This window comes from Cohnella sp. CFH 77786, assembly GCF_019400745.1.
In the GTDB taxonomy this organism is placed as follows: Bacteria; Bacillota; Bacilli; order Paenibacillales; family Paenibacillaceae; genus Cohnella.
The window spans coordinates 1-103,521 of sequence record NZ_WJIB01000020.1; the positions used below are offsets into that span (position 1 = coordinate 1).

The following is a 103,521-nucleotide window of genomic DNA, read 5'->3' on the forward strand; positions in this document are numbered from 1 at the left end:
CAAGGGAACTTCATGGTGGGCAGAAAGACGGAGAAGAAGCGACTAAAGCGAAGCATTGGGAACGTGCAGGAAACGATGAGAAGAATGCAGCATGAAGCGGTTGAGACACAGGCGATAAAGATAAACCAGATGCTGCAGGGCCCTTATGCTTACTACGGAATGGCTGGCAACATGAGGTGCCTGAGCAAAGTCTATGCTGCTACCGTCACCTACTGGCGGAAGGTGCTGAGCAGGCGAAGTCAGAAAAGCTATGTAACCTGGGAAGAATACCGCCACATTCGCACATTATTTCCCCTTAAGCGACCGAAACTCTTCATCCCCTACAATCGATTGAAGACCTACGCTATGCTGTGAATCCATTTCTGAAGAGCCCGGTGCGGGAAATCCGCACGCCGGGTTCTGTGGGGGTTCGGGCCACCAGCTACCCGGAGTCGGGGGCTAGCCACCCCCTCTTACCCGATTATACGCCTCTCGGAAGTGATCTTAGGGTAAATCCCCCCGAATAGGGCGGGCGAACACCAAAAATAGCCATGGACAGGGGGGCGTCGCGAGGAGGGACGTGAATGAATGCCGGCGCAAATGTACGGCCAAGGGAACTAGATTTTGGTATTGTTAGTCGAATCAGTTGCCAAACACAACGAAATCCAACGCCTTCAAATTAACTGCCAAGTAATCCAGGTATTTTGTTTTTACCCAATGATACAATGTATTGATCTAATTCCAAAATCTTTGATGATTCTTTTGCTTTGTAATAAGTATTATTAATTTTCAAAAAACCTGTACTTATATATTCCAGATCTCGCTCGATTTCCAATGTGAAATTTTGACCTACAGAGTCAGGTTTATTTATTATTTCGTAATTTAAGTTCTTGAGCACAGTTACAATATGCTCGATTATTTCCTTTTGAGTTAATGTCAATTTATTCCCATCTCCGTACGTAACCAAAATTTTTTGAGGTGTAACGAGCAAGTCGGCGGCAGGGGTATTCGTCATAGGCTTTTTACCACATCCGATTAGTAGCAGGATACAAACCAACATCGGGAACAACTTTTTAATAATTATCAATTTAATCCCTCCCTTTGATAATTAGACGAAACGAAAACGGTATTTGTTCCGGGATTGCCTAAATCACTGGCTCTTATAAGGTACGGAGCCGATTCACTTTCTTTTCGCTCCGATCGCACGACTTAGCAAAGCAAGTTCGAGCAAGATATTTTAGGCAACTTTATGCTTGATTCCACTATTCTCTGCAATATTATGGTTGATTGTTTGACTGAAATCGTAGGCTCTACAATTTGTTTTAGGTAGTATACGGCAATATTATGGTTGATTCTTTGGTAATATTATGATTTAAATCACACTGTCTCTTTCCTTATCATTATGCTGCAAAGCATAAGCTCTAGCCATCGCCTCGTGTGCAAACCCAAGGTCGAATCCGCCGAGATGGTGTTCATGACACAGGCGCAAGGAAGATTTCGCATGATGCAGCGCGGGTTCATCCCTGCCCACCAGGGCGTATGCCCGGGAGATTTGCCATTCTCCCCGCGCCCAATTCAGCGGCGTTCCTACGACACCCCAATGATATCTGGATGCATGTGCCATGTGGATCATCAGTTCATTATCCCCGGCATCGCGATTCGTTCGGTCCATTACATCCCATGCAGCGTTGAATAAATCCGCAGCCAACTGACGGTGAACAGCGCGGTCCACAACCGATCGATGCTGGTCCACGTCCATACCCTCCTCGGCATATAAATGAGTGGATAAATCTCCAAAGTCCGGCAGGGATCCATCCCGCAGAGCATCCAGAGCGGAATCGATGGACTGAATCACCTTCTGCAATCGGTGCGTATACTCACATTCGCCATTCGAGCGACTTCACGGATTCTAAATCTCATCTCGCATCCCGCCCCCTCTTTTCCAAATTATAGAGGATCACGTTACGTGAGAGTCAACAGGATATCGCGATAAAGGTGGAGCCGTAACGCTGCATGTCTCAAATCTGGGGAATTGTGAGAATTCGAAAATTGGGATATGATTGCTTTGGATTAGCATATTGGTTTACTGATTAATGATTATATTAATTTAATGGAGTTGATGTCTCCTGTACCCTCATCATCAAGCCGCCATTGAAGCCATTACCAACAAGCTGAAAGGAAGACCCGACGTACAAGGTGTAATCATTGGAGGTTCCGTGGCGCATGGGTTCGCGGGCGAAAACTCCGATATCGACGTCATGATCGTCCTTTCCGAAGAGGATTACAAGAAATCCTGGTCCGTCCGTGATCTGGGTTATTTCGAAACGGAATCTTGTTCCTATGAAGGCGGATACGTAGACGGGAAAATGGTTTCCGCTTCTTACATCAAACAAGTGGCCGAATCCGGCAGCGAACCTGCCAAGTTCGCTTTCCAGGATGCGTTCGTCACCTATTCCAATATCGAGGGACTGGAGCAGTTGGTCCAAGCCGCTCCCCGGTATCCGGTAGAGAAGAAGGCGGAGAACATGCAGAAGTTCTATGCCCAATTCGAAACCTGGAAATGGTATTACTATGAAGGGCTCAAACGGAACAATCGGTTATTGATCGACTACTGTTTGACCCATTACGTCTTTTTCGCGGGAAGGTTGATTTTGGTCTACAACGAAACGCTGTTCCCGTCTTACAAGTGGTTCTTGAAGGTGCTGGAGGGGGCCGGGAAGAAGCCGGAGAATATGATGGCGGACATTAATCGCATACTGGAAGAACGTACGCCGGAAGCCGTCGAGATCCTGTACAAGAGTATCGTGGAGTTCCATCATTGGTATCAGGCGGAGCATCACTGGACGGTGCAATTCATGATGGACAGCCAGTTGAACTGGCTGGACGGACCTGTTCCGATCCTCGATCTATAAAGAGTTAGGAAGGCCAGAAATCCTGATCTGAGGAATCTGGCCTTTGCTGTTCCTATTTTCAAACGAATTCGACACCAAACCCCGGTTCCATGGCATCATGGCATAACGGCTATTTTATTCCATAATATAGTTTGGGTTCTTATTCTCGAATAGCAGGGAGCGATCGGAATGAGCAAACGCGTATTGATCCTGACGGGCGACGGGGCAGAAGTATTGGAGGTTTACTATCCGTATTTTCGCGTGAAGGAAGAGGGCTATGAAGCGGTCATCGCGGCTCCGAAGAAGCAGACGCTGAACACCGTATGCCACGATTTCGTCGAGAATTGGGAAACGTACACGGAGAAGCCGGCACATCGGCTGCCTTGCGATATTGCGTTCGCCGACGTGGAGCCTTCCGATTATGACGCTCTTATCATTCCGGGGGGCCGGGCGCCCGAATATATCCGCTCGGATGCCGATCTGCCGCGGATCGTCAAACATTTTCTGGACACGGATAAACCGATCGGAGCGATTTGCCACGGCGCGCAAGTTTTCCTGGCGCTCAAGGATCGCACTTATTTCGAAGGCCGCACGCTCAGCGCCTATAACGCCTGCCGATTGGAGGTCGAAGCGCTTGGGGCGCAGTATGCGGACGGCACGCTGCACGTGGACGGCAATATCGTGTCCGGACACGCGTGGCCGGACCTGCCCGGTTTCATGCGGGAGTTTCTGAACTTACTCGGGCAGCCGGTCAGACGGAGATACGAGAACGCCGTTTCTTAAAACAACAAAGAGAGTGAGCAGGCCCGCCGTACCGGGGTCTGCTCTTTTGTCGATTCGGCGAAGAGTACGAAGCGCTCCGATGAATGCAACGCTATAGATAGAACTGCTTGGCAAGGAACACGAGGATGGCGATGAGGATCGGAATCGTCCATTTCGCCCCGGGGACCTTCGCATTTATCAATCTATCTGCCGTAGATCCCGTGTTCGTTTCGGCGATTTGCTTCATCCTCTTCAACAGCGCCCAGCACAAGAAGATGGCAGGTATCGACATGACGCCCGTTAAGGCCAACGTCATCCATGGCACATGATCGCCATGACCGGAGATGTTTTGGACAAGATCGCCTTTCTGCACATAAGACCCGATTACATACGTAATATTGGTAGCCATGTGGACGGCGATACCGGGCCAGATCGACCCTGCATAGAGAACGATAAGAGCGGAAACGAAAGCGGCGGCGAAAAGTTCCAACAGCCGATATGGATTATCGTGGAACAACGCGAACAAGAAGGAGCTCATCACCGCTGCGAGAAGCGGCCCTCGGCTTTGGTAGCCCGTCAGCAGAACGCCCCGGAAAAGCAGTTCTTCGCAGATCGGCGGAAGAATGCCGATACATACGACAAGTATTGCCAGCTCCAGGGGATGATTGGCGATCGGATAGACGGATACTTCATATGCGTAGCCTGTGAAGGCTAACACGGATTCGGTTGCCTGATGCAGGAACAATAGCGGTACTTGGCTCGCGATATAGACCAAGACGGCCAACATCAAAACGGAAACCGGCACTTTTCTTAATCGAAAAGTCGATCGCAGCGATAGTCCTCGAATTCGGCTCCACGCCGCACCCGGCAACAGATTGAGAACAACCTGTCCAATCAGCACATAGAGGGCAAAGAAACCAAGATCGCCGGCTGCCAGCCAGCCGCTCCTTTTAAATATTTCCGTGACGGCAATGCCTGCCGCATAGGAGAATAGAAAAATCCATCCCGCTTGCGCAGCACCCAACGATCCGCGTTTCATTACGACAGCCTCGCATTCTCGAATGATCGACCCGCTGCATCCCCTTTATTCTATCTTCAAGTCTTTCACGGCTTCAATGTTTATCGAAGCTCACCCGCCTTAAAAGTACATAAAGAACCAAGTGTGCAAACAATACTTGACATCTGTTCCCGTACTTAAAGAAACGGAACGAAAGCACCGCGCTCGGATCGGCATCTTGGGAATGTGGAGCGGCACTTATCTTTCTATGCGCCTTGTTGGTCCTGTTCGGCGTTTTCGGGCAAATTTCCGCTTTGGGAGGGATATTGGCCGTTCCGGTAGCCGCTTACGAAAAGACGCTTGCGGTACGGAGCGTGAAAGGATTCAACACTTCTTCCCTCGTGTTCCGGTCCGTCCGAGAGAATACGAACGGAATGGCGGTTTAGCGGTGCGCAGAGCAAAGCCGGCAGTCGCTCGCGGGAGCGATCTGCCGGCATCGGCTTTCCTGACAAGGTCAGATTATGCGGCGTCATGTCGTGAATTTCGCGATGGAGCTGTGGAGTTCCTTCGACAGGTTGGACAATAAACCGATCGTGCCGGTGACCTCTTGAACGGCGGCGCTTTGCTGCTGAGCGGCCGCGGCCACTTCCTGGAAGCCCGCTGCCTGCTCTTGGGTGACGCCGGAAATCTGTTCCATCGAATCCGAGAGCGTGGAGAACGACTGTTTAAAGCCGGACAGCGTTTCCGCCAACTGGTCGGTCCTGCGCGAATACTCGGAAATGCCTTCCTGGATGATTTTGAAATTCTCGAAAGTGCCGCTGATGCTTTCATGTCCCTGTTCGACCGCCTGATATCCTTCGGCTACGCGATCGATGACGTGCGCGCTGTTTTCTTGCGTACCCGTAATCAGTTCGACGATCGATTTCGCCGCATGGTCGGACTGCTCCGCCAGTTTTCTCACTTCCGAGGCCACGACGGCGAAGCCTTTTCCTTGCTCGCCCACCCTGGCCGCTTCGATGGCGGCGTTCAGAGCAAGCAAGTTCGTTTGCTGCGAAATATCGGAGATCATATGAATAATTTCTCCGATTTCCCGTGAACGCTCTCCGAGCCTTTCCGCCGCTTCCCGTGAATGCAGAATGACTTCCCTCAGAACTTCCATTTGATGAAGGGCCTGTTCCACCAGCTCTTGCCCTTGGGCGGATTGGAGCTTGACCTGATGGGTCATTTCCTTCATCCCCTCCATCTCGGCAGTTACTTCCTTCAACTCGGAATCCATTTGCCCGATGGTCGCGGTTCCGCCGGTGATGTTTTCGACGATTTGGGTGACGCCGTCCGACATCTTGTTCATGGATTGGGCGATTTCCCCGGAGCTCTCGCTCGTCTCCCTGGCCGACTGATGCAGGGTTCGGCTTGTTCCGGCGATCTGTTCGGAAGTGCTGGAGATTTGCCGGATCAAATCCCGGAGATTATCCCCCATGACGCGGAAGGACGCGGCGAGCTTGCCGATTTCGTCTTGGCGGTCCAATTCGAAACGGTCGCGCAAATCGCCTGAAGACACTTTCTCCGTGGCGATCATCAATTTGCGAAGCGGCTTCGTCACGAAACGGCTGATCCAAATCGCGATCAAAGTCCCGACCGCGAGAACGATCGCCGTAATCGTAAACGTGGTCCACGAAATCGCCGCGCTCGTCTCCGGGACGACGGAAGCGTTCAAATCGATGCCAAGCAGCGTGTTGATACCGCCTTGCGGGTTCTTAATCGGCATGAAGATGGATTTATGGATGCCGTATTCGTCTTTATAAATCCCGCTGACGACGGTTTTGTCCCCGGCAAGCGCGGCTTTCATTTCGGACGTGAACGGATAAGGCGTTCCGTAATCGTCCGGCACGTCGGACAGTACGACAATATGCTCGTTTCCGCCCTCGTTGGACAGCACGTACACATTTTCCAGACCATTCTCTTTTTTCAGCTGCTCCAGCGCTTGCTTGATTTGCCCGTATTGGGGGGCTTGCTTCGATCCGATGGGCGAATCGAAGCCGGGGATAGCGGCAATCGTCCGGTAGGCGACTTGAATATTGGTATTCAGGCGATAGTCGAATTGCTTCAGCAGCTTGTCCGTCAGCTGTCCGTTTACGATCTGGCTTGATACCGTGAAGGCTCCACAGGTGATGAGGAGTAGGAGCAGGATGCTGAAGACGATTTTGACCGAAAGATAGTGGGTAAACCAATGGACGATTCGTTTAGCGAAGGATTGAACCCTATGCTCCGACACCTACAGTACCTCCTGTATCTGATTGAATCTCGTCGCTCTCATAGACTTGAGCGATGATTTCTTTGAGATAGCGGACGATGCCGCTCACATGCTCGACTTGCGTGTAGGGAGAAATCACGAAAAACTTCGCTGCGTAAAGCGCGATATGGCCGCCGTCTGCCGTCGGAACGATCAAATGCTTCTTCGTGTCGCCGAAGAACATTCGGTCGCGGCGTTCTCCCAGCGTTTCGAACAGCTTCTCGTTTAATGCGTTCGTCTGGCGGATCTCCGTAAGCGTGCAGCTTCCGGACAACTCTTCCCGGAACGATCGGCCCCCTCCCGGATAAATCCGGAACAGCGTGACGAGACCCGGATTGTCCGGGTTGACGATCACCGCTTCGGGGATTTGCGAGGCAAGTTCTCTTCGGAATGCCAGATTGACGTCGACGAACTGGGCCAGGAGACGCTGGTAGCCTTCGACCCCGAATGCCAGGAGCGCGCTGTACATGCTGATGGAACTGGCCATTCGGGAGCATTCGAGCGTATACCCGGTATGATACTGACCGTAGCCGCGATGGCCGACGTACGGCGTTTCGTCCGGGTCCAGATCCAGCAGCCGCAAATCCGCGGCGTCTTTCACCAGCAGCAGGCTTGTCAGATAAGGGGTTTGTCCGAGCTTCTGGAAGTCGAAGCACAAGGAGTCCGCCATACCCAGATGCGTCATCCTGCCTTGGATGGTTTGCAGAGCCTTAAGCGTCTCCGGTTGAAGAGCAAGGGGATTGGCGGCGAAGTCGTAATCGTTGAAGAAGGCGAAAAAACCGCCAAGAGCGGAATCTGCATGAATATGCGGCCTCTTCAAGCCATGGGCTTGCGATACGGCTTTCGCGGCTTCGTAAATTTCCCTTACATTGTCTATGCCCAGCGCATCCGTCGTCCCCGTTGTCGCGACGATATAAACGGGTACACCTCCTTTACGGATGACGCTTTCCATTTTATCACATAAATCCGCTACATCCATCGAGCTGTCGGCTTTCGTGCGGACCTTAACCAGATTGCGGCTGCCGAGCCCCGTCGCTTCCATCGACTTGAACAAGCTGTAATGCGCGGCTTCGGAGCAAAACGCGTACAGCCGGTCCGGCACTCCATTCGCCATCGCATCAGGGACAAACTTGCTGATCGCGATCCGCAGTCCGGTAAATATCGCACCCTGACCGCCCCAAGAGGTGTAACCCCCGCTTTGCAGCGGATCGTATCCGACCAGCTTGGACATCATGCCGATGACTTTGACTTCCGCTTCCGCTCCTGCAGGACCGTAGACATCCCATAAATTGTTGCCATTCACGATGAAGGCGGTGATCATGCCTAGAATGCCCGGAATGCTGGCCATGGGCAAGATGTTCGTCAAAAAATACTTCGTATGGTACGGATGCGCGTGCAGCAGCTCCAGCAGCCGGTCTCCCACTTGTTCCATGGGAACGCCTTGCCCTGGAATTTCGCTTTCCAGAAGCAGATCGTTGTAAAACGAGCCGGAACGCCGTTTCGTGCCCTTCAAATAGACGGAATCCGGATCCTTTAACGCGTCGGCACCCGTCAGAATTTGCCCGATCAGCCTCATCATCAGCTCCCGTTTATCCGGGTTCCCGTCATCGCTCGGAAACCATTGTCTGACATCGGGCGTATTTCTCATGATTCTCTCCCTCTCTCTGATCGATATGTATTTTAATCGGCTTTGTCCCTCGTGATGGAGATGAAAATGAAGGAGAGACGGCCGGATCAAAAGTAAGGGCAACAAAAAGCGACGCACCTATGCCCCGCTAAAGGCGTAAGGACGTCGCTTCGAAGGAAGGCAACTGGCTGACGTTTCCGCGAATCGCGGAAGTAGTCCCTTTAGCTTTGCGTCACTACTTTTCAGTAGTTTTGCCGATGGAACGTATGAAATTGTAGACGGTCCCAAGTCGCAAACCGCTAGGGCTTAAGTAAGGAGTCGTTTCCAATTCATTCCTAGACATATCTTACTGGTTTACGTCGGATGAATCAACCGACTTATGTTAAATTTTGCCGAAAAAATAAACCGCCCGATTCGCGGCGAATCGGACGGTTTGCAGATGGTTGCGTTTATAGGAGTCGTTAATCGACAACGAAAGGCACTTGTATGCTGGCGGTTTCGCCGTCTTTCGGCGTGAGCCACGCTTCCAGGATGTACATGCCCTTCTCGAGTCCCAGCTCGTTTACATTGATTTCGTAGGAGAGCGCATCGCCCGGTTTCAAAGCTTCCTCTCCCAAGACCTGGGCGAACGTGGCAAGGGATGAGTACAAGTAAACCGTCTCCCCTTTGCTGTTCGTGACGGCAAAATCGTAACGCTGGGAAGAAGTGAAGTCTAATTTGATCTCGCTTTCGGTCTGATTTTTAACCGAGTACGTATACTTGCCATCCGCTGTTTCCGTCAAGCTTGGCTCCAAACGCCCTTCCTGAATGGCTTGGGGGGCTTTGTCGGTCAAGGAGATGGTCCGAGTGGAGCTATCCCATGTTATACTTTTGTCGAGTGCGTTCGCGATGAGGCTGATCGGAACATATGTCGTGTCTTGGTATTGAAATGCATTCGGCACGGTTGCCTTGCCGTTCCGATACGAGCCGGCTTGTTCTCCGGACACGATAGCTTCGCCGTTCAGCGTGATCGTCAGCGGCTTGGTATGGATGTCGATCGTTTGCGTGAAATCGCCGGCATACCCGATCCCCGCGGTCAAGACGCTCCCCAGAATCGCTCCGCCGGCCAACAGGATGGGCAACTTTTTTTTCATCACCGTTTCCTCCCTTGATTTTGATTTCCCGACTTTCGTGTATTCAGACGTATTGGATGGACCAAAATGTTGCAGACCCATCAGAAGTTTCAAATAAACGAAGGGTGTGAGGATGTGGAAAATAATCGAAATTGGGCGGGGAACTACCGGTACGGCGCCTCGGAACTCCATGCTCCCGAAACGGTTGAGCAGGTGCAAGACTTGGTTTCCCGCAGCACTCGAATAAAGGTGCTTGGCACGCGGCATTCGTTTAATGGAATCGCCGATACCTCCGGAAGCCTTCTCTCGCTTCAGAAGCTTAACCGCGTGATCGAATTGGATCGTTCGAGCCATACAGTGACGGTGGAAGCCGGCATCCGATACGGAGAGTTGTGCCAATACCTCCACAGCAACGGCTATGCCCTGCACAATTTGGCGTCGCTGCCGCACATTTCCGTTGCGGGTGCATGCGCGACGGCCACGCATGGCTCCGGCGATTCGAACGGGAATTTGGCTGCAGCCGTTCATTCCATGGAGGTCGTGAAGGCGGATGGGGAGTTGATCGTCTTCTCCCGCGATCGCCAGGACGGGGAATTCGCGGGAGCCGCCGTCGGACTCGGGGGGCTGGGCGTCGTCACCCGAATCACGCTCGATGTGATCCCGGCCTTCGAGATGAGTCAATACGTCTACGAAAATTTGCCGCTGGCGCAGATGGGGAAGCACTTGGACGGCATTTTCTCCGGTGCGTACAGTGTCAGCTTGTTTACGAATTGGACGAATTCAACTTTCCATCAAGTGTGGTTAAAGCGGAAAATCACGGATCCAGGCTCCACTCGGATGGAACCCGAGTATTTCTCGGCCATGCAAGCAAACGGCCATCGGCATCCGGTGCCGGGTTACCCCTCGGAGAATTGCACGGAACAGATGGGGGTTCCCGGCCCCTGGTACGAGCGGCTTCCGCACTTTCGCCTGAATTTTACGCCAAGCGCCGGGGATGAGCTGCAAAGCGAATATTTCGTACCGCGCGAACATGCCTATCCGGCCTTGTGCGCGATAGACCGGCTTCGGGAATCGATATCGCCGCACCTGTATGTATCCGAGGTACGTACAATCGCAGCAGACGACTTGTGGATGAGTCCCTGTTATCGACGGGAGTCGGTTGCGATCCATTTTACGTGGAAAAGTCATGGGGAGGCGGTTGGACGAGTGCTGCCGCTGATTGAAAAGCAGCTTGAGCCCTTCCATGCTCGTCCGCATTGGGGCAAGCTGTTTGCCATGACGCCCGATCGGCTGCAATCCCTATATGAGAAGCTGCCCGACTTTCGTCGACTGCTTCTGCGCTGCGACCCCGAAGGGAAGTTCCGCAACGCTTTCTTGAACGAATATATCATGAGCTAGCGAACCAAGCCGGCGAGCCTCCAGGGCTGCCGGCTTGGTTGTTATCGCATTTCGCTGATAAGCGGCTGAATGGACAGCATGCCTTCAAGCTTCAACTTGATATCCGGCCATTCGGGAGCAATAAAGCTGTAATAAGCCGTATCCCGAATATAGCCATCGCCTAATATTCGATGATGTCGGAGGATGCCTTCCGGAATGGCGCCGATTCGCTCGATGGCCTTCCGTGAACGAGTATTGCGGGCATCGGCTTTAAGCTGTACGCGAACCGTACCCAACGTCTCGAAACAATGCCGCAGCAGCAAATATTTGCACTCGGTATTGACGCGGGTTCTCCATACTTCGCGGGAAAGGGCGGTCCAACCGATCTCCAACTGTTTATGGGGGATTGAAATATCCGCAAATCGGGTCGTTCCCGCGAGACGATCCGTCTCCCTGTCATAAATAACGAATGGCATCGCGTTTCCTCTAGCCCGTTCTTCTAACGCCGTATGGACATAAGCTTTCATATCGTCGACCTTTCGCATGCCCGGAGGGGAGTAGGTCCAAACTTCCGGGTCGTTCAGCGCTTCGTAAAGCGGAGCGATATGGGCAACTTCCATGGGAATAAGCGTTACCCTTGCTCCTTGCAGAATAACGGGTTCAACTTGCATCGATTCCTGTCTCCTTTTCGTATCCGCACATGATTCGTAATTTAGAATACTGATCGAAGTGGAATTCGGAAAGATCCAATTATCCGGTTTTTTAATATGCCAATCATGAGGGACTCGTCCGGTTTTTTCGACACACCAGAGATATCAGTTACGGTTTTCACTTGATAGGAGTGGGCTGCTTTCTCCCTTTCAATTTTCCAAACTTTAGAGGGATCCCGGTCAGGACGCCGTCAGGCGTTTTTCTTGTTGATGCCTCAAGATGCCGTGCCGTTTATCCTCAGCTATTGCAAGTGTATGGCGTGGTGTGATACACTCCAATCAAAAGTGTGCGACGCAGCACCATACACGAAGCGAGGTGAAGCGATGCCGTCCACCTACGTCTGGAATCCCGGCCAATTCCGGATCGATCCTGCCAGGCCGCTATACGAGCAATTCGTTGAGCAAATCCGCGCCATGATCGCGAAGGGGACGCTGGCGCCGGGAACGCGGCTGCCTTCGGTGAGGGAAACGGCCGCATCGCTCCGCGTCAATCCGACGACGGTCATGAAAGCCTACCAGGAGCTGGAAAGGCTCGATCTGCTCGTTTCTTTCCGGGGGCAAGGCACGTTCGTGACCGAGGACGAGGAGGCGATCCGCCGCTCGCGGAAAGAGCTCGCCATAACGGCGGTTCGGCAAATGGAAGAGCTGGCCGCCTCGATCGGCTTAACCTTGAAGCAACTCATCGAACTGTCCGAGGAGAAGGAGTGAGGTTGTCCATGCCAATCGCGAACGCTTCCGCCCCCGCCATCCAATGCGATGGGCTCGGCGTAAAGATCAAAAAGAAAACGGTGCTCGATAACGTCGGATTCACGGTCGAATCCGGGAGCTTGGCCGGTCTGCTCGGCCCGAACGGAGCCGGGAAGTCCACGCTTATGCGCATTTTGTGCGGATTGCTGCAGCCCGATCTGGGCACGGCCCGCGTGTTCGGTCAGCCGCCGGGCGTCGAGACGCTCGGACGCATGGCTTTCCTTCCCGATCGGGGGAAGCTTCCCTCCTGGCTGACGGCCAGGGAATGGCTCCGCTTCGCGGAAAAGTTGTATCCGGATTGGGACATGCCGAGAGTGCCCGAACTGACGGCCGCACTCGGCGTCGAGCCATCCGCGCGGATCGGCGCCATGTCGCGCGGCGAGGAAGCGCGCCTGCAATTGCTCACCTGTCTGGCCCGGAAGGCGCCGCTCCTGATTCTCGACGAGCCGTTCGCCGGCGTCGATCTTCTGTCGCGGGAACGAATCGCGTCGGCCGTCATCGGCGAGCAGGCAGACGGCAACCGGACGTTCCTCATCGCGACTCACGACATCCGCGAGATGGAATCGCTGTTCGATCGGGTCGTTCTCATCGGCGGCGGCACGGTACGCGGCGTTTACGACGCCGAAGAGCTCCGTGCCGAAGGCCGCTCCATCGAATCCTGCTACAGGGACGTGTTCGCATGAAGCCGCGGTACGATCTGTTCGCTCTGGAAATGAGCATGTACCTGGAACTGTTCAAGAAGTTTTGGCGGTTCTTGGCGCTTGCCGTTTGCGTGCTGCTCGCCGCCGCGCTTTACTTCCTGGACGGAGCCGCGCCGGAATCCATCTTCGCCCTGTCCGCCTTGCTCGCGTGGACGGTGTCGTTTTTCTTTGCGCTGTTACATTCGCTATACCTCGGGGCCAATCCGTTTCTGGAATGGTGGCTGACGCTTCCCGCTCCGCGGGATCGCCTCATTCGCGCGAAAATGGCGGCCATGACCGCGGTTTCGGCGGCGGTGTCCTTCGTACTGTGGCTTATGGCCGCAATAACGGCGCTTCGTTCGTCCATGTTGGGGGAGACGGTGACGGCAAGCCGTGTTTTGCAAGCAGCAGCGGCTTACTTGGCCATTCATGCGGTTGTGGTGCCGCTGGCCGTCGGTTTCGGTTTTCTCGTTCTATGGCTCTATGGCGGTTGGCGGAGGATTTTTATCGTTCCTTACTTAATGCTGCTCTGCTCGCCCTTCGCACTATTTGGGGTGATTGCGGATTCGCACGAGCGGGTTCAAAAGTGGCTGAGCCCGGATACGGCAATCGTATATGCGTTCATCGGAGCCTTGGCCGCAGCCGTCGTCTGGCGGTTCTCCGTTACTGCAGCTGCAGATAAGGGGGTACGCGATCTCGCTTCGTTCCGGACGAGCGAAGCGGCAGGAAAGCGCTCTTGGTCGTCCCGCAATACGAAGGAAGACCGCTTTGCGCCCCGGCGGGAGCAAGGACGTTTTCGGACGCTGTACGCGTTCGAGCGTTCCGGTTACCGCGACTTCGGCTCGCTCTTCCCGGTCGCGATTGTCCGCTGGACCGCTGTGGTATTGATGGCCGTTGCGGGGTTCTTCACTTTCGGGGATCGCGAATCGATGTTTCAATTGACCAACGTTCTATTCATGCTGGCGTTTACGACGATGGCCAGCATTTGCTCGATAGGCAACCAAATCGAATCCCAGCGGCGGCGCATGGCGTGGTGGCTCGGTTTTCCGTTCGACAGGCGCGTGCTGCTCGCCGCGCGGATTGCCGCGGCTGCCGCGACCGTCTACCGGTGGGCCGCCGCCGCCTGGCTGAGCGCTGCGGCCGGCGGAGCGATCCGCTTCGCTCTCGACGGTTACAGCGGCAATGCGAGCGAGGAAGCTCTGCAGATTGCCTATCCCATTTTGTTCTATGTGATCCTGTCGATTTTGTTCGGTTTCGCGATCCAAATCCAATCGTACGCCATCCGCAGCCGCCTGGTCTCCGTCTTGTACGTTCCGATGGCTGCCGGCACGTACTTGATTCCGACGGCCATCAACCATTGGCTGTTTACGGAAGAGGCGATCATGGGCGGGGTCGGCGCGCGTCCGTGGCTTCTGCTTCTCGGCATTGTGGCGATCGGATCGCCGCTCGCTTACGCCGCCTTTGCCGCCGGAGCCAAATGGCTCCATCTGAGCCTCACCCACGCGAAAGAGAGTTCTAGTCCGCTGTCTTCCGGCGCTTCCCGTCCGTTTTGAAAATATAGGGTTGCGCACGAACTTATCAAGCTTTTCGACATCGTACGACCGTCCAAAGTTGGTACAACCTGGCGAACCGCAGCATATATTGGAATCAAGCAATGATCCACCTCTTAAGGAGGTGATGCAAAGTGGTTAGCACGTTAACGCTTTGGATGGAAGTCGCCTTGTGGGTCGTATTGGGTTCGATGGCGGCCGATTTCCTGCTCGGCTTGTACAAAGCGCTGACCGGCGGCAAGCTCTCGCACGAACTCGTTCTGGGCTACCTGAAGGATATCGTCTACTACGTTCTTCCTCTGCTATTGCTTGCAGGGATTTCTGTCATGGACGCAACGGGCTGGATCGTGCTGGTCGGATATTACCTGGGCGCGTTGGCCGTAATCGTGAAGTATTTATCGGATATCAAGGCCAAATTGTAATCGAATGCAGGGTCAAGGACTCTTCCCGCTTAGAAGGACGCAGGTCGCGTGTTCGCGATTCGCGTCCTTTTTTTGCGCTTCAGCCGCCGGGTTCCCTTGACTTCGATCCGATCAAATATCCGATAATCGTCGATTCGACGGGGAGCACGATGAGCGTCCACATTTCCTTTAATCCGAAGTCGGGCGAACGGTATCTCTCGGGCGTCAGCGTGTAGACCAGCGCCACGACAAGGACTCCTAGCGCGATTGTGCCTACGATATATAAGCGAACGTTCTCTCCCGAGCCGAAGAACTTCCCGAGGAAGCCGAGCTCCGCTTTACGCCTCTCGCTCTCCGCGTTCGCCGCAATGATTTTGCTGGCGACTCTCGGATCTTGAACTTCGATTTTATTCATGCCGAGACCCCCTCGCCCGCGAAAAAGGTAAACGTCAGCACCCATGAGGTAGCGTCGGAATTAATGGTTACCTCGTAACGCAGGGACAGCTTGCGATTGTTCAATACGCCCAGATGGATCATGTCATGGTTGCCGGTAGGCTTGCCTCTCGGAAAATTGACGCATGCGATTCGCACCTCGTTGTAGCGAACAAGACGGATATCCGTCGTGACGTCATCCCTCTCCCGCTCATATTCGATACAGAATACGAACGTCAAAGGATCGTTTTCTTCCGATAACACGATTTCGATCGGACTCATCCCATAAGCGAATACTCTGCCGTGGTATACGGCTTCGAACCCTCCGGACGTTATTTTCATGGATATCCCTCCGAAACTATCTGTCATCGTGCGGCTGTAATGGTATAGTTTACGAACATGAAGGATGTTGCATGACAACCGTCTTATTCGGCCCAGCGATTCGTACGGGTTATTCTTGTTGCAGGGGCATCCGGAATAATATCCTCCTTACATTGCAGTGGTAGGATGAAAACGGAGGTGAGGCCCAAGTGAAGTTCATGCGCTTGAAGGGAAATCTGGAGCAGAGCAACCTGGACAACCGGCTCGGATACGATCCGGAGATTCTTGAGTTCTATCTGAGCGATCGCGACCTGCAAGATCCGGACCTGATTCGGGACCGGATCCGCCAGCTCCATCATCGGGGAGTCAAACCTTATTTGCACCACCCGCCCGTTCACCAAGGCGAGTATTTGGACATCTTAAGCGGAAACCCTCTTGTCCGACGCTTTTACAACGAATCTTGCGAGCTGCTCGCGCGCATTTGCGAGGAAGAACGGGCCAAATGCGTCGTGCATGCCCACTATGTGCATACGGATAGCTGCCGGAACGTAACCCGGGAGCGAACCGTTCTTCTTCGCGAAGAGATTCGCAAGGTGATGGCTTACTCGAAGGAAGTGTTCGTATGGGAAGATTCGACGGAGGGGATCTTCTCCTATGGCCGCAATCCGTACCTCATAGACGATTTGATCGTGCCCCTGGAGCTTCCGTTAACGGTCGACGTGAGTCATACGTTCATTTCGTTCGGCGGGGATAATGAACGGCTCCGGGACGTACTCGAACGAACCTCGCCTTACGCGCAATACTACCATCTGGTCGACAGCGCCGGGATCGAACACGATTCGCTGCCGCTCGGCCGGGGGAGAATCGATTGGCGAATGGTAAAGCCGCTCGTGCTGGGGAAGGATTTCATTTTCGAGATCACGCTCAGCGGGGACCATTTCGATTGCGCCCCGATGGTAGATAGCGCACGTTATTTTGCGGGCGTCGAGGCGGAAGACAAGGTCGTCGCGGAATGAGAGCAGCGCAGAGAAGGGACGGGAACGCCTGTAAGCGGGCGCTTCCCGTCCCTTTCCGTTGGAGGTCATGATTTCGGAAACAATACAGATATGATAATTGAAATGAGCGATGAAAAATGGAAACCCTCATCTACAAAGCCTTCGCGCATTTCAGGATGGGCTCTCGTTAACGGCTCGCATCTGCGTCTTTCGCCGGACGCGTATGCCCAGGACGACAATCAAGCAAAAGCTGACAGCCATCACGCTAAACGCGGTCCACTGTCCGGCAGTCCACCGGAACAAGTAACGCGGAGAATCTCCCCGCAACCATTCGAGCGTAAATCGCCCGAACGAGTACAAAATGTTGTAGGCAAGGAATAACATACCGGTTGGCAGCTTTTTGTTTTTGAGGATGAGCAAGATCGCGAATGCGATCAGATCCCACTGTCCTTCCCATATTTCCGCCGGCCATAGAGGCTGCGAACCGTACACGTCATACGCCATCGTTCCCTCCGGGTACACGATGCCGAAACCCGAACCGGTCGGTGAGCCGTAAGCGTCTCCGTTCAGAAAACAGGCAATTCTGCCGATTGCCTGGCCCAGTACGATAGCCGGAGCCATGTTGTCGGCGAACTCCCAGAACGACAGGCCATGCTTCCTCGTGTAGAGGATGACGGCGGTGAAACCGCCGATCAAAGCGCCTTGAATCGCGATTCCTCCTTGCCAAATCAACAGAACTTCCGAAGGATGCTTCGAGTAGTAATCCCATTGAAAGAAGCAAACATGCCAGAGACGCGCGCCAAGGATGGATCCAAGGAGCACATAGGGTATCATGTTCGTCAGGTGGGGCAAGCAGGGAGTTCCTGCCGCCAAATAACGGGCAACGCCCAGCGCAAGCAAGACAGCTAAAGCCACCACGAGTCCGTAGGAATGGACATGGAAATCCCCGATCGTAAATAAAACGACTTTCATACGCTCGCTCCCTTAATGTACTACTCGTTGTAGTATAATTAATGAAAAAAAAGAGGCTAGGAATCCCCGCCCAATGCCAGCAGAAGAAGCAGCGAACAGGACAGCAAGAGGGGCCGCAGCCAATCGATCCGGACGTTAACCGGCTTATCGGGTTCGAGCACCTGTTGGATCCGGTAGTGCATCGTCGTGTCCGTAAAATGAACCGCAGCTGCCACATGGCGCAGGTTACTGCACTTCGACAGTTTCAACAACACGCTGCCCAGATGCAATTCCGTTCCCATCCTCCGGATGGCAAATCGATCGGCAAGGAGTTCATTCCATGTACGATAGTAGGTTAATACCGATCGGACAATCGGACAATAAACGAAGGCGTCCGACAGCAGGGTCAAGAGAAACAATTTCGCGTTATCCCGATTGCGGCAATGATACCATTCGTGCAGAAGAATTGCCTTGACCTCATCCTTGCTGAACATGCGCAGAACGGCGGTAGAGATGACGATTTTCGGGCGAAGCATCCCTAACGTCAATGCAACGAAGGCGTCGTCCCGCACGACGATCATTTCCGTTCCCCAACTTCGGTATGCAGAATGGAGACGTTTCGTTAGTTTGGCGTGCTTGCCGAGGCGATACCTCTTTAACCATTTTCGAGATAAATAGAATTGCGCGAGCAATCGCCAAACGGCTCTGCAAAGCGTGCAGCCGATCATCACGTCGAAAACGGCATAAGTCACGGTAACGACCCGATCGCTGCCGTTCCCCGATTGATGAACGGCGAGCGCTGCCATTTTCCAAATGGCGAGCACCGCGAATGCGACCGTTAACGCGTAAATCAACCTCAGCTTGACCGGGGGATTCATCGCGTTTTCCCCCTTTTTAATTCGTTTATTTTACGCTCCAATTTCTCGATCGTCTCCGGATCGACATCGTCGAGGGCATCGATCAAGTGGCTTACGACCATACTTCCGAAATCTTGGAGGAGTCCTTGCGACACCGCTCTCGTCTGTTCCGAAAGAAATTGTTCTCTAGACAGTATGGGGATGAAACGCGCTGCTTGAGTCCTGCCGGTTCCGGTCTGCACCTTCGTGAGATGGCCTTTGTCGAGCAGGCGATTCATGACTGTCATTACCGCATTGACGGAAATCGGGCTTTCCCGGCTGAGAATCGATTGCGCTTCCTTAACGGTTACTCCGCCGGTTGACCAGAGAAGGTCCATGATTCTCGCTTCCAGAGGTCCGAAAAAACGTTTCAGCCCTTCGCTTCCGACATTGAGTTTTTTGATCTGCATCTTTGACACGCTCCTATATACTACATAGTGTAGTATGATTATTTATGGACTGTCAACCTAATGAGACGGAAGGGGGATTCCGCCGATTCCAAATACAATGGAAGATGGACTGGATCGAGCTGGTTCTTCAAACATGATTTGCAGGGCCATTGTGTAAAAGGAAATTCGAAGCCGCCACCGAAGTTATATTTCATAGGAAAACCAACGATCAACGAGGATCGGACAACGGAGCGAAACCATGAAAACGTTCAAGAAGGTCTACGTCGAGATTACCAGCGTGTGCAACCTGGCTTGCAGCTTCTGTCCGCCGACGGAGCGCAAGTCGAATTTCATCAAGCTGGACACGTTCAATCATATCCTGGAACAAATCAAGCCGCATACGAAGCATATTTATTTGCATGTCAAAGGCGAACCGCTTCTCCATCCGAAGATTGACGAGCTGCTGGACGCGGCTCATGCCCAAGGGCTGACCGTGAATATCACGACGAACGGCACGCTGATCCATAAGGCGTGGCACAAGATCCTCGGCAAACCCGCCCTGCGCCAAATGAACTTCTCGCTCCACAGCTTTGACGGCCATGAAGGCTCGGAGGATCGGGAGGGCTATTTGCGGCAAATCCTGGATTTCGTCCGCGAGGCCTCCAAGCATAAGGTCATCTTCTCGTTCCGGCTATGGAACCTGGATCAGGACAACCTCACGAATCAGCAGAGAAACCGGAATCGGGCCACGCTGGAAATATTGGAGAGAGAATTCGGGCTGGATTACCGGATCGAGGAGAAGGTGACGCCGGGCAGCGGGTTGAAGGTTGCCGAGAACATCTACCTGAACCAAGACTATGAATTCCAATGGCCGAGCCTGCATGCGCCCGAAGACGATGGAGTCGGCTTCTGCCATGGGCTCCGCAGCCAGGCGGCGATATTAGTTGACGGAACGGTAGTGCCTTGTTGTCTTGACGGAGAGGGCGTCATCAACCTCGGGAACGTAAACGCGACGCCGTTTTCGGAAATCGTGGAGAGCGAGAGGGCGAATAACCTGTACGATGGTTTTTCCAGACGCCAGGCGGTCGAGGAGCTATGCCGAAAATGCGGATACCGGAAGAGGTTCGACTTGGAGCGCCAACAACAACGATATCTACATTCTGAGTAATCAGGAAGAAGAGAACATCGGCTGGATGAGGTATAGGTATTTTTGGGATACCCCCTCTTCATGAATATGATTTGGTTGGATGAAGAGTATCGGAATCAGGGTTTCGGAAAACTTGCTGAAATGGCACCTGCCCTAGCTGCGGGTGTTTTCTTTTCATAATAATCGACAGGAAAACCGGATCATTCGTCGAATTTTGTAGAATCATTCGTTTCGTTTGGAGGACAGCTATGAACGAATCCCAAGCTTCCACAATCGCGGTGCATAGCTTAATATCTTTGCCGGCAAACCGTTCGCAGCGGCGTTTTGCCTTCCTGATCGGCGTCATCGTCTGCCTTGTTTCGTTGATTTCGGCTCCGTTTGCCCGAGTCGCGCTGCCGGCCATGCAAGCATACCAACCGGCGATCTTCTCCACGATCGTATGCTTCGAACTGATTACAGCTTACGTATTATACAGCCAATTCCGGATCAACCGGTCGCCGTCGGTGCTTGCGCTTGCCTCGGGTTATCTCTTCTCGGGCGGCATGAGCTTGATGTATGTACTTACCTTCCCCGGCATCTTCTCCCCGACGGGGCTGTTTCATGCGGGGCTCCAGACGGCGCCCTGGATTTATTTGTTCTGGCATATGGGGCTCCCCGTGACGATTTCTTTGTATATGTTCCTGGATGATAAATACAAAGACGTGCAGCTGAGTCCCCGGAAAGCCTGGCAAGCGTCGGTACTCTCCTCGTCGGCGGTCGTTCTGGTGATGGCCGGTCTTACGTACTTCACGACCCGTGGCCATGATGGGCTCCCGATCGTCCTGGTCAACGGCCGGCTCACTCCCTTGTTCTTGTACGGATTCGGAACGCCGATCGTGCTGGCCAGTTTGATCGTAGGGGTGCTGTATTACCGGAGGACAAGGGGCAGAACGGTGACCGCAGCGTGGCTGTGCGTCGCTCTCCTTGCGTCGATGCTCGACGTGGTCATCATCCTATGCGGCGGCGGCAGATACAGCGTTGGCTGGTATGTGGCCAAATGGAACTCTTTCGTATGCGCGAACGCGGTGCTCGCGGGCATGATCTACGAGTTCACCAAATTATATTTGAGCATGACGGTTCTGTACCGCAAAGTGACCGAAAGCGAGAACAAATATAAAGAGCTGTTCGGCGCAAGCCAGCTGGCGGAACGGAAAATCGCCAAGCAAAACGAAATTATCGAACGCATGCTGGAATCCACCCACGAAGCGATCGTCATGTGCGATGCCGATGGACGGGTCGTGTTCGCGAACCGGCGATTCGAGCTGTTGTTCGAGAGGCCTCTGCTCAGCGGCCAGAAGCTGGCCGATTACTGCGCGCGCATGAAATCCGCCCACGGGACTTTGGCGGAAATCATCGAAGGCTACTTCGCCGGGCGGATCCGGCCCTTCCGCGAGCGGATTTCGGTCGTTACGAGCAAAGAGAAGACCCGATTTTACGAATGCTACGTCAGTCCGATATCCGACGAAGCGGACGGTACGCTTCACGGCCATCTCTTCGGCTTCCATGACCGGACGGATGAAGTGCGGATGGTTTACTACGACGAGCTGACCGGCCTCCCGAATCGAAGATATCTGGGAGAGCGGCTCATGGAAGCCATGGAACGGGCGAAAGACGGGATCGCGACGTTCTCCGTTTTCTTCATGGACCTGGACGGATTCAAAAAGGTGAACGATACGCTGGGGCATGAAATGGGAGACCGGCTGCTGCAGGAAGTCGCCGACATTCTGCAATCGTGCGTGAGTGATCGCGGCGTATGCGCCAGGTGGGCGGGCGATGAATTTATCGTATTGCTGGAAGTCATTGACCATCAAGAACAGTTGGAAGAAATCGCTCGGACGATCATCCAGGCGATTCAAGAGCTGCGGGAAATTGACGGCATGGAGGTCCGCGTTACGGCAAGCATCGGAGTCGCCATCTACCCGAATGACGGATCGGAAGGCAAAACCTTGATCCAGCATGCGGACCAAGCGATGTATGAAGCGAAAATGAGAGGCAAGAACAATTGTTGTTTTTACTCCTCCGTTTCGGGACAATAGAGGAAACTCCATTTTTCGGAAAATGGGAGGGTTTAACCTTGATCGTACTGGAAACGGAGCGGCTCATTCTTCGCCGTCAAACGACGGAGGACGCGGCATTTATCTTGAAGCTGATCAACGACCCCGATTGGATCCGGTTCATCGGCGACCGGGGCGTCAGGACGGTGGATGAGGCGCGGGACTATATCGTCAAATATCCGTTGGACATGTATGCCCGCTTCGGGTTCGGGTTTTATTTGACGGAGCTCAAGGACAGAGGCGTTCCGATCGGCATCTGCGGCTTGGCGAAGCGGGATTACTTGGAGGACGCGGACATCGGCTACGCCCTCCTTCCGGAGTTTCGGGGTCAAGGGTATGCTTACGAAGCTGCATCCGGCGTGATGGAATATGCCCAGTCCCGGTTGGGGCTCAAACGGCTTGTCGCGATCACATCCGAGGATAATCACGATTCGGGCAAGCTGTTGGAGAAGCTGGGGCTGCGGTTTGAAGGTGTGGTCGCGTATGGAGACACCGAGGAAAAAGTCCGGTTGTTCGGGATCAACTTCGCGTAACAGGGAATTGTTGGCCATTCTGGTGCCGATCATGGCCATGTTCCTCAGAGCTGGTATTACCGTCCGGATTCAAGGAAGAGATGATGAGCGAACGGTCCTTGAGAGGGCCGTTTTTTGTGATTACACGCTAGAAGTATAAAATCCGCCATCCTTTTTACGATGAGAGCTTTTTGGATGGCAGTGTCTTAGTACAGGGACAGGGATACAGATTTTGTAAGATTGTCACGGCTATAATCGCTTGACGTTATTTCGGTGCTCAGGCATGGGATCGCAAGCATGATCGTCATACTGGCGGGTCTCCGGATGGAGTCCCCCGATCGGTTGGTCGTCGCGCAGTTGAAGCGATTAGAAGGAAAACCTCCCTCTATTTTGGCGTTTTGGTCAGAAACGCACTATTAGTGGGAAAACCTCCCTCTATTTTTGGCGATACACGCTCAATTGGGGGTTTCCCCCGATTTTAGTGGGGGGTTTTCCCTCTAATTATCCATAATCCGCGAAATAATCGGAATTAGTGGGAGATTTTCCATCTAAACTTGACCGGCGGGGCGAATCCGGACACGCTGCTTCAAGTTGAAAGTTTCTTTAAACGCTTAGACTACCCAGAAGATTTGAGAGATCGCCACAGGAATTGGAAAGTTCATGACGAAGTATTCGTTAATCATACCCGCTCTATAAGGGAGGTCGTCCATGGAGTTTCCCGTGTATCTGCCGATCGGACCTTGGAAGCTTCATCCCCACCCGGTATTCGAAGCGCTCGCCTATTTCATAGGGTTTCGTCTCTACCTGTGGACCCGCAGGAAGGAACGGTTGCCGACGTTCCAAGCCTTATGGATTATCGTCGCGGCAGCTCTGGGGGCGGCGATCGGCTCGAAGCTGCTCTATTGGCTCGAGGATCCCGTGCTTACGATGAACCATGCGTTCGACGTCGTCTACCTGATGGAGGGCAAAACGATCGTCGGGGGTCTGCTTGGCGGACTTGTCGCGGTGGAGCTGATGAAGAGGAAACTCGGGATCACGCAGTCGACCGGAGACGACATGGTGTTTCCGCTCCTCGTGGCGATCGCCATCGGCCGAGTCGGTTGTTTCCTGACGGGATTGTCGGACCATACCTACGGAACCGCGACTTCCTTGCCTTGGGGCGTCGATTTCGGGGACGGGGTAAAACGGCATCCGACGCAGCTTTACGAGATCGCGTTTCTCGTTTTATTAGGCGGCTTGCTTAGGTACACTCAATCTAGGACCGGCCGAAAACAACCGTTGCCGGACGGTGCCGGGTTTCAGCTGTTTATGGCCGGCTATCTGCTGTTCCGGTTGACCGTCGATTTCATCAAGCCAACGCCGCATCCCTATCTGGGGCTGAATAACGTTCAACTCGCATGTCTCGCCGGTTTAATCTACTATGGCTTCCTCATCATTCCCTGGATCCGATCGAGAAGGCGCGACAAGGAGATGGCCTATGCCGGACAAAGTTAGACCTTACCTGTTCCTGGAGCTGACCAACAGCATCTGCGCCCATTGTCACCGGAAAGTCGAAGCCAAAATCGTGGCCGAGGAAAACCGGGTGTATATGTTAAAGCACTGCATGCAGCATGGAAGGCAGAAAGTGTTGATTTCGACCGATCTCGAATATTACCGTCGCAGCCGGACGTTCATCAAACCCGGGGAAATGCCCCTGAAATGGAATACCCCCATCCGGTACGGCTGTCCGTACGATTGCGGCTTATGTCCCGATCATGAACAGCACAGCTGTCTATCGCTCATCGAAATCACCGACCGTTGCAATCTGGAATGTCCCATCTGTTACGCGGAATCCTCGCCGCATCGGCTGTCGTATCGACCTTTGGAACAGATCGAGTCGATGCTGGATGCCGTGGTCGCGAATGAAGGGGAACCTGACGTCGTCCAGATCAGCGGGGGAGAACCGACCCTTCATCCCCGGTTTTTCGAGATCTTGGATGCTGCGAAGGCCAGGCCCATCAAGCATCTCATGGTCAATACGAACGGAATCCGCATCTCCCAAGACCGGGCGTTCGTGGAGCGTCTGGCTTCTTACATGCCCGGCTTCGAAATTTATTTGCAATTCGACAGCTTCGACCGCGATACCCTGATGGAACTGCGAGGTGCCGATCTGCGGGAGGTGCGCAGGAGGGCGCTCGAACATTTGAACGAGTTTAATCTCTCCACGACCCTGGTCGTGACCCTGAAAAAGGGACGGAACGACAAAGAAATCGGGGACATCCTGAATTACGCCGTACGGCAACGCGCGGTGCGCGGCGTAACGTTCCAACCCATTCAAGAAGCCGGTCGAACCGAGGACTTCGATTCGGGCGAGAACCGGCTCACCCTAAGCGAAGTGAGGCAAGGCATTCTCGATCAGACGGACCTGTTCGCGCCGGACGATTTATTGCCCGTTCCCTGCCATCCGGATTGTCTGGCTATGGGTTATGCCTTGAAGCTGGGCGATGAAGTCATTCCGCTAACCGGCCTCATCCCGCCCGAGACGCTGCTCGAGGGTACCCGCAGCACGATCGTTTTCGAACAGGATCCCGAAATCAAAAACCGGTTGTTCTCCTTGTTCTCGACTGCGCACTCTCCCGATTCGTCGGCACTCTCGTTGAAGCAGCTTCTCTGCTGCTTGCCTCTGCTTCAGGTTCCCGAGCCCATCAGCTACGACAACGTATTTCGGGTCATTATCATGAAATTCATGGACGCCCACGATCTGGACATACGTTCCGTCAAGAAGTCTTGCGTCCACATCGTCCATCCGGATGGGAGAATCATTCCGTTCGATACGTATAATCTGTTCTATAGGGACGGCAAGGAAGAAGAACTGGAGCGGCTGAGAGAGGAGAGGATGCCCCCGTGGGAGAGGATCAACGGATGAATCCGGATGAACGACAGCCGAGCCCCCGATCGCATCGGACAACGGATGTGGTCCTCGGCTTTTTTCTTTGCTTGGGGCTGCACTTGCTGCATCTATTGTACATTCCGGCCGTAATCGTCATCGGACTAACGCAGTGGCTTTACGTGATTCCCATGCTGATCGTCTTCCGGCGACGGAAAGGCGTCATGCAAGGACTTCTGATCGCGGCAGCTTTGACTTTCCTGTTGAATGCGGCGTGTTTCGGGATCGTCTTGTCAAACTTATAGGTGCGGCTTCCTCTCGAAGCGGGCACATGAAGATCACCGCCGAACCCGGACCGTGTCCGGGTTCGGCGCGTTCACAGCTTGGCATCCAGCCAGGGAAGGATGAGCGGCAGAACCTCCGAGGCCTGCATCGCCCGCGTGTGATCGAGTCCGCCCAGAACCCGGACGTCCCAACCGTACCCCTCGATCTCCTCTCTCCGGGTTAGGAGCGGACCGGCGATGTCCACCGCGACGTTCCCCCAACGCTCCCCGTAGTCGATTCTGTCGGCGGTTCCCGCAAAACAAAGGCGAGAGCAGGTTATTCGTGCCTGCGCCAAGCTATCGTTAAAGTCCTGCAAATCCTGATACAGGGTGACGAATTGTTGGGTCTGGGCTTGGCTCATGGTGACTTCGAAAGTGGACCAGTCGAATTCTTCCGAGGAAGAGTTTTGCGGGGGATTCGGGTTCGCCGCTGCGGAGATCGACATCTCGAGAGTCGCCGCCGTTACGCGCAGCATCTCCTTGTATGGACCGCCGATTGGAGGGAAGCCGCCCATGATGAGCGCAGATAGCCTGTCGGTCCGAAGAGCCAATTGCATGCCGATCAGCGCGAGCCATGAGTATCCGTAATAGGCGAATCGTTCGGCACCTGCCGCGTCCGCAATGGCCAGGAGGTCTCGAACGATGTTGGCGGGCTTCAGAGTGTCGGGTTTCGGTACTTGAAGGACATGGCCTTCGTAGTCGAAAGCGATGACGCGGTACCGGTCTCTCAGACCGTCCATAAGCGTACGCCCCAGGGCGGGGTCCGCTCCCCATTTTCTCATTTCCTCGGCTTGCTGCCCCTGGAGGGGCTCCGGATTGACCGGAAGCAGAATCGCCGGTCCATCTCCCTCGGCCCTGACTCCAATCCGGCTTCCATCGTGCAATGTCGCCTCCATCATGATGGCTCTCCTCCTCCATCGGTTATCTCGTCGATAAACTTGTATTTTCCAGCGTGCAAGGATTGCAATAACTTTCGGGTAGCGGAGACCACGTACTCCATGTATCCGATCCACATACCGACCAGCTCGGGATGCTTCGAAGGATCGGACGGGATGGGTTCCGTCGGCAGGGTTTTCAAAAAGGCGACCGATTGATTCAGGGGGATGAGGCGCTCTTCCAGAATTGATATGACATGCTGCCGGGGAAGCATCTCCATGAATGCGATCCCTGCCGCCAACTGCTGGAGATCGTTGCTCTTCAGGGCATTCTCCAGAAGAGTCTGGAATTCGGTCTTGCCTTGTTCGGTTAGCATATACTCCGTACGGGACGGACCGAGCTTGGCGGGGTTGCCTGAATCTGCCGGCATGATCATTCCTTGCGCTTCGAGCTTCTCCAGCGCATGGTAGATGGAACCCGGTTTGACGCTGGTCCAAGTATCGGCACGCCAAGAGGTCAAATCTTGGTGGACACCGTAACCGTGCGTAACCCCCCTTCGAAGAATGGTTCCCAACACAAGCAATCTTACCGTGGACAATTCCGATGGCCTCCTCAGTTGGGATGGTGAGATGAGTATAATAGAGAACGGTTCATCTAGTCAAATTTGAATAGATAGGTGTATGAAAACGGTGAAAATCCGATAAACGTAAATCGAATCCGACCGCGAAAGTGGTTCTGAATCACATCATCCGCGAATCCGAATATTTCGTCGGCATTGCGCAGACGCTTTTCGGCTTAGCGACGATCTGGCTGAACCGTATCATACGTTCGGTTCCTTTTCACAAATCATTAGGCTAATACATCTAAAGACCTATATAAAATAATCCAATACATTGGTACATTTTTCCTTATAAAATCGATTTAAATCGAACCGTTGGAATAAAGGCAAACCCGTTGAAAAGCGGGGACGCAAACCTACAGGGGCTAAGGTGGACATGCAGGGTCCGCGATGCCAGCCAGTTGCCGAAACGGCGGATGAACCTCCGTCGGCCAGACGGAGGTTTTCGCGTTCAATAAATACACCCAGGCAGTGGCACCCGGAAGGGTTAGAGGAGGAGGAACGCGCCAACTTGGGTTGAGGAAGGGGCCAGAAAAACATCCCTAAAGGATGCCGGTCAAGCCCTCTACTTGCATAAACATCAAAGGAGTGAAAATAATGACGCAACTTGTAGTGAAGGCGCCGGGGCCGGTGTTTACGGACCCGGAGGGGTAAACTGCGGACTTCGATCCTGGGTCCCCCCGTTAAGCTGAGTTCATTTCATCTTCCTTTACGAGAGAGGCAGTCTGTACGAAACCAGTCCGAGCCGTCGCTGCGGAAGTTCGTTGGCATCCGTTCCCGGTTCGCCACACACGACAACGTCATAACATTTTGCGGAGGATAAAGAACATGCCAATTTCACTTCGTAAACGAAGTCATTTCCTCAAACGCATCATTTCCGCATTGCTCAGCGGACTGCTCGCATTTTCTGTACTCGTGTCTTTGCTGACATCCCCTGACGCGGCATCCGCGGCGCCGACAACGAAGACTGCGGTGGTTCAGAACAGTGCTGGCAATACTGCGGCCGTGCAAGGACAAGCAGTTACCAGCCAGATACCTGACTTGTATTATAATACTTCCCAGTTAACCCTTGGGAACGACACCATTGAGGTAAGACCGTACATCCAATTCGATCTTTCGTCAATACCGGCCGATGCGACCGTCGCCAACGCCACTTTGGAAATGACCTCGATCGTTTCCATGTTTAACAAAAATAACGTTAGCGCAACGGTAGCTGTTTATGGGGTTATGGGCGCCTGGAACGAAAACACGATTACGTGGAACAGCGCGCCGGCGTTTGCCCCCGATCCTGTCTCAACGCAACAGGTCAATGGTTATGCTACTGCCTCGAAAACGCAGTTTGATTTGACCGGCCTGGCGCAGCAATGGATCGATGGAAGCTTGCCGAACTATGGGATGGTGCTGCGATCCGAGCATTTCTCGTCGGGGTTTTGGAGCCGAAGATATTATCCAGACGAGAACCTGACCTTAGGACCTAAGCTGACCGTCACTTACACCGTGAATGACTTGACGGTTACGCCGCCGCAGTTGAGCCTGGTCAAGGGCGGAAGCGGAGCGCAGCTAACAGCCGGCTCTGATCATCCGAACGGCATCAAGCCCGGTGTGACGTGGACGTCCAGCGATTCATCCGTAGCGGCAGTGGACGCGAACGGGTTCGTCACGCCGGGAAATACGCCGGGAACTGCGACGGTAACCGCGACTACGGTAGACGGGCGTACGGCGGCAAGCACCGTAACTGTCCCGGCGAGCAGCAATGCGGACCTGAGCAGCCTGACGCTGTCGCAGGGGACGCTCAGCCCGGCGTTCAGCAGCGGAGTGACAGGGTATTCGGCCACAGTAGCCAATAGCGTGACGAGCGTGGATGTGGCGCCGACGACGGAGGACTTGAAAGCCGCTGGTACGGTTAACGGCAAGGTCGTCGCGAGCGGCACACCGTCAACCGTTCCTCTGAACGTGGGGAACAATATCGTGAAGGTCATCGTCACGGCTGAGGACGGGACGACGCAGAAGCTGTATACGATAACGATCTACCGCGCACCGAGCAACAGCGCCGAATTGAACGGTTTGTCCCTGTCCCGGGGGACGCTCAGTCCCGCGTTCAGCAGCGGAACGCAGCTCTACGGCGCAACTGTGGCTAACAGCGTAACGAGTGTGACGGTAACCCCGACGGTGGCGGAACCGAACGCGACCGTCACGGTGAACGGGCAGTCCGTGGCAAGCGGCAGCGCGTCTGGGGCCATCCCGCTGATCGTGGGGGATAACCCGATCAACGTAACGGTCACGGCGCAGGACGGCGCGACGAAGAAGACGTATACGATAAAGGTAACTCGTACGGCAAGCAGCAACGCGGACTTAACCGATTTGTCGGTGTCCGAGGGAAGCCTGGCCCCGGCATTCGGCAGCGGCGTGCAGCAGTACAGGGTCAATGTGGCGAACAACGTGACGGGCATCACGGTCACCCCGGCGTTTGCGGATGCCAACGCGACGATAATGGTGAACGGAACGCAGGCGGCAAGCGGAACCGCTTCGCCAAACATCCCGCTGAACGTCGGGGACAATTCAATTAACGTAACCGTAACGGCTCAGGATGGGTCGACGGCAAAGACGTACACCATCACGGTGAACCGTGCCCCGAGCGCGAACGCGAATCTGAACAATCTGTCGCTGTCCCAAGGCGTGCTCAGTCCGGCATTCTCCAGCGGCATGACGGCCTACTCGGTGTCGGTGACGAACAGCGTATATCGCATGACGGTTACGCCTGCGGCAGCGGAGTTCAACGCGGTTGTGAAGGTGAACGGGATCCCTGTAACCAGCGGCACGGCATCGCAGGATATTCCGCTAAACGTAGGAGACAACGCCATCAACGTGACGGTGACCGCACAGGACGGCACAACGACGAAGACGTATAGCGTCAAGGTCACGCGCGCACCGAGCGCCTCAGCGGACTTGACCAACCTGGAACTGTCGGACGGCGTGCTCAGTCCGGCATTCGATATAGGGACGACCGGTTATACGGCTACAGTGGCGAACAGCGTAAACAACCTGACGGTCACTCCGCGGGCAACCGACGCGAACGCGACGATCACGGTCAACGGCATTCTGACGGCAAGCGGAACGCGTTCCTCGGCGATCCCGCTGAACGTGGGAGATAACACGATCAACGTAATCATAACGGCACAGGACGGCACGACGACGAAAATATACACGGTAAAGGTGACCCGCGCGCCGAGCAACAGCGCCGAGCTGAGCCATTTGGCGTTGTCCGAGGGAAGCTTGAGTCCGGCCTTTGCAAGCGATGTATGGAGTTACACGTCGACCGCGGCGAGCTATGTGAAGAGCGTAAGGGTCAAGCCGTGGACGGCCGATCCGAACGCGACGGTCACGGTCAATGGCCAACCGGTGGCAAGCGGAGCGCCGTCGGGTCTCATGGTGTTGAATCCGGGAGACAACCTGATTGACGTGACGGTGACGGCGCAGGACGGCACGACGACCAAGACATATACGGTGAACGTAAGGCTCGAAGCGAGTACGGATGCGAATCTGATCAACCTGGCCTTGTCGAGCGGAAGCTTGAGCCCGCTCTTTGCGAGCGGGGTTCAAAGCTATAGCGCATCGGTGGCCAACGATGTCTCAAGCGTAACGGTGACTCCGACCGCATCGGATCTGAATGCGACGCTGAGCGTGAACGGAAATGCCGTAGCGAGCGGAGGGTCCTCGCCATCGATTCCGCTGAGCATAGGCAGCAATACGATCAAGGTGGTCGTGACCGCGCCGGATGGCACGACGACGAAGACGTACACCGTGACGGCGACGCGCGAGCGCGTGTCTTCATCCGCCGATAGGTCTTCGACGGACTCGCCTTCCACCGGTGTCACCGGCAGCGGGGGCGCTGCGTCCGATAAAACAATAGGGATCAGCGTCATTGTGAACGGCAAGGTGTATGATCAACTCGCCACAGGCACGACAACCCAAGAGGACGGAAAAACCGTGCTTACGGTGACGGTGGATACGGCCAAACTGGCGGCGCAGCTTGCGAAAGAGGGCGGCAACCCGGTCGTCATCGTCCCGGTTGCCATGGTGAAAGCGGACAAAGTGACGGCTCTGTTGACCGGGGACGTAGTAAAAGCGATGGAGAACAGGCAGGCCGTATGGGATGTGGAGACGGTTAACGGAAACTACAAGCTGCCTGCGGCGGAAATCGGGATCGACCACTTGTCGGCGCAGCTTGGCGGTGAAGCGAAACTGTCGGACATCGTCGTTCATGTGGACATTGCGAAAAGCGACGAGGGAAAGGTCAAACTCGCGGAAAGCACGGCGGAGAAAGGAAAGTTCAGCGTTGTCGTACCGCCGGTCGATTTCACGGTAATCGCTTCGTACAACGGCAAAACAGCGGAAGTGGACAAATTTAATGCGTATGTAGAACGTGAAATCCCGCTGCCTGACGACATCAATGCAAACAAGATTACAACCGCTGCCGTGCTTGCGGCCGACGGAACGCTCTACCATGTGCCGACCTACATTACCGTTCGCGACGGGAAGTATTACGCGGTTGTGAACAGCCTGACGAACAGCACGTACGCCTTGATCTGGAACCCGGCGACGTTTGCGGATGCAGCAGACCATTGGTCGAAGGATGCGGTGAACGACATGGCGTCGCGTCTGATCGTGTACGGAGCCGATGAGATGAATTACAATCCGAATACGGCAATCACGCGCGCGGAGTTCGCGGCGGTTATCGTCAGGGCGCTGGGACTGAATGACAACGGAAAAACCTCGGCTTACGGCGATGTAAAGTCCGGCGACTGGTACTACGGTGCTGTGGCGAAAGCGGAGGAATACGGCATCATTGCGGGATACGAAGATGGAACGTTCCGCCCAATGAAGACGGTCACCCGCGAAGAAGCGATGGCGATGATCGCGCGGGCGATGAAGCTGGCGGGACTCGACACGAACGTCAGCGGCACGGAAGCGGCATCCGTACTCGCCCGGTTTGCGGATGGCGCGGCGGTACACGCTTGGGCGAAGCAAGCGGTCGCGGCCACGGTAAAGAGCGGATTGGTCCAGGGCCGGGAAGCAGGGCTGAGGCCGACGAGCGATATCACCCGAGCGGAGACGGCGGCGATCGCGCAGCGGATATTGATCAAGGCCAAGCTGATCGACAGCAGAAATTCCAAGTAATCATGTTACAGGGGTTGCCGCCGAGTAGAAATTTTGACTTGGAGGCAACCCCTCTTTTTATGAGCTTATTGTCGCGCGGCGGCTGTAGAATCGGCCAATGTTCTCTAGAAGCGTTCGAAGCAATCGTAATTCCTTTGCCGATAGATTTTGCCATCCTTGAAGTCGAAGATACAGCAGAAGTAGGCCTTGAGTTGCTGGCCGTCCTTGAAAGCGCCGAGATCCGCTCCGACAACCGCCGTCCATACCACTTCCGTTATCAGCGTATCGCCGGATTCGTAGGATTTCCGGATGTCGAACTTCTGTTCCTTAAGAAGCTTTTTCCCGTTGGGAATCCTTTGCATGAGCGTCTCATAGTTGCTTACGGTAACGTTTGGGGTGATGAGGTTCGGAAACTCCGTTTGCTCGATCTCCGGATGCAATAGAGTCTTATAGTCGGGTTCCGATAGGCTGAACGACTCGCACAGTTCGAAAAACCTTCTGACCGTTTCCAATTTCATCCCAAGCACCGACCTTTCGTTCCGGGTTACCCACGAAATGAGTATACGATGCTGATATCGGGATGAATGTTACGAATTCGCAAACTCCGTTACAGATTCCGTAACGACTCTACGCGGTCCAGTGGACAGGACGGGTCAGAAACTGCGGCAGCTGCGTACGGGCATCGCCCTTCGCTGCGTTCAGCTGGGCCTGGGTGAGGAAGAGGCTGCCGCCCAGGTTGGCGCCCCTGATATCCGCATCCCGGAAGTCGGCCCCGATCAGGTCGGCCGTTCGGAGGTCGGCCTCCCTGAGGTCGGCGGCAATCAAATAGGCTCCTCTCAAATTGGCGAAACGGAGGTCGGCTCCCCGGAGCTTGGCGCCGATCAGATCGGCTCCCCGTCGTACGTTCTTGCGCGGCTTCGGGGGATTGCCGTCCCGCCGGCGGGCGTCTTCCCGCACGAGCTCGCTGGTTTGGAGGAGCAGGGTGTTGACCTCCGCGCGGTGCGCGGCCGCATCGAGATCCAGGAGAGAGTCGGGACCCAGTTCCGTCAGCCGCTCCGTCTTCTCAAGCGTTTGACGGAGGGCATCGTAGATCGGACGTGCGGCTTGCAGCATCAACGCTTCGTTCAAGTACCAGAGCAGCTCGTGGAGCTGACGCATGATCGGGAGCGCTTGGAACATTCGATCCGCGGTTTCCGGCGCCTGCCGCCAGTCCCGTCCGCCGAAGGTGATCTGCGACACCTTCTGCCCGGCGCCGAAGCAATCGAAAACCGTACACCCCCGGAATCCTTGTTGCCGGAGGCCGTCATGAATGCCGCAGCGGAAGTCCGAACGCAGATTCGGGCAAGGCTGCCCGGCGGCTTTGTCGATCGCGAAGTCCTCCGAAGCCGCGAAGGGCAGCGCGGCGCAGCACAAGCCGAAGCATCGCTCGCAGTCGGCCTGCAGGGTGCGGCGATAGAAGTCGGGACTCCGGTCATTCCGGTCATTTCGATCAATCTGAGGCATCGGGATAACTCCTTTGTTTTCGAGGGACACGTTGCGGGGAATCGTGAATGATGGATGTCGGGATAACGCATCCAACACTTCCAACGTCCGGGTGATACGATTGGTGAAAACCATCGCAACGATCTTTTCCGTGATCATGCTGCTGGCAACCGCGGGATTTACCGTTTACAGCTTTACGTTTCCCTTCAAAGCAGGACACCCGTTGCAGGGTGTCTGGTTTGCGCTTATCTTCATAGGAAGCTCGCTTGGGATCCTGATTTCACTGTTAAGAAGACATGGCACTTTCCGCAGATGGGCTTTGATTTCAGCCGTCGGTCCTGCGTTCTTGCTGTTGTTCATGGTTCTCTATATAACGCTTGGTTACGTCCTTCTCGGGGTGTGATCCCGCCGTGGTGTCGCAGGACCTGCAATGGATGTCTTCGCGTTATGGTCTCGAGAACTTCCGGACGGCCTTCCTCAGCATCATGCCCAGGAAATAGATGGCGGGGGCAGGATCCGTCGGGCTCCAAATCGCGGGGGCCCGCTTCGTAAAATGCGATTTGACGATCTGCGCGACGCCGAGCTGTTTGGATTTGACGTAGTCCCGGGATGCGATCAGATCCTCGAACAGATAGCAGAAAGCGATGCCCGTATCGTGCCGAACCGCCTGGCTGCCGATCGGTTGGCCCGTCAACTCGCGGTAGGCAAGCAGGGGAAAGTTGATTCCGCATTTACGAAGCAGGGGGTCCAGAGTCGTCGTTCGGGCATTCACTTCGAGCAGATAGAACTTGCCGGAGTCCGCATCCTTCTTGAATTCGATTTCCGCGAATCCCTTGTACCCGATAGCCTCGAGGAACGGCGCTCCAATCCGGTGCAAATCCTCCACATGCTTCTGCTTGGTGAAGGAAGATGCTCCGAAGCGGATGGGAAACTGCCTCATTTTCTGGCACGTCATCCAATGGGTGACCTTCGAATTCCGATCCAGGTAGGCATCGAACGTATACACATGGTCGTCGAAGCCCGGGATGATCCTTTGTACGATGACCTCGAGTTTGGCCCGGTGCGCTTTCCCAATTGCTTCTTTAACCTCGTCAATATTGTTGCAGATAAAGCTTTTCGTTCTGAAAACGGAGACGAATGCGGGGGAATCGGTCGGTTTCACGATACAGGGAAACCCGATTTCCGCGATCACTCGTTCTTCGAACCGATCCGCCGCCGGACTTAGGGATTCCGGTACGAATACGCCATGCTTCGCGGCGAGGTCGTGGAGATGCCGTTTATCCATGATTCGGCTCCAGTTTCCCTGCGCCGTCATGTTAATGAGGTAGTGGTTTCGCAGCTCGTCCAAATGGGAATCCACGAATTCCACATAAGGGTCTACGCTGGGAAACAGCACGGGCTTCGCATCCTGTTTCTTGGCGTAGTCGACCATATAGCGCAGAAGCTCCTCCGGCCGCTCCCGGTAATGGGGCACGATGAATTGTTCGGCCAGATACCTGGATTTCGCTCCGTAGGTATTCGCTTTGGAATAATCCATGGCAACGGTATGGATCCCCTGGGAGCCGAGTCCTCTGATGATGCTTAATCCCGTGTAGAAATTCGAGCCTAGAATGACCGCTTTATTTTTCAACAGGAATGCACTCGCTCTCGTCATCGTAATGGACATCCGAAACGGATTTGGCCGAACGATTCTTAACTACCTAAATCATAACAGATTTGCAACGAGAAAACCGCCTGCTGCAGGAGACAGGCTGAGTCGTTTGATGGAATGCTTACGGCGACGGATTGAACGAAATGCTGTAGGAGTAATATAATCCAGCTTACAATGACTGTAAATAGTACAGCTCCTTTTCCAGGGACTAATCCTCTTCCTGTAACCAAGCTCAAGATCGTCACCCGATCAGCAGGGGAGCATCTTCCAATTCAAGTACGATTTCACCGTTCGGGAAACACCGGCGAAGACAAAGAGCGCTGCCCAAGCGCCTAGTGTGATTGTCTTCAGCCAATAAGTCCGTTTGAAGCGGGTCGGAAAAAGGCTTCAATGCAGAGGCGGTGCAGGAACGGACGGAACAACTTGACAGCCGCCCGTTATCGGGTAAAATATAGTTAGAATTCTAACTAAATGGTGGTTATCGAAGATGGACGGAGAAAACCTGAACTGGCAGTGGGATCAAGGCCCGATTGGCCGTATGGTGAAAACGGGGTACATCACGCTCCGGCGGGAAATGGAGGAGTTGCTCAAGCCCACGGGACTCACCCATACGCAGTGGAGCGCACTCGGGGTCATCCGCCATTATCCGGGCATTACACCGTCCCAGCTGGAGCAGATCCTGATGATCGAACGCCCCAGCGTCACGAGCTTGATGAACGGACTGGCCGCCAAAGGTTTGATTGTCCGCAAAGATCATCCCGAGGATGGACGCTACAAGCTGATCTATTTGACGGATGAAGGAGTGAAGAAGGCGGAGGAGACGCAGCATTTTGCCTTGGCGGTAGAGGAACGGGTCAAAGAGGGCATGACGGAATCGGAATTCGTTGCCTTGAAGGCTCTGCTCGTGAAAATGGTGGGGGTGTTCGAGAAAGGGTAAGGAGAGGAAAGTCTTATTTTGCTCACATAGTTAGAATTCTAATTATATGAGGAGAGGTGCGTCTATCACGAAAAAATGGGTGCGCGTGTTGGGGTGGATCGCGGTGGGGGCAACTTCTCTATTTTTCATTCAAAACGGCATCCAGAAGCTGGCGGGAACGAGCCCAATGGTGGAGATGTTCCGTGAATTGGGTTATCCCGATTGGGCCAGGTTCGCGGTCGGATGCGTCGAGCTTGCGGGAGCCGTCCTTATGGCGCTCCCCCGGTTAACGCTGTATGGTGCTTCGCTCCTAAGCGTTCTGATGTTGGGTGCGGTACTGACGGAATTCAGTGCCGGTCATGGATTCGAGGCCGTTTTGGCAGGGCAGTGGCTCGTCGTAGTCCTGGTAACCGCAGGGGTGCGGTATCGGGTTTTGAGCAGGAAGAGGACGAAAGAGAATGGAATGCGGCAATAGGAAACGTTCGAGGCGGCGAGCCCTGCCACGAGAGCGGAGGCGGTCATGATGGTTTACAATCTGATTCGGTTGAGTAGGACCGCCATTTAACGATAGAAACCGCCTAATTCAAAGTTTGAATTAGGCGGTTTCTATCATGTATCCGGCAGGATCAAGGCGAACGGGTTACCGTTATTGTCCGCTCATCACACTTACGACTTCCGAAGCGCTTAATGCGCGGTCGTAGACTCGGAAATCATCAACTTTTCCATTGAGATAGGGGTCGGCATATTGGGAACGGCCGATCCAGTTTTGCGTAGTTGCACCCAAATCGGATGGTTTAATCGTCATCGCGATGTTGCGTCCCACTTCAATGCCATCGACATATAGAATGCCTGTTGGGCCGTTTAGCGTGACGGCTACATGGTGCCAGCCGCTTGTTGGCAGAGCCGAGGTTCCATCAATTTGTTGTTCAGCCGAGTTGTTGTTCTTGATGGCGAAGCGGATTTTGCCATTTTGTCCATTTTGCGTTGTAAGGAACATATTGGTAGCCGTCCCTGAACCAAAGTCAAAAATACGAGTCCACTTGCTTGATGAATTCAAGTAAACCCAGGCCGTAACCGTACAAGTGCTGTTGCTCGAGACGATGCCAACAGGAAGAGAAACATAGCCGTTTGTTCCGTTGAGACTTACTGCATTGCCGCTATTTCCAGGAGCCCATGAACCTCCGCCATTAACCAATGCATTATTCCCGTATAACGATGCGTCAACTGCCGTCGTCCCGCTTGCTTCGTCTAACTTATACCATGCCTTCAAGCTGGGATCAAGCAAAGTTGTTGCTGATACTATACTCGACATGACGGATTCTCCAGATTCATTCACTGCCGTTACTTTGTAATAATAAGCGGTATTAGCCTTTAATCCTGTATGAACGAATGTTGTCCCTTCGATAACACTGCGATTTAATTTTGTATAGACTGCATTAACTACATTGGAATCCGTTGCATATAGGTTATAACCCGTTGCTCCCGTTACTTCCGACCAGCTCAGGTTTATGGAAGTATGGTCTGCCGCTGCCGCAGTTAATCCCGCCGGAGCAGATGGCGACAGTGTTTGCCCATTCATTACCTCGGTAATTTCGGCTGCGTTTATAGCACGGTTATAGATTCGGAAATCGTCAACTTTACCATTAAGATAAGGGTCGTTGAATTGAGAGCGTCCAATCCAGTTTTGCGTAGTAGAGCCCAAATCAGATGGTTTAATTGTCATAGCGCTGTTGCGTCCCACTTCAATCCCATCGACATATAGAATGCCTGTTGCGCCATTTAACGTGACGGCTACATGGTGCCAGCCTCCGGTTGGCAGAGCCGATGTTCCATCAATTTGTTGTTCAGCCGAGTTGTTGTTTTTGATGGCAAAGCGGATTTTGCCATTTTGTCCATTTTGAGCTGTAAGGAACATATTGGTAGCCGTTCCCGAACCAAAGTCAAAAATACGCGACCAGTTACTTGTTGAATTCAGGTAAACCCAAGTTGCAATCGTGGAAGTACTGTTACCCGAGACTATGTCGTTAGGAAGAGAAACATAGCCGTTGGTTCCGTTAAGGCTTATTGCTTGGCCTCCGTTATATCCCGTATCCCATGAACCTCCGCCATTAACCAATGCGTTATTCCCGTACCCCGATGCGTCAACTGCCGTCGTCCCGCTTGCTTCGTCAAGCTTATACCATGCCTTCAAGCTGAGGTCAGGCAAACGATTTACGGTTGTTGCTGATACTATACTCGACATGACGGATTCTCCGGCCTCATTTACTGCCGTTACTTTGTAATAGTAAGCGGTATTGGCCTTTAAACCTGCATGAACGAATGTTGTCCCTTCTATCACACTAGTATTTAATTTAGTATAAACTGCGTTAACTGCTCTGGAATCCGAAACATACAGATGATAACCGGTTGCTCCCGTTACGGCCGACCAACTCAGGTTTATGGTGGTATTGTCTGCCGCTGCCGCTGTTAATCCTGCCGGAGCTGATGGCAGGTGCGGCGGCAAGGTTTGCCCATTCATGACTTTGGTAATTTCAACTGCGCTTAAGGCACGATTGTATATTCTGAAATCGTCAACGTTGCCATTAAAATACGGGTCTGCATACTGGGAGCGCCCGATCCAGTTTTGCGTAGTAGCACCCAAATCAGATGGTGTAATCGTCATCGCGCTGTTGCGCCCAACTTCATTACCGTCAACGTAGAGAATGCCTGTTGCGCCATTTAACGTAACGGCTACATGATGCCAGCCTCCTGTTGGCAGAGCGGCTGTTCCATCAATTATTTGTTGAGCCGAGTTGTTGTTTTTGATGGCAAAGCGGATTTTGCTATTTTCTCCATTTTGAGCTGTAAGAAACATGTTGGTAGCGGTCCCCGAGCCAAAGTCGAATATGCGCATCCAGTTTCTTGCTGAATTCAGGTAAACCCATGTGGAAATTGTGCCAGTTGTGCTGTTGGAGACGATGCCGCTTGGAAGAGAAACATAGCCGTCTTTTCCATTCAGACTCACTGCATTGCCGCTGTTTCCGGCAACCCATGAACCTCCGCCATTCACAGATGCGTTATTGCCATAACCTGATGAATCCGCTGCTGACATTCCGCTGGTTTCATCAAACATATACCATGCCTTCAAGCTGGGATCAGCTATTGCCTTTACGGTTGCTGTAAAGTTTTGTCCGTTATATGCGGCTGTAATCGTACTGGTACCTGGAGCCACATATGTAACTAAACCCGTTGAATCCACGGTCGCCACAGCTGGATTGGATGAAGTATAGACGGCTTGATTTGTAAGATCCTGATAGGTTCCATCCGTATTGACAACCGATAATTTCGTTACATGTTTCTGATTCAAACCCAGTTCATAACTAGTAGAATCCAATTGTGGAATGTTGTTTCCTGGTGTTGTTACGGACACGGGACCTGATGTCGGTCCTCCGGCTACGACTACCTTGTAGTAATAAATCGTATTAGGATCTACTGCTGTATCCGTATACGATGTTTCTCCAATCGGTGCGCTGGTGAGCTTTGTATAGGTTCCATCTGCAGAAGTAGATTTGTATATATTGTAGCCCAGCGCATATGCTGCAGCTGTCCAGCTCAAGCTTATGGCGTTCTGACCTTCGTATTTTGCTGTTAAATTTGTTACCGGGCTTAAAGTTTTCCAGTTGCTCGTACCATCTTGCTTTGCTGCATCGGCTGTGAACGGCAACGTAGCCGTCAGATAATCTTTATTGGCAAACAGAGGAGCCCTCGTTTCAACTGCATAAGCCAGATATTTGTATTTTTCCTGCGTCATATCCTGATGTTCTATATATTTATAGTAGTTATATAAAAGAGCTAAGAACTGAGCGTCTATCCTGTCCCCGCCATTGATCTTTGTAAAAGACCAAGGATTACAAGGCGTAAATAGAACATCATAACCTAGGTTATGTTTCAAAAGATAATTAGTGCCTTCCAATATCCGGTCATCCAGGAAATTATACGGATTCACCGCATTAGCGGCAGTGGACATGGTTCCATTGACCGGGTCAACTTTAGTCCCCTGGATAAAGAGCGTCTGTGCTAATGAAGACAGTCCGGCCACATTAATCCAGGCATGACCCATATCACGCCCCGCTTCTATTAACTGCACGTGATAATCCGATGGATCCAACGGTTCTCCCGTTAGTTCATTTGCGGTCATATAACGCATTGCCTGCTTAATCGATCCATTGATTCCGCCCTTATCGCCTGCGGAATTCACTGTAGTTGCTTCTACAGCTTCTGCATACAGCTTCAAGTCATTCTTGAAGATTGCTCTTGCAAGACCTCCTTCAACACTAAACTGATGCTGGTTAAGAAAAAAAGTATGGAGGTTGTAATTCAAGGCAAAAATGTCAAAGACGCGTGTAAGTTGTGCAGTATCATTATCCGTCCATTTCAGACTAACGGTCGGAGTATCGGAATAGCGCAGAATTTCTGCCGATGCCGCCAAATTATGAGTGATAGCCGAAGTCCTTAAACTGCTATAACCTCCACCGGACTGTATAAGTTCAAAATTTCTTATGATGGTCATGGCATTTTTTCGGTAAACCTCGTCACCGGTAATATACCACATAATAGCCTGTTTGAAGCAATTTTCAGAGTCCCACTGAGCAGGGTGCTCAAAAGCTTCCTGGGGATTGGAGTAAAATACGCCGTCAACAGTCGCCGACCAAGGGCCACGAAGATGTATAAATAAATCATTATTGGGCTGAAACCACATTCTCACAGTCTTACTGCTGGCAGGTTGACTAGCATAATGCTGAAATGCCGTATTCCAAGGCTCATCTCCCGCTCTAACATGATCCCGCATATTGTCCAGATCGGCCAGTGACATTAAAATGCCCGGATGGTGGATGGTTCCTGTTATCGTATTCCCATTGGAATCCGTATAGGAAACATTCGCATCCGCATTGACCACCTGCGGTTTATAAGACGTAATTAACGATGAAACGGCCGCTGCCGCTTTCTTTGCCCCAATGTTCCCCAACCCGATAAAGCTTGTCAGCATCAATACGGAACAAAGAATGCCTGAAAGAACCTTTTTAGAACGTTCACGATACCTAAATGAATTCATTGTACGTTTCCTCCTTATTTTGTTGACCAATAAAAAACGAACCCTTCTGAGCCGACAGAAAGGTTCGCATGGTTGACCATTATGACCATGATTCTGCGGCAGCTGGCTGGCATGCAGCGAATCATTCGCTGCGAAAGCCCCTATAGCTTTGCGTCGCTGGCTTTCGCCAGGTTTGCCTTTGTCGAGTTATGTTTATAAATGTCGATTGGACATACATTTTCATCATATATCTCTATTTTACTTTTGTGGATAGTTCTAATGCCCTGAATGTGACAAGACTTCTCGTGCGAATTTCCTGCTTTTGAAAGCCCATTTCTGCGATAGTCTAGAGGAGATTCCTTCAACATATTCTAGGATGACCTTACAGGGAAAGAAGGGATGGATTTGCCAACCAGACCAAGAATACCGATGATCAGACCCGGCACCTTTTCTTTCAAAGCCGCTGCCGACGAGTTCCGGATGCCCTACGACGGATATAACGAACAAATCCTTTTTCATCATATCCCTGTATATTTCGATTTTATCGGCGAATCGATTACGCAATTTTGGGATTTGCAGGTTTATTTCGGTTCGTCGGGCAAGTTCGTGATCAACCGCGGAATTACCGGAGACATTACCCCCAACATGCTTCGCCGGTTTCCGGCCGATGTCCTGCAGTTAAAACCCCGTTACGTTCATATCTTGGGGGGGACGAATAACACCTGGAGACTGGATGCCGTGGAGAGGCAACAGAGAAGAACCCCTGATCAAATCGGGCATGAAATCGTCAGGGACATTACGTCGATGGTGCGGCTTTCCAAAAGTCATGGAATAACGCCGATCGTGGGTTCGAACCTTCCGACCGGGAGTAACATTCCTTGCTTTCACTTTGAACCGCTGATCTATTGTCCGAACAATAGTACCGCAATCCGCAATGAATTGCTCGCGGCTTCCAACGGCATCCTCAAGCAAATGGCGGAACGGGAAAGAGCTATTTATATCGATTACCATGCCCATATGGTCGGGCCCGACGGGATGACATTACGGCCCGAATTGGCAGACGATTCTCTTCATCCGAATGTACTGGGCTACAACATCATGGCTGAAGTGTTACGCACAAGTTTATCGGGATATGGAATCGTCATTTAACGTGAAGGCAAGGGCCGGAAGTCCCCGCAGCGGGATCTCCCGGCCCTTATACCGTTATTTCAGAATGTCTTTCACGTTCGCGACCGCGAAGAGACCGGACAGGTGCTGGCCTCCGTCATTGTCGACCGCCGCCCATACTTTGCCGTCCGGCGTGACGGTCAGCCCTTCCAGCTTCTCGAAAGGAGCGATCGTGTCCTTCAGTTCGAGCGCTTTGGTCTTCCGGATCACGGACCCCGCGATGTCGGACGTTTCCTCCGTCACCCCGGCGAAGGGCTTCAAGCCGTCCAGCGTGAACGTGTAGACGGCCTTCAGCTTGGCGGCTCCGCCGACCTGCTTGTCGCGTTCGATCACCGCGAAGCGGTCGTTTCCGAGATTCACGATTTCGGATAAGCCGATCCAATCGCCTTTGACGGAGGTTTTCTCGAGCGGATACAGGAAGAAGTCCCAGCTGTTCTGCTGAAGGTCGTAACGCGCGATGCGGGTATAGCTCGTTCCGCCGACTTTCTGATCCGCGGCATATTCGCGTTGAATCGCCGCCAGAAGGTAACGGCCATCCGAAGAAACGGCAACGCCCTCAAACCCGTTATTGCGGATCACGCCGCCATCGGCCGAGTCGATTTCGAGCGGAAGCGCGACTTTCTTCAACACTTTGCCATGGCTGTCCACCTGGACGAGAAGATTGCCCATGTAATCCTCTTTCTTGAAAGCGGCGTTACCCTCGCTGGCCAGCCAGAAGCCCGGATGTTCGCCGGCCAAGATGGAGGTGTCCGGAGTAATCCCCTCCATGTCGAGATGGGCCGGTTTGCCTTCGTCCAGGACGGCCGCATCGTACGTAAGCTTGGCGGTTCCTTTGTTTAAGCTGATTTTGTAGATATAAGGCTCCATGGCGGCGTCCGGAACGGCATACAGCACTTGGCTGTTCTTGGCGTCAGGGGCCAGACCGGAGATCGCGGCCCAGGAAACGCCCGGATCGGCGATCAGGGTCGGGTTGTTCGCGGACGGCGCATAGGATCCGGAGATTCCTTGGAAAAGGGTGATGGTACCCGTCGTTTCGTCGGATGCGAGGAACAGATTCTTCTGCGGGACGGCCAGCAGGCCTTCCGGACGCGATCCCGTCGGCAGAAACTGCACGAACGCCGGAGAAGCCGGCTTGGCGATGTCGTATACGGCGACGAAGGAACCCCGTTCCGAGCCGACGAAAGCGAACTCTTTCTTGCCGTAAACGGCGGTTTCCATGCCTTCCACTTCGATGCCCTTGGCTTCGGAACGTCCGTCGTCGTATTGGCCGTACTGCGCGGCCTTCCGCTCCAGCGTGCCCTTGTCCGACCAGAGAAGCTTGCCCGCCGGGCTCCAAGCGCTCCAGCCGCGGCCGCCCGTGAAGTCCAATTCGCCTTCGTCCGCCGTATACAGCGCGGTTCCGGCCGCATTCCAGGCGACGGCGTCGGGCATTCTCGCGCCCGCGTTCTCTTCCTTGGCTACGTCTTCGGGATAGGAACCGGTGAAGGCGACTTTGCCGTCTTCGGACAAATCGGCGGGCTGCTTGACCGGCTTGCCGGCGGAGAAGAGGCCGGAGAGCTTGGCCGACTTCAGATCGATGATGGCGACTCCATTATTCTCCTGAAGCGTGACGGCCGCCTTGCCCGAGCGGATGTCGACGAATTCCGGCTGCGGATCCGCGGGGTACAGAAGGCCCTTCTCCGCCATTTGGCGCTCGTTGAACGTAACCGTCCGAACCTTGGATTTTCCGATGTTGGAGGCGTTGACCGTCACGATCTGAACGAAGCCGGGACCGCTGATGTCGCCGGGCAAGCCGGGCTTGTCTTCGTCGATTCGGACTCCCTTGTCGTCTAGGTAGATCGGTTCGTTCTCGATCGCGATCACGGCGACCGTCTGTTTGTTCACCGTCGTGACCGCGATGGAATCCGGGTGGTTGCCGATGTCGAGCGAGCCCCTGATTTTAAGCGTTTTCGTATCGATGGCGAGCAGCTTGCCCGGTTTGATTTCGGGCTTCTCCCCGATTTCCCGCTTGGAAGCGATGACGACGGCGAGCGCGGTCCGGCCGTCCCGGGTGACGGCGACGCTCGTCGGTTCCCCGCCCGCATCAATGGCGGCCAATTGCTTCGGTTTCGCCGGGTTCGTGATGTCCAATACGCCGATGGTGCCGAGTCCGGCGCCGGTGTAGAACAGCTTGCTTCCGTCCGGCGTGGCGGCGATGATTTCCGCGATGCCTCCGCCGGGTACGGCGAAGCGGGCCAGCGGCTTGAATGAATCGACTTGCGAGGGTTTGCCGGCCGCGAAGGCGCCGGAAGCCCACATCGCGGATAAGGCGATGCATGCGCTTAAAGCAGCTGCTAACGGTTTTCTCATGATTTTCGCAATCCTCCATCGGTAGAATAAATGAATAAATCTACTATCCGCTACCAACGTTACCTGGGAGTAAACTCAATTGGATCGATATGTAAATCATGTAAATGGCGCGTTGTGCAGGATTCTCATAAAACCTTAAAGCAACCAAAACAAAGGTTTAATCCGACAGGATTCGCGCACGGGGCGGTTTCTCGGGGAAGAGCTCGGGGTAGGAGAAACAGGCCGGGAAACCGCTTCTGTACGAGGCGTATTCCCGGCCTTTTCAGCGGATCGAAGCATGATCGGATCAGACTCCGGCCTGTCGGCTTAGCGGATCCAAGCATGATCGGATCAGACTCCGGCTTGTCGGCTTAGCGGATCCAAGCATGATCGGCTCCGGCTTAGGCTCCCGACCGTAGGCCGGCGAAGTTGCGGGTCGTTTCCGGCTTCAACCCGAATCAATGTTCTTCATGGATGTCCCGGAGCACGTGGTTCCGGTCCGTCTGGATCTTCCCCTTCTTCCATTTCTTCCGATACCGGTTCGGGATGACGAACATCCCCTTCAGTTTGGACTCGGTCAGGTAGCGAGGCTTGATACGGAGCTTCACGCCGCTGCTCGAGAGCGGCCGGTTGGACGCCAGGCAATACGCCCAATCCTGCCCGTAGGATTTTCTCACGTCCATGTGATAGGGCAGTACGTAGAGACCTGCCGCTTTTATGGTTTTGATGATCGAACCGCTGAATTCGGGCATCTCGGCATTGAGACAAGTGCAAGCGACGGCAATGGCTCCGCCCGGCTGCAGGCGTTCTTTGAGCAGGCGGTAGAAGTTCACGCTGAACAGGCGCCTCAGCTGCGGCACGTCTTCGCTTGGTTCCGGCACGTCGACCACGATCACGTCCCATTTTTGCCGGCTGCCCTCCACCATCGCCCTGCCGTCCTTGACGATCGTCGTGACCTTCGGGTTGTTCAAGGCTCCCTGGTTGAACTTGACGAGCGACTTCAGGCTTTTTCCCAAGTTCATCATGATCCGGTCAGCGTCGACGGCCGTGATCCGCTTGACATCCGGGTACCGCAGCGCCTCGCGCGCCAGAATCCCGCCCCCCCCGCCGATCAGCAGCACGCTGCCCCGGTTTGCGGCGGCCGCCATCGGGATATGGACCAACGATTCCGCCCAGAGCTCGTCATCCTTCGTCGTGCCGAACATGACGTAGCCGTCCCCGTAAATCAACGTTTCGCCTTTCTCCGTTTCGACCACCGCGATCCGTTGAACCGGCGTTTTGATCCGTTTGACCACCCGATACTTCCCGTCCGGCTCGTCCTCCTTGGAGACGTACTCCCGCAAAGACCCGTTTCCGGATTTGCTGCTGCTTGCCATACGGTACCCCCTTGTCGGAGTTTTTGACAAATCGATCATTATGATCTATGACCACGGAGCGCAAAAGGACTGGTCAAGTGGAGGGGCACGCTAAAAAATGGTTTACAAAAGGGTCGGAAAGACATATGATACATACATAACAAACATAATAGTTTAAAAAGTATAAAATGTGGCGGATAAGCCGAGGAGAGGATCGCGATGGACGGATTAAGCGGGAAAACGGTCATGATTACGGGGGCGTCGAGAGGACTCGGACGAGCCCTTGCCGTCGCTTTCGCGCAGGCCGGCGCCAATCTAGCCCTGTCGGCGCGCGGGGAGACGGCGCTTCGGACCGTGAAGCGGGAGCTGGAAGAGCTCGGAGCGGAGGTCGAGGCCGTTACGGGAGACATGTCCGTATCCCGCGACGTCGAGAGATTCGTGGCCGTCGCGGAGGAGGCATTTGGGAAGATCGACGTGCTGATCAACAACGCTTCCATCCTGGGGCCGAGTCCGATGCCGCTGCTGCTCGACTATCCGGAAGCGGATTTCGCCGAGGTGCTGCGGGTGAACGCGGTCGGACCGTTCCTCGTGACCCGGCGCGTCCTCCCCCAGATGCTCACGCGGGGATCGGGTTCGATCGTGAACGTGACTTCCGAAGCGGGGAATGTCGGCTATGCGGGATGGGGAGCGTACGGCATTTCCAAATTTGCGCTGGAAGGGTTGACCGGGACGTGGGCGGACGAAGTGCGGGGGACGGGGGTTCGCGTCAACATGGTCGATCCGGGCGAAATGGACACGGACATGCACGCGCTCGCCGTTCCCGACTGCGATTACGAGTTGGCCCAGCCCCATGAGGTGACGGACGTTTTCCTCTATCTCGCGTCCGATGAAGCGAAAGAGATCAATGGGCAGCGGTATTCGGCGCAGGAATTTGCCCGGGAAAGAAGGGGCGGGGCATGAGCGCGAAATTGGCGGTGTTCGACCTGCCGAGCGAATTGAACGCCACGATGCCGCCGGAACGGAGAGGCGTACGGCGCGATCACGTGAACCTGATGGTGCTGGACCGTCAAACGGGGGCAACGGCGCACGCGCGGTTTTGCGAACTGGACCGGTTTCTCCGGGCGGGGGATCTCATCGTCCTCAACGCCAGCCGTACCGTTCCCGCGGTGCTGCGCGGGAGGTGGAGGAGAAGCGGGGCCGACATGGCCGATCGGCTCGAAATCCGGCTGGCGAGGCGGGTCGACGATCGGATATGGGAAGCTCTGCCGGTAGAAGCGGACGTACGGACGGGAGATACGATCGAATTCGCTCCCGGGTGGGAAGCCGGGGTCATCGATACGGAGCCGAAACCGTTTGTACGTATCCTGTTCACCCTTCACGGCTCCCGGCTGATCGATCATATCTACGCCCACGGCGAACCGGTTCGATACGAGTACATCACCCATCCATGGGAGTTGGACGATTACCAGACCGTATATGCCTCCGTCCCGGGCTCGGTGGAAATGCCGTCGGCCGGAAGGGCGTTCAGCTGGGAGCTGATTTTCAAGCTGCAGCGCCAGGGCGTGAAGATCGCCTACGTCCAGCTTCATACCGGACTGAGCTACCTGTTGGACGATTCCGCGCACCTGGATCCGAGCGACAATTTCGAACGGTACGAAGTTCCGCTGGAGACGGCGGACGCGATCCGGCAAACGAAGGCCTCGGGCGGCAGGGTCGTAGCCGTAGGAACGACGGTCGTCCGGGCGTTGGAAACAGCCGTGGACGAGCGCGGCGATTCGATCGCCCGTTCGGGATGGACGAACTTGCGGATCGACCGTTCCGTGCCGCTCCGGGTCGCGGACGGTCTAATCACCGGCTTCCATGAACCGGAAGCCAGCCACCTGGACCTGCTGGAGGCTTTCATCGCGCCGGACCTGCTGTATCCCGCTTATGAAGAAGCGATCCGCCGCGGGTACCTGTGGCACGAGTTCGGCGACATGAATTTGATACTGTAAAGACGCATGAGCGTGTCGGCCGCAATGGCCCTCGGAACCGGAAGCTTGTCCGTATCATGGAAGATGGAATGCCGCTGATCGCCGTATGTCAGCAGCGTTCCATCTTTTTTCAGGATTCACGTTTCCGGAGACGTTATTTCTGCCAAACCCTCAACTACGAACGCTATAGTGACTTCCGGAGACGTTATTTTTGCGAATCCCCCAACTACGAACGCTGTAGTGACTTCCGGAGAAGTTTTTTCTGCGAAATCCCCGACTACGAACGCTGTAGTGACTTCCGGAGACGTTATTTTTGCGAAATCTCCACAACGAACGCAGTACTGACTTCCGGAGGCGTTATTTCTGCGAAATCCCCACTACGAACGCTGTAGTGACTTCCGGAGACGTTATTTCTGCGAAATCCCCGACTACGAACGCTGTAGTGACTTCCGGAGACGTTATTTCTGCGAAATCCCCGACTACGAACGCTGTAGTGACTTCCGGAGATGTTATTTTTGCGAAATCCCCGACTACGAGCGCTGTAGTGACTTCCGGAGACGTTATTTTTGCGAAACCCTCAACTACGAACGCTGTAGTGACTTCTGGAGACGTTATTTTTGCGAAATCCCCGACTACGAACACTGTAGTGACTTCCGGAGACGCTATTTCTGCGAAATCCCCGACTACGAGCGCTGTAATGACTTCCGGAGACGTTATTTTTGCGAATCCCCCAACTACGAACGCTGTAGTGACTTCCGGAGACGTTATTTCTGCGAAATCCCCGACTACGAGCGCTGTAGTGACTTCCGGAGACGTTAATTTTGCGAAACCCTCAAGGTGAAGAACGTCGGAAAGCCGTATGCGGGAAAACCGCACGTACGGTTTGATGAAGAGGGGCTGGCAACCCCAGCCTTTCACTCTACAAATTTACGGGCAGGCCCATCATCTGGCTCGATTACTCGATTGGTTTCGAGCCATCCGCCGAGTGTCGTATGCTTGTATCGTTGTTTGTTAGATGGTCAGTCGTCGTTTATCCAACTTTTCTTCCCGCCGGCGCCGGATTGGAGTGCATCCAATTGCTGGGCTTGCACAAATTCGGCTTAATTGTTAACCTATTTCTTGCTGAGTGGTTAACAATTAAGCCGATAAAGTTGGTGATGAACGTGAACTCCGGATATGAACGCCTCGCCGCCTTGAACAAGGCGCATGTTTGGCATCCTTTTACGCAAATGAAAGACTACAACGGTTCCGATCCCCTGATCGTCGAGAAAGGGGAAGGCGTCAAGCTGTACGACGTGAACGGGCGCGCTTATTACGACGGGTTCTCGTCGGTCTGGCTCAACGTCCATGGACATAACGTGCCGGAGCTGAATCGGGCGATCGAGGAGCAGCTGGGGCGGGTCGCCCACTCCACGCTGCTCGGCATGGCCAACGTCCCGGCGATCGAACTGGCGGCGGAGCTGGCGCGGATCGCTCCTCCGGGACTGACCAAGGTGTTCTACTCGGATTCCGGGGCGACCGGCGTCGAGATCGCGATCAAAATGGCGTTTCAATACTGGCATAACCGCGGCGCGCGGAAGAAACGAACGTTCGTCACGATGAACCAGGCGTACCACGGCGATACGATCGGAGCGGTCAGCGTCGGCGCCATTCCGTTATACCATGAAGTGTTCCGTCCGATGCTGTTTCCCGCACGCGTAATCCCCTATCCTTACGCCTATCGTCATGAGGGAGGCGCTGCCGGCGCCATGGAGGAGACGCTGGAACGCTTGAGGGATCTGCTGGAGACAAAGGCGGACGAAATTGCCGCGCTGATCGTCGAGCCGATCGTTCAAGGCGCCGCAGGCATGATCGTCATGCCTCCCGGCTGCCTGAGGGAGATCGCCGCGATCTGCAAGCGTCATGACGTGCTGCTGATCGCGGATGAAGTCGCCACGGGCTTCGGGCGGACGGGCAGGATGTTCGCTTGCGATCTGGAGGGCGTGTCTCCGGATTTGATGGTCGTCGGCAAAGGGCTGACCGGCGGTTACTTGCCCGTGGCGGCGACGCTCGCCACGGATGAGGTTTACGACGCCTTCTATGCCGATTACGAAGAGCAGAAGACGTTTTTTCACGGCCATTCGTTCACGGGCAATCCGCTGGGCTGCGCCGTTGCGCTTGCAAGCTTGAAGCTGATGGAAGAGCGGCGGGTCGTCGAGAGCGTAGGTTCCAAAGCCGGGTTCGTTGACCGGAAATTGCATGCGTTGGCGGAAACGCGGCACGTCGGCGAAATCCGGCAGCAAGGACTGATGGTCGGAATCGAGCTGGTTCGGGATCAAGCGACGAAGGAACCGTACGACTGGGCGGAGCGCATCGGCGTCCGGGTATGCGCGCGGGCCAGAGAGCTGGGCATGCTGACCCGGCCGCTCGGCAACGTGGTGGTCTTCATCCCGCCTCTGGCCAGCACGGAAGCGGAACTGGGCGAGATGGCCGATATCCTCGTTCAATCGGTGCGCGACGTAACGGAAGGGCGATCCGGATGAGGGACATGAGAGGATTGTTCGTTACGGGCACAGATACCGGGGTCGGCAAAACGGTCGTCACGGCGGCGCTGGCGGCCGCGCTGCGCGCGCAGGGGGTGAACGCCGGCGTCTGGAAGCCCGTGCAATCGGGCGCACCGATCGGGCTCGGATGTACCGATGCGGAACGGCTGCTCCGCGCTTCCGGAATCGGGGATCCCCCCGAATCGGTCGCTCCGTTCACGTTCGAGGCGCCGCTTGCTCCAGTGCTTGCAGCGAAGAAGGCCGGCGTTTCCTTGACGCTGGAAGGGTTGATCGCGGGGGGCGAGCCGCTCGTCCGACGGTACGAAGCCCTTCTGGTCGAGGGGGCGGGGGGAGTCGCCGCGCCGCTTACCGATCGCGGGCTGGTCGCGGATTTGATCGCCGCCCTCGGCATCCCGGCCCTTATCGTCGCCCGTTCCGGTTTGGGAACGATCAATCACACGCTGCTGACGGCGGCGATGCTGCGCGGACGCTCGATTCCGATCGCGGGCGTGATTCTCAACGACGGCGGGCAGGCGTTCCATCCCGGCGATGAGGATCCGAGCGTGGAGTCGAATGCCGAAATGATCGAGCGCTACGGCGGTCTGAAGGTGCTGGGGCGGTTTCCGGCAATCCGGCAAGACGTTGCCGGGGATGAGCTGGCCGACGTGATCCGAAGGCACGTGCAGATGAACCCCATTTTGGAAGCCATCGGTTTCCATATTTGATACGGAAGGAAGAATCCGGAAAATGGCGATGTATGCGAAACAAACGGATTGGGCGGAGTACGCGCGCAAAGCGCTCACGGGCGAACGCTTGACGATGGAAGAAGGACTCGCCTTGCTCGAAGCCGACGATGACGAAGTGCTGCCGATTTTGCAGGCCGCTTTCCTGGTGCGCAAGCATCATTACGGGAAGAAGGTCAAGCTGAATATGATCATCAACGCCAAAAGCGGCCTCTGTCCCGAAGATTGCGGTTACTGCTCGCAGTCGATCGTCTCGAGCGCACCGATCAAGAAATACACCATGCTGGACAAGGAAACGCTGCTTGCCGGCGCCCGCGAAGCGCTCTCCCGCCAAGCCGGGACGTATTGCATCGTAGCAGCGGGCAGAGGCCCGACCGAGAAGGAATTGGACCAGGTAGTCGAAGCGGTCAAGGAAATCCGCAGCTCGATGCCTCTCAAGATTTGCGCCTGCCTGGGGATCTTGAAGGACGAACAAGCGCAGCGTCTGGCGGAAGCGGGCGTTCACCGGTACAACCACAATTTGAACACGAGCAAAGCCAACTATCCGTCCATCACGACCACGCATACATACGATCAACGGTTAGAAACGGTGGAGAAGGTCAAGACGAACGGCATGTCGCCTTGTTCGGGCGTGATTATCGGCATGGGGGAAACGAACCGCGAAATCGTCGAGATGGCCTATGCCCTCCGGGACTTGGACGCCGATTCGATTCCGGTCAATTTCCTGAACGCGATTCCCGGCACGCCGCTCGAGAACGCGGGCAGAACGCCGCCATGGAAAGCGCTGAAGGTGCTGGCGCTGTTCCGGTTCATCTGCCCGGACAAAGAAATCCGCGTCGCCGGAGGCCGCGAGGTGAATCTGCGGACGCTGCAGCCTCTGTCCTTGTATGCCGCGAATTCCTGGTTCGTGGGCGATTACTTGACGACGGAAGGGCAGGCCGTGACCGCCGATCATCGAATGATCGAAGATATGGGCTTCGAAATCGAATTATGCGCCCTCTAGGAGCGAAGGATGCGGATGGAATGGATGGAGTACGAGCTTGAACGGATGGCCGGCAGTTCGATGGAGCGGTCCCTCCGGACTTGCGAGCCGGCTCCGGGGTTTCCGGGTTACTTGAAACGCGGCGGGAGGAGGCTTCTCAACCTTTCCTCCAACGACTATCTGGGTCTGGCCGGAAACCGGGAGATCGCGGAGGCGATGCGGGAGGCGCTGGAACGGGAAGGCGCCGGTTCCGGCGCCTCCCGGCTCGTGACCGGCAACCGGCAGCCGTATGAACGGTTGGAGCACGCTCTCGCGGAATGGCAGCACAGCGAAGCCGCGCTGGTTTTCTCCAGCGGCTATACGGCGAATGTCGGCGTGATCAGCGCATTGGCGGGAAGGGGCGATGCCGTTTTCAGCGATCGGCTGAATCACGCCAGCATCGTGGACGGCATCTTGCTCAGCCGGGCGGAGCATGTCCGGTATCGCCACAACGATCCGGAGCATCTTGCGTTTCTGCTGGGCAAGCACGCAGGCGCCCGGCGCAAATGGATCGTCACCGATGCCGTATTCTCGATGGACGGGGATCACGCCCCGCTGCACCAATTGGTCGAGCTGAAGCGGAAGCACGGAGCCATGCTGATGGTGGATGAAGCGCACAGCGGGGGCGTTTACGGGAAACGCGGGGAGGGGCTCGCTTTCCTGCTGGGTCTGCACAAGGAAGTGGACGTGCATGTGGGAACGTTCAGCAAGTCGTTCGGAGTCTACGGAGCCTACGTGAGCGGAAGCCGCACGCTCATCCGGTGGCTGATCAACAAGGCAAGGTCTCTCATCTATTCCACGGCCCTGCCTCCGGCGGTCATTGCCGGAGTCGAGAAGGCTTTGGGGCTGGTGCAGGAAGAGAAGTGGAGGCGGGAGAGGCTGGCTTCCGCCGTCCGGGCGTTCCGCTCCGCGCTGGGCGAAGCAGGTTTTACCGCCCCCGCCGGCGACTCTCCGATTGTACCGGTTATTGTCGGGGATAATGAGGCGGCTTTGCGGCTTAGCCGCGCCTTGGAGGAAGCGGGCATCGCGGCGGCGGCGGTTCGCCCGCCGACGGTGCCGGAAGGGACGGCCCGCATCCGCTTTTCCTTGTCTGCCGCGCATGACGAAGCCGAGCTCGTGGATGCGGCCGAACGGATCCGTCAGGCCGGAAGGGCGGCGGGGGTGCTGAGGGGGTGAACTTCCAACCAACGGGACTCCTCTCGCGCGGGACGATCCTCTGGCTGCCGGGCTGGAGCATGCCCGTGGCGGTCTTCGGGCGGCTGCAAGCTCATTTGCCGGAATTTCAACACGTAGGCGCGGACTATACGACCGTCGAAACGGCGGAGGAAATGCTGGCTCTGACGGAAAACGCAGCCAGAAGACATGGGCGGGTGCTGATCGGCGGGTGGTCGCTCGGCGCCTTGCTCGGGCTGAGGCTCGCGGCCGAGGGGCTGGCGGAAGGGCTTGTCCTTTTCTCGGGAACCGACCGCTTCGTCCGACCGGACGAGGAACGGGACAGGGGCTGGCCGGAGGCGTACTTGCGCGGGATGATGACGGGGATCCGGAAGGACCGGGAAGCGGTGGAAGCCAAGTTTCGCGGCATGCTGTTCACGGACGCGGACCGGCAGATCGGAGCGGAGGAGCTGCTGCCGGGAGCCGGCAGCTGGTCGACCCCGGCGCTGCTCGCGGGGCTTCGCGTATTGCGCGAAGCGGAATGCCTTGCCGGAATGAGCCGCATCGCATGTCCAACCCTTCTCGTTCACGGTACCGGGGATGCCGTTTGTCCATACGGGGCGGCGTTGGAAATGGGCGAACGTCTGCGGCAGTCGGAAATCACGATGTTGGAAGGCTGCGGCCATGCGCCTTTTCTCGGGAGAGAAGCGTTCTTGGCGGAAGTCATAAGGAGTTGGTGGGATGAAAGGGCGAATCGTACGTCAGTTTAACCGGAGCGCGGCTGCAGGAAGCTACGATGTCCATGCCCATGTACAGCGCGTAATGGCGGAATGGCTTATCGAAACGGTTGGTGGCGGGCCGGATCGCCTCGACGTGCTGGAAATCGGCTGCGGAACCGGCCTCTTCACCGAGCTGCTCGCGCAACGGTGTCCTCGTTCGACCATCACCGCAATCGACATCGCTCCCGCCATGCTCGCGGCTGCGGAAGAACGGCTGGCTGCGTGCCAGTCGGTGCGCAGCCGAATTCCCGTCCGTTTTGTGCAGGCCGACATCGAGATCTGGGCCGGGGCGGCCCCGCCCGCTTCCTTCGACTTCATCGTCTCGAATGCCTGCTTCCAATGGCTTGCCCGTCCGGGAGACACGTTGAGAAGCTTGACCCGGCTTCTTCGCCCGGGAGGCGTTCTCGCGTTCGCGACCTTCGGACCCGAAACCTTCCGCGAGATGCATCAGGCGTTCGAAGAGGCGTACCGGCTGCTGGGCGCGGAACCGCGGCGACACGGCTTGGAGCTGCACGCGGCGGAGCAATGGACAGCCTGGCTGAACGCCGGCGGCTACTCGGACATCCATTCCCGCCGCGACATCCGGGTGGAGGAACACCCCGCGGTCCGCGATTTTCTCCACTCCGTCAAATCGCTCGGGGCAAGTGCGTCGGAAGCGAGTTCGTCCCCGGGTTTCCTGCGGCGTCTGTTTCGCGATATGTTCGCCGTCTACGAAGAGAAGTTCCGCTTGCGGGACGGGATCTCCGCGACCTACGAGCTGTTGCTGCTGCAGGCGACCCTCCGGTAATCTCCTAAGGGCTTCCAATTCCGTCAGATGAACAACATGGGTTACGATGCCTGATGCCTGATGCCTCAGGCCTCTGCGGTAATTCCTGCGTGCCAGGCATCGCGAGGCAGAAGCTATTCTTCTTTCCCCGAACCTTCCAGGATTTCCTCCAAACGTTCCGCCAGTCGTTGCATCGTCGATTTCGCACCTTCAAGTGCGCCGTACTGCTTGACCGCTTTCTCGAGTTTTTCGGCTGACTGGAAGAGCGAACGCATCGTTAACTCCGTGAGGTTGCCCTGTTCCTCGAAGGTTGCTGTGACATGGAACCGTTCATCCTCTTCGAGATCCCCGTGGGAGTAAACAAACGTTCCGGGTTTGAGATTTCGCGATAGGTGATTTTGTTGTCGTAGTCGACGCCGCCCGGCCCGTGCATGACGTAAAGCCATACGCCGCCCGGCCGGAAGTCGAATTCCGACACGGTGATCGTGAACCCTTTCGGCCCCCACCAACGCTTCAAGTGCTCGGGATCGCTCCAGGTTTCGAATACGAGCCTGCGGGGAGCGCGGAATTCGCGCGTGACGGTAAGCTCCCGGTCTTTCACGGATGTGGTGACGGCATTTGCGGACATGATTCGGATTCCTCCCTTGAAGAAGTAGATTTCATGCCTATAACATACCCAATATGGAATATACCTGTCGAGGGATATTTAAAGGAGGAAAAACGCCAGCCCCGAAGGAAGGCGCGTTTCTCCGCCCGCGAAGAATCAAGCTTGGGCAACGGCTGCTTTGGGTTTCCTGAACAGCCGGCTCAAACTGCTCCAATTGATGAGGAAGTTGCCGGCCAGAATGATCGCGACGCCAACCCCCGTTAGCCACGTGAAGGTTTCCCGATAGAACAGTACCCCGATGACGAGAGCGATCAGCGGCGAAACGTAGAGCCAGGTCGACGGAAAGACGGGATTCGTCTTCGCGACGAGCCAGTAGAACAGCGTGTGGCCGATCATGGATCCGGCGACGGTCAGATAGAGCAGCGATCCGATGGCGTTTGCCGAAAACAAGCTGCCGGCGCTCACCTGCTCCGTGAATGCGGACAATACGAGCAGCATCGCGCCTCCGTAGAGCATCTGGACCGCGTTCATCGCGACGGGCGACTCCTGACGGAACCGGTCGGTCACCCGCTTCGTGTACAAGGCGCCCGCGGAGTAGCAGAACTCGCCGAGCAAGATCAGGGCGGAACCGATTGCCCACCAGATGCCTGCGGATACCGTGAGCTTAGGCAGTACGATCAGGAAGACGCCGGCGAAACCGGCGACGCATCCGACCATGGCAACGGCCGATGTCTTCTGCCGCATGAAGGCGGCCTGCAGCAGGAGGATCATCAGCGGTCCCGCTGCCGACAGCACCGCGGCGATACCGGAAGAGACGTGCTGTTCGGCCCAGTACAAGGTCGCGAACGTGGCGAACGTCAAGCAGAAACCGGTAACCAACATTTCTTTGCGCAGGAGCAGGGTTAACCTCGTTTTATGCCTCCACACCGTCCAGCCGAGCAAGATCAGTCCGGCCAGAAAGAAACGCAGTCCGGCCAGAAAAAACGGGGACGCCGACGCGTCCACCCCGATTTTGATCGCCAGGAACGTGGTGCCGAAAATGATACACATAAGCAAATAGTTGAATAGAATCATCGCTGCTGTCCTCCTCGCGTTATCAAAACGACATTCTCCGTCCCGGAGGTCGACAAAGTCGTTTTTACTTGGGTATCATATAACAAAATGAATAGAACAGATACGCAGAGATAGAACAGATTGACCGGTTCCGTATGCGATAATGGAAGCCGAGGGGGGGCTTACGTGTGAAGAACGGAAGAGCGGCGAAATCCGATCATTATCTATTCAGGCAAATTTACGACCATATGGTAACCCGAATGGAACGCGGCGAGTGGAAAGCCCATGACAAGCTTCCCTCGGTCCGGCTCTTGGCCGAGCAATACCGGGTGCACCGGCTGACGGCGTTCCGCGCCTGTACGTTGCTGAAGCAGCACGGGAAAGTGTACGTGAAGGATAAATCCGGCTACTACGCCAGCCCGGTCGATCCGGCAAGGGAAGCTTCGGGGCGTGCGGAAATCGGCGTCGGTCCCGCTGTCTGGCGCGTGAGGAACGACCTGATCGGCATTCAGGAGACCCCCGTAGACTACCAATTCTCGCAAGCGCTCATCGATCCGAACTTGCTGCCGAACCTCTATCTGTCCGAATATGTGAAACAGGTTTTCGACGATTACCCGAAACTGATGGGAACTTACTCCAACGCGCAGGGAGACGAGGAGCTCCGCGAAAACCTCTGCGGGTATCTCGCGGGCCGGCGCCGCATCCCGATATCCGCGGGAGACATGCTCATCACGACGGGAGCCACGCAGGCGATCGATCTTCTGTCCCGCTTGTACGTCAGACCGATGGACGCCGTCCTGGCGGAGCGGCCGACCTACAGCGCGGCGCTGGACATCATCCGCATGCACGGGGCGCGCTTGATCCCGGTCGACATCCGTCCGGAAGGCTACGATCTGGACCGGGTCGAGGCGCTGATGAAGCGGGAGAGGCCGCGACTCTTCTACATGAATCCGACCTTCCAGAACCCGACCGGCTATACGGTTCCGGTGCAGACGCGCAAGCGTCTCGTGGAATTGGCGGAGCGGTACCGTTGCCTGCTCATCGAGGACGATTCCTTTCACGAAATGTTTTTTGACGAGCCGCCTCCGCCTCCTCTGCTGACATTCGACACGGAGGGATGGGTGGCGCATCTTCGCAGCTTCAGCAAATACGTGGCGCCCGGCCTCCGGGTTTGCGCGGTCGTCTGTCGTCCTGCCGTGATGGCGCCGCTCGTTACCGCCAAATCGCTCGCCGACAACGGGACCCCGCTCGTGAATCAGAAGATTTTCCTGCATTATTTCCGTTCGGAACGGATGCGGACGCACATGGAAAAGCTGCGCATCGCCCTCCAAATCCGGAGAGATCTCATGGAAGAAGAGTTGGCCGATACCGGATGGGAATGGGCAACTCCGAAGGGCGGGCTCAGCCTGTGGATCCGGTTGCCCGAAGACATCCCCGTCGATCGGCTGCTCGAAGCCAGTCTCCGGGCCTCCGTCTCCTTCGTGCCGGGCTTCATTTGCGATCCGCTGAGGGAGATGCGGTCTTTCATCCGGCTGAGCTATTCTTACATGAACGAAAGCCATCTGCGGGACGGCGTCCGAAGACTCGTGAGCCTCGCGCGGGATGTCGCCGTCCGGCAGGGCTGAAGGGGTGACCGTCTCTCCTGACCGGCGAGGTTGTCAGCGGGTGTTGCCCGGTGTTACCGGCTGCTCTCTCGCGCCTCGTCGCCGGAATCGGCGCGGATCTCCTCCGGAAGCCGTTTGGACATGCCGGGTACCTCCCGGGGTTTGTAGTTGACGACATCGGAGGAATAGATCGAGACGAACATCCGTCCTCCGCTCGCCAATGCGCGGATCAGGATCGGTTGATTGTACGGGTTGCGGAAGGCGAAATCCGGTCCGCCCCAGCTGACCGTCGCATCCCGCCCCGGCGGCACGTAAGGCACGTGCCGGCTATGGGAGTAGCGGGCCAGGATCTGCAGTCCCGCGCGGTCGACGGCGTTGAACAGGGTCGACGAAACTTGGCAAATCCCCCCGCCGATATCTTCCGCCATTTCTCCTCTCACGATAACGGGAGCCCGCAAATACCCCCGGTTCCGGGTGCGCACCCCGACGATCCGGTTAAACGAGAAGCTTTCGCTCGGGAAAACGACGTAGTTGTTGATCGTCTGAGCCGCCAGCTTGATGTTATGCGCACGGTTCTTGTTGCCGGGGTTGAAATAGGTGACGTAATGCCCGATCGGTTTCTCCCGGATCGTGGCCAGCAATTCGGCGTCGACCTTGGGATAGAGGGGGGAAAACGGGACGTCTAGGAAAGCGGGGCCTTGGCCGAAGTAAGCGGCGTAGAACCGGTCCGTGAACGCGCTGCGGTCCAGACGGCGGCCGGGCTGCTCCGGCACGATGCCTCCGGATGGCCCGATCGTGGCATTTCGCGGTGCTTGATAGACCCGGGCTTCCACGTCGCGGAGCAGCCGGTCGAGCTTGTCCGGGTCGGCGAGCGGCAGGGCCGGCAGCGCAAATTCGGCGCGGTTCACGCTCAGGAGGGGAGCCTGATCGTTCTGTATCGTGATGGGATCTTGCATCGGCTGAAGACCGAATGCCGCACTGGCGATCCACAACCAGCAACATCGCATGGTCCACCTCGGAGGTATTTGAAATTTTAGGAATAGTATCGCTTATGCGGCCGCCGATTATGAGGAACGGCGATCAATCGCGTTTGCGGAATATAGGAAACAGCGATCATTCGCGTTGGCGATTATGAGAATCGGGCGGTCATTCGCGTTTGCGGAATATTGGAAACAGCGATCATTCGCGTTGACGATTTTGAGAACCGGCGGTCATTCGCGTTTGCGGAATATTGGAAACAGCGATCATTCGCGTTGACGATTTTGAGAACCGGCGGTCATTCGCGTTTGCGGACGGAACGGTTGGGGCTTGCGGTTTTCAGGCAATTTTCAGCGGAAATTAAGGGTCGGATCAGGTTTTTCGGGTAAAGTGGAAGGCAGAAGAAAGGAGGGGTTCGATGCGTTTGCCCGCGCTCCTGCAGGGACGCCGGTTCCTTATCTATGCCTTCCTGATCGTAGCCGCCGCTTGCGGGATCCGATTCCTTCTCGCGGACAGATACGCGGGTTTCGTCACGGATCAAAGCCTGTTCGTCCAGTGGATGGAGACGATCCGCAGATACGGATTGGGCGAAGCGTATCCGCGGAACGGCAGCATCAATTACCCGCCTCTGTTCCCGCTGCTCCTGGATCTTTACGGCGAAGCGTTGAACCGGCTCGGAATCGCGGTGCAGGCCGGCTCGTTGTCGTTTAAGGGGGTACTGCTCGCGATCGACCTGGCGGCGATGCTGGCCGCCGTGAAACTGACGGCCGGCGCGGGGGGCGCCCGCTGGAGACTGATCGTTCTGGCTCTGTTCGCGCTGAATCCGGCGTTCATCGCCGACAGTGCCGTCTGGGGCCAGGTCGACTTGCTGCACAGCATGCTTATGGTGCTTGCGGTCGTGGCGATGCCAAGGCGTCCCTGGCTTAGCGGCCTATGGGCCGGATTTGCACTGTTGGCCAAGTTCCAGGCGGTGACGGTGCTGCCGGTCGTCGGGACGTACTTGTTGGTTCGGCTGGTCAGGGGGCGAAGCTTCCGGGAAGCAGCAGGCTGGCTGATTGGATTCGCCGCTCCGCTGGGCGTTGCCGCCGCGTATTTCGCGCGGGCGGGAAGCTTGTCCGCGATGTTCCGGCAAGCCTACGCGGATGCGGTCGGCCAATATGCGAGCGCGACGGTCAATGCCGCGAACGTCTGGTTCCATCTGCTCGGCGTCGATCCTTCGGCGTCCGATTCGGAGCCGTACTGGGCCGGCCTTACGCTTCGAACGATCGGCCTTCTCCTGTTCGGGGCCGTGACGGCTTTCGTTTGCTTGTATATCTGGATCGCGCTGAAGGACCCGGAGAAGGAGAGAGCGCCGGAGGCCGTATTGCTCAAGGCGGCGGCCGCCATCGGCTTCGCGTTCTTCATGCTCCCGACGGAGATCCACGAGCGATACGGCATTCCCGCGATTGCCTTCGCCCTGTTCGCCGCGCTATACGACCGGAGGTGGATCGCGGCTGCCGGGACCTTGACCGTAACGATGCTCGTCAACGTGCTGGCGGTTCTCCGTTCGGGCCGCAGAGGCTTCGGTAGAGGCGGCCGGAACGGGGGTGGATTTCGACCGGGCGGCGGCAGGGGATGGAGCGGCGGCAGTGTTCCCGATGCCGGAATGAGCGAGGGCGGGACCCGCCATCCCGATCGAGGCTTCGCGGGACGGGGAGACGGCGGTCTTGGCGGATTTCCGTTTGGCGGAGGGCCGGGAACGACGCTCTCCTCCGGTTATGTATGGGTCGCCGCCGTGAACGCTTTGCTGCTGATTTGGCTGCTGTGGGCACTCTGGCGGGAGATGTCCGCGGTCAGGGCAACCGTGCGGGAGAGCGTGCAGGACGCTCCCGCGGCGCATTGAACCGCACAAGTAGCATTCGGCCATCCCGGAAGAAGAGACGTTTATGATCCCTTATATCAGCGTGAAATTGAAAAGAGGGGACGGTCCGGCGGATGCCGGCACGCAGGAGCGGTTGGGCCGGTTGCTGAAGTCGCTCGAGCAGGCCGTCGTTCCACTTTCCCCCGCGATTGAACGGAAAACCGCCCTCCACCACAGGCAACGGCCCGGAGCGACGAACGTTCCGGCTGTTGCTTTATGCTTTTTTTAGACTTTCTTTACGGATTCCTTGAAGCCGCGGGATATGATCGTATTATACGTCCCCGTACGGTGGAAGGAGTGCGGAAGCGATTATGAAAACGAAAAAGATTTTGTGGTGGCTCGCAATCGCATCGTTCGGAATCATGGTGCCGTTTATGGCGCCTTATTTCACGCTGGATCCGGCGGGGAGCCGGGTTCCTGTTGCGCCCGGAACGGTTCAGTATCCGGCCCTCCTCGCCCATATCCTTTTCGCCTTCATCGCGTTGGTGTCCGGGTTCCTGCAGTTTGCGGACCGGATTCGGCTCCGGAACCCGAAGCTGCACCGGAACCTCGGCAAAGCGTACGTCGCCAGCGTATTCCTGAGCGGGCTCATGTCGCTCGTTCCGTTGTCCTGCATCGAAAATTTCGCCAAAGCTGCGTCCTTCCTTGCGCTGGCGATTTTGTGGCTGTTCACGAGCTGGAAAGGTTATCGCGCCGCCGTGAAGCACCGGATCGAGGAGCATCGCGTCTGGATGGTCCGCAGCTTCGGGATGACGTTGGTGGCGGTTAGCGGCCGGCTGGTCGTCCCGTTGCTCCTGCTGGCGTATTATGTCTTGCACGGATTCTCCCTTCCCGAAGGAAGGGAGAAGATGGTGGAAGAGGTGCTGAACGCGAACCTCTGGGTCGGCATCGTACTCAATTTCGCGATCGTGGAGTGGATCGTTCTTCGGAGAATGAAGGGGAATCAGGCATCCGGGCGCTGAGCCGACACGACCGCGGAGCTCGGCGTACGCATGATCCGCAGCCAGCGGTCGGCAGCCCGCTTTGCTGAGCTCGTCGAATGTTTGGACAGGGGAAACTTCGGATTCATGTCCGGCAGACTTTCCTGTTGGATCGCGCGGCGGCCGCCCACCGGGAGGTCGAGTCCGGACACGGCAGGTGCAATACCCCGGAAAAACCCGGTTAAAGCGCCGCAAACCGAACTCATCGCCTGATGCAACCCGGAAAAACCCGGCTAAAGCGCCGCAAACCGACTCATCGCCTGATGCAACCCGGAAAACCCCGGCTAAAGCGCCGCAAACCGACTCATCGCCTGATGCAACCCGGAAAAACCCGGCTAAAGCGCCGCAAACCGAACTCATCGCCTGATGCAACCCGGAAAAACCCGGCTAGAACGCCGCAAACCGACTCATCGCCTGATGCAACCCGGAAAAACCCGGCTAAAGCGCTGCAAACCGAACTCATCGCCTGATGCAACCCGGAAAAACCCGGTTAAAGCTCTGTAAACCCGAACTCATCTCTCTAGTACCCTGAAAAAACGGTAGAAGAACTAGGCGTGAAATCGTTTTGTCGGGCGGGTTCTTAAGCTTGAGGACCGACTTAACGTGTCGGCTGAGTTATGGTTGGCAAGGTTTAAGCTTGAGGACCGACTTAACGTGTCGGCTGAGTTATGGTTGGCAAGGTTTAAGCTTGAGGACCGACTTAACGTGTCGGCTGAGTTATGGTTGGCAAGGTTTAAGCCTGAGGACCGACTTAAAGTGTCGGCTGAGTTATGGCTGGCAAGGTTTAAGCTTGTGGCCGACTTAAAGTGTCGTGTGAGCGGCGCGAGGCAATCGAAGCGATGTCAAATGGACGAGCGAATGTGAGCCGACGCGCCCGGAAAGTCCGAAACGAGGCGGATTCCCCGGCGTTTCGGCTCTATTTGACGCCGAAGCCGGAACCCGCCGGTTTCTTCTCCTTGCGCGGCCACAGCGTGTAGCTGAAGCTGATCAGGAAATCGATCCCGAGCACCAATGACCATAACCGCACCGCCTGGAGCAAACTCGCCGTGCGGTTTGCGTCCCCGATCCAGAGGATGATGCCATACAGCAAAGCGCACCCGATCGCCCAAGCGAGCAGATGAAGAGACCAGCCGCGACGCTCGTTCCGGGCGTGCTCTTCGCCGAATTTGGCCTTCGCCGCCGGGGGAGGGCCGCCCGCGAACCGATGGGCGAAGCGGACGTCAGCCCATCGGATCATCCGATGGCCGTAGGCCACAGAGACGCCAATATAGACGGCCGCCATGCCGTGGGTGAAACCGGCCGTCGCACCGCGATGCAAGTCGTAGGAGGCTGACGCAAGAAGGATCAGATCGATGACCGGGGTGCAGGCGAGGAGAACGGCTCCGGTTCTCCGCATTCCCAGCAGGTAGCGGCATGTCAATCCGGCCAGCACGAACACCCAGAACGCGATTTCGCAGCCGACGATCAACGCGAGTACCATGACAGCTCCAACTCCTTTTTTAGGACATCTGTATGATAAAAACGAAGTTATTATAACACACTTGTGCTAAAAAACAACGGTGAGCTATAATAAGTCCATGCCGAAAATCGTGGACCATCAACTACGTAAGGAACAATTGGCCGAAGCGGCCTGGCGGGTCATCCGACGGGAGGGCCTGGAAGGGCTGTCCGTGCGCCGGGTAGCGGATGAAGCGGGGATGTCGCTCGGATCTCTGCGCCATTACTTCGAGACGCAAGCCGAGCTTCTCGCGTTCTCCATGCGGCTCGTCTCCCAGCGTGCGAGACGGCGCATCGAGAACCTGCCGTTCACCGGCGATGTCCGACGCGACATCGAGATGATCATCGCGCAGCTGTTGCCGCTGGACGAGGAGCGGCTGGCCGAAGGCGAGCTGTGGCTCGCATACGCCGGCAAAGCGCTGTCCGATCCCGCCATCCGCGCCATGAGCCTGGAAGTGCACGACGAGCTGTACCAGGGGTTTCGGAGGATGGTCGAAGGCATGGTCGCGAGTAAGCTCGCGCAAGCCGGGATTGACGCCGAGAGCGAGACGAAGGCGCTGCATGCGCTCGTGGACGGTCTGGTCGTCCATTGTACGGTTTTTCCGGAACGGGTGCGGGCGGAAGAACTGATGAATATCGTCTCGTACCATCTGGACCGCATTTTCGAGAGATGATCCGTCTTAGGGTGCTGGAGATGCCCGAATACCTGGATCGCAGCCCGTTCACGTATGGGTTCTACGCCGCTAACTTCGGTCAAGGCCTCGTCTACATAGACGCCCCGTTTTCCGGTGCGGACAAGCTGCGTCAAGTGGTTGATAGCCGTCATTCAGCGCCGAATCGTGCGCAGGAAGCCGCGCGTATTGCCATAAGCAAATAGCGAAACCGCGAGCGACTTCCGGATGAGCGGGAAAACTTCCCACAAAAATGCACCCATTCGCTGTTTTCGGCGCATTTAGATGGAAAATTTCCCATTCATTCATGCTTCAACACACGTATATCCGATTCGCAGCCATTTTAGTGGGAGCTTTTCCCTCTATTTGCGCTCCCGTTTCCCGCCGGGCCAATTTAGTGCCGACTTTTCCGTCTATTTTGCTCCGTCGCGGGTACCATCCCCTGCCAAAACGTGCTCCCTGAAGCGGTTATCGGGCGCCAATAGAGGGCACAATCAACCAAACCTGCTATACTCATCCCAACAAAAACACAGCTCCCAAGAAATAAACGGCCGCCGCAGCATCAAAACTGCGGTGGCCGTTTTGCATTTTCCTCACTTAAACGATCGTGCTTCCGTCGTACGAAGCGATAACGCGGTATAGATCCGGACGGCGGTCCCGGAAGACGCCCCATTCGATCCGCTGCACTTCCAGCTGATCCAGGTCGAATTCCGCGACGAGCACCGTTTCCTCCGTCCGTCCGGCCTCGGCGACCAGATTGCCCGCAGGTCCGGCGATGAACGAGGAGCCGTAGAACGTGATGGCGGAATCTTCATCGGTTTCCTTGCCGATCCGGTTCGACGCGATGACCGGCATGAGGTTGGCGGCCGCGTGGCCGCGCATGCACATTTGCCAGTGGTCCTTCGAATCGATCGACACGTCCTGCGGCTCGGAACCGATCGCCGTCGGATAGAACAGCAGCTCCGCGCCCATCAGCGCCATGCAGCGGGCGGCTTCCGGGTACCACTGGTCCCAGCAGACGCCCACGCCGATTTTCGCATACCGCGTCTTCCACACCTTGAAGCCGGTATCGCCCGGGTTGAAATAAAATTTTTCCTCGTAGCCGGGGCCGTCCGGGATATGGCTCTTGCGGTATACGCCGAGCAATTCCCCATCCGCGTCGATCACCGCGAGGGAGTTGTAGCGGGCGTAGTTCTTCTTCTCGTAGAAGCTGATCGGCAGCACGACCTGAAGCTCCTTGGCGACTTTCCGGAAATGGCTCACCGCCTTGTTGTTCTCGAGCTCGGTCGCGTACACGTAATAATCGGATTTTTCCTTCTGGCAGAAGTACGGGGTTTCGAACAGCTCCTGGATCAGAATGATCTGCGCGCCCTGCGAAGCCGCTTCGCGGACCAGCTTATCCGCTTTGGCGATATTCTCTTCGATATCGCACGAGCAGCTCATCTGGGTGGCCGCCACCGTCACTTTTCTCATCGCGATTTCCTTCCTGCCCGAGGCATTTGCTGGGTCGTGCAATGGACGTTGCCGCCTTCCTTGATGATCGCCATTCCGTCCACCGTCCGTATGCGGCGGTCCGGGAACGTTTCCTGCAGAATCCGCACGGCCTCCCGATCGGTCTGCTCTGCCGCCCCGCCGAACACGGGCAGCACGATGCCGCCGTTCACGAAGTAGAAGTTCAGGTAGCTGAGCGTCAGCCGGCTGTCTTCGAACAGGGCTTTCGGCGGCTGCGGGATCCGGACGATTTCGAAACGCCGGCCCTTGGCGTCGGTCGCTTCGCTTAGAATGCGCAGATTTTCCTGCGTAATGTCGTAATTCTCGTCGGTCGGGTCGTCGCACACCTGGATGACGATTTTGCCGGGGGCGGCGAAGCAGGCGACGTTGTCGACGTGGCCGTCCGTTTCGTCGCCGCTGAGGCCTCTGCGCAGCCAGACGATTTTGTCCACGTTCACGAACCGTTTGACGTGCTCCTCGATCTGCTCCCGGCTCAGCTCGGGATTGCGGTTCGGGTTCAGCAGGCACTCCTCCGTCGTCAGCAGCGTGCCTTCGCCGTCCACGTGGATCGACCCGCCTTCCATGACGAGCGGAGCGTCGAACTTACGCACGCCGACGCGCTCCAGCACCTTAGGCGCCACTTCGTCGTCCAGGTCCCAGGGAGCATATTTGCCGCCCCAGGCGTTGAAGCGCCAATTGACACCGGCCAGCTCGCCGTCTTCCGCGACGACGAACGTCGGGCCGTTGTCCCTCAGCCAGGCGTCGCTGTGCGGGATTTCGGCGAAATCGATGTTCGGGCCGTCCAAGTAACCACGCACGAGTTCAAGATCTCCGGGATTCACGAGCACGGTGACCGGCTCGAACTCGGCGATCGCTTTGACCACCTGGGCGTATCCGTTGCACACCGGCTCGTGGTCATCCGGGTATACCATCGATTCCCGCACCGGCCACGACATGAACGTCCGTTCATGCTCGGTCCATTCGGCGGGCATCGCGAATTTCAGCTGTCTTGGATCCATAGATAATCAGCTCTCTTTTATCGATAAATTGCATTCCGTTTCAGGCAGCAGGGCCGTTTCACTCCATCATCATATACGAAATGCCTTCCGATCTCAAAGCATAGCAAATATTTCCTCTCCGATGGGCGTGAAAGCCTTGCCGCCAAAGCCTTTTCCCTCCTCCCGGCAGCTTGCTCCCATGGACCGTTTGTCTTGTAATCTACCAGGGGTTGCAGTAAAATTTATGGGACAATCCACAGAATCGGGATGTGCGTCTATTGAACAACAAAGCGGTCATCTTGGGAAGCAACTATTATATCGGACTCAGCACGATCCGCTGCCTGGGCGTTCACGGCATCCACACCGTGGCGGTCGATTATTCGGACAGGCACACGTACGCCGCCGATTCCAAATATTGCTCCGAGAGGCTCATTTCCCCTCATTATAAAGAAGACCCGGAAGGGTTCATCCGTTTTCTGAAAGACTATGCGGCCAGACAGAGCGCTCCTCCCGTCCTCATCCCGTGCCACGACAACTACGTGGAAATCATTGACGAATACCTGGATGAACTGAGGGAAAGCTACCTGATACCTCAGACGGAGAAGGGCCTGTATACAAGGCTCATGAACAAGGAGTCGCTGGAGCGGGCGGCGATCGAGAAGGGCGTTGCCGTTCCGGAGACGGTCCGGGTGGACGAAGAGGGCTTCCTGGACAAAGTGGAGAGCATCATCAAATATCCCTGCCTCGTGAAGCCGGTCGATTCCCCGGCCTTCGTGGCGAAGTTCCGCAAGAAGCTGTTCAAGGTCCATGACCGGCAAGAGCTCGAATCCGCGATCCGAACCGCCCGCGAAGCCGGCCTGGAAGTGATCGTGCAGCGCATCATTCCGGGCTTCGACGACCATATGTACACGTTCGACGCCTATTTGAACCAGGATTCCAAGGTCACACATTGGGTCACGTGCCAGAAATACCGCCAGTACCCGATCAACTTCGGCGCCTCCGTCTACACGGGGCAGAAGTACGTGCCGGAACTCTATGAAATCGGCAAGAAGTTTTTCGAAGAGATAAAGTACAAAGGTTTCGCGGAAATCGAGTTCAAGAAGGACGCCGAGACCGGCAAGTTCTACCTGATCGAAATCAACGTCAGAATCACGAACCTGAACGTATTGCTGTACAGGGCCGGCGTCAACATTCCTTATATTACGTACCGGGAATTAACGGGCAACCCTCTGCCGCCGAGCGCGGTCGAGAGAGATACGAACCTGGTCTTCTGGTACGCGTACGAGGACTTGTTGGCCATCAAAGGCTATCTGAAGACGAAACAGCTGACGTGGAAGCAAGTCGCTTCTTCCTTCTGGAAACCGAAAGCGTACGCCATCTGGGACTGGAGAGATCCGAAGCCCGCTTTTTCGTTTCTGTCTATGATTCTAGGCAAATTCTTTGGAAAATTCGCCCGGAGATAGGAGGTTTGCGATCCGATGAAGTTAAGAGAGCTTCTTCCATCCGTGAGCATAATCGAGAGCAGCGGGGAACGGGATTTGACGATTACTGGTGTCTCTTATCATTCGCGGAAAGTCTCCGAAGGGCATCTGTTCGTGTGCGTCCGGGGGTATAAGACCGACGGGCACCGATATTTGCCCGATGCCGTCCGCAATGGAGCGGTGGCTGCGATCGTCGAAACGATCCAGGACGGGATCGACATTCCCCAATTCCGGGTGGAGAACGGACGGATCGCGCTCGCCCGGCTGGGGGCCGCTTTCTACGGCCGTCCGGCGGACAAGCTGTTCATGATCGGCATTACCGCCACGAACGGCAAAACGACGACGTCCTACATGACCAATGCCATGCTGGAGAATCACGGGCTGAAAACCGGGCTGATCGGGACGGTCATGATCAAAATCGACGATACGTCCATTCCCGCGGAGCTCACGACCCCGGAATCGCTGGATTTGCAGATGTATCTGCGGCAAATGGCGGATCGTGGCGTTTCCCACGTCACGATGGAGGTTTCCTCCGCCGCGCTGGAGACGAGCCGGGTGGAGACGGTCGATTACGATATCGTCACGTTCAACAACCTCAGCCGCGAGCATATCGACTCGCATGGCTCTTTCGAGCAGTATTTCCAAGCCAAGGCCAGCCTAATCCGCAATGCCGGGGAACATTGCGTCGCCGTGCTGAACCTGGACGACCCCTATTCGGCATCGCTGGCCAATGAAACCAAAGCGAAGGTCGTGACCTTCGGGGTGAAGAGCAGGGAAGGCCATATCCATTGCCGGGATTTGGATCTCTCGACCGGCCGGGCGAAGTTCAAGCTGCAGATTCTGCAGCCGTTCCACTCGGCGGGGGGAACCGAGTACACGCCCACCGAGTTCGACGTGGAGCTGTCCGTGCCGGGTCTGCATTCCGTTTACAACTCCATGGTGGCGATCGTGAACGCCCTGCTCTGCGACGTCCCGATCCCGACGATCCAGCAGACGCTCCGAACGTTCCCGGGAGTGGAGCGGCGGTTCCAATTCATCTACGAAGGCGACTTCAAGATCGTGGACGACCATTTCGCCAATCCCGGCAATATCAACGTCACGCTCGAGACGCTCCGGTACATGGATTACGAGAACCTGCGCATCGTTTACGCCATCCGGGGCGAGAGGGGACCGACCGTCAACCGGGAGAACGCGGAAGCGATCGTGCAGTGGATGAAGCGGCTGGAGCTTGCCGAGATCGTGGCCACGAAAAGCGTCTCCCACGTGACGGACAAAGACCGGGTCACCGACGAGGAAGTCCGCGTATTCATGGAAGTAATGGACGAAGCCGGCATCCGGGTCCGGCTGTACGACGAATTGCCGGACGCCATTTCGGATGCGTTGTCCGAGGCCAGGCGGGGCGATCTGGTTCTGCTGGCAGGCTGCCAGGGCATGGATCCCGGGGGGGAGATCGCCCTGGACATGCTGCGGGACCGGGAATCCATGCTCCACCGGGTTTGAGACGGACGGCGACCGCAAGACGAATCCAAACCAAAAGTAGGTCTGCAAGTGGAAAATAAACGGTTAGGCGTTATTGGCGGAATGGGACCGAAGGCCACCTCCGTTTTCATGGATCGAATCATCGAACACACCGCGGCGCAGCGAGACCAGGATCATATCGACATGATCGTGCTGAGCCATGCGACGCTGCCGGATCGGACCCAAGTCATTCTGAAGAATGAGGGGGACCGCTTCCTGAAGGCCGTCGAGCCGGACTTCCGTTTGCTGGAACAAGCCGGTGCGGCCCATATCGCGATACCGTGCAACACCTCGCACTTTTACATCGATGAAATGCAGGGCATGACGCGAATTCCGATCATCAACATGGTCGACGAGACGCTTCGGGAGATCGCCGGAAGGTTCGGACAACGCGTCAAAGTCGGCGTTCTGGCGACGAACGGCACGCTGCGCAGCGGGATCTACAGGATGGCTTGCGAGAAGCACGGCATGGAGTACCGGGAGCCGGAAGCGTCCGTTCAGCAGCAGGTCATGGACATGATTTACGACGTTAAGAAAGGCGTGGACGTCGGCTCCGAAGCATTGGAAGCCCTCGTGCGGAGCCTCGTGGAGCGGGAAGGGTGCCAATGCGTCATTCTGGCTTGCACGGAGTTGTCCTGCATTAAGCCTAACGAGCATATACTCCAGTATTGCGTGGATGCGATGGACGTGTTGGTGAGGAAATCGATCGAACGCTCGGGCAAGCCATTCGTTTGAGGGGGAGGCGAAGGTCCGATGGAAGAGCTTATGCAGTCGCCGGCCGAAGCCGAACGGCTCGAACGGTTTCTCGCGGAATCGTTCCCGGACGGGGTCGTGTGCCGGGAGCTGAGGCTTGCCGCGGAGGAAGTCCGGGGGATCAAGCGGGTGTTTCCGAATGCGGTCCTTGAGGCTTTCTCCGAAAGCCGATACGCGGACGGCAAGGTTTGGTACAGGGTTCGAATCTGAATCGCTACCGAAAAAGACCGCCGCCCGCTTGGCCAAAAAGGCCAGGCGAGGGGCGGTCTTCGCTTTGTCAGAATACGGTATTTACGGTGTCTTCCACTTGCTTCAAGATCTCCTTCAGGGCAGCTTCGCCCGCGCTCGGAACGCTTCCGAAAAGCAAATGCGCGACGGGCTCGATTCCGGTAAACTCGAAAATGCCGGTATCGGACGTGAGTTTAAGCCCCTCCGTCATTCCGATTTGATCGTAGATTTCTTTGGGCGTCCCGTGGGTGTTGAGGATCAGGCCTTTCTTCCCTTGCAGCAATTTATCGATTCCCGCTTCGCCGTAAGCATAGGCGAAACCGTACGAGAAAACCCGATCCACGTATCCTTTCAGAATAGCGGGCATGCCCGTCCACCAAATCGGATAGATAAAGGTGATAGCGTCCGCTTGGGCGATATATTCCTGCTCGGTCCGGATATCCCCGGGCGTTTGCCCCGCTTTCATCGCGGCGGTATCCTCCGGTTTCAGCACGGGCTCGAAGTCGATGCCGTACAAATCGCGAACGACGACTTCGTGGCCTTTTTTCTTCAAAGCATGCACCGCGGTTTCCAAGACGGCGTGGTTAAAGCTATCCGGGTTCGGATGGGCGTAGACGATCAGGTGTTTCATGGTTCAAACCTCCGTGTTGTTGGTAAGGGATGTCGGCCTTATTCTTGCTTAAATGCATGAAGTTAAATCGCAAGTCCAGTCGCCATCTTTTTTGCGCGACGCTCTAATTCTTTCCCTCGCGAATGTCGATAAACTGGATAGAGTGTCGGTTTGTGAGGAAACTCAGCCACGCTAATCCCTATTCCGCTGAGGTGTACATATGAAGAATTCCACGGTTATTGGCTTGATTCTCGGTTTGATCTCACTCCTCGTCGGCATGGTCCTCAAAGGAGCGCCGCTGCTCGCTCTCGTCACGAACCCGGCCGCGTTCGTCATCATCATCGTCGGGACGGTCGCCTCCATCTGCGTGGCGTTTCCGATGAGCGACCTGAAGAAATTGCCGACGCTATTCAAGATCTTGTTCGCAGAACCGAAGCTGGTGGCGAAAGAACAACTGATCACGATGTTCATGGAATGGGCTACGATCACCCGGCGCGAAGGCTTGCTCGCGTTGGAGGCGCGGGTGGAAGAGATCGAGGACGATTTCCTCAAGGGCGGCATGCGGATGATCATCGACGGCAACGACCAGGATCTCGTCCGCGACGTACTCCTGGAAGACGTGGCCGCGACGGAGGAACGCCACCGCTCGGGCGCCCAGATCTTCTCCCAGGCGGGAATGTACGCGCCGACGCTCGGGGTGCTCGGGGCCGTCGTCGGTCTCGTCGCCGCCTTGCAGAACCTGGACCACCTGGAGAAGCTCGCCCACGCGGTCGCGGCGGCTTTCATCGCGACGCTGCTCGGGATTTTCACCGGATACGTCATGTGGCATCCGTTTGCGAACAAGCTCAAGAGGATTTCCAAAAAAGAAATCGACTTGAAGCTGATGATGGTAGAAGGCCTCCTATCTATCCAATCCGGCGTCTCCACCAGCGCGATCCAGCAGAAGCTGATGGTCTTCCTCACGCCTAAGGAACGGAAAGTTTTCAACGAGAAGGAGGAGGCGGGCGGTGAGCAAAAAGCGACGGCATGAAGCGCATGAGGAGCACATCGACGAATCGTGGCTCCTTCCTTACTCCGACTTGATGACGCTGCTGCTGGCGCTGTTTATCGTTTTGTACGCGGTAAGCTCGGTCAATACGGCCAAGTTGGAACAGCTCAGCAATGCATTTAAATCCGTTTTGAACAACGGCCTCAGCATTTTCGACTCGTCCACGCTCATCGAGACCGGCGAGGTCGAAAGTCCGACCAATATGACCAAGCGCATGAACCCGAACGGCAAATCGACAGCCGAGCTGCAGCAGGAAGAGCAGCAGAACCTGGAGAAGCTCAAACAACAGCTCGACCAGTATATCAAGAAGAACGGTCTTGCGTCGGAGCTCGAAACCCAGTTGAACCAGTCGCAGCTCCTGATCACGATCCGGGACAACGCCTTGTTCGAGCCGGCGAGCGCCGCCGTCAAACCGGAAGCCCGCAAGCTGGCGGTCGCGATCGGGCAAATGTTGCTGCCGTACAACGACTACGAGGTGCTCGTCACCGGCCATACGGACAACAGGCCGATCAACACGGCCGAGTTTCCTTCCAACTGGGAGCTCAGCTCCAAGCGGGCGATCAATTTCATGAAAATCCTGCTGGACAACAAGTCGTTCGATCCGAAGCGGTTCGGCGCCATCGGCTACGGCGAGTATCGCCCGGTCGACACCAATGACACGGATGCCGGACGGGCCAAGAACCGCCGCGTGGAAGTGTCCATCCTGCGTAAATACACGGAGCCCGGAGCGGATGGGCAGACGTCGCTCAGCGTGAACGGGAATGCGGGGAAAAGTGAATAGGGAGAAGCGTTGAAAGCCGGGATCATCCTCACGAGGATCTCGGCTTTTTTTGACTATATGATAAGTTTCCGGATAGAGTGGTTTTGGGGAAGCGAGAGGGGAGCCATTCTGGCGCTCCCGCTGATGCTCCGTTCATTTAGTGAAGCGGATTTTGTGACTCGCCCGCATGAGCTTCATACGTGTAACTGATTTCTGAAGGTCTCCAATCGGGGTTCCTCAGATGGGTCGCTGCCGCGCAGTCTAGGGGATTAAAGGGAAAACGTCCCTCTATTTTTGCATATTGGCCACACGGGCGTGATTAGAAGAAAAACCTCCCTCTAATTCTGGCTATATACCCTCAATTGCAGTTTTTCACCGATATTAGTGGGAGGTTTTCCCTCTAAATATCCAAAATCCTCGAAATCATCGGAATTAGAGGGAGGTTTTCCCTATAAAGTTGACCGGCGGGTCGAATCCGGCCTACGGGTTCCGGAAACTGCCATATCCGCAAGGAATCCCACAAAGGAATCCCACAAAGGAATCCCACAAAGGAATCCCACAAAGGAATCCCACAAAGGAATCCCACAAAGGAATCCCACAAAGGAATCCCACAAAGGAATCCCACAAAGGAATCCCACAAAGGAATCCTATCGTTAAGACCTAACAGGAATTCATGACTTGGCGGAACGTGTTTCGGTACCGTTTATACGGATACCGATCAGGACGCCGTTAGGCGTTTTTTTGTATTGACATTAACGTTACGTAAAGGTGTACCTTGAAATTGTCGGGAGGAGATACCATGGAATACACCGTGAAGAAGCTGGGCCAATTGGCGGGAATCAGCACCCGCACGCTCCGGTACTATGACGAGATCGGGATCCTGAAGCCGGCCAGGATCAACTCGTCCGGATACCGGATCTACGGGCAGAAGGAAGTCGACCGGCTCCAGCAGATTCTGTTCTACCGGGAGCTCGGGGTCAGCTTGGAGAACATAGCCGAAATCGTGACCGCCCCTTCCTTCGACGGAGCCAAGGCTCTTCGGGAGCACCATGCGCGCCTCCTCGACAAGAGAAAGCAATTGAATGAGCTGATCGCGAACGTCGAGAAGACGATCGCCGTCGCCGAAGGGAGAATGACCATGACCGATAAAGAGAAATTCGAAGGCTTTAAGGCGAAGCAGCTGGAGGAGAACGAGAAGAAATACGGGAAGGAGATCCGCGAGAAGTACGGGGAGGATACCGTAAAGAAATCCAACGAGAAGTTCATGAACATGACGCAGGAAGAGCATGAGGAAGCCACGCGCCTGGCGGGCGAAGTGGCGGCCGTGCTGGCGGAAGCATTCAAGACAGGCGACCCTGCCGGCGAGTTGGCCCAGAAGGCGGCGGATTTGCATAAACGGTGGCTCATGCACCATTGGCCCGAATACAGCAAAGAAGCGCACGCGGGTCTTGCCCAAATGTACGTGGATGACGAGCGGTTCACGAAGTATTATGACGCCGAGCAGCCGGGCACGGCGGCGTTCCTGAGGGACGCCATCCGCATCTATACGGGTGTTCAGTAACGCAAACCGTCAGGGAGAGGTGCACGGATCCCTGACGGTTTTTCGATTTCGGAATGCGGTCGCGGAATCTGGAACACTCTGCCTGTGACGTGTTGTTGCAGGGGGCGACGAGTGTGGGCCGGGGCATCGCGCCATACGATCGCCGGGAATCGGCCCGTCGAGCCGGCTCGGCGCCGGTCAGCCGATTTCGAGCTCCAGCACGACCGGACAATGATCGCTTCCGAGGACGTGGGCGTCGATGCGCGCATCGGTCAGATGCGGCTTCAGCCTGTCCGAGGCGAGAAAATAATCGATCCGCCATCCCACGTTCCGTTCCCTCACCTTAGGCATGTTCGACCACCAGCTGTAAGCGTCCGTACGGTCCGGGTAGAAATGCCGGAACGTATCGACGAAGCCGGCTTCCAGCAGGCGGGTCATCTTGTCCCGCTCTTCGTCCGTGAAGCCGGAATTGCCCCGGTTGGACTTCGCGTTCTTGATATCGATTTCCTGGTGGGCCACGTTCAGATCGCCGCAGACGACGACGGGCTTCTTCCGGTCCAACTGCTGCAGATAGCCGCGGAAACGTTCCTCCCATTCCAGCCGGTACACCAGCCTCGAGAGATCGCGTTTCGCGTTCGGCGTATAGACGGTCACGAGATAGAAGGCGTCAAACTCCAGCGTAATGATCCGTCCTTCCGGCTCCCGATCCTCCTCGATGCCGTACCGTACCGACAGCGGTTCGATTTTCGAGAACACGGCCGTTCCCGAATAGCCCTTCTTCTCCGCGTAATTCCAATATTCGCGGTAGGCCCCGCCGTGATCCAGGGAGATTTGCCCTTCCTGCAGCTTCGTCTCCTGCAAGCAGAACAAATCCGCGTCCGTCTGCTTGAAATAGTCGAGGAAGCCTTTGTTCACGCAGGCCCTTAAACCGTTGACGTTCCAAGATACCAGCTTCATGATCGCTTATCCCCTCTTTTGGAGTCCGTCTATGAATAAACGGCGAATGCCGGCCAAATACCCTTCTTGGCCGTAGCCGAGCTCGTCGCGGTGGTACAGGTAATGCTCGGGCATCAGGGAGGCAATCAGGAAGTTGGCCGTCAGCGTGGCGTCAATCGCTCCCGTCTCTCCTTGTTCCGCGGCCAGGTTGTAATCGTTTACGATCAAATCGCGCAGACGCTGCATGAGCGGGCGTTTATGGATGATGGATTTCTTCTTGCCGGCGTACATGCAATTGATCGCGGTCAGCAGTTCTGCGTTGTCGTCGATGTAACGGACCACCTTGACGATGGTGTCGTACAGACGGTCAAACGCCGAGAAGGGGGCGGCATAGCCGGCGTGCGCCGCTTCCATTTCAACCACGAACCGCTCCAGGCTCGTCCGCAGAAGGTCGGAACAAATCTCCCCGAGATGCTCGTAGCGCCGGTACAAAGTTCCTTGGCCGATGCCGGCCTCCTGCGCGATTTGATACATGTTGACGGAATCATAGCCGTTGTTGTCGAATAACGTCTTGGCGGCCGCAAGGATGCGGCTGCGATATTCCGCGTCGCGGCTTGGCTTGCCTTCGATTTCCTCAAGCGGCATCACGGGTTCACTCCTTCTTCGGAAAAAAATTCAAAAGTCCGATTGACATGGCGGACAATTGTCCGGTATATTCTGGGTGCGGACAATTGTCCGCAGATCAACTATACCATAGAGAAGGTAAACTTGGAAGGAGTGGAACCGATGGCGCAAGCCGCAGCCGCGGGGGAGTCCCCGTCCGATTTCCGTTTGAGCAGCATCCTGGTGCCTCTGATCGCCATGATTACGGGCTGTTTCATGGTCATCCTCGACACGACGGCCATGAATGTCGCGTTATCTCAGCTCGTAAAAGAATTCCAGGTGCAGCTGCCGACCCTGGAGTGGACCGTTACCGGCTACATGCTCGCCACCGCCGCCGTCATCCCGCTTGCCGGATGGCTGTCGGACCGGTTCGGGGCGAAGAACGTGTTCTTGACCTCCGTCATCCTGTTCACGTTAGGTTCCGCGCTCTGCGCGACTCCGAACAGCGCGGAATGGCTGATCGTATTCCGGGTCATCCAGGGGCTTGGCGGCGGCTTCGTCATGCCGGTCGCGATGGCTTACGTGTACCGGCTTAGCCCGCCGAACAAAATCGGCGCCGTGATGGGCATGCTCGGAATGCCGATCCTGTTCGCGCCGGCGATCGGGCCGATCGTATCGGGGTGGCTGGTGGAGTACCATTCCTGGCGGTGGATATTCCTGATCAACATTCCGGTGGGCATCGTCAGCCTTCTCATCGGGATACGGAGCTTGCCGAAAATCGAACGCAAGAAGGTCGCCGGATTCGACCTGCCGGGCATGATCCTGGGGCCGATCGCGTTCGCGGCGCTGTCGTTCGGGGTGAGCGAAGGAGCCCACAGTTGGACATCCGCCGAAACGCTGACCGGGTTGAGCGTGGGGGCAGCTGCTTTGATCGCGTTCATCTTCGTGGAGCTGCGGGCCAAAATCCCTTTGCTCGAGCTGCGCGTCTTCAAGTCGGCCGACTTCTCGCTGGCCATCGTCGTGCAGTGGATCGTGCAGTTCTCCATGTTCGGCGCGATCTTCCTCATGCCCCAGTTCCTGCAGCAGGCCAGGGGATTCGGGGCGCTCGACACGGGATTGACGTTGTTCCCCCAAGCGATCGCGTCGGCCTTGATGATGCCGATCGGCGGATTCCTGTTCGACCGGATCGGCGTGCGCTGGCTGGTTGTCATCGGGCTGAGCCTCGTATCCGGCGCGCTCTATCAATACACGTTCTTGGACTTGTCGACGACGGGAGCGGATCTGCTGCTTCCTCTCGTCATGGCCGGCAGCGGCATGGGACTCATGATGATGCCGCTGAACTCGCATCTGATAAACAAGGCGCCGCGCGAGCTCGTCAGCCGCGTCACCTCGCTGACCAGCGCGCTTCAGCAAGTCATCAACTCCCTGGCCGTGGCTTCGGTCGTGACGATCCTGACCGCGCGGCTGAAGTCGCTCGCGGACGGAGCGGTCCCGGCCGCCGGCGGCAGCGAGCAGGACGCGCTGAAGGCGATGATGGCGCTCGCGCCGAAGGCGTTCGATTATACGTTCGGCGTCATGCTCACCGTCGCCATGAGCGGAATCGTTCTGGGTTTCGTGCTGCGGCGCGGGCAGAAACCTTCGGCGGGCGAAGGAGCGCAAACGGCGAAGAAACCGGAAATGGCAGTCGAGGGGCTTCATATGGGCTGAAGTCCACTGACTGTATCTGTCAGGGTTCGTCCCGTATAATGGGGTTGGAAGGAGGTGTCGCGCGGTGGAGTGGAACTACTACGACACATTCATTACGGTTGCGGCCGACTGCCCGGTCGAATACGGGTTGATCCCGCCGGACAAGAAAACTGGCAAAACGAAGCCCGGCATCGAGTTCGAGCTTGCGGCCGGTCACCCGTACCGTTACACGCAGGAAGAACTGCTCTACGAGGTCCATGTCCGGCACAAAGGAATTCCGGCGGAGGAGCAGGCGGAGCGCGGCGAGGAACTGAAAGCCGAGTTCTATCGCAAGCCGCAGCCCTGCATGAGGGCGTCGATGCTGCCGAAGAAGTACGGCTGGGGCATCCATTTCAACGCGGAAGGCAAGCTGGCGCTCATCCCGGTGGAATCGCCCGAATACCGGCGTTTCGTCGACGGGGGCGTCGGGAACGTCAAGCTGGTGCCGGCGATGCGGAACAGTAAGAAATAGAACAGGAGAAGGGAGTCTCCGCGATTGGAGGCTTCCTTATTTTTCGCGGGTCGGGCACTACCCCTTCCCCTTCGACATTTCAGCCTCGAACACCTCTTGCAGCTCCGCAGCCTTCCTCGGATCGGATAGATCCACTTTGCCCTCCAGAAATTGCCCGACCACCGTTTCCCACTTCGGAACCGCCTTCCGGGCAGTGAGCGTGCGGACCGCGCTTTTCACCATCCGCCGTTCCTTGGCATTCGAGAACGTGTCTTTGTAATGCTGGATCCGTTCCCAATCGAGGCTGTCGAAGATGCTGCGGAACACCTCCGCCGTCATCCGCGCATCGTCCAGCGCCCGATGGGCCGAGCCTTCCGCCTCGATCCCGAGCTCCGCCAGCGCCGCTTCGACACTCACGTCATTCGCGGCTTTCTTGTACCGGAGGTATCCTTTCAACAGATCATAGTAAGGAACGGCCATCCAGAAGGCATCGTCCAGCTTGTGCATGCGCGTGTCGAACACGATGCGTTTCAAATCCTCGCCGCCCCACGTCAGGAGCACGAAAGACTCGCTCCGTTTCAGCCAGGAGACGAAATCGGCAATCACCTTCGGGAAGCCGTCGGCGCGGTCGATCTCTTCCTGGGCGATTCCGGTTTTCTTCTTGATAAAGCTGTTGAGCTTGGCGAAATAAACCGGTTTGATCATCGACGAGAACCGGTCCGTTATCTCTAACGCGGGGTTCAGCCGTACGGCTCCGATCTCGATCACTTCCATCGGCAAATCGCTCGCGAATTTCCGGCCGTTGAATTCGATATCCAATACGACGTAGTCCATAGCCATGACCTCCGGCAGATGAATCCTTCTGTACTATAAGAACACGAAATCGGACAAATCTCAAACGGGTGTAAATTTTCATAAAGATTAGGTTAAATCGATTTACCAGCTAAGGGAAAATGTGTATTGTTGTCCAGAGGTGTTACAAAGGACAAGGGGGAAATCAAGATGCAGGAAACAACGAAGAAGCACATGTGGAAATGGTCCGTACCGCTGAGTTTGGCACTCGTGTTGGCTGCGTGCGGAGGCAAATCCGACGACAAGGGCAGCGCGTCGCCATCCGCCACCGCATCGCCTAGCGTATCGGCATCGGCCAGCGCCAGCCCAAGCGCCAACGCGAGCCCCAGCGCCAGCCCAAGCGCCAGCGCGAGCCCGAGCGCGTCCGCTTCGGCATCGGCTGCCGTGAGCGGCGTCTCCGGCTTCCAATCGTTCAAAGACGAAGCGAACGGCGTGGAGATCCAATATCCGTCGGACTGGACCCTGAACAAGGAAGTACCGGGAGCGGTCGCCGCTTTCATGACGCCATTGGACGGAAGCAGCGACAAGTTCCAGGATAACGTCAACATCGTCGTGGAGGATCTCGGTGGCCAAGAAGTCAAACTGTCCGAATATATGGATTTCACGAAGCAGCAGCTTCAGCAATTGATCACGGACTTCAAAATCGAAGACGAAGACGGCGTGACGACTGACGGCGGACTGGAAATTAAATCGATCCGCTATACGGGCAAGCAGGGCGACTATTCCTTGATGTGGCAGCAGTTGATCACGATCCACAACGGCAAGGCGTTCGTCCTTACGTACACGGCCGAGCCGGATTCGTTCGACAAATACGTCGAAACGGTCGGGCAAATGGCGGAAACGCTTGTCGTCAGCTGAAGGGAAGAAACGTGGAATCGCCGGGGACAAAGTCTCCGGCGTTTTTTTTCATTGCGCCAAGGACGGGATCACCGGCTTGTTCACGATCGGCGAGGACATGACGATCAGCGTCGTGGAGTCTCCGAATTTTCCGAGCTTGTTGACGCAATCCTCCAGGGATGCGAGCGTGCCTGTCACGACCTTGAGCAGAAAGTTGCTGTACCCGCTGATCCGATGAGCCGAACGTTAACCCGGGCTACCAAGTGCCTTTGGCAGAGAGGATCCGCCGGGAAGCCGGCATTCCCACGGCTGCCGTCGGGTTGATCACGGGCGGCAGGCAAGCCGAAGAGATCCTGCGGCAAGGGCGCGCGGATCTCGTCGCGATCGGCAGGCCGCTGCTCCGGAACCCGTTCTGGCCGCGTTCCGCCGCCGCGGAGCTGGGAGAGAGGATCGAGGAGCCGGCGCCTTACCGGAATTATTGGTTCGAAACGGGGATGCGCCACGAAGCTTGAAAGCCCGTTCAGTTCTTGAGCATCGGCTTCAAATTCGCGATGATATGGCTCATCGTCACGGATTGGTTCTCGTACATCGTTTTGGCTTCGGGGTCATGGGTAGACAGCCCGAACAGCTCCAGGTCGGCCTCGATCTTCTTCAGGGTCGCGAGGAGCAAGGCTTTCCCTTGGGGGAGCGGGACCTTCAGGTTGTCGTCGAACAAATCCACGTACAGCTGCTGATAGGCGTCAACCTGCCCGAGAAACACGTTTTCCACCGTCAGCCCCATTTTCTCAAGCTCCGTCCTGAGCCATCCCTGGTTGAGGCCGATCGTCGCGAGCGGCTCATGCAGGATTTTGCCGTCCATGATGACGGTCTGGGGCTCGACTTCGTTCACGGTTTTGATCCCGAGGTCGCTGGGCGTTACCGGCTGCTTGTCTTTCTTGAGAAGGACGCTGAGCTCCCCGCTCGTTTCCATGACGGCGAATTCGACGTCGGCCGTGCGGAACACGCTCTTGGCGCGGAGCTGCTCGAGCAGCTCGTCGGCAGTCAGCCGTTCCTTCTTCAAATTGTCTTCAAGCACCTTGCCTTCCTTGATCACGATGGTTCCCTTGCCTTCGAACCATTGGCGGAGAAGCTTGCTCTTCAGCGTCAGCATCTCCAGTCCGAAGGGAACAACGAACCACACGGTCATTGCGAGAATGCCGTAAAAATAGTGTTTCTCCATGTCGGTCGAAACGAAGCCGGCCAACTCGCCGAGCACGATCCCCATGACGTATTCGAAAAAGGTGAGCTGCGAGATTTGTTTCTTGCCGAGGATACGGGTGAACGTGAACAGAACGATCAGAGCCCCGAGGGAACGAAGCAGGATTTCAAGCCAATTCGACATGAAGGTTTACCTCCTTACCCCGTCTTCCGGTTCCGCTTCGATGGCAACCGCGTGGGCGATGCACGGGATCGATTCCCCTTGCTGGTAGGACAGCGGAGACAGCAGCGCACCCGTCGCGACGACGAGCACCCGCTTGAGTTCCCCGGAACGAATGCGCTTCATGATGTGGCCGTACGTAACGACGGCAGAGCAGGCGCAGCCGCTCCCGCCTGATTGGACCGTCTGCTTGCCGTAATCGTAGATCATCATGCCGCAGTCCTTGTAGCGGGTCAGGTCGATCGGAACGCGGTGTTTCTCGAAGAGATCGCAGGCGATTTCGTAGCCGACCTTGGCCAGGTCGCCCGTGACGATCAGGTCGTAATGGTCGGGCTGGATGCGAAGGTCGCGAAAGTGCGCGGTGATCGTGTCGACGGCAGCCGGGGCCATGGCGGCGCCCATGTTGAACGGGTCCTTGATGCCCATGTCGACAACCCTGCCGATCGTCGCGGAGGTGACGACGGGGCCTTGGCCGGAACGGGCCACGACGGCGGTTCCGGCGCCCGTCACGGTGTATTGCGCGGTCGGCGGCTTCTGCGAACCGTATTCGGTGGGGTAGCGAAACTGCTTCTCCGCGCTGGAATTATGGCTGCACGTTCCCGCGAGCACATATTTGGCGCTTTCGGCATTGACGATATGGGAGGCAACGGCCAGGCTCTCCATGGAGGTCGAGCAGGCGCCGAAGACGCCGATGTACGGAATCGTGAGCGAACGCGCGGCGAAGCTGCTGCTCGTGATCTGATTCATCAAATCGCCGCCGACGTAAAAATGGACCTCCTCTTTCGTAATGCCGGCGCGCTCGATGGCGATTTTGGCCGCGTCCTCGAGGAACGTTTTCTCCGCTTTCTCCCAGCTGGACTGCTCCAGGAGAGAGTCGCCGTGGATCATGTCGAAATCGTCGGCCAGCGGTCCTCTCCCTTCGAACGGGCCGACGACGGCGGCGGTGGAGACGATGACCGGTTTCCGCTCGAAAATCCAACTCTGGTGCCCTTTCAGCATGCCGCCCTCATCCTCCCTTCACGAGTAGCCGAATCAACGCGATGAAAAAAGCGGACACCGTCCCGAACACGATGACGGGTCCAGCCAATTTGAACATACTGCCTCCCACGCCGAGTACGATCCCTTCGCTCCGATGTTCGATCGCGGCGGAAGCCATCGAATTGGCGAACCCCGTCACCGGTACGGCGGACCCGGCACCGGCCCATTGTCCGATTTTGTCGTATACGCCGAAGCTGGTCAGAACGACGGACAGGAAGATGAGGATGGCCACGGTCGGATTTCCCGCCGTTTGCTCGTTAAACCCGCCCCAACGGATCATGATTTGCATGATCCCTTGACCGAGCGTACAGATCAGTCCACCGACGAGAAACGCCCGTACGCTGTTGAGCAGCACCGGACGTTTCGGTTCCCGTCTTTTGGCGACTTTCTGGTATTCCTGCTGCACCGGCGTCAATTTTTTGAGCTTGCTGTTGGACATGGTCATGACCCCTCGTTCACCCATTTGATATTGAGGATGCCTCAGGGGGCGATTTTCTAGGATGGAAAATGTCACCTGAGTAAGCCGGGGCGGCAAGGGCAAGCTATCACACGGCAACGATAAAATGACGAAAGACAGGGTGATCGAACGTGACAGTGGCAACTCAAGTGAAAACCTGCGTGGCGTCGCTGAAGAGCGCCCAGGCAAGCCTGGAGGCTTTCGCGCTTAGCACGCAAAACCAGGAAGCGAAACAAATGTTCACCAACGCGGCTGCGCAAACCGGTCAAATCCTGCAGCAGGTCGAAGCCAGAGTGGCTCAGCTCGAGAACGAAGAACCCCAATATAAAGGCTTCTGATTCGCGAATCGGTTCGATTCCTTGAAGAAGCTTCGCCGCGAGCGGGGCTTCTTCTTTCCCGTTTCGGACGGCGGCGGTTTCGTCTAAATGGCATACAAATAAGGCAAAAACCCCGCTTTCATGAATACGGGGGCTTGCGCCTATAATGGGGAGAACAGGACGTGTGCATTCCCGGAATGCGCGTCATTTAGACGATAAGGCGGTGCTTGGCGAGATGGGCAAACCACAAGTCGGAATTCAGCTGTACTCGGTAAGGGATCTCAGCGAGAAGGACTTTCTTGGCACGATCCGGCAGATCGCGGAAATCGGTTACAAGAACGTGGAGCTTGCCGGTTACTACGGCGTAGGAGCTAAGGATTTGCGCGTTGCGCTGTCCGATGCCGGATTGAACGCGCCGTCCGCGCACGTCGGGCTGACATTGAACGAGCCGGACAAGTGGAAGGACAATCTCAAGGCATCCGCAGAATACGCGGCCGAGCTCGGGATCAGGCGGTTCGTCGTACCGGCGTACCCGCTGGGCGACAACCCGACCGTCGGGGCCGTGGAACGCATGGCGGACGTGTTGGAAGAAGCTTCGGATATCGTGACGCAGGCAGGACTCACATTCGGCTATCATAATCACGCCTTCGAGTTCCAGCCCGTGGAAGGCCAATTGATCATCGATCGCGTGTTCGATCGGATTCCCGCGGAGAAGCTGTTCGCGGAGTTCGACCTCGGCTGGGTGAAGGTGGCCGGACAGGATCCGGCGGCTTACGTGGAGAAATACGCCGGCCGGCTGCCGCTTGTCCATGCGAAGGATTTCAAGGAGGACGGCGTGGACACGGAAATCGGGCGCGGCACCGTCGATTGGGATTCGGCGCTGGCCGCTTGCGAGAAAGCGGGCGTCGAGTACGTCATCATCGAGCAGGAACGGTACGACGTCGGCTCGCTCGAGAGCGCGAGGCTGAACTTCGCGTGGTTCCGCGAGCGCGGCTGGGTATAGAAAGGTAAGCGGAACGGTTGAACGGGCTCCGTGGTGGGCACGTTCAACCGTTTTTTATGTGACAACTGGCTGCACGCAGAAGAATAGCGCTTGCGGGTAGCTTTATTTATCTGCGTACCGTTGAATAGGCCGCAAACGTTGGCGTCTAACAGATTCCGCTAGGCTTTCGGAACATTTCGGGCCTGCTTATCATGCGAAATCGTTAAATAAATACGAATATCGATTTCTACAATCCACGAGTCAAACGTTTAATAATGTGCTATATTATCTATTCAACTCACCTTTCAAGAAGGAGCAAACGATGAGAAATTTGTTATGGCTCGGGTGTTTATCTTATTTGCTGATCGGGTTGGCACACGTGGTAATGGGAGCGGTGTTGGAGGAGCTGCTTCATTTTTTTGAAAGGGATTACAGTGACGGCGGCCAGTTGATCTTCGCTCAATTTATCGGCTTCTTAATCGGCGTTCTAACGATGCCTTGGTGGTCCAAACGGCTGGGTCGAAGGGGCATAATCTTGTTGGCATTCGGCGCATTGACGCTTGGGGAGACCGTCTACAGCTTCCTTCCTTCCTGGGAATGGATGATCGCGACCGCGCCGGTCGCGGGGTTCGGATTCGGCATGGTCGAGGCGGCGATCGGAGCATTGGTCATCGGGTTCGTACAGGATAACAAAGCCGCTTCCATGAGCCGATTGGAGGTATTCTTCGGAATCGGGGCATGCGTCATGCCGGTGCTAGGCAGCGCGCTGATTACGATGGGCGTATGGAAAATCTCGTTCCCGATTTTGGCCGTCATGTCACTCGGAATGTTTCTTCTCTGGTCGTTCACCTCGTTCGGATCGATGGATACCGTTCTTGCCAAGCAGGACGCAAACGAAGAGAACGGCGTTGTGTCCGGGATGGGCGTTCCAGGGGGAAAGACGCCTTCCCTCTATGGGCGTAGAGGATTGTCATTGTTAACCATCATGGTGGTGTTCTTCGTGCTATATGTGGGGATTGAGATGAGTTTGGTCAATTTCCTTCCCTCCATCCTTATCGAACGTTCGGGTACGAATACCGCACTTGGGACGCTGGGTGTTTCGTTTTTCTGGATCGCGATGGTCATCGGACGTTTGTTCGCCGGACAACTGTCGGAAAAATGGGGGTATGCACGTTATTTGCTCATCAATGGTTTCGGGGCGTTGCTCATGATGGCTGTCATTCCATTTATCACCGGGCTCGCCCTAAGCTACACACTCATTCTATTGCTCGGTCTCCTCATGGCGGGGCTCTTCGCGATCGGGCTCATCTATACCAATCAGATGCTTCCCGGAACCGCGGAACGAACCACGAGTCTGCTGATTGCAGCCGGGGGCCTTGGCGGAGCGTTCATGCCGCTGCTTACGGGCAAATTGATGGATCAGTATAAATCCTCCGTCTCCATGGGGACGCTCATTGGTCTGATGGCGCTCATGATGGCCATGCTAGTCGTGTCGAAATGGTATTCGGCCTTTTCGAGAGAATCCAAGCCGAAACAACAGCTAGGCCGGAGAATTTGAAAGCCGCGATACCGAATCGAGGTGGATCCGGTTATGAATCCGGTTACCGTACATGATATTGCAAGGGAAGCGAACGTTTCGGTGGCCACTGTCCCGCGGGAATTGAACCAGTCGGCACCGGGCTGGCCGCGAACCGCAAACGGACTCTGTACGGCTCCTTCACGAATCGGGAAGAGCGATCATGGCGGAATTGCTGACAAACATGGACGGCCGCAAGGTAACCGCTGCATCTTGCGCGAACGACCTCGTCGCCTTCGGCGCGATCAAGGAGGCGTTAAAGGCGGGACTGCGCGTGCCGGACGATTTGTCGATCATCGGTTTCGACAACGTTCCGGTCTCGGCGAACTGCATTCCGGAATTGACGACGGTATCGTTGAAATGCAACGGGCTCGGACGAACGGCAGCTGATGTCCTTCACAAGCTTACTGCGCATAAGAAAGTGGGGAAGCTGACCTCGATTGAGCCGGAGCTTGGGATCCGTGAGAGCACTGGACCCTTTACAGGGTGAGGGGGGCACAGGGGGGAGCCTGGCTGCTCCCTGACCCGCACGAGCGGCGACTTTCTTCGCAAACGGGTTCGCGACCGCGAGCGGCTATACGAACGAGACGTTCCTCCGCGCCTACGATTCGGGTCTCGGCATGGCACTGAAGTTGGACCGGGAACCGGAACCGAAAACCGGAAGCGGAAGCGAAACCGGAAGCGGAAACGGAAAGAAGCGGAGGGGGAAACGGAAAGAAGCGGAAGCGGAAGCGAAACCGGGAGCGGGACCTGGACCTGGACCAGAACCGGAACCGGGGACCAGAACCGGAACCGGGACCAGAACCGGAACCGGGGACCAGAATCGGAACCGGGACCAGAACCGGAACCGGGACCAGAACCGGAACCGGGACCAGAACCGGAACCGGAACCGGAACCAGCACCGAAAGCGAAACCGGAACCGCGAGCGGGACCGGGAACCGGGTTGTACAAGCGGGTCGGTTTTGGAGCGGGAAGTTTATCGTTGTTTCAGCAGATCCCGGATTTCGGCGAGCAGCGTTTCTTCGCGGGACGGAGCCGGCGGTTCGGCGGGTTTCGCTTCTTCTTGCTTGCGCTTGAACTTGCCGATCCCCTTGATGAACAGGAAGATCGAGAAGGCGACGATGAAGAAGTCCACGACCGTCTGCAGGAAAGCCCCGTATTTCACTTCCGTATCGTGGTAATGGAAGACAAGATCGTTTAAATCAATTCCTCCGAGAAGCACGCCGATGACCGGCATAAGCATGTCATTCACGAGGGAAGAGACGATTTTGCCGAAAGCGGTACCGATGATGACCCCAATGGCCATATCTACGATGTTGCCTTTGAACGCGAACGCTTTGAAATCTTTCCACATGATGAATTCTCCTTCGATAGAGTTTGGAAACGCGCGGGCTCTCTAGCGCTTCCCACCGTTCCCGGCGGTAAGCCAGATCCTCCGCCAGGGTAATTATAGCAGAATGATGGAGAGATGGTGAGTCAACTCCGTTCGCAATTGCTAGAAGATACGTAAACTCAACAAGCAAACGCACGCCGCCAACGCACACCCCCAACACAGAAACTCATCTGCAGAAAGCGCCAAGACACCAACACCAAGACACCAACACCAAGACACCAACACCAAGACACCAACACCAAGACACCAACACCAAGACACCAACACCAAGACACCACAAACTCGAACCACAACCTCGAACCACAACCTCGAACCACAACCTCGAACCACAACCGCCAACCACAAATGCCAACAACAACCGCCAACCACAAATGCCAACCACAAATGCCAACCACAAATGCCAACCACACATGCCAACCACACATGCCAACCACAGATGCGGAAGCACGAAAACGCAAAGAACCCGAGGGATTCCTGCGGGTTCTTTGCTTATCCGAACTTTTGGTAACGAGCCCGATCGCCGCCCTAGGGAGATCACCCGTTGTGAGGACAAATCGCTGCGTATCGGTCGTCCCTTGGTGGTGTTGCCTAATTTAGAGGGAAATCATCCTACTATTTTGGATTTTTTACCTCATATAGACAGATTAGAGGGAAAACCTCCCACTAATCCAGCCTATTTCCGGCATCCGCTGATGAAATTCCGAAATTAGTGGGAGTTTTTCCAACTAATGCGGTCCACGAACATGCGATCCATAAATTAGTGGGAGCTTTTCCCTTTATTTCGATGGCTTCGTCATTGAACGAGTTGTCGGACGAACGGAGCGAAGGCGGTTCCGCTCATCCTGACTCGAAATTCAGCTATGGGGCGACAGAGATGCCCGCGGTTCAAACGAAACGGAACCAGCTCAGCTTCGCCTCCGAGCCCAGCGTGAGATAGACGTCGCGGATGCCGGAAGCGCCGTTAACGGCGCAGGTGAACGTGCGCCAAGCTTTCGCGCCGCCCGTGGCCGCGTATGCGCAAGTTCCGGCGAGCGGGCCGTCCGGCCGGTCCAGCCGGATCTCGAGCACGCCGGGCAAGTCTGCGGCGATGCGCGCTTCGAAGAAGGTGACGCCTGCGCCGAGGTCTGCGTCATGGAAGGCGACCCAAGCGCCGGCGCCGGAGGCGTCCAGGCTGTCGCCGCCTTCGGAGCATTCGCCGATCCGCACGGCGGCGTAATCGTCGTAGTTCGCCGCCCGCGTTACGAGGCGCAGGTTTCTCGGCGGGATCGTCTCTCCGCACACGGAGACTTCCTTGGACACCGCGATGTCGGCGGACGATCGGCCGAGCATGAGCGTGTACGTGCCCGACTCTACGCACCACTTTTCCCGCGTCACGTCCCAGAACGCCAGATCCTCCGCCCGCAGCGTAAACGAAAGCGTCTTGGACTCGCCCGGCGCGAGGTGGATGCGCTGGAAACCGGCCAACTGCTTAAGCGGCCGCTTCACGCGGGATCGGCCGGCGCGCACGTACAGTTGCACGACTTCGTCGCTCGCCCGGTCGCCGGCGTTGCGAATGCTTGCCCGAACCTCGATCTCCAAGCCGGAACCTTCGCCCTGGGAGATGACCGTCAAGCCGCTGTACTCGAACGGCGTATACGTCAACCCATGACCGAACGGGTACAGGACGTCTCCTTCGAAATACTGGTACGTACGGCCGGAACGGATAATATCGTAGTCCATAATATCCGGCAGCTGATCGGCGGAACGGTACCACGTCATGCCAAGCCGCCCGGCCGGGGCATAGTCCCCGAACAGCACGTCGGCAACCGCGTTCCCGAGCTCCTGCCCGGCGTGGGACGTGTACAGGATGGCCGGCACGTGCTCCTCCAGCCAGGGGATCGCGAACGGATAACTTCCGACGACGACCACGATCGTGTTCGGATTGGCCGCAAGCGTTTCGCGGATCAGGCGCTCCTGCGATTCCGGCAGCGTCAGGTCCGGGCGGTCGATCGTCTCCTTGCCGTTCACGAGCGGGTTGTTGCCGACGACTACGATCGCCGCGTCGGCCGAACGTGCGGCATCGACCGCTTCGCGAATGCCGTCCGTAACCACTTCCCGCTCGAACGCTTCCGCAGCTATCGGGTCCGTGCTTTCCAGCACGGACAACGCTCCGCCGTCCGGGTCGAGCCCGATCGCGCGCCCGTTCCACGTCGTGAGCGCCACCTGGCCGCCGTTCATCGCATGGACGTGGAACACTTCCTTCGTGAACCAGCCGAACACTTCGTCCGCCGTCGCCGACAGCCCCTTATCGTCGGTCGTGACGTATTTGCCGCTGTTCGGCGATCGCAGCGTGTGGGCTTTCCAGCCCCAATCCGTCACGTCGAGCACGGCCGCATCCTCTGCCCCCCCAGCGTCGGCAACCAGCACGCTGCCGCCATCCTCCGGAAGGCTTCGAACATACTTGCCCGTGGATTCGGACTTCAACCGTACCCGATCGATGCCGCTCGCATAAGCGACAGCGTCCTCTCCAAGCTTGCCTGCGATCCCCGCAAGCGGCGTCACCGAATACGGCAGCGTGCCGCTGTACCAGTCGCGGTACAAGATGTCAGCCAGCGGGCCGATGACGGCGACCTTGCGCAGGCGGCCCGCGTCCAGCGGCAGCGTCTGCCGGTCGTTCTTCAGCAGGACGACGTTCTTGCGCGCGGCCTCGAGCGATACGGTCCGGTGGTCCGGATGGCAGATGATCGATTCGCCGATCGCCGCGTACGGGTTGCGCTCATCCGGGTCGAACTCCCCGAGGCGCATGCGGACCCGGAAAGCGTTGCGCAGCGCAACGTCGAGGTCGTTCTCGGCAAGCAGCCCCTCGGCCAGGGCGTCCCGGATCGCCTGCTTGCTGACATCCGCGTCGTCCGTGATGCTGTCGATGCCCGCCCGGATCGTGGCCGCTACCGCTTCCTTGTAGCTCTCGAAATAACGGTGATCGTTCACGGTCCCCAGCACGTCGCCCGCGTCGCTGACGACGAAGCCGGTCATGCCCCATTCCCGCTTGACGATGTCGTTCACTTCCGGGTTCAAGTTCGCCGGCACGCCGTTTACGGAGTTGTACGCCGTCATCATGGACAGCGCCCCGCCTTCCTTGAACGGAAGCTCGAACGCCTTCAAGTAATATTCGCGCTTGTTGCGCGGATCGATGCTGACCGAGCATTCGCCGCGATCGGCCTCGTTGTTGTTCCCGTAAAAATGCTTCAAAGAAGCGACGGCTTTTACGTAGAAAGGGTGATCACCCTGCATGCCCTGCACCAGGGCGGAAGCGAGCTTGCCCGCGAGAACGGGATCCTCGCCGTACGCTTCCTCGGTGCGCCCCCAGCGGGGATCGCGCTCCATATCGACGGTCGGCGCCCATAACGTAAGGCCGTTCAACGCCGGATCGCGACGGTAGAAGCCGCGGGCCTCGTCGCCGATGACCGAGCCCACCTTGCGCAGCAGCTCCGTATCCCAGGTGCAGGCGAGGCCGAACGGCTGCGGGAACGTTGTCGCTTCGCCGAGCCAGGCCATGCCGTGGGCGGCTTCCGTGCCGTGCTTGTATTTCTTGACGCCGAGGCGCGGAACCTCATCCTGGTACTGGCACATGAGGTTGATTTTCTCCTCGAGCGTGAAACGCGATACGAGGTCATTCACTCGAGTTTCCAGCGGAAGGTCGGGATCGAGAAACGGGTATGCGTAAGCCGTGTTGAATTTCGGTTCGGTGATGCTCATGCGGAAGAAGAAGCCTCCTAGTTATTGGAATCAACGATCATTCCTTTGATTGTATCACTGTTCTGACGCCCCCGACACCCGTACAATTCGACCGAAAACCCTGCAAAATCCCTACTTTTTGCTGAAAATCAGAATTTGGCATCGAATGCGCAAGCGGCTTCATGGTAACATCGAAGGTGCAACGAATCGATGAACCCGAACGGAGGGACGCACCCTGCTTCGCCGAATCCCGATCAAATTCAACGACATGAAGCTCCGCAACAAGATGGTGCTGGCCAACTTCCTGTTCTTTATTCTACCGTTCATGATCATCGGGTTCTTCGTCGTCGATCAGTACCGGCAGTCCGCCCTCGACAAAGCGACCGAGCAGACGAAAGGCACGATCGAGCGGGTGAAGACGCGCGCCGAAGAGATGCTGGACGTCGTCATCGCGGCTTCGAGCCGGCTCATGCTGGACTCCGATCTCGAGACGATCGTCACGACCCGGTACCAGAACACGTTCGACGTCGTGGACGCCTACCGGGAATATGAGAAGTTCAGATCGTATTACACCGATTTCAACCCGGAGATTTCCCGGATCAAGCTGTACGTCGACAACCCCACGCTGCTCAACAACTGGGAGTTCTTGCCGATCGACGAGGAGACGAAAAAAAGCTTTTGGTTCGAAAAGGCGCAGGAGCAGAGCGGTCTCATCGGCTGGTACTACTTCCAGGACGTCACGCGCAATCGGAACAGCATGCTGAGCCTGGTTCGGGGCGTCTATTTTCCGAGTACGAAGACGTTCGGCGTGCAGGTGATGGACGTCAACACGAACCTTCTGGATTCCATGCTGCGGCAAGAGAACACGGAGACCCTGCTGGCGGATGCGAACGGCGTGATCGTCGCCTCGAACCGCGCGAGCCTGATCGGCCGGAAAATCGAAGTGACCCACCTGGGGCCGAAGGCGGCCTCGCTTACGCCCGGCACCTACGATATGACCGTCGACGGTCACAAATCGAAGGTGCTCGTGGACGAGTTCATGCCGGATAAGAGCTTCACCGGCCTGCGCATCATGACCGTTTCGCCGATCGAGAGCATCGTGCGGGAAGCGAACCATATCAGCCGGACGGGCCTGCAGATCATCAGCGTGGCGGCGGTGCTGGCTCTTATCTTGATCTATTTGATCTGCACGATGCTCACCAAACGGCTCCTCAATTTCAGCCGGCAGATCAGCAGAGTGTCCATGGGCAACTTCAACGTGGCGCTGGAGGTGGACGGCAACGACGAAATCGGGCAGATCACGCGGCAGTTCAACCAGATGGTCGCCAACATCCGGGAGCTGATGGAGGAAGTGAAGAGGTCCCACGAGCAAACGAACGAGCTGGAGCGCAAGCAGAGCGAAATCAGACTCAAAATGCTCGCGAGCCAGATCAACCCCCACTTCCTGTACAATGCCCTGGAATCGATCCGGATGAAGGCGCATCTTAAAGGCGAGAAGGAGATTTCCCAGGCGGTGAAGATGCTGGGCAAGCTCATGCGCAAAAACCTGGAGATCAAGGGGCAGGAAATCAGCCTGAAGGACGAGATCGAAATCGTCCGGTGTTATCTGGAAATCCAGAAGTTCCGGCACGATTCCCGGCTCGAATACGACATCGAGATCGAGCCGGGAGCGGAGCGGGTCTTGCTTCTGCCGCTCCTCATCCAGCCGCTCGTGGAAAATTCGGTCATCCACGGCCTCGAGCGGCATTTCGGCGGAGGCAAGGTTGCGGTCCGGGCGCATCTGGAGGACGGCGGACTGACGGTAACGGTCGAGGACAACGGCATCGGTTTCTCTCCGGAGAAGCTGGAGGCCGTCCGGCAATCGCTGGCCGAGCAAGAAGCCGAGCGCATCGGCTTGAACAATATCCAGCAGCGGCTGCGGCTCACCTACGGGAGCCGGTCGGAGCTGCGGATCGAGAGCAACATGCAAGGGACCAACGTTTCGTTCTGGATCCCGCTGAAGGAGGGAATCGCGCATGTACAGAGTGCTGATCGTCGATGACGAACCGCTGATCCGCGAAGGATTGAAGACGATCGTCGATTGGGAGAAGCATGGGTTCGAGGTCGCGGCAACTGCGACTGACGGCATGGACGCGCTGCAGAAGCTTCCTGACTGCAAGCCGGATTTGATGATCGTCGATATCCGGATGCCCGGCATGGACGGCATCAAGCTGATGCGGACGATTCAGGGCCAATACCGGCCGAGCCCTCGGTTCCTTATCCTGAGCGGATACGCGGATTTCGATTACGCCCGGGCCGCCTTGCAGATGAGGGCGGACGGGTACATGCTGAAGCCGGTGGACGAGGATGAGCTGATCGATCATCTCGCCAATTTGAAGCAGCTTCTGGACGAGGGAAAGGCGGCTGACAGGCAGTCCGTCGGCCTTCGAAAGGAGCGGATCGTCCAACTCCTGCTTACCGGGGAAGCGAACGGGATTCCGGATTCGGACCTGGCCGGATGGGACTGGCCCGCGTACGAAGTCGTTCTCGTCAAGCTGCAAAACCGGACGGAAATCGATGCGTCCGTCATCGCGCACATCAAGTCGAAGCTGATGGAGACGTTCGACGCGTCCGGAGCCGGAACCGTGTTCTCCATGGATCCGTTTCTGGGCATCCTGCTCGGCCGCGCAGGTATCGCGGCCGATGACGTTCGCGCGCATAAGACGGCTTATGAGGGCATCGCGGCCGCATGCCGGGAATACGGCGTCGATTTCACCGCGGTATCGGGCGGCGCCGTCCGCGATCCGCGCGAGACGGACCGTTCGTACCTCCGGGCGCTCGAGCTCATGGCGCACCGGTTCATCTACGAAGGCGGCCGGATCCATGTCCGGGAGCCGCAGACGGAACGGGAATGCGGCTTCGACCGGGCGGAAACGGAAGAGAAAATTTATCTGGCGCTCGATCTCGGCAATTCGGAAGGCGTCGAGGCGCTGATCCGCGAAGCCGGCAACGCGATGCTGGCGTCGGGGATGTCCGAGCTGGACATCAAGACGGCTTTCGTGCAGATGATGACGAACGTCATCGGCAAGCTGGCGCAGAGCCGCCCGGAATTCCGGGACAAGAGCGAGACGTTCTCCACCGAGTTGTTCGATGTGTATTGCGAGTACCGCTATTACGCGCTGATCGAACGGCTGTGCGCGATTGGCGCCGCGATGGCCGCGAAGCTGGACGGCTACGGGACGGACAAGCAGATCCGGAAGCTGCTTGACCTGATCCACCGCAACTACCACGAGAACCTGAAGCTCGAGACGCTGGCGGAGGTGTTCAATTACAACAGCTCCTATCTCGGCAAACTGTTCAAGAACACGACGGGCGAGCATTTCAACACGTATTTGGACAAAGTCCGCATCGAGAAAGCAAAGGAATTCCTCGACCAGGGGATGAAGGTGTACCAAGTGGCGGAGAAGGTCGGCTATTCGAACGTCGACTATTTCCACAGCAAATTCCGCAAATACGTCGGAACTTCCCCTTCCGCGTACCGGAAGCAGATTACCACGGTCGGCGACCCGTAAACAGGCGCCGATTTTTCTTTGCTCGTTTTCGGGGGCTCCCCCAAAAAGGAATCGGAATATGCTTCAGAGCATTGCGTCACTTTTGGGGGGAAACTATGGTGTGCGGATTTTTATATGATTTTGTGCCGGATCCTTCCGGTAGAGTCCGAGGCGGGATTTCTTTATCATGATGGATAAGCGCATGATACGCATCAAGACGCACAGCAAGGAGGAATGAAATGCAAGCGGTCCCAACCCCCCATCCGGCCGCCTCACGATCCGTGGGAGCGAAAAAAAGCAACTTCTGGAAGGTTGCCTTGCGGAATCGATATCTGTATATGATGTCCCTGCCTTTCGTCATCTGGGCGTTCGTATTCAGCTACTACCCGCTCTGGGGATGGCTGATCGCGTTCCAGAAATGGAAGCCGGGCAAGTCGATCTGGGAGCAGAAATGGGTCGGCTTCGACCAGTTCAAGGCGCTGTTCCAGGACGATCTCTTCTATCAGGTGCTTCGCAACACGGTTGCGATGAGCGTCATGGGTTTGATTGCATCGTTCACGGTGTCGATAACGTTCGCCATCATGATGAACGAGCTGCGCGGCATGTTCTTCAAGCGGGCCGTGCAGACGATTTCCTACCTGCCCCATTTCGTCTCGTGGGCGGTCGCGTCCAGCATCATCACAAGAATGCTGTCGAGCGACAACGGGGTCGTGAACGACCTGCTGATGTGGCTCGGCTTGATCCAGCAGCCGGTCCAGTGGATGGGCCAAGGCCATTTGTTCTGGGGAATCGTCACGGTCTCCGATGTGTGGAAGGAAACGGGCTGGAACGCCATCATCTATTTGGCCGCCATGGCCGGCATCGCTCCCGAGCTGTATGAAGCGGCGAAGGTGGACGGGGCCAGCCGCCTGCGACAGATCTGGCACATCACGCTGCCGGGCATCCGCTCCACGATCATCATTCTGGTGATTCTGTCCATTGGCAATCTCATTAACACCGGCTTCGAAAAACAGTTCCTTCTCGGCAACAACCTGGTGCGGGACTATTCCCAGGTGCTGGACCTGTACTCGTTGCAGTACGGAATTCAATTGAGCCGGTATTCCTTCGGCACGGCCATCAATATATTCAATTCCGTCGTCAGTCTGGTTCTTCTGTTCACCGCCAACGGGATTTTCAAACGGATGACGAAAGAAAGCATCATTTAAGGAGGAAGCCGCCATGACCACGCGAAAAATGACCAAAGGGGCTCCTCTGTCCGACCGCTTGTTCGACGTTGTTATCGCCATCGTAATGGTTTTCGTCGTCATCGTGACGCTGTATCCGTTCCTGAACGTTCTCGCGCTATCGTTCAACGATTCGACGGACAGCGTCCGGGGGGGCATCACGATCTTCCCCCGGGAATTCACGCTGAAGAACTACAGCATCATTTTCTCCTTCTCCGGACTGATCACCGGATTCAAGATTTCGGTGCTGCGGACCGTCATCGGCACGATTCTGGGACTCATCAGCGCTTCCATGCTCGCCTATACGCTGGCGCGGCCGGATTTCCAGGGGCGCAAGTTCGTCTCGAAATATTTGGCGATCACGATGTACGTTTCCGCGGGTCTCATTCCGTTCTATCTGCTGATCAAAGACCTCCACATGATGAATACGTTCGCCGTCTATGTCTTGCCGGGAATCGTCAGCGCGTTCAACGTGTTCGTCATCCGGTCGTTCATCGACGGAATCCCCTTCGCGCTCCAGGAATCGGCGAAGATCGACGGGGCCAACGATTTCACGATCTATTGGCGGGTCGTGCTGCCGATGACGACGCCGGCGCTGGCGACGATCGCCCTGTTCCTGGCCGTCGGCCAATGGAATGCCTGGTTCGATACGTTCCTGTATAACGGTTCCAGCGAGAACCTGACAACCTTGCAGTTCGAGCTGACGAAGGTGTTGCTCAGCACGACGGCCGGCAACAACGGGGATTACCACAGCACGAATATGACGCAAGTCCTGTCCAGCGTGTCGCCGGAATCCGTTAAGATGGCGATCACGATCGTCGTCACCATTCCGATTCTGCTCGTCTATCCGTTCCTTCAGCGCTATTTCGTGAGAGGCTTGACGCTCGGTGCCGTGAAAGGCTGATGCACCGGAATTCGGACATCGATCGGTATCAACAGGGACAACCTGTTCATACGCATATACGCATCTCGCATTATCCACTCAGGAGGGGTACAAACGATGGCAAAACAAAGAAAATGGCCGGTTCTGCTCATGAGCACCGCGCTTATCGCCGGTTTGCTCGCCGGCTGCGGCGGCAAGAACGACAGCGGCGCAAGCCCGTCCGGCAGCGCGCCGGCAAGCGGTTCCTCTTCGGCTTCGGCGTCCGCGACGCCTGAAGATTTGAAACCGATTACGCTTACGTACTACAGTGAAGACGTGAATCCGAACTGGGCGAACATGCAGGATGAAACGGGCAAATACATCACGGAGAAAACGGGCGTGACCCTCAACGCGGAATTCGCGGTCGGCGACGCCGCCCAGAAATCCGCGCTGATCGCGAGCAGCGGCAAATATCCGGACATCATCAGCGCCAAAGGAAACATCAACAAATTCGTCGATGCCGGCGCGGTCATCGACCTGACGGACCTGATCGACAAATACGCCCCGAACATCAAGAAGGTTTACGGGGACCAGATGAAACGCCTCCGCTACAGCAACGAAGACCATGCGATCTACGCGCTGCCAACGTATTCTGGCGTGGGTCAGATCAACTTCGAAGCCGGCGGCGGATTCGAGCTGCAGCACCGCGTCGTGAAGGAGCTCGGCTACCCGAAGATCCGCACGGTCAAAGACTACGAGAACGCGATCAAGCAATATCTCGCGAAGCATCCGACCGACGACAAGGGCAACAAGAACATCGGTCTGACGCTTAACGCAGACGATTGGCATATGTATATCTCCGTGACAAACCCGGCTGTCCAGACGACCGGCGGCTCGGATGACGGCGAATACAGCGTCGATATCAACACGCAGAAAGTGACGTACCACTTCCTCCGTCCGGAAGAGAAGGAATATTTCCGCTGGCTGAACCACATGAACGCGGAAGGACTGCTGGACAAGGAGAGCTTCGTTCAGAAATATGACCAGTATAAGGCGAAGGTCGCTTCCGGCCGCGTACTCGGCTTGATCGACGCGATCTGGGATTACGCAGACGGCGAGAACGCGCTGAAAGCCGAAGGCAAATTCGACCAAACCTATGGCCACTACCCGGTTACGATGGACGAAAGCACCAAGGATCCTTCTTTCTGGCCGACGGGCTTCATGGCCGGCTGGGGCGTCGCGATTTCCAAAACGAACCCGGATCCGGTCCGGACGATCAAGTTCCTCGACTGGCTCGCTTCCGACGAAGGCCAAGTCCTGTTGAACTGGGGCATCGAGGGCAAGCACTACACGGTCGAGAACGGCAAACGTGTCATGATCAAGGAAGTGAACGACCGCCGCATCAACGATGCCACCAACTTCGCCAAAGAAACGGGCATCGGCTTCTACAACCTGATGTCCGCGCATTACGGGGACGGCGTGAAGGATCCGACGGGCAATTATTACACGCTGAAAAACCCCCAACAGCTGGTGGAAAACTACAGCGACGTGGAGAAGGAAGTTCTGAAGAACTACGGCGCGACGATTTGGAAAGACCTGTTCCCGAAAGAAGACGAATTCAAGGTTAAACCGTGGGGCGCGGCTTGGAACATCCCGATTCCATCCGACAACGACGCCACTGTCCTCGACGAGAAGCTGAAGAACATTACTTGGAAAATGATTCCGAAGGCCATTCTCGCCAAGCCGGAAGAGTTCGATGCCGTTTGGGCCGATTACATCGCCCAGCTGGAGAAAGCGGACGTCCACAAAGCGGAACAGCTTCACGAGCAGCTCGTCAAAGACCGCGTCAAGCTGTGGAACGAATAAGATAGGCGCTCTGATGGGAACGGGGCTCGGACAACGGTTGTCCGAGCTCCGTTTTTTTTAGTGATTCAGAAAGTATAAAATCTGCGATACTTTTCTGACTCACTTCGATAAAACGTCTATCCGTCCGAAAAGGACGGCGTAGCCGTTTTACTTAATCATTCAGAATTTAAAAGTTTCACTCTTTTCATTTCCGAATGATCTTCGATAAAAACGACATTCTATGTCCCTACAGGACGACGAAGTCGTTTTTACTTGCATGTTGCTGTCCTTCGGGGAGGGAATTGAGGTATGATGGAGTTAGAAAATATTGGGATTGGGGGAGAAAGGATATGGCGGAAATCCGGCAGCTCAAGGCGGAAGAATTCGACGAGCGCATGAAGCTGTCCCAGTTCGCGTTCCAGTTTCAAATTCCGGCGGAGCAAATGGAGAAGCGGAGGGCGGCGTTTCACCCGGACCGGCATTACGGGCTGTTCGACGAGGACGGCAGGCTGCTGTCGGCGCTGCTGCTCATCCCTTACGAGGCGTGGGTGCGGGGACGGAAGCTGAAGATGGGCGGCGTGGCCGCCGTCGCTTCCTGGCCGGATGCCCGCCGGCAAGGCGGCGTGACGCGGCTGCTGACCCACTCGTTCGAGACGATGAGACGGCAGGGCCAGAGCCTCAGCATGCTGCATCCGTTCTCTTTCCCGTTTTACCGCAAATATGGCTACGAAATGACCATCGAGCGCAAGCGCTATACGCTGGACTTGAAACACCTGCCGCCGCGCCGGGAGACGCCGGGAACGGTGCAGATCGTGGACAAGGACATCGGGTTGCTGAACCCGGTTTACGAGGCATACGCTTCCCGGTACGACAGCACGATCGTGAGGACGGAAGAATGGTGGAACAATCAGGTGCTGTCCAAACCCGGCCTTGCGGCCGTTTATTTCGACGAGGCGGGGCGGGCGCAGGGGTATGTCTTATATGAAGTCGCGGACAAATCGATGAACGTTCACGAGTGGATCGCGCTCACTGACGAGGCTAGAGTGGCCTTATGGAGCTACGCGGCTAACCACGACTCGATGATCGAACGGCTGAAGGTCACGGTGCCGGCCGACGATGCGCTGCCGTTCCTCGTGCCGGATCCCCGGTTCAAGCAGGAGCTAGAGCCGTATTTCATGTCGCGGATCGTGGACGCGGAGGCGTTCGTGGCCCAGTACTCGTTCCTGCGGACCGGCGAGGCGATGGAAATCGATTTGACGGTTGAGGACGCGTATGCGCCATGGAACGACGGGGCGTTCCGGCTGCGCGTAGACGGCGCGGGGGCGGGCATGCTGGAGAAGCTGCCGGAAGGCGTGAGCCCCGCGGCGGCGGGCGGGGTGCGCTGCGATATCGCGGCGCTGGCGGCGCTGCTGGTCGGAGGACGCAAGGCCGGCTGGCTGCTCGAGATCGGCCGGCTGAACGGCTCCCGGGAAGCGGCGGAGGCGCTGGAGCGCGTCGTGCCGGGGCAGCGGCCGTACTTGGCGGACTTCTTTTAACGGAAATTGGCGAATCCTCCGAACGGTTGTCAACCTCACGCCGCTTGTGATAGAATGAAAATACTGTTTTTGTAGATGCGGCTGTTGCCGTTTATCCTTCGTGAATCAGGAAGCATCGTGTCTCGGCACTTGGGAGGTGGAAGCGTTGGAAATTTTCTTGAAGATCGTGCTGGTCATTTTCTCGCTGGGCCTGATCGCCGTCGTTCTGCTGCAGCGCGGCAAGAGCGCGGGTCTGTCGGGTGCCATCTCCGGCGGTGCTGAGCACTTGTTCGGCAAGCAGAAAGCCCGCGGCTTGGATCTGTTCCTGCAGCGGCTGACGATCGTTCTGGCGGCGGGATTCTTCATCCTGGCCCTGGTCGTCGCTTTCTTCGTGAAGCAGGGTTAAGGATATCGGGAACAGCAGGGAGCGCTCGCTTCCTGCTTTTTTTGTGATTCAGGAAGTATAAAATCCTTCATCCTTCTCTGAAATGACGGGGATCCGGTTGCCGCACGGACAAAGCGTGTATACTATACAGAAGGACGAGGTGATGCGGATGCCGATGTGTACGGAACAGGAGCTGCTCGATTTCATGCGCGAGACGGCTTATAAACCCATGACGTACCAGGAGCTGGAGAAGCATTTTGGCATCGACAATGCCGACGATTTCAAAGCCTTCCTGCGTTTGTTGACCGAGATGGAGCAGGAAGGCAAAATCCTGATGACGCGAACGGAGCGCTACGGCGTGCCGGAGCGGATGAACCTGATCCGCGGGAAGCTGCAGGCCCATCCGAAGGGCTTCGCGTTTCTGCTGCCGGACGAGCCGGACCATCCGGACGTGTATATCCATGCCAACGACATGAAAAGCGCCATGAACGGCGACACGGTACTCGTGCGGGTGACGTCCAAGAGCGACAACGGGCAGCGGATGGAAGGCGAGATCGTGCGGATCGTCAAACGGGCGGTCACGCAGGTCGTGGGCCTGTTCCAGAACCACGACACCTTCGGCTTCGTCGTGCCCGACGACAAGCGGATCAACAAGGATATTTTCGTCCGTCAGGAGAACTTCAAGGGAGCGGTGACCGGGCAGAAGGTCGTGGCCAATATCATCCGCTATCCCGAAGGGCGGTCCGCCGCCGAAGGCGAGATCGCCGAGGTGCTCGGGCACAAGGACGATCCGGGCGTCGACATTCTGAGCATCATCCGCAAGCACGGGCTGCCGGAAGGATTTCCGGAGGAAGTGCTGGCGGAGGCCGACGCCGTACCCGACACCATTACGGAAGACGAGATCGTGCGCCAAGGCCGCCGCGACCTGCGCGACCGCGTGATCGTGACGATCGACGGCGAAGACGCGAAGGATTTGGACGACGCGGTGAACGTGGAGCGGCTCGACAACGGGAACTGGCTGCTGGGCGTCCATATCGCGGACGTCAGCTATTACGTGCGCGAGAACTCCCCGCTCGACCAGGAGGCGTACAACCGCGGCTGCAGCGTTTATTTGGTCGACCGGGTCATTCCGATGCTGCCGCACCGGCTGTCCAACGGGATCTGCTCGCTGAATCCGAAGGTCGACCGGCTGACGATGTCGTGCGAAATGGAATTCGATCCGCGGACGCTGAAGCGGGTCCGGCATGATATATTCACGAGCGTCATTCGCACGAAGGAGCGGATGACCTATACGAACGTGCGCAAAATCGTCCAGGACGAGGATCCGGAGACGATGGAGCGGTACGCCGATCTGGTGGACAACTTCCGCCTGATGAAGGAGCTGGCGCTCGCGCTCCGTTCCGCGCGGATGCGCCGGGGGGCCATCGACTTCGACTTCCAGGAATCCAAAGTCATCGTGGACGAGCAGGGCAAACCGGTCGATATCGTCAAACGTGAGCGTTCGATCGCCGAGCAAATCATCGAGGAATTCATGCTGGCGGCGAACGAGACGGTGGCGGAGCATTTCCACTGGCTGAAGGTGCCGTTCCTGTACCGGATCCACGAGGAGCCGGACGGGGAGAAGCTGCGGCACTTCATGCAGTTCGCGGGCAACTTCGGCTACGCCGTGCGCGGCAAGGGCAACACCGTGCATCCGCGCGCGCTGCAGACGCTGCTCGAGGAAATCCGCGGCACGAAGGAAGAGACCGTCATCAGCACGATGATGCTGCGTTCGATGAAGCAGGCGAAGTACGACGCTGAGAGTCTCGGGCATTTCGGCCTGGCGGCGGAATTCTATTCGCATTTCACGTCGCCGATCCGGCGTTACCCGGACCTCGTGATTCACCGAGTCATGCGCGAGGTGATGGAGAACGGAGGCGGCGGGCTGCCGGACCTGCGGCACGACGTGCTGGCCGGGCGGATGCCCGACATCGCGCAGCAGTCGTCGGAGCGCGAACGCGTGGCCGTCGACGCCGAGCGGGATACGGAGAAGCTGAAGAAGGCCGAGTTCATGCTGGACAAAATCGGCGAGGAATTCGGCGGCATCATCAGCGGCGTGACCGGGTTCGGCATGTTCGTCGAGCTGGAGAACACGGTCGAGGGCCTGATCCGTCTCAGCGATTTGACGGATGATTATTACCATTTCCACGAGCTGCAGATGGCTCTGATCGGAGAGCGCACGTCGAAGGTGTACCGCATCGGCGACGAGGTTCGGATCCGCGTGGCGCGCGTGAACATGGACGACCATACGATCGATTTCGAGATGGTCGACATGAAGCCGCGCAGCGCGGACCGGGCGCGCTGGGTCGACGCGCGCGGCGCCGGTTTCGGCGGGAGCGGGGGCGGCGGGGGCTTCGATCGCAAGCGCAAGAAGAAGCGCCAGGGCGGCGGCGGTGTCGCCGCATCGGCGCAGCGGCGCGGCGGCGCGGCGGCCGGTGGCGGCCGCGACGAGCGCGAGCGCGGAGGCGCCGCCGGAGGCAAG

88 protein-coding genes, 5 pseudogenes and 3 riboswitches are annotated in these 103,521 nt (G+C 56.5%); of the genes and pseudogenes, 57 read left to right on the forward strand and 36 right to left on the reverse strand.

The window, feature by feature from the left end:
* Window positions 1-354: pseudogene (locus GE107_RS22660) on the forward strand (group II intron reverse transcriptase/maturase); the annotation flags it as partial.
* A gap of 304 nt (window positions 355-658) precedes the next feature.
* On the opposite strand, the gene GE107_RS22665 reads toward GE107_RS22660, so the two are convergent.
* Both GE107_RS22665 and GE107_RS22670 read right to left on the reverse strand, forming a co-directional pair.
* A complete protein-coding gene (locus tag GE107_RS22665; protein WP_219643487.1) occupies window positions 659-1,066 on the reverse strand; it encodes a hypothetical protein in 408 nt (135 codons plus the stop codon).
* Between the two features lie 285 nt (window positions 1,067-1,351).
* On the reverse strand, window positions 1,352-1,732 hold the full coding sequence (locus GE107_RS22670) for a hypothetical protein (protein WP_219643490.1): 381 nt from the start codon (window positions 1,730-1,732) through the stop codon (window positions 1,352-1,354).
* A gap of 406 nt (window positions 1,733-2,138) precedes the next feature.
* Here GE107_RS22670 and GE107_RS22675 point away from each other — a divergent pair, with 406 nt between their 5' ends.
* Entirely contained in the window at window positions 2,139-2,891 is a 753-nt protein-coding gene (locus tag GE107_RS22675) for a nucleotidyltransferase domain-containing protein (protein WP_370636503.1), read from the forward strand.
* A 168-nt stretch (window positions 2,892-3,059) separates the two neighbouring features.
* Window positions 3,060-3,653 carry a DJ-1/PfpI family protein gene (locus GE107_RS22680; protein WP_219643493.1) on the forward strand — a complete coding sequence of 198 codons (594 nt, stop codon included), beginning with the start codon at window positions 3,060-3,062 and terminating at the stop codon, window positions 3,651-3,653.
* A 91-nt stretch (window positions 3,654-3,744) separates the two neighbouring features.
* On the opposite strand, the gene GE107_RS22685 is transcribed toward GE107_RS22680, so the two are convergent.
* The 4 genes from GE107_RS22685 to GE107_RS22700 all read right to left on the reverse strand — a co-directional run bounded on the left by GE107_RS22685 (window position 3,745) and on the right by GE107_RS22700 (window position 9,679).
* Complete coding sequence (locus GE107_RS22685; protein ID WP_219643496.1) at window positions 3,745-4,671, reverse strand: type II CAAX endopeptidase family protein; 927 nt, start codon at window positions 4,669-4,671, stop codon at window positions 3,745-3,747.
* A gap of 487 nt (window positions 4,672-5,158) precedes the next feature.
* The gene (locus tag GE107_RS22690; protein WP_219643499.1) at window positions 5,159-6,901 is read right to left on the reverse strand and encodes a methyl-accepting chemotaxis protein; all 1,743 of its coding nucleotides are present in this window, start codon (window positions 6,899-6,901) and stop codon (window positions 5,159-5,161) included.
* Window positions 6,888-8,567, reverse strand: coding sequence for a pyridoxal phosphate-dependent decarboxylase family protein (locus GE107_RS22695; protein ID WP_219643501.1), 1,680 nt, complete (start codon window positions 8,565-8,567; stop codon window positions 6,888-6,890). The genes GE107_RS22690 and GE107_RS22695 overlap by 14 nt, the downstream gene beginning before the upstream one ends.
* A gap of 155 nt (window positions 8,568-8,722) precedes the next feature.
* Window positions 8,723-8,812: riboswitch (cyclic di-GMP riboswitch) on the reverse strand.
* Between the two features lie 195 nt (window positions 8,813-9,007).
* Entirely contained in the window at window positions 9,008-9,679 is a 672-nt protein-coding gene (locus tag GE107_RS22700; protein WP_219643503.1) for a BsuPI-related putative proteinase inhibitor, read from the reverse strand.
* Between the two features lie 114 nt (window positions 9,680-9,793).
* Between GE107_RS22700 and GE107_RS22705 the strand changes: the two genes are divergently transcribed.
* Complete coding sequence (locus tag GE107_RS22705; RefSeq protein ID WP_370636497.1) at window positions 9,794-11,056, forward strand: FAD-binding protein; 1,263 nt, start codon at window positions 9,794-9,796, stop codon at window positions 11,054-11,056.
* Between the two features lie 41 nt (window positions 11,057-11,097).
* Here GE107_RS22705 and GE107_RS22710 read toward each other — a convergent pair whose 3' ends face one another.
* Complete coding sequence (locus tag GE107_RS22710) at window positions 11,098-11,706, reverse strand: GNAT family N-acetyltransferase (RefSeq protein WP_219643507.1); 609 nt, start codon at window positions 11,704-11,706, stop codon at window positions 11,098-11,100.
* A 363-nt stretch (window positions 11,707-12,069) separates the two neighbouring features.
* Between GE107_RS22710 and GE107_RS22715 the strand changes: the two genes are divergently transcribed.
* The 4 genes from GE107_RS22715 to GE107_RS22730 all read left to right on the forward strand — a co-directional run bounded on the left by GE107_RS22715 (window position 12,070) and on the right by GE107_RS22730 (window position 15,144).
* The gene (locus tag GE107_RS22715) at window positions 12,070-12,453 is read left to right on the forward strand and encodes a GntR family transcriptional regulator (protein WP_219643510.1); all 384 of its coding nucleotides are present in this window, start codon (window positions 12,070-12,072) and stop codon (window positions 12,451-12,453) included.
* Window positions 12,454-12,461: 8 nt separating this feature from the next.
* Complete coding sequence (locus tag GE107_RS22720; protein WP_219643512.1) at window positions 12,462-13,175, forward strand: ABC transporter ATP-binding protein; 714 nt, start codon at window positions 12,462-12,464, stop codon at window positions 13,173-13,175.
* On the forward strand, window positions 13,172-14,725 hold the full coding sequence (locus GE107_RS22725) for a hypothetical protein (protein WP_219643515.1): 1,554 nt from the start codon (window positions 13,172-13,174) through the stop codon (window positions 14,723-14,725). Before GE107_RS22720 ends, GE107_RS22725 begins: the two co-directional genes overlap by 4 nt.
* A 131-nt stretch (window positions 14,726-14,856) precedes the next feature.
* On the forward strand, window positions 14,857-15,144 hold the full coding sequence (locus GE107_RS22730; protein WP_219643517.1) for a hypothetical protein: 288 nt from the start codon (window positions 14,857-14,859) through the stop codon (window positions 15,142-15,144).
* A 79-nt stretch (window positions 15,145-15,223) separates the two neighbouring features.
* Here GE107_RS22730 and GE107_RS22735 read toward each other — a convergent pair whose 3' ends face one another.
* Both GE107_RS22735 and GE107_RS22740 read right to left on the reverse strand, forming a co-directional pair.
* Window positions 15,224-15,538, reverse strand: a complete 315-nt coding sequence (locus GE107_RS22735) for a hypothetical protein (protein WP_219643518.1) — start codon at window positions 15,536-15,538, stop codon at window positions 15,224-15,226.
* A complete protein-coding gene (locus GE107_RS22740; protein WP_219643520.1) occupies window positions 15,535-15,897 on the reverse strand; it encodes a DUF6864 domain-containing function in 363 nt (120 codons plus the stop codon). Before GE107_RS22740 ends, GE107_RS22735 begins: the two co-directional genes overlap by 4 nt.
* 197 nt (window positions 15,898-16,094) lie before the next feature.
* Here GE107_RS22740 and GE107_RS22745 point away from each other — a divergent pair, with 197 nt between their 5' ends.
* Window positions 16,095-16,892 (forward strand): TIM barrel protein, encoded by a 798-nt coding sequence (locus GE107_RS22745; RefSeq protein WP_255570795.1) that lies wholly within the window; start codon window positions 16,095-16,097, stop codon window positions 16,890-16,892.
* A gap of 150 nt (window positions 16,893-17,042) precedes the next feature.
* On the opposite strand, the gene lgt is transcribed toward GE107_RS22745, so the two are convergent.
* From lgt to GE107_RS22760, 3 genes are read right to left on the reverse strand one after another with little or no spacing between them, the layout of a single operon-like run.
* Window positions 17,043-17,843, reverse strand: a complete 801-nt coding sequence (lgt, locus tag GE107_RS22750; RefSeq protein WP_219643523.1) for a prolipoprotein diacylglyceryl transferase — start codon at window positions 17,841-17,843, stop codon at window positions 17,043-17,045.
* A 56-nt stretch (window positions 17,844-17,899) separates the two neighbouring features.
* On the reverse strand, window positions 17,900-18,700 hold the full coding sequence (locus tag GE107_RS22755) for a M56 family metallopeptidase (protein WP_219643525.1): 801 nt from the start codon (window positions 18,698-18,700) through the stop codon (window positions 17,900-17,902).
* Window positions 18,697-19,128, reverse strand: a complete 432-nt coding sequence (locus GE107_RS22760; protein ID WP_219643526.1) for a BlaI/MecI/CopY family transcriptional regulator — start codon at window positions 19,126-19,128, stop codon at window positions 18,697-18,699. The genes GE107_RS22755 and GE107_RS22760 overlap by 4 nt, the downstream gene beginning before the upstream one ends.
* A gap of 238 nt (window positions 19,129-19,366) precedes the next feature.
* Between GE107_RS22760 and GE107_RS22765 the strand changes: the two genes are divergently transcribed.
* From GE107_RS22765 to GE107_RS22790, 7 genes and pseudogenes are all read left to right on the forward strand, one after another.
* On the forward strand, window positions 19,367-20,275 hold the full coding sequence (locus GE107_RS22765) for a radical SAM/SPASM domain-containing protein (RefSeq protein ID WP_219643527.1): 909 nt from the start codon (window positions 19,367-19,369) through the stop codon (window positions 20,273-20,275).
* A 16-nt stretch (window positions 20,276-20,291) separates the two neighbouring features.
* Window positions 20,292-20,386: pseudogene (locus GE107_RS26800) on the forward strand (GNAT family N-acetyltransferase); the annotation flags it as partial.
* Window positions 20,387-20,502: 116 nt separating this feature from the next.
* The gene (locus GE107_RS22770; protein ID WP_219643530.1) at window positions 20,503-22,329 is read left to right on the forward strand and encodes a diguanylate cyclase domain-containing protein; all 1,827 of its coding nucleotides are present in this window, start codon (window positions 20,503-20,505) and stop codon (window positions 22,327-22,329) included.
* A gap of 38 nt (window positions 22,330-22,367) precedes the next feature.
* Window positions 22,368-22,880, forward strand: coding sequence for a GNAT family N-acetyltransferase (locus tag GE107_RS22775; protein WP_219643532.1), 513 nt, complete (start codon window positions 22,368-22,370; stop codon window positions 22,878-22,880).
* Between the two features lie 687 nt (window positions 22,881-23,567).
* Window positions 23,568-24,353 (forward strand): prolipoprotein diacylglyceryl transferase, encoded by a 786-nt coding sequence (locus GE107_RS22780; RefSeq protein WP_219643534.1) that lies wholly within the window; start codon window positions 23,568-23,570, stop codon window positions 24,351-24,353.
* Window positions 24,337-25,764: a radical SAM protein gene (locus tag GE107_RS22785; protein WP_219643535.1), complete on the forward strand. Its 1,428-nt coding sequence runs from the start codon at window positions 24,337-24,339 to the stop codon at window positions 25,762-25,764. The genes GE107_RS22780 and GE107_RS22785 overlap by 17 nt, the downstream gene beginning before the upstream one ends.
* Window positions 25,761-26,030, forward strand: a complete 270-nt coding sequence (locus GE107_RS22790; RefSeq protein WP_219643537.1) for a hypothetical protein — start codon at window positions 25,761-25,763, stop codon at window positions 26,028-26,030. Before GE107_RS22785 ends, GE107_RS22790 begins: the two co-directional genes overlap by 4 nt.
* Before the next feature lie 71 nt (window positions 26,031-26,101).
* On the opposite strand, the gene GE107_RS22795 is transcribed toward GE107_RS22790, so the two are convergent.
* Both GE107_RS22795 and GE107_RS22800 read right to left on the reverse strand, forming a co-directional pair.
* The gene (locus tag GE107_RS22795) at window positions 26,102-26,947 is read right to left on the reverse strand and encodes an alpha/beta fold hydrolase (RefSeq protein ID WP_219643539.1); all 846 of its coding nucleotides are present in this window, start codon (window positions 26,945-26,947) and stop codon (window positions 26,102-26,104) included.
* Window positions 26,944-27,522: a PadR family transcriptional regulator gene (locus GE107_RS22800; protein WP_219643541.1), complete on the reverse strand. Its 579-nt coding sequence runs from the start codon at window positions 27,520-27,522 to the stop codon at window positions 26,944-26,946. The genes GE107_RS22795 and GE107_RS22800 overlap by 4 nt, the downstream gene beginning before the upstream one ends.
* A gap of 336 nt (window positions 27,523-27,858) precedes the next feature.
* Window positions 27,859-27,952: riboswitch (cyclic di-GMP riboswitch) on the forward strand.
* A gap of 419 nt (window positions 27,953-28,371) precedes the next feature.
* Between GE107_RS22800 and GE107_RS22805 the strand changes: the two genes are divergently transcribed.
* Entirely contained in the window at window positions 28,372-32,721 is a 4,350-nt protein-coding gene (locus GE107_RS22805; RefSeq protein WP_219643543.1) for a cadherin-like beta sandwich domain-containing protein, read from the forward strand.
* Window positions 32,722-32,825: 104 nt separating this feature from the next.
* On the opposite strand, the gene GE107_RS22810 is transcribed toward GE107_RS22805, so the two are convergent.
* Window positions 32,826-33,218 carry a nuclear transport factor 2 family protein gene (locus GE107_RS22810; protein WP_219643545.1) on the reverse strand — a complete coding sequence of 131 codons (393 nt, stop codon included), beginning with the start codon at window positions 33,216-33,218 and terminating at the stop codon, window positions 32,826-32,828.
* A 109-nt stretch (window positions 33,219-33,327) separates the two neighbouring features.
* Window positions 33,328-34,203 carry a pentapeptide repeat-containing protein gene (locus GE107_RS22815; RefSeq protein WP_219643547.1) on the reverse strand — a complete coding sequence of 292 codons (876 nt, stop codon included), beginning with the start codon at window positions 34,201-34,203 and terminating at the stop codon, window positions 33,328-33,330.
* Window positions 34,204-34,306: 103 nt separating this feature from the next.
* Here GE107_RS22815 and GE107_RS22820 point away from each other — a divergent pair, with 103 nt between their 5' ends.
* A complete protein-coding gene (locus tag GE107_RS22820; RefSeq protein WP_219643549.1) occupies window positions 34,307-34,585 on the forward strand; it encodes a hypothetical protein in 279 nt (92 codons plus the stop codon).
* 42 nt (window positions 34,586-34,627) lie between these two features.
* On the opposite strand, the gene GE107_RS22825 is transcribed toward GE107_RS22820, so the two are convergent.
* Window positions 34,628-35,836 (reverse strand): carboxylate--amine ligase, encoded by a 1,209-nt coding sequence (locus GE107_RS22825; RefSeq protein WP_255570781.1) that lies wholly within the window; start codon window positions 35,834-35,836, stop codon window positions 34,628-34,630.
* 484 nt (window positions 35,837-36,320) lie between these two features.
* On the opposite strand from GE107_RS22825, the gene GE107_RS22830 reads away from it, so the two are divergent.
* Together GE107_RS22830 and GE107_RS22835 are read left to right on the forward strand one after the other, a co-directional pair.
* Entirely contained in the window at window positions 36,321-36,770 is a 450-nt protein-coding gene (locus GE107_RS22830) for a MarR family winged helix-turn-helix transcriptional regulator (RefSeq protein WP_219643550.1), read from the forward strand.
* Window positions 36,771-36,873: 103 nt separating this feature from the next.
* The gene (locus GE107_RS22835) at window positions 36,874-37,224 is read left to right on the forward strand and encodes a DoxX family protein (RefSeq protein ID WP_370636499.1); all 351 of its coding nucleotides are present in this window, start codon (window positions 36,874-36,876) and stop codon (window positions 37,222-37,224) included.
* A gap of 171 nt (window positions 37,225-37,395) precedes the next feature.
* On the opposite strand, the gene GE107_RS22840 is transcribed toward GE107_RS22835, so the two are convergent.
* Window positions 37,396-41,841 (reverse strand): LamG-like jellyroll fold domain-containing protein, encoded by a 4,446-nt coding sequence (locus GE107_RS22840; RefSeq protein WP_219643552.1) that lies wholly within the window; start codon window positions 41,839-41,841, stop codon window positions 37,396-37,398.
* 94 nt (window positions 41,842-41,935) lie between these two features.
* Window positions 41,936-42,028, reverse strand: a riboswitch (cyclic di-GMP riboswitch).
* A gap of 197 nt (window positions 42,029-42,225) precedes the next feature.
* Between GE107_RS22840 and GE107_RS22845 the strand changes: the two genes are divergently transcribed.
* Complete coding sequence (locus GE107_RS22845; RefSeq protein WP_255570784.1) at window positions 42,226-42,969, forward strand: GDSL-type esterase/lipase family protein; 744 nt, start codon at window positions 42,226-42,228, stop codon at window positions 42,967-42,969.
* Window positions 42,970-43,023: 54 nt separating this feature from the next.
* Here GE107_RS22845 and GE107_RS22850 read toward each other — a convergent pair whose 3' ends face one another.
* Window positions 43,024-45,336, reverse strand: coding sequence for an esterase-like activity of phytase family protein (locus GE107_RS22850; RefSeq protein WP_219643554.1), 2,313 nt, complete (start codon window positions 45,334-45,336; stop codon window positions 43,024-43,026).
* 437 nt (window positions 45,337-45,773) lie between these two features.
* Complete coding sequence (locus GE107_RS22855) at window positions 45,774-46,691, reverse strand: spermine/spermidine synthase domain-containing protein (protein ID WP_219643556.1); 918 nt, start codon at window positions 46,689-46,691, stop codon at window positions 45,774-45,776.
* A gap of 198 nt (window positions 46,692-46,889) precedes the next feature.
* Between GE107_RS22855 and GE107_RS22860 the strand changes: the two genes are divergently transcribed.
* The 8 genes from GE107_RS22860 to bioC all read left to right on the forward strand — a co-directional run bounded on the left by GE107_RS22860 (window position 46,890) and on the right by bioC (window position 55,647).
* Window positions 46,890-47,630 (forward strand): SDR family NAD(P)-dependent oxidoreductase, encoded by a 741-nt coding sequence (locus GE107_RS22860; protein ID WP_219643558.1) that lies wholly within the window; start codon window positions 46,890-46,892, stop codon window positions 47,628-47,630.
* Window positions 47,627-48,664, forward strand: coding sequence for an S-adenosylmethionine:tRNA ribosyltransferase-isomerase (locus GE107_RS22865; RefSeq protein WP_219643559.1), 1,038 nt, complete (start codon window positions 47,627-47,629; stop codon window positions 48,662-48,664). Before GE107_RS22860 ends, GE107_RS22865 begins: the two co-directional genes overlap by 4 nt.
* A 1,136-nt stretch (window positions 48,665-49,800) precedes the next feature.
* Window positions 49,801-51,165 carry an adenosylmethionine--8-amino-7-oxononanoate transaminase gene (gene bioA, locus GE107_RS22870; protein WP_219643561.1) on the forward strand — a complete coding sequence of 455 codons (1,365 nt, stop codon included), beginning with the start codon at window positions 49,801-49,803 and terminating at the stop codon, window positions 51,163-51,165.
* Between the two features lie 5 nt (window positions 51,166-51,170).
* The gene (gene bioD, locus GE107_RS22875) at window positions 51,171-51,890 is read left to right on the forward strand and encodes a dethiobiotin synthase (RefSeq protein ID WP_255570786.1); all 720 of its coding nucleotides are present in this window, start codon (window positions 51,171-51,173) and stop codon (window positions 51,888-51,890) included.
* A gap of 28 nt (window positions 51,891-51,918) precedes the next feature.
* A complete protein-coding gene (gene bioB, locus GE107_RS22880) occupies window positions 51,919-52,911 on the forward strand; it encodes a biotin synthase BioB (RefSeq protein WP_370636504.1) in 993 nt (330 codons plus the stop codon).
* A 15-nt stretch (window positions 52,912-52,926) separates the two neighbouring features.
* The gene (gene bioF / locus GE107_RS22885) at window positions 52,927-54,105 is read left to right on the forward strand and encodes an 8-amino-7-oxononanoate synthase (RefSeq protein WP_219643567.1); all 1,179 of its coding nucleotides are present in this window, start codon (window positions 52,927-52,929) and stop codon (window positions 54,103-54,105) included.
* Window positions 54,102-54,851, forward strand: coding sequence for an alpha/beta fold hydrolase (locus GE107_RS22890; protein WP_370636500.1), 750 nt, complete (start codon window positions 54,102-54,104; stop codon window positions 54,849-54,851). Before bioF ends, GE107_RS22890 begins: the two co-directional genes overlap by 4 nt.
* Entirely contained in the window at window positions 54,823-55,647 is an 825-nt protein-coding gene (gene bioC / locus GE107_RS22895; RefSeq protein WP_219643568.1) for a malonyl-ACP O-methyltransferase BioC, read from the forward strand. Before GE107_RS22890 ends, bioC begins: the two co-directional genes overlap by 29 nt.
* A gap of 113 nt (window positions 55,648-55,760) precedes the next feature.
* Here the strand turns inward: bioC and GE107_RS22900 are convergent.
* Window positions 55,761-56,254, reverse strand: a pseudogene (locus GE107_RS22900) (SRPBCC family protein).
* A 135-nt stretch (window positions 56,255-56,389) separates the two neighbouring features.
* Window positions 56,390-57,307, reverse strand: coding sequence for a DMT family transporter (locus GE107_RS22905; RefSeq protein ID WP_219643571.1), 918 nt, complete (start codon window positions 57,305-57,307; stop codon window positions 56,390-56,392).
* A 167-nt stretch (window positions 57,308-57,474) separates the two neighbouring features.
* Here GE107_RS22905 and GE107_RS22910 point away from each other — a divergent pair, with 167 nt between their 5' ends.
* Window positions 57,475-58,911, forward strand: coding sequence for an aminotransferase-like domain-containing protein (locus tag GE107_RS22910; protein ID WP_370636501.1), 1,437 nt, complete (start codon window positions 57,475-57,477; stop codon window positions 58,909-58,911).
* A gap of 53 nt (window positions 58,912-58,964) precedes the next feature.
* Here the strand turns inward: GE107_RS22910 and GE107_RS22915 are convergent, their stop codons facing one another.
* Window positions 58,965-59,897 carry a VanW family protein gene (locus tag GE107_RS22915; RefSeq protein WP_219643573.1) on the reverse strand — a complete coding sequence of 311 codons (933 nt, stop codon included), beginning with the start codon at window positions 59,895-59,897 and terminating at the stop codon, window positions 58,965-58,967.
* A 389-nt stretch (window positions 59,898-60,286) separates the two neighbouring features.
* Here GE107_RS22915 and GE107_RS22920 point away from each other — a divergent pair, with 389 nt between their 5' ends.
* Complete coding sequence (locus GE107_RS22920) at window positions 60,287-61,750, forward strand: glycosyltransferase family 87 protein (protein ID WP_219643574.1); 1,464 nt, start codon at window positions 60,287-60,289, stop codon at window positions 61,748-61,750.
* 329 nt (window positions 61,751-62,079) lie between these two features.
* On the forward strand, window positions 62,080-62,730 hold the full coding sequence (locus tag GE107_RS22925) for a DUF2306 domain-containing protein (protein ID WP_219643576.1): 651 nt from the start codon (window positions 62,080-62,082) through the stop codon (window positions 62,728-62,730).
* Here GE107_RS22925 and GE107_RS27440 read toward each other — a convergent pair.
* Together GE107_RS27440 and GE107_RS22935 are read right to left on the reverse strand one after the other, a co-directional pair.
* The gene (locus GE107_RS27440) at window positions 62,712-62,954 is read right to left on the reverse strand and encodes a hypothetical protein (protein ID WP_483298242.1); all 243 of its coding nucleotides are present in this window, start codon (window positions 62,952-62,954) and stop codon (window positions 62,712-62,714) included. The genes GE107_RS22925 and GE107_RS27440 overlap by 19 nt on opposite strands.
* Window positions 62,955-63,664: 710 nt before the next feature.
* Window positions 63,665-64,228: a hypothetical protein gene (locus GE107_RS22935; RefSeq protein ID WP_219643577.1), complete on the reverse strand. Its 564-nt coding sequence runs from the start codon at window positions 64,226-64,228 to the stop codon at window positions 63,665-63,667.
* 97 nt (window positions 64,229-64,325) lie between these two features.
* On the opposite strand from GE107_RS22935, the gene GE107_RS22940 reads away from it, so the two are divergent.
* Window positions 64,326-64,919 (forward strand): TetR/AcrR family transcriptional regulator, encoded by a 594-nt coding sequence (locus tag GE107_RS22940; protein WP_219643578.1) that lies wholly within the window; start codon window positions 64,326-64,328, stop codon window positions 64,917-64,919.
* 594 nt (window positions 64,920-65,513) lie between these two features.
* On the opposite strand, the gene aguB is transcribed toward GE107_RS22940, so the two are convergent.
* Both aguB and GE107_RS22950 read right to left on the reverse strand, forming a co-directional pair.
* Window positions 65,514-66,389, reverse strand: coding sequence for an N-carbamoylputrescine amidase (aguB, locus tag GE107_RS22945; protein ID WP_219643579.1), 876 nt, complete (start codon window positions 66,387-66,389; stop codon window positions 65,514-65,516).
* A complete protein-coding gene (locus GE107_RS22950) occupies window positions 66,386-67,426 on the reverse strand; it encodes an agmatine deiminase family protein (protein WP_219643581.1) in 1,041 nt (346 codons plus the stop codon). Before GE107_RS22950 ends, aguB begins: the two co-directional genes overlap by 4 nt.
* Window positions 67,427-67,683: 257 nt before the next feature.
* Here GE107_RS22950 and GE107_RS22955 point away from each other — a divergent pair, with 257 nt between their 5' ends.
* The 4 genes from GE107_RS22955 to GE107_RS22970 are packed head-to-tail and all read left to right on the forward strand — an operon-like array spanning window position 67,684 to window position 71,367.
* A complete protein-coding gene (locus tag GE107_RS22955) occupies window positions 67,684-68,868 on the forward strand; it encodes a carboxylate--amine ligase (protein WP_219643583.1) in 1,185 nt (394 codons plus the stop codon).
* A 15-nt stretch (window positions 68,869-68,883) separates the two neighbouring features.
* Window positions 68,884-70,386, forward strand: coding sequence for a Mur ligase family protein (locus GE107_RS22960; RefSeq protein ID WP_219643585.1), 1,503 nt, complete (start codon window positions 68,884-68,886; stop codon window positions 70,384-70,386).
* 48 nt (window positions 70,387-70,434) lie between these two features.
* Complete coding sequence (gene cuyB, locus GE107_RS22965) at window positions 70,435-71,139, forward strand: cysteate racemase (RefSeq protein ID WP_219643587.1); 705 nt, start codon at window positions 70,435-70,437, stop codon at window positions 71,137-71,139.
* Between the two features lie 18 nt (window positions 71,140-71,157).
* Window positions 71,158-71,367 carry a hypothetical protein gene (locus tag GE107_RS22970; protein ID WP_219643589.1) on the forward strand — a complete coding sequence of 70 codons (210 nt, stop codon included), beginning with the start codon at window positions 71,158-71,160 and terminating at the stop codon, window positions 71,365-71,367.
* A 67-nt stretch (window positions 71,368-71,434) separates the two neighbouring features.
* Here the strand turns inward: GE107_RS22970 and GE107_RS22975 are convergent, their stop codons facing one another.
* Entirely contained in the window at window positions 71,435-72,016 is a 582-nt protein-coding gene (locus GE107_RS22975) for an NAD(P)H-dependent oxidoreductase (RefSeq protein WP_219643592.1), read from the reverse strand.
* Window positions 72,017-72,215: 199 nt separating this feature from the next.
* On the opposite strand from GE107_RS22975, the gene motA reads away from it, so the two are divergent.
* From motA to GE107_RS22990, 3 genes are all read left to right on the forward strand, one after another.
* Window positions 72,216-73,025, forward strand: a complete 810-nt coding sequence (gene motA, locus GE107_RS22980; protein WP_219643593.1) for a flagellar motor stator protein MotA — start codon at window positions 72,216-72,218, stop codon at window positions 73,023-73,025.
* Entirely contained in the window at window positions 73,003-73,824 is an 822-nt protein-coding gene (locus GE107_RS22985) for a flagellar motor protein MotB (protein ID WP_219643595.1), read from the forward strand. Before motA ends, GE107_RS22985 begins: the two co-directional genes overlap by 23 nt.
* A gap of 778 nt (window positions 73,825-74,602) precedes the next feature.
* A complete protein-coding gene (locus GE107_RS22990) occupies window positions 74,603-75,364 on the forward strand; it encodes a MerR family transcriptional regulator (RefSeq protein ID WP_219643597.1) in 762 nt (253 codons plus the stop codon).
* Between the two features lie 177 nt (window positions 75,365-75,541).
* Here the strand turns inward: GE107_RS22990 and GE107_RS22995 are convergent, their stop codons facing one another.
* Window positions 75,542-76,300: an exodeoxyribonuclease III gene (locus GE107_RS22995; protein ID WP_219643599.1), complete on the reverse strand. Its 759-nt coding sequence runs from the start codon at window positions 76,298-76,300 to the stop codon at window positions 75,542-75,544.
* A gap of 6 nt (window positions 76,301-76,306) precedes the next feature.
* The gene (locus GE107_RS23000; RefSeq protein WP_219643601.1) at window positions 76,307-76,924 is read right to left on the reverse strand and encodes a TetR/AcrR family transcriptional regulator; all 618 of its coding nucleotides are present in this window, start codon (window positions 76,922-76,924) and stop codon (window positions 76,307-76,309) included.
* A gap of 141 nt (window positions 76,925-77,065) precedes the next feature.
* Here GE107_RS23000 and GE107_RS23005 point away from each other — a divergent pair, with 141 nt between their 5' ends.
* Both GE107_RS23005 and GE107_RS23010 read left to right on the forward strand, forming a co-directional pair.
* Window positions 77,066-78,589: a DHA2 family efflux MFS transporter permease subunit gene (locus GE107_RS23005; protein ID WP_219643603.1), complete on the forward strand. Its 1,524-nt coding sequence runs from the start codon at window positions 77,066-77,068 to the stop codon at window positions 78,587-78,589.
* A 64-nt stretch (window positions 78,590-78,653) separates the two neighbouring features.
* Complete coding sequence (locus GE107_RS23010) at window positions 78,654-79,079, forward strand: DUF6157 family protein (RefSeq protein ID WP_219643604.1); 426 nt, start codon at window positions 78,654-78,656, stop codon at window positions 79,077-79,079.
* 57 nt (window positions 79,080-79,136) lie between these two features.
* Here the strand turns inward: GE107_RS23010 and GE107_RS23015 are convergent, their stop codons facing one another.
* On the reverse strand, window positions 79,137-79,892 hold the full coding sequence (locus GE107_RS23015; RefSeq protein WP_219643606.1) for a 3'-5' exonuclease: 756 nt from the start codon (window positions 79,890-79,892) through the stop codon (window positions 79,137-79,139).
* Between the two features lie 168 nt (window positions 79,893-80,060).
* On the opposite strand from GE107_RS23015, the gene GE107_RS23020 reads away from it, so the two are divergent.
* The 3 genes and pseudogenes from GE107_RS23020 to GE107_RS23030 all read left to right on the forward strand — a co-directional run.
* Window positions 80,061-80,768, forward strand: coding sequence for a PsbP-related protein (locus GE107_RS23020; RefSeq protein ID WP_219643608.1), 708 nt, complete (start codon window positions 80,061-80,063; stop codon window positions 80,766-80,768).
* Entirely contained in the window at window positions 80,755-80,985 is a 231-nt protein-coding gene (locus GE107_RS27445) for a hypothetical protein (RefSeq protein WP_219643610.1), read from the forward strand. The genes GE107_RS23020 and GE107_RS27445 overlap by 14 nt, the downstream gene beginning before the upstream one ends.
* A gap of 4 nt (window positions 80,986-80,989) precedes the next feature.
* Window positions 80,990-81,259 (forward strand): annotated as a pseudogene (locus tag GE107_RS23030) (oxidoreductase); the annotation flags it as partial.
* Window positions 81,260-81,267: 8 nt separating this feature from the next.
* On the opposite strand, the gene GE107_RS23035 reads toward GE107_RS23030, so the two are convergent.
* From GE107_RS23035 to spoVAC, 3 genes are read right to left on the reverse strand one after another with little or no spacing between them, the layout of a single operon-like run.
* On the reverse strand, window positions 81,268-82,128 hold the full coding sequence (locus tag GE107_RS23035; RefSeq protein ID WP_219643615.1) for a DUF421 domain-containing protein: 861 nt from the start codon (window positions 82,126-82,128) through the stop codon (window positions 81,268-81,270).
* A 6-nt stretch (window positions 82,129-82,134) separates the two neighbouring features.
* Window positions 82,135-83,163 (reverse strand): stage V sporulation protein AD, encoded by a 1,029-nt coding sequence (gene spoVAD / locus GE107_RS23040; protein WP_219643616.1) that lies wholly within the window; start codon window positions 83,161-83,163, stop codon window positions 82,135-82,137.
* Between the two features lie 7 nt (window positions 83,164-83,170).
* On the reverse strand, window positions 83,171-83,641 hold the full coding sequence (spoVAC, locus tag GE107_RS23045; RefSeq protein ID WP_219643618.1) for a stage V sporulation protein AC: 471 nt from the start codon (window positions 83,639-83,641) through the stop codon (window positions 83,171-83,173).
* 149 nt (window positions 83,642-83,790) lie between these two features.
* On the opposite strand from spoVAC, the gene GE107_RS23050 reads away from it, so the two are divergent.
* The 4 genes and pseudogenes from GE107_RS23050 to GE107_RS23065 all read left to right on the forward strand — a co-directional run.
* On the forward strand, window positions 83,791-83,997 hold the full coding sequence (locus GE107_RS23050) for a DUF1657 domain-containing protein (protein WP_219643620.1): 207 nt from the start codon (window positions 83,791-83,793) through the stop codon (window positions 83,995-83,997).
* A 214-nt stretch (window positions 83,998-84,211) separates the two neighbouring features.
* Window positions 84,212-84,979, forward strand: coding sequence for a sugar phosphate isomerase/epimerase family protein (locus GE107_RS23055; protein WP_219643622.1), 768 nt, complete (start codon window positions 84,212-84,214; stop codon window positions 84,977-84,979).
* 301 nt (window positions 84,980-85,280) lie between these two features.
* On the forward strand, window positions 85,281-86,516 hold the full coding sequence (locus tag GE107_RS23060; RefSeq protein ID WP_219643624.1) for an MFS transporter: 1,236 nt from the start codon (window positions 85,281-85,283) through the stop codon (window positions 86,514-86,516).
* 175 nt (window positions 86,517-86,691) lie between these two features.
* A pseudogene (locus tag GE107_RS23065) lies at window positions 86,692-87,024 on the forward strand (substrate-binding domain-containing protein); the annotation flags it as partial.
* A gap of 486 nt (window positions 87,025-87,510) precedes the next feature.
* On the opposite strand, the gene mscL reads toward GE107_RS23065, so the two are convergent.
* Both mscL and GE107_RS23075 read right to left on the reverse strand, forming a co-directional pair.
* Entirely contained in the window at window positions 87,511-87,888 is a 378-nt protein-coding gene (mscL, locus tag GE107_RS23070; RefSeq protein ID WP_219643626.1) for a large conductance mechanosensitive channel protein MscL, read from the reverse strand.
* A gap of 924 nt (window positions 87,889-88,812) precedes the next feature.
* Window positions 88,813-91,662, reverse strand: a complete 2,850-nt coding sequence (locus tag GE107_RS23075; protein ID WP_219643627.1) for a glycoside hydrolase family 3 protein — start codon at window positions 91,660-91,662, stop codon at window positions 88,813-88,815.
* A 247-nt stretch (window positions 91,663-91,909) separates the two neighbouring features.
* Between GE107_RS23075 and GE107_RS23080 the strand changes: the two genes are divergently transcribed.
* The 8 genes from GE107_RS23080 to rnr all read left to right on the forward strand — a co-directional run.
* Window positions 91,910-93,682, forward strand: coding sequence for a cache domain-containing sensor histidine kinase (locus GE107_RS23080; protein WP_219643629.1), 1,773 nt, complete (start codon window positions 91,910-91,912; stop codon window positions 93,680-93,682).
* Complete coding sequence (locus GE107_RS23085; RefSeq protein ID WP_219643631.1) at window positions 93,657-95,192, forward strand: response regulator transcription factor; 1,536 nt, start codon at window positions 93,657-93,659, stop codon at window positions 95,190-95,192. The genes GE107_RS23080 and GE107_RS23085 overlap by 26 nt, the downstream gene beginning before the upstream one ends.
* Window positions 95,193-95,410: 218 nt before the next feature.
* Window positions 95,411-96,376 carry an ABC transporter permease gene (locus GE107_RS23090; RefSeq protein WP_219643633.1) on the forward strand — a complete coding sequence of 322 codons (966 nt, stop codon included), beginning with the start codon at window positions 95,411-95,413 and terminating at the stop codon, window positions 96,374-96,376.
* Window positions 96,377-96,389: 13 nt separating this feature from the next.
* Window positions 96,390-97,298: a carbohydrate ABC transporter permease gene (locus tag GE107_RS23095; RefSeq protein ID WP_219643635.1), complete on the forward strand. Its 909-nt coding sequence runs from the start codon at window positions 96,390-96,392 to the stop codon at window positions 97,296-97,298.
* 96 nt (window positions 97,299-97,394) lie between these two features.
* Entirely contained in the window at window positions 97,395-99,122 is a 1,728-nt protein-coding gene (locus GE107_RS23100) for an ABC transporter substrate-binding protein (RefSeq protein ID WP_219643637.1), read from the forward strand.
* A 329-nt stretch (window positions 99,123-99,451) separates the two neighbouring features.
* Window positions 99,452-100,636, forward strand: a complete 1,185-nt coding sequence (locus GE107_RS23105; protein WP_219643639.1) for a GNAT family N-acetyltransferase — start codon at window positions 99,452-99,454, stop codon at window positions 100,634-100,636.
* Between the two features lie 145 nt (window positions 100,637-100,781).
* The gene (secG, locus tag GE107_RS23110; protein ID WP_219643640.1) at window positions 100,782-101,021 is read left to right on the forward strand and encodes a preprotein translocase subunit SecG; all 240 of its coding nucleotides are present in this window, start codon (window positions 100,782-100,784) and stop codon (window positions 101,019-101,021) included.
* Between the two features lie 154 nt (window positions 101,022-101,175).
* On the forward strand, window positions 101,176-103,521 hold a 2,346-nt coding region (rnr, locus tag GE107_RS23115; RefSeq protein WP_219643654.1), incomplete at its 3' end, for a ribonuclease R.

What these genes read in the sequence shown, in the direction of transcription:
- GE107_RS22680 (WP_219643493.1), top strand. Translation starts at nt 3,060, where the DNA reads ATGAGCAAACGCGTATTGATCCTGACGGGCGACGGGGCAGAAGTATTG.
- GE107_RS22685 (WP_219643496.1), bottom strand. Translation starts at nt 4,671, where the DNA reads ATGAAACGCGGATCGTTGGGTGCTGCGCAAGCGGGATGGATTTTTCTA.
- GE107_RS22695 (WP_219643501.1), bottom strand. Translation starts at nt 8,567, where the DNA reads ATGAGAAATACGCCCGATGTCAGACAATGGTTTCCGAGCGATGACGGG.
- GE107_RS22700 (WP_219643503.1), bottom strand. Translation starts at nt 9,679, where the DNA reads ATGAAAAAAAAGTTGCCCATCCTGTTGGCCGGCGGAGCGATTCTGGGG.
- GE107_RS22710 (WP_219643507.1), bottom strand. Translation starts at nt 11,706, where the DNA reads ATGCAAGTTGAACCCGTTATTCTGCAAGGAGCAAGGGTAACGCTTATT.
- GE107_RS22715 (WP_219643510.1), top strand. Translation starts at nt 12,070, where the DNA reads ATGCCGTCCACCTACGTCTGGAATCCCGGCCAATTCCGGATCGATCCT.
- GE107_RS22720 (WP_219643512.1), top strand. Translation starts at nt 12,462, where the DNA reads ATGCCAATCGCGAACGCTTCCGCCCCCGCCATCCAATGCGATGGGCTC.
- GE107_RS22725 (WP_219643515.1), top strand. Translation starts at nt 13,172, where the DNA reads ATGAAGCCGCGGTACGATCTGTTCGCTCTGGAAATGAGCATGTACCTG.
- GE107_RS22735 (WP_219643518.1), bottom strand. Translation starts at nt 15,538, where the DNA reads ATGAATAAAATCGAAGTTCAAGATCCGAGAGTCGCCAGCAAAATCATT.
- GE107_RS22740 (WP_219643520.1), bottom strand. Translation starts at nt 15,897, where the DNA reads ATGAAAATAACGTCCGGAGGGTTCGAAGCCGTATACCACGGCAGAGTA.
- GE107_RS22745 (WP_255570795.1), top strand. Translation starts at nt 16,095, where the DNA reads ATGCGCTTGAAGGGAAATCTGGAGCAGAGCAACCTGGACAACCGGCTC.
- lgt (WP_219643523.1), bottom strand. Translation starts at nt 17,843, where the DNA reads ATGAAAGTCGTTTTATTTACGATCGGGGATTTCCATGTCCATTCCTAC.
- GE107_RS22755 (WP_219643525.1), bottom strand. Translation starts at nt 18,700, where the DNA reads ATGAATCCCCCGGTCAAGCTGAGGTTGATTTACGCGTTAACGGTCGCA.
- GE107_RS22760 (WP_219643526.1), bottom strand. Translation starts at nt 19,128, where the DNA reads ATGCAGATCAAAAAACTCAATGTCGGAAGCGAAGGGCTGAAACGTTTT.
- GE107_RS22765 (WP_219643527.1), top strand. Translation starts at nt 19,367, where the DNA reads ATGAAAACGTTCAAGAAGGTCTACGTCGAGATTACCAGCGTGTGCAAC.
- GE107_RS22770 (WP_219643530.1), top strand. Translation starts at nt 20,503, where the DNA reads ATGAACGAATCCCAAGCTTCCACAATCGCGGTGCATAGCTTAATATCT.
- GE107_RS22780 (WP_219643534.1), top strand. Translation starts at nt 23,568, where the DNA reads ATGGAGTTTCCCGTGTATCTGCCGATCGGACCTTGGAAGCTTCATCCC.
- GE107_RS22785 (WP_219643535.1), top strand. Translation starts at nt 24,337, where the DNA reads ATGCCGGACAAAGTTAGACCTTACCTGTTCCTGGAGCTGACCAACAGC.
- GE107_RS22790 (WP_219643537.1), top strand. Translation starts at nt 25,761, where the DNA reads ATGAATCCGGATGAACGACAGCCGAGCCCCCGATCGCATCGGACAACG.
- GE107_RS22795 (WP_219643539.1), bottom strand. Translation starts at nt 26,947, where the DNA reads ATGATGGAGGCGACATTGCACGATGGAAGCCGGATTGGAGTCAGGGCC.
- GE107_RS22805 (WP_219643543.1), top strand. Translation starts at nt 28,372, where the DNA reads ATGCCAATTTCACTTCGTAAACGAAGTCATTTCCTCAAACGCATCATT.
- GE107_RS22810 (WP_219643545.1), bottom strand. Translation starts at nt 33,218, where the DNA reads ATGAAATTGGAAACGGTCAGAAGGTTTTTCGAACTGTGCGAGTCGTTC.
- GE107_RS22815 (WP_219643547.1), bottom strand. Translation starts at nt 34,203, where the DNA reads ATGCCTCAGATTGATCGAAATGACCGGAATGACCGGAGTCCCGACTTC.
- GE107_RS22825 (WP_255570781.1), bottom strand. Translation starts at nt 35,836, where the DNA reads ATGACGAGAGCGAGTGCATTCCTGTTGAAAAATAAAGCGGTCATTCTA.
- GE107_RS22830 (WP_219643550.1), top strand. Translation starts at nt 36,321, where the DNA reads ATGGACGGAGAAAACCTGAACTGGCAGTGGGATCAAGGCCCGATTGGC.
- GE107_RS22840 (WP_219643552.1), bottom strand. Translation starts at nt 41,841, where the DNA reads ATGAATTCATTTAGGTATCGTGAACGTTCTAAAAAGGTTCTTTCAGGC.
- GE107_RS22850 (WP_219643554.1), bottom strand. Translation starts at nt 45,336, where the DNA reads ATGAGAAAACCGTTAGCAGCTGCTTTAAGCGCATGCATCGCCTTATCC.
- GE107_RS22855 (WP_219643556.1), bottom strand. Translation starts at nt 46,691, where the DNA reads ATGGCAAGCAGCAGCAAATCCGGAAACGGGTCTTTGCGGGAGTACGTC.
- GE107_RS22860 (WP_219643558.1), top strand. Translation starts at nt 46,890, where the DNA reads ATGGACGGATTAAGCGGGAAAACGGTCATGATTACGGGGGCGTCGAGA.
- GE107_RS22865 (WP_219643559.1), top strand. Translation starts at nt 47,627, where the DNA reads ATGAGCGCGAAATTGGCGGTGTTCGACCTGCCGAGCGAATTGAACGCC.
- bioA (WP_219643561.1), top strand. Translation starts at nt 49,801, where the DNA reads ATGAACGTGAACTCCGGATATGAACGCCTCGCCGCCTTGAACAAGGCG.
- bioD (WP_255570786.1), top strand. Translation starts at nt 51,171, where the DNA reads ATGAGAGGATTGTTCGTTACGGGCACAGATACCGGGGTCGGCAAAACG.
- bioB (WP_370636504.1), top strand. Translation starts at nt 51,919, where the DNA reads ATGTATGCGAAACAAACGGATTGGGCGGAGTACGCGCGCAAAGCGCTC.
- bioF (WP_219643567.1), top strand. Translation starts at nt 52,927, where the DNA reads ATGGAATGGATGGAGTACGAGCTTGAACGGATGGCCGGCAGTTCGATG.
- bioC (WP_219643568.1), top strand. Translation starts at nt 54,823, where the DNA reads ATGAAAGGGCGAATCGTACGTCAGTTTAACCGGAGCGCGGCTGCAGGA.
- GE107_RS22905 (WP_219643571.1), bottom strand. Translation starts at nt 57,307, where the DNA reads ATGATTCTATTCAACTATTTGCTTATGTGTATCATTTTCGGCACCACG.
- GE107_RS22915 (WP_219643573.1), bottom strand. Translation starts at nt 59,897, where the DNA reads ATGCGATGTTGCTGGTTGTGGATCGCCAGTGCGGCATTCGGTCTTCAG.
- GE107_RS22920 (WP_219643574.1), top strand. Translation starts at nt 60,287, where the DNA reads ATGCGTTTGCCCGCGCTCCTGCAGGGACGCCGGTTCCTTATCTATGCC.
- GE107_RS22925 (WP_219643576.1), top strand. Translation starts at nt 62,080, where the DNA reads ATGAAAACGAAAAAGATTTTGTGGTGGCTCGCAATCGCATCGTTCGGA.
- GE107_RS27440 (WP_483298242.1), bottom strand. Translation starts at nt 62,954, where the DNA reads ATGAGTTCGGTTTGCGGCGCTTTAACCGGGTTTTTCCGGGGTATTGCA.
- GE107_RS22935 (WP_219643577.1), bottom strand. Translation starts at nt 64,228, where the DNA reads ATGGTACTCGCGTTGATCGTCGGCTGCGAAATCGCGTTCTGGGTGTTC.
- GE107_RS22940 (WP_219643578.1), top strand. Translation starts at nt 64,326, where the DNA reads ATGCCGAAAATCGTGGACCATCAACTACGTAAGGAACAATTGGCCGAA.
- aguB (WP_219643579.1), bottom strand. Translation starts at nt 66,389, where the DNA reads ATGAGAAAAGTGACGGTGGCGGCCACCCAGATGAGCTGCTCGTGCGAT.
- GE107_RS22950 (WP_219643581.1), bottom strand. Translation starts at nt 67,426, where the DNA reads ATGGATCCAAGACAGCTGAAATTCGCGATGCCCGCCGAATGGACCGAG.
- GE107_RS22960 (WP_219643585.1), top strand. Translation starts at nt 68,884, where the DNA reads ATGAAGTTAAGAGAGCTTCTTCCATCCGTGAGCATAATCGAGAGCAGC.
- GE107_RS22970 (WP_219643589.1), top strand. Translation starts at nt 71,158, where the DNA reads ATGGAAGAGCTTATGCAGTCGCCGGCCGAAGCCGAACGGCTCGAACGG.
- GE107_RS22975 (WP_219643592.1), bottom strand. Translation starts at nt 72,016, where the DNA reads ATGAAACACCTGATCGTCTACGCCCATCCGAACCCGGATAGCTTTAAC.
- motA (WP_219643593.1), top strand. Translation starts at nt 72,216, where the DNA reads ATGAAGAATTCCACGGTTATTGGCTTGATTCTCGGTTTGATCTCACTC.
- GE107_RS22990 (WP_219643597.1), top strand. Translation starts at nt 74,603, where the DNA reads ATGGAATACACCGTGAAGAAGCTGGGCCAATTGGCGGGAATCAGCACC.
- GE107_RS22995 (WP_219643599.1), bottom strand. Translation starts at nt 76,300, where the DNA reads ATGAAGCTGGTATCTTGGAACGTCAACGGTTTAAGGGCCTGCGTGAAC.
- GE107_RS23000 (WP_219643601.1), bottom strand. Translation starts at nt 76,924, where the DNA reads ATGCCGCTTGAGGAAATCGAAGGCAAGCCAAGCCGCGACGCGGAATAT.
- GE107_RS23005 (WP_219643603.1), top strand. Translation starts at nt 77,066, where the DNA reads ATGGCGCAAGCCGCAGCCGCGGGGGAGTCCCCGTCCGATTTCCGTTTG.
- GE107_RS23015 (WP_219643606.1), bottom strand. Translation starts at nt 79,892, where the DNA reads ATGGACTACGTCGTATTGGATATCGAATTCAACGGCCGGAAATTCGCG.
- GE107_RS23020 (WP_219643608.1), top strand. Translation starts at nt 80,061, where the DNA reads ATGCAGGAAACAACGAAGAAGCACATGTGGAAATGGTCCGTACCGCTG.
- GE107_RS23035 (WP_219643615.1), bottom strand. Translation starts at nt 82,128, where the DNA reads ATGTCGAATTGGCTTGAAATCCTGCTTCGTTCCCTCGGGGCTCTGATC.
- spoVAD (WP_219643616.1), bottom strand. Translation starts at nt 83,163, where the DNA reads ATGCTGAAAGGGCACCAGAGTTGGATTTTCGAGCGGAAACCGGTCATC.
- spoVAC (WP_219643618.1), bottom strand. Translation starts at nt 83,641, where the DNA reads ATGTCCAACAGCAAGCTCAAAAAATTGACGCCGGTGCAGCAGGAATAC.
- GE107_RS23055 (WP_219643622.1), top strand. Translation starts at nt 84,212, where the DNA reads ATGGGCAAACCACAAGTCGGAATTCAGCTGTACTCGGTAAGGGATCTC.
- GE107_RS23060 (WP_219643624.1), top strand. Translation starts at nt 85,281, where the DNA reads ATGAGAAATTTGTTATGGCTCGGGTGTTTATCTTATTTGCTGATCGGG.
- mscL (WP_219643626.1), bottom strand. Translation starts at nt 87,888, where the DNA reads ATGTGGAAAGATTTCAAAGCGTTCGCGTTCAAAGGCAACATCGTAGAT.
- GE107_RS23075 (WP_219643627.1), bottom strand. Translation starts at nt 91,662, where the DNA reads ATGAGCATCACCGAACCGAAATTCAACACGGCTTACGCATACCCGTTT.
- GE107_RS23080 (WP_219643629.1), top strand. Translation starts at nt 91,910, where the DNA reads ATGAAGCTCCGCAACAAGATGGTGCTGGCCAACTTCCTGTTCTTTATT.
- GE107_RS23085 (WP_219643631.1), top strand. Translation starts at nt 93,657, where the DNA reads ATGTACAGAGTGCTGATCGTCGATGACGAACCGCTGATCCGCGAAGGA.
- GE107_RS23090 (WP_219643633.1), top strand. Translation starts at nt 95,411, where the DNA reads ATGCAAGCGGTCCCAACCCCCCATCCGGCCGCCTCACGATCCGTGGGA.
- GE107_RS23095 (WP_219643635.1), top strand. Translation starts at nt 96,390, where the DNA reads ATGACCACGCGAAAAATGACCAAAGGGGCTCCTCTGTCCGACCGCTTG.
- GE107_RS23100 (WP_219643637.1), top strand. Translation starts at nt 97,395, where the DNA reads ATGGCAAAACAAAGAAAATGGCCGGTTCTGCTCATGAGCACCGCGCTT.
- GE107_RS23105 (WP_219643639.1), top strand. Translation starts at nt 99,452, where the DNA reads ATGGCGGAAATCCGGCAGCTCAAGGCGGAAGAATTCGACGAGCGCATG.